This window comes from Mesorhizobium sp. M2A.F.Ca.ET.043.02.1.1, assembly GCF_003952405.1.
GTDB lineage: Bacteria > Pseudomonadota > Alphaproteobacteria > Rhizobiales > Rhizobiaceae > Mesorhizobium.
Genome location: NZ_CP034445.1, coordinates 168,786 through 278,145, shown reverse-complemented (window position 1 = coordinate 278,145; position 109,360 = coordinate 168,786). Strand labels below are relative to the sequence as shown.

General features: G+C 63.4%; 109 protein-coding genes, 3 tRNA genes and 2 pseudogenes (2 of these 114 only partly in view). 58 read left to right on the top strand and 56 right to left on the bottom strand.

All coding sequences use genetic code 11. From position 1 onward, the window contains the following. On the bottom strand, positions 1–835 hold the 5' portion of the coding sequence (locus EJ068_RS01375) for a diguanylate cyclase (protein WP_127250180.1). 236 nt of this gene lie to the left of the window's left edge; only the first 835 of its 1,071 coding nucleotides appear in the window; the start codon lies at positions 833–835; its stop codon lies off the left edge, out of view. A 321-nt stretch (positions 836–1,156) separates the two neighbouring features. Here EJ068_RS01375 and EJ068_RS01370 point away from each other — a divergent pair, with 321 nt between their 5' ends. Both EJ068_RS01370 and EJ068_RS01365 read left to right on the top strand, forming a co-directional pair. Next, the gene (locus tag EJ068_RS01370) at positions 1,157–1,576 is read left to right on the top strand and encodes a GFA family protein (protein ID WP_127250165.1); all 420 of its coding nucleotides are present in this window, start codon (positions 1,157–1,159) and stop codon (positions 1,574–1,576) included. 77 nt (positions 1,577–1,653) lie between these two features. Continuing rightward, the gene (locus tag EJ068_RS01365; RefSeq protein WP_126082410.1) at positions 1,654–2,013 is read left to right on the top strand and encodes a diacylglycerol kinase; all 360 of its coding nucleotides are present in this window, start codon (positions 1,654–1,656) and stop codon (positions 2,011–2,013) included. Positions 2,014–2,024: 11 nt separating this feature from the next. On the opposite strand, the gene EJ068_RS01360 is transcribed toward EJ068_RS01365, so the two are convergent. After that, on the bottom strand, positions 2,025–2,624 hold the full coding sequence (locus EJ068_RS01360; protein ID WP_127250166.1) for a DedA family protein: 600 nt from the start codon (positions 2,622–2,624) through the stop codon (positions 2,025–2,027). Then, complete coding sequence (locus tag EJ068_RS01355; protein ID WP_127250167.1) at positions 2,621–3,184, bottom strand: DUF1003 domain-containing protein; 564 nt, start codon at positions 3,182–3,184, stop codon at positions 2,621–2,623. The genes EJ068_RS01360 and EJ068_RS01355 overlap by 4 nt, the downstream gene beginning before the upstream one ends. A gap of 90 nt (positions 3,185–3,274) precedes the next feature. Between EJ068_RS01355 and EJ068_RS01350 the strand changes: the two genes are divergently transcribed. The 5 genes from EJ068_RS01350 to EJ068_RS01330 all read left to right on the top strand — a co-directional run bounded on the left by EJ068_RS01350 (position 3,275) and on the right by EJ068_RS01330 (position 9,996). Then, positions 3,275–3,988 carry a DNA-3-methyladenine glycosylase I gene (locus EJ068_RS01350; protein ID WP_127250168.1) on the top strand — a complete coding sequence of 238 codons (714 nt, stop codon included), beginning with the start codon at positions 3,275–3,277 and terminating at the stop codon, positions 3,986–3,988. 115 nt (positions 3,989–4,103) lie between these two features. Further along, positions 4,104–5,816 (top strand): NAD+ synthase, encoded by a 1,713-nt coding sequence (locus EJ068_RS01345; protein ID WP_127250169.1) that lies wholly within the window; start codon positions 4,104–4,106, stop codon positions 5,814–5,816. A 29-nt stretch (positions 5,817–5,845) separates the two neighbouring features. Continuing rightward, complete coding sequence (locus tag EJ068_RS01340; protein WP_127250170.1) at positions 5,846–6,283, top strand: GNAT family N-acetyltransferase; 438 nt, start codon at positions 5,846–5,848, stop codon at positions 6,281–6,283. Positions 6,284–6,686: 403 nt separating this feature from the next. Beyond that, positions 6,687–8,492 (top strand): ABC transporter ATP-binding protein, encoded by a 1,806-nt coding sequence (locus EJ068_RS01335; protein ID WP_127250171.1) that lies wholly within the window; start codon positions 6,687–6,689, stop codon positions 8,490–8,492. A 340-nt stretch (positions 8,493–8,832) separates the two neighbouring features. Continuing rightward, positions 8,833–9,996 (top strand): hypothetical protein, encoded by a 1,164-nt coding sequence (locus tag EJ068_RS01330; protein WP_245463310.1) that lies wholly within the window; start codon positions 8,833–8,835, stop codon positions 9,994–9,996. Between the two features lie 3 nt (positions 9,997–9,999). Here EJ068_RS01330 and EJ068_RS01325 read toward each other — a convergent pair whose 3' ends face one another. The 4 genes from EJ068_RS01325 to EJ068_RS01310 all read right to left on the bottom strand — a co-directional run bounded on the left by EJ068_RS01325 (position 10,000) and on the right by EJ068_RS01310 (position 13,045). Further along, positions 10,000–10,488, bottom strand: coding sequence for an NUDIX hydrolase (locus tag EJ068_RS01325; RefSeq protein WP_126082417.1), 489 nt, complete (start codon positions 10,486–10,488; stop codon positions 10,000–10,002). 198 nt (positions 10,489–10,686) lie between these two features. Continuing rightward, positions 10,687–11,187, bottom strand: a complete 501-nt coding sequence (gpt, locus tag EJ068_RS01320) for a xanthine phosphoribosyltransferase (RefSeq protein WP_126060535.1) — start codon at positions 11,185–11,187, stop codon at positions 10,687–10,689. Between the two features lie 202 nt (positions 11,188–11,389). Next, positions 11,390–12,223 carry a universal stress protein gene (locus EJ068_RS01315; RefSeq protein ID WP_126082418.1) on the bottom strand — a complete coding sequence of 278 codons (834 nt, stop codon included), beginning with the start codon at positions 12,221–12,223 and terminating at the stop codon, positions 11,390–11,392. Between the two features lie 81 nt (positions 12,224–12,304). After that, complete coding sequence (locus EJ068_RS01310) at positions 12,305–13,045, bottom strand: competence/damage-inducible protein A (RefSeq protein WP_127250173.1); 741 nt, start codon at positions 13,043–13,045, stop codon at positions 12,305–12,307. Positions 13,046–13,173: 128 nt separating this feature from the next. Here EJ068_RS01310 and EJ068_RS01305 point away from each other — a divergent pair, with 128 nt between their 5' ends. Beyond that, positions 13,174–14,148, top strand: coding sequence for an alpha/beta hydrolase (locus tag EJ068_RS01305; RefSeq protein ID WP_127250174.1), 975 nt, complete (start codon positions 13,174–13,176; stop codon positions 14,146–14,148). A 746-nt stretch (positions 14,149–14,894) separates the two neighbouring features. On the opposite strand, the gene EJ068_RS01295 is transcribed toward EJ068_RS01305, so the two are convergent. The 3 genes from EJ068_RS01295 to EJ068_RS01285 all read right to left on the bottom strand — a co-directional run bounded on the left by EJ068_RS01295 (position 14,895) and on the right by EJ068_RS01285 (position 16,784). Then, complete coding sequence (locus EJ068_RS01295; protein ID WP_042644408.1) at positions 14,895–15,134, bottom strand: DUF2188 domain-containing protein; 240 nt, start codon at positions 15,132–15,134, stop codon at positions 14,895–14,897. A gap of 124 nt (positions 15,135–15,258) precedes the next feature. Then, positions 15,259–15,537, bottom strand: a complete 279-nt coding sequence (locus EJ068_RS01290) for a DUF982 domain-containing protein (RefSeq protein ID WP_112127664.1) — start codon at positions 15,535–15,537, stop codon at positions 15,259–15,261. Positions 15,538–15,680: 143 nt separating this feature from the next. Further along, a complete protein-coding gene (locus tag EJ068_RS01285) occupies positions 15,681–16,784 on the bottom strand; it encodes an NADH:flavin oxidoreductase/NADH oxidase (RefSeq protein WP_127250176.1) in 1,104 nt (367 codons plus the stop codon). A 152-nt stretch (positions 16,785–16,936) separates the two neighbouring features. On the opposite strand from EJ068_RS01285, the gene EJ068_RS01280 reads away from it, so the two are divergent. Beyond that, entirely contained in the window at positions 16,937–17,515 is a 579-nt protein-coding gene (locus tag EJ068_RS01280; RefSeq protein ID WP_127250177.1) for an NUDIX domain-containing protein, read from the top strand. 22 nt (positions 17,516–17,537) lie between these two features. On the opposite strand, the gene EJ068_RS01275 is transcribed toward EJ068_RS01280, so the two are convergent. Beyond that, entirely contained in the window at positions 17,538–19,442 is a 1,905-nt protein-coding gene (locus EJ068_RS01275) for a hypothetical protein (protein WP_127250178.1), read from the bottom strand. Positions 19,443–19,496: 54 nt separating this feature from the next. After that, positions 19,497–19,582 (bottom strand) — tRNA-Leu (locus EJ068_RS01270). 189 nt (positions 19,583–19,771) lie between these two features. Here EJ068_RS01270 and EJ068_RS01265 point away from each other — a divergent pair. Beyond that, complete coding sequence (locus EJ068_RS01265; protein ID WP_042644415.1) at positions 19,772–19,999, top strand: hypothetical protein; 228 nt, start codon at positions 19,772–19,774, stop codon at positions 19,997–19,999. Positions 20,000–20,262: 263 nt separating this feature from the next. Here the strand turns inward: EJ068_RS01265 and EJ068_RS01260 are convergent, their stop codons facing one another. After that, positions 20,263–20,919 (bottom strand): outer membrane protein, encoded by a 657-nt coding sequence (locus tag EJ068_RS01260; protein WP_042644416.1) that lies wholly within the window; start codon positions 20,917–20,919, stop codon positions 20,263–20,265. Between the two features lie 159 nt (positions 20,920–21,078). Here EJ068_RS01260 and ade point away from each other — a divergent pair, with 159 nt between their 5' ends. Continuing rightward, positions 21,079–22,896 (top strand): adenine deaminase, encoded by a 1,818-nt coding sequence (ade, locus tag EJ068_RS01255; protein WP_127253742.1) that lies wholly within the window; start codon positions 21,079–21,081, stop codon positions 22,894–22,896. 6 nt (positions 22,897–22,902) lie between these two features. Here the strand turns inward: ade and EJ068_RS01250 are convergent, their stop codons facing one another. Continuing rightward, a complete protein-coding gene (locus EJ068_RS01250) occupies positions 22,903–24,063 on the bottom strand; it encodes an alpha/beta hydrolase (RefSeq protein WP_129554446.1) in 1,161 nt (386 codons plus the stop codon). A gap of 105 nt (positions 24,064–24,168) precedes the next feature. Continuing rightward, positions 24,169–25,245, bottom strand: coding sequence for an alpha/beta hydrolase (locus EJ068_RS01245; RefSeq protein ID WP_127386157.1), 1,077 nt, complete (start codon positions 25,243–25,245; stop codon positions 24,169–24,171). Positions 25,246–25,477: 232 nt separating this feature from the next. Here EJ068_RS01245 and ilvA point away from each other — a divergent pair. Beyond that, positions 25,478–26,733, top strand: a pseudogene (gene ilvA / locus EJ068_RS01240) (threonine ammonia-lyase IlvA). Then, the gene (locus EJ068_RS01235) at positions 26,730–27,290 is read left to right on the top strand and encodes a DUF1697 domain-containing protein (RefSeq protein WP_126082429.1); all 561 of its coding nucleotides are present in this window, start codon (positions 26,730–26,732) and stop codon (positions 27,288–27,290) included. The pseudogene ilvA and the gene EJ068_RS01235 overlap by 4 nt, the downstream one beginning before the upstream one ends. Before the next feature lie 11 nt (positions 27,291–27,301). Here the strand turns inward: EJ068_RS01235 and EJ068_RS01230 are convergent, their stop codons facing one another. Next, complete coding sequence (locus tag EJ068_RS01230; RefSeq protein ID WP_126082430.1) at positions 27,302–27,589, bottom strand: DUF2218 domain-containing protein; 288 nt, start codon at positions 27,587–27,589, stop codon at positions 27,302–27,304. A 123-nt stretch (positions 27,590–27,712) separates the two neighbouring features. Further along, positions 27,713–28,153, bottom strand: coding sequence for a lactoylglutathione lyase (gene gloA, locus EJ068_RS01225; protein WP_127251577.1), 441 nt, complete (start codon positions 28,151–28,153; stop codon positions 27,713–27,715). 262 nt (positions 28,154–28,415) lie between these two features. Here gloA and EJ068_RS01220 point away from each other — a divergent pair, with 262 nt between their 5' ends. From EJ068_RS01220 to EJ068_RS01205, 4 genes are all read left to right on the top strand, one after another. Beyond that, on the top strand, positions 28,416–29,009 hold the full coding sequence (locus EJ068_RS01220) for a cold-shock protein (protein WP_127251591.1): 594 nt from the start codon (positions 28,416–28,418) through the stop codon (positions 29,007–29,009). Between the two features lie 113 nt (positions 29,010–29,122). Beyond that, a complete protein-coding gene (locus EJ068_RS01215; protein ID WP_127251578.1) occupies positions 29,123–29,617 on the top strand; it encodes a DUF192 domain-containing protein in 495 nt (164 codons plus the stop codon). Positions 29,618–29,633: 16 nt separating this feature from the next. Next, positions 29,634–30,401 carry an alpha/beta hydrolase gene (locus EJ068_RS01210; RefSeq protein WP_127251579.1) on the top strand — a complete coding sequence of 256 codons (768 nt, stop codon included), beginning with the start codon at positions 29,634–29,636 and terminating at the stop codon, positions 30,399–30,401. Between the two features lie 23 nt (positions 30,402–30,424). Next, positions 30,425–30,901 carry a GNAT family N-acetyltransferase gene (locus EJ068_RS01205; RefSeq protein WP_129554445.1) on the top strand — a complete coding sequence of 159 codons (477 nt, stop codon included), beginning with the start codon at positions 30,425–30,427 and terminating at the stop codon, positions 30,899–30,901. Positions 30,902–30,921: 20 nt separating this feature from the next. Here EJ068_RS01205 and EJ068_RS01200 read toward each other — a convergent pair whose 3' ends face one another. Further along, entirely contained in the window at positions 30,922–31,530 is a 609-nt protein-coding gene (locus tag EJ068_RS01200; protein ID WP_128314969.1) for a hypothetical protein, read from the bottom strand. Positions 31,531–31,635: 105 nt separating this feature from the next. Between EJ068_RS01200 and cysE the strand changes: the two genes are divergently transcribed. Further along, entirely contained in the window at positions 31,636–32,484 is an 849-nt protein-coding gene (gene cysE, locus EJ068_RS01195) for a serine O-acetyltransferase (RefSeq protein ID WP_042644430.1), read from the top strand. Positions 32,485–32,631: 147 nt separating this feature from the next. Further along, positions 32,632–32,835 (top strand): DUF3126 family protein, encoded by a 204-nt coding sequence (locus EJ068_RS01190; RefSeq protein ID WP_042644432.1) that lies wholly within the window; start codon positions 32,632–32,634, stop codon positions 32,833–32,835. 69 nt (positions 32,836–32,904) lie between these two features. On the opposite strand, the gene EJ068_RS01185 is transcribed toward EJ068_RS01190, so the two are convergent. Continuing rightward, on the bottom strand, positions 32,905–33,492 hold the full coding sequence (locus EJ068_RS01185) for a hypothetical protein (protein WP_127251582.1): 588 nt from the start codon (positions 33,490–33,492) through the stop codon (positions 32,905–32,907). Between the two features lie 347 nt (positions 33,493–33,839). Here EJ068_RS01185 and clpP point away from each other — a divergent pair, with 347 nt between their 5' ends. The 4 genes from clpP to hupB all read left to right on the top strand — a co-directional run bounded on the left by clpP (position 33,840) and on the right by hupB (position 39,197). Next, the gene (gene clpP, locus EJ068_RS01180; protein WP_126082438.1) at positions 33,840–34,475 is read left to right on the top strand and encodes an ATP-dependent Clp endopeptidase proteolytic subunit ClpP; all 636 of its coding nucleotides are present in this window, start codon (positions 33,840–33,842) and stop codon (positions 34,473–34,475) included. A gap of 291 nt (positions 34,476–34,766) precedes the next feature. Continuing rightward, positions 34,767–36,041: an ATP-dependent Clp protease ATP-binding subunit ClpX gene (gene clpX / locus EJ068_RS01175; protein ID WP_040981372.1), complete on the top strand. Its 1,275-nt coding sequence runs from the start codon at positions 34,767–34,769 to the stop codon at positions 36,039–36,041. Between the two features lie 274 nt (positions 36,042–36,315). Continuing rightward, positions 36,316–38,727 (top strand): endopeptidase La, encoded by a 2,412-nt coding sequence (lon, locus tag EJ068_RS01170; protein WP_112127684.1) that lies wholly within the window; start codon positions 36,316–36,318, stop codon positions 38,725–38,727. Positions 38,728–38,924: 197 nt separating this feature from the next. After that, the gene (gene hupB / locus EJ068_RS01165) at positions 38,925–39,197 is read left to right on the top strand and encodes a DNA-binding protein HupB (RefSeq protein ID WP_027166452.1); all 273 of its coding nucleotides are present in this window, start codon (positions 38,925–38,927) and stop codon (positions 39,195–39,197) included. A gap of 71 nt (positions 39,198–39,268) precedes the next feature. Here the strand turns inward: hupB and EJ068_RS01160 are convergent, their stop codons facing one another. Continuing rightward, positions 39,269–40,291, bottom strand: coding sequence for an aldo/keto reductase (locus tag EJ068_RS01160; protein WP_127251583.1), 1,023 nt, complete (start codon positions 40,289–40,291; stop codon positions 39,269–39,271). A gap of 188 nt (positions 40,292–40,479) precedes the next feature. Here EJ068_RS01160 and EJ068_RS01155 point away from each other — a divergent pair, with 188 nt between their 5' ends. Further along, on the top strand, positions 40,480–41,046 hold the full coding sequence (locus EJ068_RS01155) for an SIS domain-containing protein (protein WP_127251584.1): 567 nt from the start codon (positions 40,480–40,482) through the stop codon (positions 41,044–41,046). A 3-nt stretch (positions 41,047–41,049) separates the two neighbouring features. Next, the gene (locus EJ068_RS01150; RefSeq protein ID WP_127251585.1) at positions 41,050–41,793 is read left to right on the top strand and encodes a creatininase family protein; all 744 of its coding nucleotides are present in this window, start codon (positions 41,050–41,052) and stop codon (positions 41,791–41,793) included. A gap of 165 nt (positions 41,794–41,958) precedes the next feature. Here the strand turns inward: EJ068_RS01150 and EJ068_RS01145 are convergent, their stop codons facing one another. The 3 genes from EJ068_RS01145 to EJ068_RS01135 all read right to left on the bottom strand — a co-directional run bounded on the left by EJ068_RS01145 (position 41,959) and on the right by EJ068_RS01135 (position 45,768). Beyond that, a complete protein-coding gene (locus tag EJ068_RS01145) occupies positions 41,959–42,876 on the bottom strand; it encodes a carbohydrate ABC transporter permease (RefSeq protein ID WP_042644446.1) in 918 nt (305 codons plus the stop codon). An 8-nt stretch (positions 42,877–42,884) separates the two neighbouring features. Continuing rightward, the gene (locus EJ068_RS01140) at positions 42,885–44,000 is read right to left on the bottom strand and encodes a sugar ABC transporter permease (protein WP_127251586.1); all 1,116 of its coding nucleotides are present in this window, start codon (positions 43,998–44,000) and stop codon (positions 42,885–42,887) included. Positions 44,001–44,091: 91 nt separating this feature from the next. After that, the gene (locus EJ068_RS01135) at positions 44,092–45,768 is read right to left on the bottom strand and encodes a sugar ABC transporter substrate-binding protein (protein ID WP_126082444.1); all 1,677 of its coding nucleotides are present in this window, start codon (positions 45,766–45,768) and stop codon (positions 44,092–44,094) included. Positions 45,769–46,056: 288 nt separating this feature from the next. Here EJ068_RS01135 and ugpC point away from each other — a divergent pair, with 288 nt between their 5' ends. From ugpC to EJ068_RS32460, 4 genes are all read left to right on the top strand, one after another. Further along, positions 46,057–47,115 carry a sn-glycerol-3-phosphate ABC transporter ATP-binding protein UgpC gene (gene ugpC, locus EJ068_RS01130; protein WP_127251587.1) on the top strand — a complete coding sequence of 353 codons (1,059 nt, stop codon included), beginning with the start codon at positions 46,057–46,059 and terminating at the stop codon, positions 47,113–47,115. 78 nt (positions 47,116–47,193) lie between these two features. Then, positions 47,194–47,646 carry an RbsD/FucU family protein gene (locus EJ068_RS01125; RefSeq protein ID WP_127251588.1) on the top strand — a complete coding sequence of 151 codons (453 nt, stop codon included), beginning with the start codon at positions 47,194–47,196 and terminating at the stop codon, positions 47,644–47,646. 4 nt (positions 47,647–47,650) lie between these two features. Continuing rightward, entirely contained in the window at positions 47,651–48,580 is a 930-nt protein-coding gene (rbsK, locus tag EJ068_RS01120) for a ribokinase (protein WP_127251589.1), read from the top strand. Positions 48,581–48,677: 97 nt separating this feature from the next. After that, a complete protein-coding gene (locus tag EJ068_RS32460; RefSeq protein ID WP_189342102.1) occupies positions 48,678–48,776 on the top strand; it encodes a putative RiPP precursor in 99 nt (32 codons plus the stop codon). Positions 48,777–48,801: 25 nt separating this feature from the next. Here the strand turns inward: EJ068_RS32460 and EJ068_RS01115 are convergent, their stop codons facing one another. Together EJ068_RS01115 and EJ068_RS01110 are read right to left on the bottom strand one after the other, a co-directional pair. Beyond that, complete coding sequence (locus EJ068_RS01115) at positions 48,802–49,005, bottom strand: hypothetical protein (RefSeq protein ID WP_126082448.1); 204 nt, start codon at positions 49,003–49,005, stop codon at positions 48,802–48,804. 64 nt (positions 49,006–49,069) lie between these two features. Beyond that, on the bottom strand, positions 49,070–49,933 hold the full coding sequence (locus EJ068_RS01110) for an AraC family transcriptional regulator (protein ID WP_127251590.1): 864 nt from the start codon (positions 49,931–49,933) through the stop codon (positions 49,070–49,072). A gap of 146 nt (positions 49,934–50,079) precedes the next feature. On the opposite strand from EJ068_RS01110, the gene EJ068_RS01105 reads away from it, so the two are divergent. Continuing rightward, positions 50,080–51,036 (top strand): phytanoyl-CoA dioxygenase family protein, encoded by a 957-nt coding sequence (locus tag EJ068_RS01105; RefSeq protein WP_127386414.1) that lies wholly within the window; start codon positions 50,080–50,082, stop codon positions 51,034–51,036. Positions 51,037–51,093: 57 nt separating this feature from the next. Here the strand turns inward: EJ068_RS01105 and EJ068_RS01100 are convergent. Continuing rightward, positions 51,094–51,169 (bottom strand) — tRNA-Val (locus tag EJ068_RS01100). A gap of 219 nt (positions 51,170–51,388) precedes the next feature. Here EJ068_RS01100 and EJ068_RS01095 point away from each other — a divergent pair. Further along, a tRNA-Asp gene (locus EJ068_RS01095) sits at positions 51,389–51,465 on the top strand. A gap of 121 nt (positions 51,466–51,586) precedes the next feature. Here EJ068_RS01095 and EJ068_RS01090 read toward each other — a convergent pair. The 7 genes from EJ068_RS01090 to EJ068_RS01060 all read right to left on the bottom strand — a co-directional run bounded on the left by EJ068_RS01090 (position 51,587) and on the right by EJ068_RS01060 (position 57,591). Then, the gene (locus EJ068_RS01090) at positions 51,587–52,126 is read right to left on the bottom strand and encodes a hypothetical protein (protein ID WP_348639306.1); all 540 of its coding nucleotides are present in this window, start codon (positions 52,124–52,126) and stop codon (positions 51,587–51,589) included. A gap of 116 nt (positions 52,127–52,242) precedes the next feature. Further along, entirely contained in the window at positions 52,243–52,998 is a 756-nt protein-coding gene (locus EJ068_RS01085; RefSeq protein WP_126082451.1) for an ABC transporter permease, read from the bottom strand. Next, the gene (locus EJ068_RS01080) at positions 52,995–53,768 is read right to left on the bottom strand and encodes an ABC transporter ATP-binding protein (RefSeq protein ID WP_128315149.1); all 774 of its coding nucleotides are present in this window, start codon (positions 53,766–53,768) and stop codon (positions 52,995–52,997) included. The genes EJ068_RS01085 and EJ068_RS01080 overlap by 4 nt, the downstream gene beginning before the upstream one ends. Positions 53,769–53,867: 99 nt before the next feature. After that, a complete protein-coding gene (locus EJ068_RS01075) occupies positions 53,868–54,920 on the bottom strand; it encodes an ABC transporter substrate-binding protein (RefSeq protein ID WP_189342688.1) in 1,053 nt (350 codons plus the stop codon). A 66-nt stretch (positions 54,921–54,986) separates the two neighbouring features. Beyond that, on the bottom strand, positions 54,987–55,421 hold the full coding sequence (locus EJ068_RS01070; RefSeq protein ID WP_189342687.1) for a VOC family protein: 435 nt from the start codon (positions 55,419–55,421) through the stop codon (positions 54,987–54,989). Positions 55,422–55,423: 2 nt separating this feature from the next. Beyond that, positions 55,424–56,158 (bottom strand): FadR/GntR family transcriptional regulator, encoded by a 735-nt coding sequence (locus EJ068_RS01065; protein WP_126082454.1) that lies wholly within the window; start codon positions 56,156–56,158, stop codon positions 55,424–55,426. After that, positions 56,155–57,591 (bottom strand): FAD-binding oxidoreductase, encoded by a 1,437-nt coding sequence (locus tag EJ068_RS01060; protein WP_189342686.1) that lies wholly within the window; start codon positions 57,589–57,591, stop codon positions 56,155–56,157. Before EJ068_RS01060 ends, EJ068_RS01065 begins: the two co-directional genes overlap by 4 nt. 250 nt (positions 57,592–57,841) lie before the next feature. Here EJ068_RS01060 and EJ068_RS01055 point away from each other — a divergent pair, with 250 nt between their 5' ends. Both EJ068_RS01055 and EJ068_RS01050 read left to right on the top strand, forming a co-directional pair. Further along, positions 57,842–59,020 carry a M24 family metallopeptidase gene (locus tag EJ068_RS01055; protein ID WP_127252782.1) on the top strand — a complete coding sequence of 393 codons (1,179 nt, stop codon included), beginning with the start codon at positions 57,842–57,844 and terminating at the stop codon, positions 59,018–59,020. Positions 59,021–59,160: 140 nt separating this feature from the next. Further along, positions 59,161–60,234, top strand: a complete 1,074-nt coding sequence (locus tag EJ068_RS01050) for an amidohydrolase (RefSeq protein ID WP_245463511.1) — start codon at positions 59,161–59,163, stop codon at positions 60,232–60,234. Between the two features lie 33 nt (positions 60,235–60,267). On the opposite strand, the gene EJ068_RS01045 is transcribed toward EJ068_RS01050, so the two are convergent. Then, entirely contained in the window at positions 60,268–61,548 is a 1,281-nt protein-coding gene (locus EJ068_RS01045; RefSeq protein WP_129554444.1) for a M23 family metallopeptidase, read from the bottom strand. 303 nt (positions 61,549–61,851) lie between these two features. Between EJ068_RS01045 and EJ068_RS01040 the strand changes: the two genes are divergently transcribed. Together EJ068_RS01040 and EJ068_RS01035 are read left to right on the top strand one after the other, a co-directional pair. Further along, positions 61,852–62,853, top strand: coding sequence for a sterol desaturase family protein (locus tag EJ068_RS01040; protein WP_128298495.1), 1,002 nt, complete (start codon positions 61,852–61,854; stop codon positions 62,851–62,853). Then, positions 62,850–63,986 carry a GNAT family N-acetyltransferase gene (locus EJ068_RS01035; protein ID WP_127386300.1) on the top strand — a complete coding sequence of 379 codons (1,137 nt, stop codon included), beginning with the start codon at positions 62,850–62,852 and terminating at the stop codon, positions 63,984–63,986. Before EJ068_RS01040 ends, EJ068_RS01035 begins: the two co-directional genes overlap by 4 nt. Positions 63,987–64,027: 41 nt before the next feature. Here the strand turns inward: EJ068_RS01035 and EJ068_RS01030 are convergent, their stop codons facing one another. Then, complete coding sequence (locus tag EJ068_RS01030) at positions 64,028–64,495, bottom strand: peroxiredoxin (RefSeq protein WP_127253595.1); 468 nt, start codon at positions 64,493–64,495, stop codon at positions 64,028–64,030. 95 nt (positions 64,496–64,590) lie between these two features. On the opposite strand from EJ068_RS01030, the gene EJ068_RS01025 reads away from it, so the two are divergent. Continuing rightward, on the top strand, positions 64,591–67,998 hold the full coding sequence (locus EJ068_RS01025; RefSeq protein WP_127253596.1) for a DUF3971 domain-containing protein: 3,408 nt from the start codon (positions 64,591–64,593) through the stop codon (positions 67,996–67,998). Between the two features lie 61 nt (positions 67,999–68,059). Here EJ068_RS01025 and tyrS read toward each other — a convergent pair whose 3' ends face one another. Further along, positions 68,060–69,313 carry a tyrosine--tRNA ligase gene (gene tyrS / locus EJ068_RS01020; protein WP_127253597.1) on the bottom strand — a complete coding sequence of 418 codons (1,254 nt, stop codon included), beginning with the start codon at positions 69,311–69,313 and terminating at the stop codon, positions 68,060–68,062. Positions 69,314–69,663: 350 nt separating this feature from the next. Between tyrS and EJ068_RS01015 the strand changes: the two genes are divergently transcribed. Further along, positions 69,664–71,307 carry a glycosyltransferase family 39 protein gene (locus EJ068_RS01015; protein WP_127250859.1) on the top strand — a complete coding sequence of 548 codons (1,644 nt, stop codon included), beginning with the start codon at positions 69,664–69,666 and terminating at the stop codon, positions 71,305–71,307. A 47-nt stretch (positions 71,308–71,354) separates the two neighbouring features. After that, positions 71,355–72,224 (top strand): phosphatase PAP2 family protein, encoded by an 870-nt coding sequence (locus EJ068_RS01010; RefSeq protein WP_127250860.1) that lies wholly within the window; start codon positions 71,355–71,357, stop codon positions 72,222–72,224. A gap of 26 nt (positions 72,225–72,250) precedes the next feature. On the opposite strand, the gene EJ068_RS01005 is transcribed toward EJ068_RS01010, so the two are convergent. Continuing rightward, positions 72,251–72,925, bottom strand: a complete 675-nt coding sequence (locus tag EJ068_RS01005) for an alpha/beta hydrolase (protein WP_095818525.1) — start codon at positions 72,923–72,925, stop codon at positions 72,251–72,253. Positions 72,926–73,192: 267 nt separating this feature from the next. Here EJ068_RS01005 and EJ068_RS01000 point away from each other — a divergent pair, with 267 nt between their 5' ends. From EJ068_RS01000 to sufA, 7 genes are all read left to right on the top strand, one after another. Next, positions 73,193–74,353 (top strand): cysteine desulfurase family protein, encoded by a 1,161-nt coding sequence (locus EJ068_RS01000; RefSeq protein ID WP_127250861.1) that lies wholly within the window; start codon positions 73,193–73,195, stop codon positions 74,351–74,353. A 190-nt stretch (positions 74,354–74,543) separates the two neighbouring features. Next, on the top strand, positions 74,544–76,064 hold the full coding sequence (gene sufB / locus EJ068_RS00995; RefSeq protein ID WP_127250862.1) for a Fe-S cluster assembly protein SufB: 1,521 nt from the start codon (positions 74,544–74,546) through the stop codon (positions 76,062–76,064). Between the two features lie 26 nt (positions 76,065–76,090). Beyond that, entirely contained in the window at positions 76,091–76,846 is a 756-nt protein-coding gene (gene sufC, locus EJ068_RS00990) for a Fe-S cluster assembly ATPase SufC (protein WP_127250863.1), read from the top strand. A gap of 25 nt (positions 76,847–76,871) precedes the next feature. Beyond that, positions 76,872–78,143, top strand: coding sequence for a Fe-S cluster assembly protein SufD (sufD, locus tag EJ068_RS00985; protein ID WP_127250864.1), 1,272 nt, complete (start codon positions 76,872–76,874; stop codon positions 78,141–78,143). Between the two features lie 96 nt (positions 78,144–78,239). After that, positions 78,240–79,481 (top strand): cysteine desulfurase, encoded by a 1,242-nt coding sequence (locus tag EJ068_RS00980; RefSeq protein WP_127250865.1) that lies wholly within the window; start codon positions 78,240–78,242, stop codon positions 79,479–79,481. A gap of 5 nt (positions 79,482–79,486) precedes the next feature. After that, positions 79,487–79,879, top strand: a complete 393-nt coding sequence (locus EJ068_RS00975) for an SUF system Fe-S cluster assembly protein (RefSeq protein WP_127250866.1) — start codon at positions 79,487–79,489, stop codon at positions 79,877–79,879. A gap of 93 nt (positions 79,880–79,972) precedes the next feature. After that, on the top strand, positions 79,973–80,353 hold the full coding sequence (gene sufA, locus EJ068_RS00970) for a Fe-S cluster assembly scaffold SufA (RefSeq protein WP_127250867.1): 381 nt from the start codon (positions 79,973–79,975) through the stop codon (positions 80,351–80,353). A 179-nt stretch (positions 80,354–80,532) separates the two neighbouring features. Here sufA and EJ068_RS00965 read toward each other — a convergent pair whose 3' ends face one another. After that, complete coding sequence (locus EJ068_RS00965) at positions 80,533–81,030, bottom strand: GFA family protein (RefSeq protein ID WP_126082471.1); 498 nt, start codon at positions 81,028–81,030, stop codon at positions 80,533–80,535. 89 nt (positions 81,031–81,119) lie between these two features. Between EJ068_RS00965 and EJ068_RS00960 the strand changes: the two genes are divergently transcribed. Next, complete coding sequence (locus tag EJ068_RS00960) at positions 81,120–81,443, top strand: TfoX/Sxy family protein (protein ID WP_127250868.1); 324 nt, start codon at positions 81,120–81,122, stop codon at positions 81,441–81,443. A gap of 208 nt (positions 81,444–81,651) precedes the next feature. Here the strand turns inward: EJ068_RS00960 and EJ068_RS00955 are convergent, their stop codons facing one another. Together EJ068_RS00955 and EJ068_RS00950 are read right to left on the bottom strand one after the other, a co-directional pair. After that, entirely contained in the window at positions 81,652–82,569 is a 918-nt protein-coding gene (locus EJ068_RS00955) for a pseudouridine-5'-phosphate glycosidase (RefSeq protein WP_127250869.1), read from the bottom strand. 40 nt (positions 82,570–82,609) lie between these two features. After that, complete coding sequence (locus EJ068_RS00950; protein ID WP_127250870.1) at positions 82,610–83,563, bottom strand: carbohydrate kinase family protein; 954 nt, start codon at positions 83,561–83,563, stop codon at positions 82,610–82,612. Positions 83,564–83,845: 282 nt separating this feature from the next. Between EJ068_RS00950 and recA the strand changes: the two genes are divergently transcribed. After that, on the top strand, positions 83,846–84,943 hold the full coding sequence (gene recA, locus EJ068_RS00945) for a recombinase RecA (RefSeq protein ID WP_040981289.1): 1,098 nt from the start codon (positions 83,846–83,848) through the stop codon (positions 84,941–84,943). A 327-nt stretch (positions 84,944–85,270) separates the two neighbouring features. Continuing rightward, positions 85,271–87,940, top strand: coding sequence for an alanine--tRNA ligase (gene alaS, locus EJ068_RS00940; protein WP_127386016.1), 2,670 nt, complete (start codon positions 85,271–85,273; stop codon positions 87,938–87,940). Here the strand turns inward: alaS and EJ068_RS00935 are convergent. The 3 genes from EJ068_RS00935 to EJ068_RS00925 all read right to left on the bottom strand — a co-directional run bounded on the left by EJ068_RS00935 (position 87,937) and on the right by EJ068_RS00925 (position 90,512). Further along, positions 87,937–88,530, bottom strand: coding sequence for a demethoxyubiquinone hydroxylase family protein (locus EJ068_RS00935; RefSeq protein ID WP_127250871.1), 594 nt, complete (start codon positions 88,528–88,530; stop codon positions 87,937–87,939). The genes alaS and EJ068_RS00935 overlap by 4 nt on opposite strands. Continuing rightward, positions 88,523–89,137 (bottom strand): glutathione S-transferase family protein, encoded by a 615-nt coding sequence (locus EJ068_RS00930; protein WP_127250872.1) that lies wholly within the window; start codon positions 89,135–89,137, stop codon positions 88,523–88,525. The genes EJ068_RS00935 and EJ068_RS00930 overlap by 8 nt, the downstream gene beginning before the upstream one ends. Positions 89,138–89,300: 163 nt before the next feature. Then, positions 89,301–90,512: an NADP-dependent isocitrate dehydrogenase gene (locus EJ068_RS00925; protein WP_127250873.1), complete on the bottom strand. Its 1,212-nt coding sequence runs from the start codon at positions 90,510–90,512 to the stop codon at positions 89,301–89,303. A 208-nt stretch (positions 90,513–90,720) separates the two neighbouring features. Here EJ068_RS00925 and EJ068_RS00920 point away from each other — a divergent pair, with 208 nt between their 5' ends. The 3 genes from EJ068_RS00920 to murI all read left to right on the top strand — a co-directional run bounded on the left by EJ068_RS00920 (position 90,721) and on the right by murI (position 93,237). After that, a complete protein-coding gene (locus EJ068_RS00920) occupies positions 90,721–91,569 on the top strand; it encodes an RNA methyltransferase (protein ID WP_127250874.1) in 849 nt (282 codons plus the stop codon). A gap of 81 nt (positions 91,570–91,650) precedes the next feature. Next, positions 91,651–92,256, top strand: coding sequence for a sugar porter family MFS transporter (locus tag EJ068_RS00915; RefSeq protein WP_145964946.1), 606 nt, complete (start codon positions 91,651–91,653; stop codon positions 92,254–92,256). A gap of 180 nt (positions 92,257–92,436) precedes the next feature. Further along, entirely contained in the window at positions 92,437–93,237 is an 801-nt protein-coding gene (gene murI, locus EJ068_RS00910; protein ID WP_127250876.1) for a glutamate racemase, read from the top strand. Here the strand turns inward: murI and EJ068_RS00905 are convergent. Then, positions 93,234–94,619 carry an RNB domain-containing ribonuclease gene (locus EJ068_RS00905; RefSeq protein WP_129554443.1) on the bottom strand — a complete coding sequence of 462 codons (1,386 nt, stop codon included), beginning with the start codon at positions 94,617–94,619 and terminating at the stop codon, positions 93,234–93,236. The two genes, murI and EJ068_RS00905, sit on opposite strands and share 4 nt — an antisense overlap. Positions 94,620–94,763: 144 nt before the next feature. Between EJ068_RS00905 and EJ068_RS00900 the strand changes: the two genes are divergently transcribed. Beyond that, a complete protein-coding gene (locus EJ068_RS00900) occupies positions 94,764–94,964 on the top strand; it encodes a DUF3008 family protein (RefSeq protein ID WP_127250878.1) in 201 nt (66 codons plus the stop codon). 54 nt (positions 94,965–95,018) lie between these two features. Here the strand turns inward: EJ068_RS00900 and EJ068_RS00895 are convergent, their stop codons facing one another. Then, complete coding sequence (locus EJ068_RS00895; RefSeq protein WP_127250879.1) at positions 95,019–95,222, bottom strand: hypothetical protein; 204 nt, start codon at positions 95,220–95,222, stop codon at positions 95,019–95,021. A gap of 362 nt (positions 95,223–95,584) precedes the next feature. Here EJ068_RS00895 and rpsD point away from each other — a divergent pair, with 362 nt between their 5' ends. From rpsD to EJ068_RS00880, 3 genes are all read left to right on the top strand, one after another. Continuing rightward, a complete protein-coding gene (rpsD, locus tag EJ068_RS00890) occupies positions 95,585–96,202 on the top strand; it encodes a 30S ribosomal protein S4 (RefSeq protein ID WP_040981269.1) in 618 nt (205 codons plus the stop codon). Positions 96,203–96,310: 108 nt separating this feature from the next. Further along, positions 96,311–97,201, top strand: coding sequence for a tRNA 2-thiocytidine(32) synthetase TtcA (gene ttcA, locus EJ068_RS00885; protein ID WP_189342071.1), 891 nt, complete (start codon positions 96,311–96,313; stop codon positions 97,199–97,201). Further along, positions 97,191–98,018, top strand: coding sequence for an inositol monophosphatase family protein (locus tag EJ068_RS00880; RefSeq protein ID WP_127250881.1), 828 nt, complete (start codon positions 97,191–97,193; stop codon positions 98,016–98,018). The genes ttcA and EJ068_RS00880 overlap by 11 nt, the downstream gene beginning before the upstream one ends. 44 nt (positions 98,019–98,062) lie before the next feature. Here the strand turns inward: EJ068_RS00880 and EJ068_RS00875 are convergent, their stop codons facing one another. The 6 genes from EJ068_RS00875 to EJ068_RS00850 all read right to left on the bottom strand — a co-directional run bounded on the left by EJ068_RS00875 (position 98,063) and on the right by EJ068_RS00850 (position 104,723). After that, positions 98,063–99,286 (bottom strand): multidrug effflux MFS transporter, encoded by a 1,224-nt coding sequence (locus EJ068_RS00875; RefSeq protein ID WP_245463510.1) that lies wholly within the window; start codon positions 99,284–99,286, stop codon positions 98,063–98,065. A 200-nt stretch (positions 99,287–99,486) separates the two neighbouring features. Then, positions 99,487–99,822, bottom strand: coding sequence for a Grx4 family monothiol glutaredoxin (grxD, locus tag EJ068_RS00870; RefSeq protein ID WP_040981263.1), 336 nt, complete (start codon positions 99,820–99,822; stop codon positions 99,487–99,489). A gap of 152 nt (positions 99,823–99,974) precedes the next feature. Then, positions 99,975–100,208, bottom strand: a complete 234-nt coding sequence (locus EJ068_RS00865; protein ID WP_006206026.1) for a BolA family transcriptional regulator — start codon at positions 100,206–100,208, stop codon at positions 99,975–99,977. A 107-nt stretch (positions 100,209–100,315) separates the two neighbouring features. Continuing rightward, entirely contained in the window at positions 100,316–100,843 is a 528-nt protein-coding gene (locus EJ068_RS00860; RefSeq protein ID WP_127250883.1) for a hypothetical protein, read from the bottom strand. A 92-nt stretch (positions 100,844–100,935) separates the two neighbouring features. Then, positions 100,936–103,167, bottom strand: a complete 2,232-nt coding sequence (gene purL / locus EJ068_RS00855; RefSeq protein WP_127250884.1) for a phosphoribosylformylglycinamidine synthase subunit PurL — start codon at positions 103,165–103,167, stop codon at positions 100,936–100,938. A 146-nt stretch (positions 103,168–103,313) separates the two neighbouring features. After that, a complete protein-coding gene (locus tag EJ068_RS00850) occupies positions 103,314–104,723 on the bottom strand; it encodes a PLP-dependent aminotransferase family protein (protein ID WP_127386014.1) in 1,410 nt (469 codons plus the stop codon). An 88-nt stretch (positions 104,724–104,811) separates the two neighbouring features. Here EJ068_RS00850 and EJ068_RS00845 point away from each other — a divergent pair, with 88 nt between their 5' ends. After that, positions 104,812–105,060: a DUF1127 domain-containing protein gene (locus EJ068_RS00845; protein ID WP_127253306.1), complete on the top strand. Its 249-nt coding sequence runs from the start codon at positions 104,812–104,814 to the stop codon at positions 105,058–105,060. 22 nt (positions 105,061–105,082) lie between these two features. Here the strand turns inward: EJ068_RS00845 and EJ068_RS00840 are convergent. The 5 genes and pseudogenes from EJ068_RS00840 to purC all read right to left on the bottom strand — a co-directional run bounded on the left by EJ068_RS00840 (position 105,083) and on the right by purC (position 107,969). Continuing rightward, positions 105,083–105,745 (bottom strand): annotated as a pseudogene (locus EJ068_RS00840) (Pr6Pr family membrane protein). Between the two features lie 7 nt (positions 105,746–105,752). Beyond that, on the bottom strand, positions 105,753–106,163 hold the full coding sequence (locus EJ068_RS00835; RefSeq protein WP_127253304.1) for a hypothetical protein: 411 nt from the start codon (positions 106,161–106,163) through the stop codon (positions 105,753–105,755). A 40-nt stretch (positions 106,164–106,203) separates the two neighbouring features. After that, positions 106,204–106,872 carry a phosphoribosylformylglycinamidine synthase subunit PurQ gene (gene purQ / locus EJ068_RS00830; protein ID WP_127253302.1) on the bottom strand — a complete coding sequence of 223 codons (669 nt, stop codon included), beginning with the start codon at positions 106,870–106,872 and terminating at the stop codon, positions 106,204–106,206. 1 nt (position 106,873) lies between these two features. Continuing rightward, on the bottom strand, positions 106,874–107,113 hold the full coding sequence (gene purS / locus EJ068_RS00825) for a phosphoribosylformylglycinamidine synthase subunit PurS (RefSeq protein WP_040995386.1): 240 nt from the start codon (positions 107,111–107,113) through the stop codon (positions 106,874–106,876). Between the two features lie 61 nt (positions 107,114–107,174). After that, complete coding sequence (purC, locus tag EJ068_RS00820; protein WP_042644540.1) at positions 107,175–107,969, bottom strand: phosphoribosylaminoimidazolesuccinocarboxamide synthase; 795 nt, start codon at positions 107,967–107,969, stop codon at positions 107,175–107,177. Between the two features lie 275 nt (positions 107,970–108,244). Between purC and EJ068_RS00815 the strand changes: the two genes are divergently transcribed. Continuing rightward, positions 108,245–108,565, top strand: coding sequence for a DUF1476 domain-containing protein (locus tag EJ068_RS00815; RefSeq protein ID WP_042644542.1), 321 nt, complete (start codon positions 108,245–108,247; stop codon positions 108,563–108,565). 108 nt (positions 108,566–108,673) lie between these two features. Next, positions 108,674–109,360, top strand: the 5' portion of a protein-coding gene (locus EJ068_RS00810) for an HpcH/HpaI aldolase/citrate lyase family protein (protein WP_127253300.1). Its footprint extends 87 nt past the window's final position; 687 of the gene's 774 nt are visible here — the first part of the coding sequence; its start codon is at positions 108,674–108,676; the stop codon falls past the right edge of the window.

The following is a 109,360-nucleotide window of genomic DNA, read 5'->3' as shown; positions in this document are numbered from 1 at the left end:
GGATGCGCTCGGCGATCTCGTATGTGGCATCCTCGCTGGCGCCTTCGACGATAAAGGCGAATTCCTCGCCGCCGGTGCGCGCGACGAACATGTCGGAACGCACGCTGGACTGGAAGATCTCGGCGATGATCTGCAGGATCCTGTCGCCGACCGGGTGGCCGTAGCAATCGTTTATGTCCTTGAAATGATCGATATCGGCAAGGATCAAGGCGTTGAACAGGATGCCGCGATTGCTGTTGTAGATCCGGGTGATCTCCTTGTCGAAGGCGCGTCGGTTCCACAGTTGCGTGAGCGGATCGGTGTCGGCAAGCCGTTTGTATTCCTCGAGTTTCGACTTGACGCTTTCAAGCTCGGCCGTCTTTTCGCTGAGCGTGCTGGCGATCTGGCGGCCATGGTCGATCGTCGAGCTGGTGGCGGCCGACATTGCGCCAGCGATCTTCTGCAGGAGTTCCTGCGAAAGCAGACTGCGGTTGCTCAGCCCGCTCGAGGTCTCGTCGAGGAGACGGCCGTATTTCTCGATATGCGAGCGCTCGCTGCGCAACAGCGCGGCGATGTCCTCGAGCTCCTTGGCGACCATCTCGCGGGCATGTTCGACGATGGCCGGTCCGTGATGCTGGGGGAAGAAGGTGCGCCCGATGCCGTCGAGGTCCTCCTGGGTCGGTCGGTTGCTCAACGAGACGACGGCAAGGCTGAGTTCGTGATTGCTGCCGCTGAGCGCCTCGTAGAAGATTTCATAGTTGCGCGGCATGCCAAGCACGCCGAGCTGCCGCATCGTCGCCACGACGGTGCTGGCGATGTCGGTATTCCTGTCGGTGGGAACGGCTGCCGGCTGCATGTTCAGTTTCACTGCCCCTTCAGTGCGACCGGAGACCTGCCTCCGCCGGGAGTCGCTAACTCGGGGATTTGAATCGGAATTGCGGTGCGACGGCGCGTCCCCAACACGACCTTCGCTTGCAGGAAACATAGATGCAGTTGCGCTAAAGTTTCCTTAATGGCCTGCATTTCCTCGATGTCTCTGCTACCTCAGGATGTAGAGTCGTGTGAGGCGCAGCTTTTGAAACGCGTCGCTTCGGTGTCGCATTTGCCTGCGCCCAGCCACTTCAAACCTGAAATTCTGGCCGGCAATGGATCGGAGGATGGTCGAAGGAGGCCGGAAATGGACGATAACCACAGGGGATCATGCCTGTGCGGGGCGGTGCGTTTCAGGACGAGTGGCCCGCTGCGCGGCGTGGTCTATTGCCATTGCTCGCAATGTCGCCGGCAGACCGGCCATTTCGTCGCGGCTACCGCCTCCAGGGATGCCGATATCGTCATAGAAGGGTCCGACACGCTCAGCTGGTACGGTGCTTCCGATGTGGCGAAACGCGGCTTCTGCCGGACCTGCGGCTCGCTGCTCTTCTGGAAGCACAATGAACTGGACACGATTTCCATCATGGCCGGATCCTTCGAGAGGCCGAGCGGCCTCACGGCGGAAAGCCACATCTTCGTCGGCGACAAAGGCGATTACTATTCGATCGAGGACGGGCTGCCGCAGTTCGAGAAATCGACGCCGTCGATAAAGGTCGCCGACGGATGAATTTTGCGGCGGCTGCCTTATTCCCTTGATCCCGCCGTTGCGATATCCCCTCACCGTGACTCGAAACGAGGCTGGGCATGCAGCGGCTGGTTGACGCTTTCATCAATTCGGTTCGGGCCTTCCGCAAGTTGGCCGCTCACGAAAAGGCATTCCAGCAGGAGTTGCTTTTGCTTGCGCTGGCGCTGCCAGCCGGCTGGTTCATCTCGGTCTCCTGGCGCGGTTATGCCCTTTTGATCGGCGCGGTTCTGCTGTTGATCATGGTCGAAGTGCTCAACACCGGCATCGAGGCGGCCTGCGACGCGATCTCGCGCGAATTCCACATCGAAATCCAGCTCGCCAAGGATTGCGGGTCACTGGCGGTGTTGATTTCGATCGTGATCGCCGGCGGCGTCTGGGGCATAGCCTTGATCGAGCGCCTCACCGGCGCGCCGATCTGACTCCTGGCGGATCAGGATCCTGCCCGATCTTCCTTGGCGCGTTCGCGTCCGGCAAAATGATGGCCGACCAGCCAGGCAATGATTGCGACGCCGACGCCGACGCCAAGGGCGATGAGCAGGCGCTCATGCCGCTCGAACGCCTGGCCCACCATGCGCTCCGCGCCCAGGCCGAAAACATAGCCGATAGTGCTGAACAGGGCCGCCCACACGGCGGAAGAGATGGCATTCAGGATGACGAAGCGCGGCATGGGCACGGTCGACAGGCCTGCAGCGATACCGCCGACCAGCCGCATGCCGTAGATGTAGCGGTTGGTCAGCACGAAGATGTTGGGATGGGTGTTGAGCAGGCGGTAGGCGCGGCTGAAGCCCGGCCGCCTGCGCAACCTCCTCACATAGCGATGCTCGGCGAAGCTGCGGCCGAGGGTGAAGAAGAACGTGTCGCCGGCGAAGGCGCCGAGGAAGGCGGCCACAAAAGTCTGCCACAGCACGAAGACGTGCTGATGAGCGAAGAAACCGCCAAGGATCGCGGCACTTTCGCCTTCGGCGACGCAGCCCAGGAAGACCGCGATCAGCCCGTATTGCTCGATGAGATGATGGATGGTCCCGTTCATTCTATGACGGGCCGCGCCGACAGTTTCTCGTCGATGCGCCTGATCTGTTCGGCCATGCGCAGGATCTCGTCTCGCATGCCGATGATCTCGCTGTGGCGCAGCTCGTCGAGCTTTTCATGCAGGGCCATGATCTCGATCTCCGCCTTTAGATTGACCTCGTAGTCATGCGCCGCGTCGATGCGGTCGCGCTCGGTCTGGCGGTTCTGCGACATCATGATCACCGGCGCCTGGATCGCCGCCAGCATCGACAGCACAAGGTTGAGGAAGATGAAGGGGTAGGGATCGAAGGCGTCGCGGGTCAGCAGCCAGGCGTTGCCGAGGGTCCAAAGCGCAAGAAAAGCCAGGAAGGTCAGGATGAAGGACCATGAGCCGCCGATCCTGGCGATCGTGTCGGCGACGCGGTCGCCATAAGTCTCGTGGAAGGCGACGGCCTTGTTGGTGTCGCGTGTGATGGTGGTGCGCTCGAGCGTCGATTGAAGCACGCGGCTCTCGAGCGGACCAAAGCCGTCCGGCTTTCGCTTGAGCAAGCGGTTCGCCATGTCCTCGACGATCTTGTTCATCTGCCTTCTCCTTCGCCCGGCATCGATAGACGTAGAGGCTGCCGGGGCGGACGTGAAGTGCTAGATTGCGGCGAACAGGCAAGGACAACGATGCTCGATTTCCAGAAAATCCACGCGCGGGCGGCAAAGCGCAAGGGCGGGGAGGCGGTGCTCGCTCCGCTGCTTGGCCCTGCGCCCGACAACAAGGCGGTGGCGAAAGTCCCCGACGACCGCATTCTCTCAACCATGGCCGAGCGCATTTTCGCCGCCGGCTTCGTGTGGCGTGTCATCGAGCAGAAATGGCCGGGTTTCGAGGAGGCGTTCCTCGGTTTCGAGCCGAAGCGGCTTCTGTTCCAGCCGGACGACTTCTGGCACGAGTTGGCATCCGACAGCCGCATCGTGCGCAACCCGCAGAAGATCAAGTCGGTGCGCGACAATGCCGCCTTCGTCGACCGCGTGTCGAAGGAGCATGGCAGCTTCGGGAAATTCATTGCCGCCTGGCCGGCGGACGATCAGATCGGCTTGACCGCCTATCTGGCCAAGCATGGCAGCCGGCTGGGCGGCAATACGGGTCAGTATTTCCTGCGCTGGCTGGAATGGGACACGTTCGTCGTTTCCGCCGACATGGCGGCGGCCTTGCGCGAGGCCGGCCTTGACATAGCCGAGAACCCGACCTCGAAGCGGGACCTCGAAAAAATCCAGGCGCAGATCAACCAATGGTCGGCCGAGACCGGCCTGCCGCGCCGCCACATCTCGCGCATCCTGGCGATGTCGATCGGCGAGAATCGCTCGGCAGAGGCGCTGCGCGAATATATGGGCGATTAGGGATACGATCGACATCCGTCGATAGATCATGAACATGATCGGCTCTGCCGATCGATCCTAATTGGCACAAGCGATCGCCATTGCCCGACGATTTCTGCCACGCTACATCCATTCCATGACCAAGACCGCTCCTGATATCCTGCGCATCGCCGTCGCCCAGCTCAACCCGACCGTCGGCGACGTCGCCGGCAATCTGGCAAAAGCGCGCGAGGCGAGGGCGGACGCGGCGCGACAGGGCGCCGACCTGGTGCTCTACACCGAGCTCTTCCTCGCCGGTTATCCGCCGGAAGATCTGGTGCTGAAGCCTTCCTTCCTCAAGGCCTGCGAGAAGGCGGCCGAAGATTTCGCCACGGACACCGCCGATGGCGGACCCGGCGTCATCATCGGCACGCCGCTGAAGCGCAAGACCGGCACGCATAATTCCATCGTCGTCGCCGACGGTGGCAAGATCATCGCCGAGCGCTACAAGCTCGATCTGCCCAACTACGGCGAGTTCGACGAGAAGCGCGTCTTCCAGGCCGGACCTGAACTGCAGGGGCCGGTCAACTTCCGCGGCGTGCGCATCGGCGTCCCGATCTGCGAGGATATCTGGGGCGACATCGCGGTCTGTGAGACGCTGGCCGAAAGCGGCGCCGAGATCCTGCTGGTGCCGAACGGCTCGCCCTATTACCGCGCCAAGATCGACGTGCGCCACCAGGTCGTCATCCGCCAGGTCATCGAAACCGGCTTGCCGATCGTCTACGCCAACCAGCTTGGCGGCCAGGATGAGCTGATCTTCGATGGGGCCTCGTTCGCCATCGGGGCCGACAAGACGCTGGCCTTCCAGATGAGCCAGTTCGAGGACGCGATCGACGTCACCACCTGGAAAAGAAGCCGCGTCGCCGCAGGCGCGCAAAATGGAAATAATTCCGACACCTGGGTCTGCTCGGAAGGCCCGATGTCGAAGGTCCCCGAGCGGGAAGAGGCGGACTATCGCGCCTGCATGCTCGGCCTGCGCGACTACGTCAACAAGAACGGCTTCAAGAACGTCGTGCTCGGCCTCTCCGGCGGCATCGACTCGGCGATCTGCGCGGCCTTGGCCGTCGATGCGCTGGGCGAAGAGCGGCTGCGCACCGTGATGATGCCCTACCGCTACACCTCGAAGGATTCGCTGAAGGACGCCGAGGACTGCGCGCGCGCTCTCGGTTGTCGCTATGACATCGTGCCGATCTCCGAGCCGGTCGAAGGCTTCAAGCATGCGCTGACGCAGCTCTTCGAGGGCACCCAGGAAGGCATCACCGAGGAAAACCTGCAGAGCCGTGCGCGCGGCACGATCCTGATGGCGATCTCGAACAAATTCGGTTCGATGGTGGTCACCACCGGCAACAAGAGCGAGATGTCGGTCGGCTACGCTACGCTTTACGGCGACATGAATGGCGGCTTCAATCCGATCAAGGATCTCTACAAGATGCAGGTCTACGCGCTGTCGCGCTGGCGCAATTCGCATGTGCCGCCGGGCGCGCTCGGTCCTTCCGGCGAGGTCATTCCGAAGAACATCATCGACAAGGCGCCGTCGGCGGAGCTGCGCGAGAACCAGACCGACCAGGATTCGCTGCCGCCCTATCCAGTGCTGGACGACATTCTCGAATGCTTGGTCGAGAACGAGATGAGCGTCGACGACATCGTCGCGCGCGGCCATGACCGGGCAACGGTGACCCGCGTCGAGCACCTGCTCTACATCGCCGAATACAAGCGCCGGCAGGCGGCGCCCGGCGTGAAGATCACGCGGAAGAATTTCGGCCGGGACCGCCGTTATCCAATCACCAACCGGTTCCGGGATCGCGGTTGATCCCCGGCGAGATTGCGGCAGCGCAGCGCATGCAAGACATAGAAATCAGCTTCGACCTGTCGCGGATCGATTTCCGGGCAACGTCCGATCAGCTCATGCAAAGCTATTGGGGCGCGTCGCGGACCGACGAGGCCCACCGCCGCGCCTTCGACAACTCGCTCTGCGCCGGCGCCTATCTCGATGGCGAGCAGGTCGGCTTCGCCCGCGCGATCACCGACTACACGGTCTTTGCCTATGTCGCCGACGTCATCATCTGGCCACAGCATCGCGGGCGGGGGATCGGCAAGCTGCTCGTCCAGGCGCTGATCGATCATCCCGAAGTCAGCACGGTGACGCATTGGAGCCTGTCGACCGACGACGCCCACAGCCTCTACGAGAAGTTCGGATTCAAGGCGTCGACGGACGGACGCTACATGCGGCTGGATCGCAAAGCGGGCAAGCCAACGGCTTCAAGCGCGTCGGACTGAAACCGTTCAGCCGTTTCTGCGCGGCATGCACCAGCCCGCGCAACCTGCCGTTGTTGCAAATTCGTCTCAGTGCTTGGACCAGATGTCGTTTTGGCGGCAGGCCGACTTGGCGTTCGGCCGATGCCTCCCTATAAGAACCTCTCCGCGATTCCCTTCCGGGAGGACCGTATGGCAGGATTTGACATCGTTATGCGAGGCCGCGAAGCCTAGATCTGCTCGGGCTTTCCGAAGGTTTTTCGGAGAGCCGGGCGCAGCACAGGCATTAGCCGCTGCCGGTCGCCGCCTCAGGGCAGGCGGCCTACCATACTGAACCTCCCGCTCTTTTGAGGCGCCGCAGGGCGCGGATGCGGGTTTTCCAATTTGATTTTACCGGGACCGGGCTCGTTTGCGCCCGGATGACATCATGGCTCGTTTCAAGATCGATCTGCGCGCCGGCGCCTTTCGCAGCGTGCTCGGCTTCACGTTCAGCCACTGGCGGCGCCAGCCGTGGCGGCTTTCGCTCATCATGGGCGCATTCCTGCTCTCGACGCTGGCCGATGTGCTGACGCCCTTCTATTCCGGCCGCCTGGTCGACGCGGTCGCAAGCGGCGCCGGGACCGATGAAGTCGCCTGGAACGCGGCGACGACCGCGTTCTCGATCCTGATGGCGTTGGCGCTGGCGGGCGTCGTGCTGCGCAATATCGCCTTCCTGTGGATCGTCGAGCTGACGCTGAAGATGATGTCGGACATTGCCGCCGACGCCTTCCATCGGGTGCAGCGGTTCTCGACGGACTGGCACGCCAACAGCTTTGCCGGATCGACGGTGCGCAAGATAACGCGCGGCATGTGGGCGCTGGACCTGCTCAACGACACGATCCTGATCGCGCTGCTGCCATCGGTCGTCATGCTCGTCGGATCGACGCTGCTGCTCGGCTGGTTCTGGCCGCTGATGGGGGCTGTCGTGGCGGCCGGCTCGGTGCTGTTCATCGCCGTCACGGCGATGCTCTCGCTCGGCTATGTCGCGCCCGCCGCGCGGCTCGCCAACAGCTGGGACACGCGGCTGGGCGGCGCGCTGGCGGATGCGGTGAGCTGCAATGCCGTCGTCAAAGGCTTTGGCGCGGAGGCCCGCGAGGAAGCGCGGCTGGCGCGCGTGGTCGCCAAATGGCGGCTGCGCACCGGCCGCACCTGGATGCGCGGCACCGCCAACGGCACCACGCAAGGAGCGCTGCTGCTGGTCATCCGGGCAGCGGTGATCGGCCTTGCCCTCATCTTATGGGCCTGGGGCCAGGCGAGCGCCGGCGACGTCGCTTTCGTGCTGACCTCGTTCTTCGTGCTGCAGGGCTATCTGCGCGACATCGGCACGCATATCCGCAACCTGCAACGCTCGGTCAACGACATGGAGGAACTGGTCGACTTCCAGTCCGAACCGCTCGGCATCCAGGACCGGCCCGGAGCTCGGCCGATCCGGATCACCGATGGGCGCGTCGCCTTCGACAAGGTGACGTTCCACTACGGCAACCATCTTCTGCCGCTCTACCGCGATTTCTCGGTCGACATCGCGGCTGGCGAGCGCATTGGACTGGTCGGGCATTCGGGCTCGGGCAAGACGACCTTCGTCAAGCTGATCCAGCGGCTCTATGACGTGAATGCCGGGCGGATACTGGTTGACGGGCAGGACATCTCGCAGGTCGAGCAGGCGTCGCTGCGCAGCCAGATCGCCATCGTCCAGCAGGAGCCGATCCTGTTCCACCGCTCGCTTGCCGAGAACATCGCCTATGCCAGGCCCGGCGCCAGCCAGGCCGAGATCGAGCATGCGGCGAAACTCGCCAGCGCGCATGATTTCATCACCAACCTGCCCAGGGGCTACGGAACCCTGGTCGGCGAGCGCGGTGTGAAGCTTTCTGGGGGTGAGCGGCAGCGCGTGGCGATCGCGCGAGCCTTCCTGGCGGATGCGCGCATCCTGATCCTGGATGAGGCGACATCGAGCCTGGATTCGGAATCGGAAGTGCTGATCCAGAGGGCGATGGAGCGGCTGATGGTGGGGCGCACGACCCTTGTCATCGCGCACCGGCTCTCGACGGTTCGGGCGCTCGACCGCCTGCTGGTCTTCGATCGAGGCCGTATCGCCGAAGAGGGTTCGCATGACGATCTGATCCGCCTCAATGGCGGCATCTACCGACGGCTGTTGGAGCGGCAGGCGCTCGAACTGACCAAAGGCCTCGTCGCCTGAGGAAAGGACGGCCCGGCTCCGGCCGGGCCGTCGGCTGTCCGGCTCCGCCGCGGCAGCGCAGATCAATCCAAGGTCTGCAACCGCGCTCTCGTCACGCGGCTTGAGTGAGGTAATGCGGTGTTTAAATTCGTCTCCATATACTTAAAGTTTTAGTCATTTCATCAGCAACGCCATGCGATATACATTGTTTTAAACAGTTGTCGGCGTATACCTTCAGAAAGGCAAGTCGGATGTGGCATGCGCAGGTCTCCTGGAGATTCTACAGGCATGCCGGTTGAAGGAGATTTCTTTGGAAATTGTAGGGTCTTACCCGCCGACAGAGGACCTTGCATAGGCATTCATGATGGATTTGGTCTCCGCAAATGGGGGGTCGAGAAAGACGCCGGCGCCGTCGGTGCCCGACCATGGCTCGGTACGGCCGCTCGCCGCCGAAGATCTCGAGCGGGTCGCGGCACTCTTCCTGACGAAGTTCCGCCGTCGCCGCCTTCGCGATCACGCGGTCGCGCGGACGGCGGACTATATGAGAAAGCTCTATCTTGACGGCGGTGAGAACAAGGCCCTTGTCCAGATAAACCCGCAGGGCGGCCTCGGCGGGTTCATGGGCGTTTTGAAAGCCCGCTATGAGCTCAATGGAAGGGCATTGAATGCGGCCATCATCGGTCCCTTCATGACCGATTCCAGCACCGATCACGGTTGGGCCGGGCCGCAATTGCTGCGTGCCCTGCATCAGGGCGAGTTCGATCTATATCTGACCGATTCGGCCAACCGGACATCCTTGGCCTTCGCGCGTCCGATGAAGTATCAGCTCTTGCCGGTGCATTGTCTGGAATGGACCTGTGTTTTTCGGCCGGGCGCCATGGCCGCCGCCTTGCTGCAGAGTAAATGGCCCGGGCTGGCTCGGCTGGCGCTCGGCCCCTGCGGGCGGGCGTTTGATGCTCTCGCAGGAAGACGGCTCGAGCCGCCGGTCCAGCCTTCATCGTCGCGACGGATCCACCATGAGCGGATCGATGCCGCGCGGTTTGCGGAGCGGCTGCCGGCACTGATATCCGATTATGCTCTTCGACCGAGCTGGAAGGATGGCGAACTGCCGCGGCTGCTCGCGCTGGCGGCCGAAAAGCAGGCCGACGGGCCACTTCATTTCGGCGGGACTTACGACGAAGCAGGCAAGATGGTCGGTTGCCATGCCTTCTACGGGCAGGCTGGCGGCATCGCGAACCTGTTGCAGATCCAGGCGCCCGGACCCCACTGGGGCGCGACGCTGGACGGCCTTATCGCGGCTGCGCGGGAGATGGGCTGCGTGGGCATAACCGGGCAGACACAAAGCAGGTTCCTGCCGCACCTCTTCGGCTACAACCGTCTCTTCTTCCGCTATGCCGGCGGCACGATGGTGCGCTCACGCATCACCGAGGTCGCGGAAGCGGTCCGCGCCGGCGACATCTTTATCGGCGGATTGACGGGCGATCGCTGGACCCGGCTGAGTTCCGATGATTTCGGTCGCGTCTGACGATCAGATGAAAGTGTGCGGCGCGGCGCAAAAACCGGCAATGATCTGGCAAAGGTCCGGTTCATGGACCATTTGGACTGCTTCGATGGCGCCAACCCATTTGCGCGTCCGGGCGCGCTTCTCTTTCCAGCGGTCCGCAATGCGGTCGACATGCAGCGGAAAGACCAGGACTTCGCAGGGCACTTCCTCGCCGGAGGCGAGGACCTTGGCATAGAAATAACGGCCGGCTTCAAGATGCGAGATGGTGCCGCGCAAGCCGGCTTCCTCGCCTGCTTCACGGGCGGCCGCCTTGCAAAGTGGTTCCCTGGCCTCCGGCCAGCCCTTGGGCAACACCCAGCGCCCGGTGTCGCGGCTGGTGATCAGCATGATCTCGACGCCGGCTTCGCTTTCACGCCAGGGCAGAGCGGCAACCTGCAGGCGGCAGGGCGCCTTGCCGAAGAGCCGCCGGACTCTTTCGGCCATCTGGGTGTGTGTTGCCGGCCTCGTCAACATCGGAAGAAGCTGCCCCAGCCTCCAGAATCGTTTGCCACCTTACGAATCTTACGGCGAATTATGGGCTTTAAAAGTAAAAAACTTCACTCCGTGGGAAAATGCCGCCAGAAAAGGTCAATCTTACAAAGTAGACATGCTCATTGGTTCGACTACACGCCGCTCCTTTGAGGCAGATTCTCTGGAAAATATGACGGCCGTTCAGCCGACATGATCGTCCGCGATCGGCTTCTGGTATGTGAAGCCCATGTCCCAGGGAAAGTAGATCCAGGTGTCCTGGCTGACCTCGGTGACGAATGTGTCGACCAGCGGGCGGCCCTTCGGCTTGGCATAGACGGTCGCGAAATGCGCCTTCGGCATCATGGCGCGCACGATACCGGCTGTCTTGCCGGTATCGGTCAGGTCGTCGATGATCAGCACGCCGGCGCCGTCGTCGGCAAGCAGCGGCGGCGAAATCTCCTTGAGAACCTGAAGCTGACCCTGGCTGGTGTAGTCATGATAGGAGGCGACGCACACCGTCTCGATGATGCGGATGCCGAGCTCGCGCGCGATGATCGCCGCCGGCACCAGGCCGCCGCGCGTGATGCAAACGATCGCTTTCCATTGGCCCTTGCTGGCGCCGGAAAGCCGCCAGGAAAGTGCGCGCGCGTCACGGTGGAACTGGTCCCAGGAGACGGGAAAGGCTTTTTCGGGAAGGGACATGGCTCACGCACTCCGCAAGGCGCGCCGTGGCGCGCAGAAACACTGGAATGCAGGCGGAATTAGCCGGAAAGCGCCAGGCTTGGCAAGAGCAGGGGCCGGCGACGGCTGTGGACTTAAGGCGTCGCGCTCAAACGGGTTCAAGCGGCGCTGGTCTGACTTGCGCAGCGTCGCCCTGAACCTTGCCCCCGCTTCCGAGGGATGCTCAACGCGAAAGGAAGGCCGCTACATTCGTCGTGCGCAGCACCGTGCGGGTGACGCCGCCGAACAGAAGCTGGCGCAGCCAGGAGTGGCTGTAGGCGCCGAGCACCAGAAGATCGGCGCCGGATTCGGCGATCCTGGCCTGAATCATGTCATCGACCGAAGTGCCGCCGGATTTCTGCACGCAGACGCTGACATTGGCGCCATGGCGTGACAAGGCCGCGGCGATCTCGGCGCCGGCCGCTTCCGGAGATTCATCGAGCGTCTCGGGCGGGTCGATGACGAGAATGTCCGTCTTGTCGGCCTCGGCGATGAAGGGCAGGGCATCGAACGCGGCGCGGGCCGCTTCCTTGCTGCCGTTCCAGGCAAGCAGCACGCGCCTGAAGGTGGTGACCAGTGGCCCGTCATGGGGCACGACCAGCACCGGCCGGCCGGCATCATAGACCAGCGTGTCGACATCGGCGCTCGGGTCGCCGCCGGTATCGCGCTGCGCGGCGATGATCAGATCGGCGGCGCGCACGCTCGTTATGCCGGTCAGCGCGCTGTCGCCGGAGAAGCTTTCCAGGCTTCGCCATTCGAAGGACAGGCCGGATTCCTCGATCCGCTTCAGGAAATAGGCCTGCAGCTTGCCGGCGCGCTCCTTGTTCATCTCGGCCGAGACCTGCAGGAACTCGGTGTCCGGGAAGCCGGTGGCCGACGTGTAGGGAACGGGCAACGCCTCGGCATGGATGCCGACGAGATGGCTCTCGAACCTTTCGGCAAGCGGAAGGGCGCAATCGAGAACGCGCTCGGCGTCCTGCTCGTTCTGCAAAATGGCGACGATTGTCTTGAAGCGCATGGCCGGTCCCTCAATTGTTTGCGCTACGCGTGGCAGCAAGGGAACGCCTCAGCGCGTTGACTGGTTCCAGCCGAACGCCGGTCAGCCCGCCTTGGCGAAGCCCGCCACCATCGCCTCGACATCCTTGCGCGCGGCCTCGAGCGCTTCCTCGCTGCGGGCGCGCACGACGAGCTCGGTCCAGAACTTGCCGTCGCCATATTTGGGATAGGAGCCGATGATGGTGTCGGGATGCGCCTTCTGGACATCGGCCAGCGGCCCGCCGATCAGGCCCTCGCCGAAGGGGCAGTGCACCGTGGCCGACAGCATTTTGGTGCCGGCCCTGAGCGTCGGCACGACGTTGTCGAGCATGGCCTGGAAGATCGACGGCACGCCCGCCATGACATGGACGTTGCCGATGCGGAAGCCCGGCGCGACGGAGACGGGATTGTCGATATGGTCGGCGCCGCGCGGCATGCGGGCCATGCGCTTGCGCGCTTCGGTGAATTCGATACCGCGCCCGGCATAGCTCGCCTCAAGCAGGGCGTAAGCCTTGGCGTCATACTCGCAGGGCACGCCGAAAGCCTTGGCGATCGAGTCGGCGGTGATGTCGTCATGCGTGGGGCCGATGCCGCCGGTGGTGAAGACGTAGGTATAACGGGCGCGCACGGCATTCACCGCCGCGACGATCTCGTCTTCCTCGTCCGGAACGATGCGCACTTCCTTCAGGTCGATGCCGATCGCCGTCATGATGTCGGCGAGATGGCCGATATTCTTGTCCTTGGTGCGGCCGGAGAGGATTTCATCGCCGATGACGAGCATGGCGGCGGTGACGATTTCAGGCATAGCGGACTCCGGCGCAAAAGCTCGCCTGAGATAACGCGCCCTGAGGCCTGCCGCAATGCGAAAGCCGGATGCGCTTGTGGCGGCGGCCGGTGCGGATATGGTGCGGTCGGTCGGGAGCGGATGAAACCATGCTGATATTGATTGTCCTGTGGCTGCTCGCGGGCTTGCTCGCCGCGGCCGCCCTTGTCCTGCTTGCCCTGATGCTCGCGACATGGCGGATCGCGGCGAAGGCTGAAAGGCTGGTGCCGGCTTGCGGAAAGTTCATCGAGATCGACGGCAACCGCATTCATTATGTGGAAGAAGGCGAGGGCAGGCCGATCGTTTTCCTGCATGGGTTGGGCGCCCAACTTCACCATTTTCGCCATACGCTGTTCGGACGCTTCGGTCCCGGATATCGGCTGATCGCGCTCGACCGGCCGGGCTCGGGCTATTCGGTTCGGGCAAGGAGCGCGACCGGCCGGCTGCCCGAACAGGCGGACATCGTGCGGCGCTTCATCGAGGAACTGCGGTTGGAACGACCTTTGATCGTCGGCCATTCGCTGGGCGGCGCCGTCGCGCTTGCGCTCGCCACCGAGCATCCGACGTCGATTTCCGGCGTCGCGCTGCTGTCGCCGCTGACGCATCTCGAAGCGAGGATAGGTCGGCGGTTCGACCTGCTCTATGTTCCATCGCCGCTGCTGCGCCGGGTCCTGGCCTATACGGCGGCGATACCGCTTAGCCTGCGTTACGCGCAGCCGACGCTGCGATTCATCTTCGCGCCACAAGCGGTTCCCGCGGACTACATGACCGCCGGCGGCGGGTGGATCGGGTTGCGCCCGTCCCATTATCTCGCCACATCCACCGATGTCGTGGCCGTGGAACGGGACCTTGGCCAAATCGAACGGCGTTACCGCGACATAGCGATGCCGGCTGGCATTCTGTTCGGCACCGGCGACCGTGTGATCGGCGAGGCCGTCCATGGCGAACCGATGCTGGACAAGATCAGCGGTCTCGACTTCGAACGGGTCGAAGGCCTCGGCCACATGCCGCAATTCATGGAGCCCGAACGGGTCGTGGCCTTTATCCAACGTGTCGCCGCGCGTGGTTTCGCCAACGCGAGATGATTTCGGCCAGAGCAATTCCAGGAAAAGTGTGAGCGGTTTTCCGTCCGGAATTGCGTCAAAAAACAAAGAGATAGGACGTTTCGCCGTTTCCGTGAAACGGTGAAACGCCCTAACGCCCCGCGCTGCAGCCCATGGCCGTTCACGAAACGTCACATAAAAGTGTCGGACATTCCGTCCTACCCGCAATTTCTGGTGGAACTTTAGGCCCCGCCGCAGGGTTTCGGTCGTATCGCTGTGGGGCTTCGGCCCCACATATTTTTGCGATCGACAGAATGGAGAAATCCGATGCTTACAAGACTTATCGCAGCTTCGGCGCTGGTGCTGGCCACGGGTGGCGCGGCCATGGCACAATCATCAGATGACTGGTGGTGGTGGCACCGCGACCATCGTCCCGCCGCGAGCGAGCAAGTAGACCCCTATAGGACCGGCAGCATCAATGGAGGCTCAGGGCTGAGCACCTCCGGCAACAGCACTGGAGCCATAGGGCCGTGCGCGGACACCACGCCGGGGCCGGACGCCAACTCACAACAGAACGTCAACGACAATTACTGCGGCAAATAGAGTCGCATAGTCGCCGGCGGCCGGTATGAAGCCTCGGGCTTTGCCGCGGAGGCCCTCAGTTCTTGGTCCGGGCGATTCACCGTTTCACGGAAACGGCGAGGCGCCCCACACTGCGCTTTTTACGCGATCCCGAACGAAGGCTGCGCCGAAAGGTGCCGAGCCTGACCACACCTTTCCTGGAGTGTCTAATCCGATACTTCGGTCTGCGGCCGGTCGCGGCCGTCGGCAAGCTCATCGTGCCACTTTCCTTCGGCATCCTCATACTGGATGCCGTCCGTGGTTCCGGCGACCTGCTGCTCGGACGAGGCGATTTCTGCGGCGCGCAGCGCCTCCTGGTGAGTACGGAAAGTCTCGGAAAACGTCGAGCCGACCTTGTAGGCCCAGCCGCCATCATGCTCGACGATCTTGTAAGTCAGCTTCGCCATGAAATCCTCCGGTCAAGAACCGTGCTAGCACGTTTCACCGTTTCACGGAAACGGCGAAACGCACTATCTCTTTGTTTCCACGCAATTCCAGACGGAAAACCGATCACAGTTTTCCTGGAATTGCTCAGTGCAGCTTTCCGTCGGGCAGCCTGTCTTCGGGGACCAGCACTTCCGATTCCCTGGCCGCCTCGATAAGGGCGCGACGTGCGTCCGCTGGCGAACGATACCCTTCCAGCGCTTTGAGGCAAGTGTCGAGAGCATCACGATGGCGCTCGCCGCGATTGAGCGGCCAAACGGTCATCAGGCACTCGGCGGCCTCGCGGGTGCTGCTGATCTGGCGATATTTGCCGACATGGCCGAGCTCGACCACCACCGGCTTCTCAAAAGGTTTGCTGTCTATCATGGCCGCCAACGTAAAGCGGCCAAATTGGTTGCAGTTGTGGCGAGGATCCTGCGCCCAAACGTCTCAGGACCCCGCTGACTGCCGGTTTCGTTTTGACGCAGTTCCGGACGGAAAACCGCGTCGCACTTTTTCCTGGAATTGCTCTAACCGGCGGCCTTCATCCAATGCCGCATCGTCGTCACCGAACGCGCCAGCTGGGGCGCCGGATGGATTTCCTCGCCGAAGGCAGCCGCCGCGCGCCAGCCCCAGCGCGGGTCGGCGAGGAAGGCACGGGCCAGCGCCACCATGTCGGCACGACCACCGGCGACGATCGCCTCGGCCTGGCTCGGATCGTCGATCAGCCCCACGGCGCGCGTCGGAATGCCGGCGCCCTTGCGCACGGCTTCCGCCAGATGCACCTGGTAGCCGGGGCCGGGCGGCACCTGCTGCAGGGGCGAATTGCCGCCGCTGGAGCAGCAGATATAGGCGATGCCTTCGGCCTTCAGCGCCTTGGCCACCTCGATCGCGTCCTCGACGTCGAAACCACCGTCGACCCATTCCTTCACCGAAAGGCGCGCGCCCAGCATCATGGACGGGGCGGCCTTCCTCACCGCCCTGGCGATTTCGACCGCGAAGCGCATGCGGTTCTTCAACGACCCGCCCCAACGGTCCGTCCTCTGGTTAGAGAGCGGCGAGAGGAACTGGAAGATCAGATAGCCATGCGCGGAGTGCAGTTCGGCGAAGTCGAAGCCGGCGCGTTCGGCGCGCACGGCCGACTGCGCAAAACGCGCGATGAGCTCAAGAATCTCCTCATCCTCCAACGCGTGCGGCACATTCCAGCCCGTGTCATAGGCGATGGCGGAGGCAGAAACGGTCTGCCAAGGATCTTCGCCGGGCTGCAGCGGACCGCCGCCTTCCCAGGGTCTGCGGTTGGAGGCCTTGCGGCCGGCATGGGCAAGCTGGACGCCGAACTTCGTGCCGGGCGCGGCGACGCGCCTGGCGGCGTCGAGCGTGCGCTTGGCGGCCGCCTCGTTGTCGTCCGAATAGAGGCCGAGGCAGCCATGCGTGATGCGCCCGCGCCGCTCGACATCGGTCATCTCGACGGTGACCATGCCGGCGCCCGACATTGCCAGGTTCATCCAGTGATGGAGATGCCAGTCGCTGGCGGAGCCGTCCTCGGCCGAATACTGGCACATGGGGGCGACCGCGATGCGATTGGGGAGGGTGAGGTCGCCGAGGGTGATCGGCTGGAAAAGCGATGACGTCATGAACGGGCTCCTGGAGAGATACCGCTATCTAGGCAGTCGTGGCGCGTCACGCCAGACACGAGCCGGTGAAACTGCCGCTGGACCAGTCGGTTTCCCGGATTGCGTAGAGGCGCTTTCGTCGCTACCCCTTTGCCGCCACCAAGGAGATCGTCATGGAAGATCGCATTCGCATCCGTTCCGAAGAGATCCTTTCGGACGACTGGGCGGTGCTGAAGAAGACAGTGCTCGACTACCGCCGCCGCGACGGGCGGTGGGAGACGCAGATCCGCCAGACCTACGATCGCGGCGACGGCGCGGTGATCCTGCCGTTCGATCCTCGGCGCTCGACCGTGCTCCTGGTGCGGCAGTTCCGCTTCCCGGCTTACGCCGTGGGTCACCGCGAGCCGCTGATCGAGGCCTGCGCCGGCCTGCTCGACGAAAACGATCCCGAAACCGCCATCCGCAAGGAAGCGGAGGAGGAACTGGGTTACCGGTTGAAGGACATCGAGCGGCTGTTCGCGCCATTCATGAGCCCCGGGAGCGTGACGGAGCGGCTCTGGTTCTTCACCGCGCGCTATTCGCCGGCCGATCGCATTTCCGACGGCGGCGGCGCGCCCGAGGAGGGCGAGGACATCGAGGTTCTAGAAATACCACTGGACGAGGCGCTGGCCGCCATTGCCGACGGCCGTATCGTCGACGCCAAGACCATCATCCTGATCCAGCATCTGAAGTTGAACCCGATCGCGCCTTGACGGGGATCACCGCGTCAACGGCTTATTGGCCCATGGCAGGACACTGGCCGGCGGGGCCGCCCGACGCCGGATATCGATAGATGCGCAGCGGCCCCGCAGCGGGGCATTCCGTCAACCACTCCGGAGGCTTTCCCGTGGCCAACCGGCTGGCCAATGGAAACCGGGCTTCGACCGGCTGGAGGGTCGTTTCCTCCACACGGCAGACCGCGACATGGGTGGCCTTGGTTTGATCGAGAAGCTGCGTCGGGTCGGACGTAGCCGGATCAAAAAATCTAAGGACGCGCTCGATGCCCTTGGCCGATGTGTGAAAAGGGACGGCCACGACGTCGAGTTCCTCAGGAGACCCCAAAGCGGCGATCCCGATATCGGGAGGCGCGAACAGTCTCGCGCCTTTCGGCCAAATAAAACGCGGGCCGCTGCTGGCTTGCGCGCAGGCATTGGCGATGTCGACGCCAAGCAGCTTTGCAGCCCGGGGAGGCCAGACCAGACAGGTTAGAAGAAGGGCAGCAATGACCGCCACGCCCGGGGCGGCCAGAAGCCAGGCGCGCGGCAGCTCGTCCCTCGACCTGGCTGCGAAATGGCGCTTCAGCGGCAGGCTGGCTGGAATGCCTTGATGGACGAGCAAGGCAACCCCGGGGCCGACGAAGAGCGGAAAAAACCGCAGGTATCTTAGATAAAGCAGTCCCAACAGGAGGCCGACAGCCGAAAAGACCGCCAGGACCCACCAGGCTCGCTTCCTTGTCGAGGCGGAAATGGCCAAAATGCATGTCGCCGCCGTGCCCAGAATGGCGACGAAAAACCGTGCGAAACGATCGGAGCCCAGAAAGTCCGCGCTGAAGAAGATGCTGCGTTCCTGCTCGATGCGGGAGAGCCAATTGTCGCGAACATAGTCGCTGAGACCGACGAGCGGGCCGCCCGCGCATTGGGGGAAGAGGAAGACAAGCATCGCGGCGGTCGCGCCGGCACCGGCCAAAAGGCACAGGGCGCGTATGTACCAGCGTCCAATTCTTCTGGTCAGCGAGACACCTGCAAGCACGGCGCCGGCAGTCGCAAGCGCGGTGAGGTGCAAAAGCGAATAGCGGTCGCAAGCGGCGCTTTTGTAGGCATCGGGTCCGACGACCACAAAGAATACGGCAATGCCGGCGGCCGCCAGCGCCAGACCGTACGCCCCTAGGTCCTTGCCTGCATCCTTCGTTCCGGCGATGAATACCAATGCGTAGAAGCCGGCCGGAAGAGCAAGGAATGGCGCCATTTCGGTGCTGATCGCGGTGGACAGAGCCATTAGGGCGCCGTTCAATCCGGCGGCAACCGGCGCGCCACGGATCGTCAGCAGCACCGCCCCCAGGAGGATGAGCATCTGCAGGTTGTGGTAGTCGATGCGCCAGGGCTGGAATTCCGAAAGCGCGGGCAGCCCGGCGAAGGCGGCGACGATCAGCACCACGCCTGGATGGTCGAACTCGAATTCCCTGACCACGAGGAAAAGCAGGGTTAAAGCGGCCAGGAGGAGCAGGAGCGGCACGGTGAACGCGGCGGCGGATAAAGCAGTTCCCATCCCGACAAAAGGCGCCAGCGCGATGGCCAGCAACGCATAGAGCGCATCGACGATCCAGGGCCAGTGCGAGACCATGGGCTCGGGCTGGGCGATACCGGTCAGCGTTCTGTCGAACGGATTGCCTGTGTGCAGAAGATGCCTGATTTCATGCAGCTTCATGAGATCGTCGACGTCGCCGTTGGGCATGTTGCCGAGCAACAGGAGCAGGCTCAGAACCGTACTGAGCGCCAGCCAGACGAATACGACCGGGGCAGGGGTGTGGCGAAAAATCGCCTTGATCGTCGACATCCCAAGCTCTTCCCCACGCGCCTCGACCATTTGATGCACGGAAAAGCTTTCGATCGCGTAACCCTTGCCCGGCTCGCGGGCCGCCACCCGAAGTTCGAGCGAAGAGTGTGGCCCGCCACCCCAAGCTCGAAGAGCAAAGGGTGGTGCGGACGACGGGAATCGAACCCGTACGATCAGAGATCGAGGGATTTTAAGTCCCTTGCGTCTACCAATTCCGCCACGTCCGCAGGCGTGCCCTTTTCAGATGCCTGATTTGAGCCGTCAAGCGATGTTTCGGACCGACTGATTTTACACAGCCAGCCAGCATGCGATGGATGTCCGAATTTAATATTAGCGATATGTAAAATGCAAAGTCCGCCAAACCGGTTTCGTTAGCCTTTCTGTGCCAGCATCGAGCCGGCTTTGATGGTGGAACCATGCGTGGGCCAGGCTGGATCCGGGGGCTACGGGAGGAGGAGGCGCGGCAGCTGCGCTGCGAGATCGATCGGCTCGAGCGCGATCTGATCAAAGCCGCCAATTCGAAAGCCAAATGCAACCTGCACGACGTCGCGCATACGCTGCGCTGGCAGAAGGCCCGGCTCCAGCGATTGGAAGAATGCCTCGCAGCCATGCCGGCCGGAAAGATCGCTTCGGACGGGTCCTGATCGGTCCGATTGCAACCTTGCGTCGAGGCTTAACCATTATTGGTCCTGCGCTTGCCGAGCAGGGGCGCATTGGGAAGTGGCGCGATCGCGGAATTACGGTTTGCGGGGATGCCGTTAGGTTAGCCCACAAGGCGGTTCGATCCGCCGAGGCCGGCGTCTACCAGGCCCCTACCCATTCCCCCGCCCCCTGCGGGCGCCGGCCACCTGATTTCCAAGAGACAATACAGGATGGCGCCTCAGCACTGCCGCCACAGCGGCAAGCCTCAGAATTTATAGCTGAAATTCACGCCCAGCGTCTGCAGCTTCACGTCCTGGTCGCGCTCGGTGAAAGTATCTGAAGCGTCGAAATGCTCCTTGCCGAAATCGTAGTAGCGGTATTGCGCGCCGACGACGACATTGTTGGTCAAGGCATAGTCGACGCCGGCGCCGAGCGTCCAGCCGGTGCTGGTACGGGTCCGGGCAAAGCTTGTGCCTGCCGTCTGCGAGGTTTCGATGCCGGCGAACGCGACGCCGCCAATGCCATAGATCAGCAGGCGATCCATGGCGTAGCCTGCCTTGGCATCGACCGATCCGAACCATTTGACGTCGGTGCCGAAGGTGTTTGCCGGGGCGGCATCGGCGGTGCCGTCGATCGAGGCGTAGTTGAGGTCGGCCTCGGCGCCGATCACTGCCTGGTCGAACTGCCAAAGGCCCGCGACATGGCCGCCGACGAAACCGCCGTCGATGTCGGGCTTGACCGAACCGCCGTCGACGGTGATGTCGGACCGGCCCCAGCCGTAGCCGGCCTGCATGCCGGCATAATAGCCGGTCCAGTCGAAGCCAGGCGCGGTCATCGGCAGATCAGCGCCCAGATCCGCCGCCCAGGCAGACCCGGACAGCAGGGCAAGAAAGCCGGCACTGGCGAGCGTCAGTCGACGCATCGAGCACTCCGAAATGGCGGTTCCGAAAGACTCCCTGGGAAAGACTAGCCCCTTTCGCCGCTGAACGGAATTGCATCTCTGCAACAGTGGTTTGCGACCTGATGCTCTGGCTCCAGGCACCGACATTTGCCAAAGTGCCTCATGCAGAGGAACTCGCCAATGACGAACGCCAAGCCGACAAGCGCCGTAAAAACCAAGCCGTGGACGGAGGTGGCGACACATCTGGTCGATGTCGCGATGGGCCGAAAGCCCGCGGATCTGGTCATCCGCAACGGGCGCTGGGTGAATGTCCATTCGGGCGAGATCATCCCCGGCACGGACATCGCGATCGCCGCCGGCCGCTTCGCCTATTGTGGGCCGAATGCCAGCCATGCCATCGGGCCGGGGACCAAGGTCGTCGATGCCGGCGGGCGCTATCTGGTGCCCGGCCTTTGCGATGCGCATATGCATGTCGAAAGCGGCATGGTGACGGTGACGGAGTTCTGCCGCGCGGTGATCCCGCATGGCACCACCTCGATGTTCATCGATCCGCACGAGATCGCCAATGTGCTCGGACTACCGGGAGTCAGGCTGATGCATGACGAGGCGGTGGCGATGCCGATCAATGTGCATGTGCAGATGCCGTCCTGCGTGCCGTCGGCGCCGGGACTGGAGCATGCCGGCGCCGAATTGACGGTGGCCGACGTGGCCGAGGCCATGACATGGGACAACATCATCGGGCTTGGCGAGGTGATGAATTTCCCCGGCGTCGCCGCCAACAATCCGGTGATGTCGGGCGAGATTGCCGAGACGGTCAAGGCCGGCAAGACGGTCGGCGGCCATTATGCATCGCCCGATCTCGGCCTGCCGTTCCATGGCTATGTCGCGGGCGGGGCCGAGGACGACCATGAAGGCACGCGCGCCGAGGACGCGATCGCGCGCGTGCGCCAGGGCATGAAGGCGATGCTGCGGCTGGGATCGGCCTGGTACGACGTCGCGGCGCAGATCAAGGCGGTGACCGAAGGCGGCATCGACCCGCGCAACTTCATCCTGTGCACCGATGACAGCCATTCCGGCACGCTCGTGCACGAAGGCCATATGGACCGGGTGGTACGGCATGCCATCCAACAGGGCCTGAAGCCGGTGACGGCGATCCAGATGGCGACGCTCAACACCGCGCAGCATTTCAGGCTGGAGCGCGAGATCGGCTCGATCGCGCCGGGGCGACTGGCCGATCTTCTGATCGTTTCGGACCTTGCCCGGATGACCATCGACGAGGTCTATGGCCGCGGCGTCAGGCTGGCGAAGGCCGGCAAGCTCGAGATCGACATCCCCGCCTATGATTATCCGCAATCGGCGAAGAACACGGTCAAGCTCGGCAAGAAGCTCGCGGCGAAGGATTTCGACATTGCGGCGCCGCAGGGCGCCAACGAGGTGCGGGCGCGGGTCATCGGCGTGATCGAGAACCAGGCGCCGACGCGGGCGCTAGAGGCAGACCTGCCGGTCGAGGACGGGTTGGTCGCCATGGATCGGCGCAACGACATCTGCCAGATCGCCCTGGTCGAGCGCCATCGCGGCACGGGCGGCGTCACCAATGCCTTCGTCTCCGGCTTCGGCTATGTGGAAGACTGCGCGATGGCGTCGAGCGTGGCGCATGACGCGCACCACATCATCGTCGTCGGCACCAACAAGCAAGACATGGCTTTGGCCGTCAACCGGCTGGGCGAGGTGGGGGGAGGCGTGGTGCTCTATTCCAAGGGCAAGGAACTGGCGCTGGTCGAGATGCCGATCGCCGGCCTGATGTCCGACGAACGCGCCGAGATCGTCGCGGCCAAGGCCGAACAACTGACCGAGGCGATGCGGAAGGTCGGCTGCTCGCTCAACAACGCCTATATGCAGCACTCGCTGCTGGCGCTGGTGGTTATCCCGGAGCTCAGGATATCGGATGTCGGTCTTGTCGACGTGACGACCTTCCAGAAGGTCGATCTTTTTATCTAAAGCAGGTCATCCGCCCGTCGCGATGGTCAGCACCTTGAACGGCGTGGTGATGACCACCTCGGCCACCGATCCCACGGCTTTGCCGAGGCCTTGGCCGATATTGTCCAACCCGGCGCCCTGAGGTTCGCCCGCTCGCAGGGCAGCCGGCGTGCGCAGCCGGTCGCCAAGCAATTGCACCAGGATCGGGTTATCGGCGAATTTGGCATGGTTCAAACGGTCGCCGCCTTTGGTGTTGGTCAGATCCGCAACAACCACGCCGTAACTCGCGAGATCGGCCGCATTGCCGTAGTCGCCGACGCGCGGCTTGTCGCCGGAGATGAAGCTCGACAGCTTCAGCGCTCGGTCGTCGCCTGAAAGCAGGATGGCGAAGGGCTTATCGGGCTTGCCGTAGCGGATCATCTGCTTCTTGAAGACGTCGACGTCGATGTCCGGCGACGCCAGAACGACATAGCCGAGCTTGCCGTTCAGATCGCGGTCGCCGGTGATGGCGAGCTGGCGCAGCGCTTCCATCGTCAGCCAGGTGCCCATCGAATGGGCGATGATGTCGATGCTCTTGACGCGTGTTTTGGCGAGCATCCGCAGCGTCGCCTCGAGGTCGTCGCGCGCTGCGGTCGAACTGTCCTTGTCGTAGATGTAGCCGGTGGTCTTGCCGCTCGATGCCCAGGAAAACAGCACTGGCGTCCCTGGGTATTTCGTGTCGTGCGCGATCTGCGTCAGCCGGAACACGCCGTCGTCGAAGCCGTTGTTGAAGCCGTGCACGAAAACCAGAGCGCGGTCGCCGCCTATGGCAATGTTGGAGCCGACCGCCTTGGCGAACTGCGAGGCATCCGCATAGTGGACGACATCGGTGGCGGTAAATTGCTTAGCCGGATTGCTGTCGGCGGGGCCCTTGGCGCGCTCGATCGCGCCGACCTGGTGTATCTTCGGCACGGTGACGTCGACGCGGGCGTAGCCGGTGGTCAGCGAACGGTCGCCGTCGAACACCTGGCGAGGGTCCTTGGTCGCCTGCTGGCGGGTGGTGGCGACGAAGATCTCATGCCTGGCGGCAATGTCGGAGGCTGGCGCGGAGACAGGTTTGCGGTTGAGCAGATCGTGCGTGGGGCCGGCGCAGCCTGCGAGGGCGAGCGCGAAGGCAAGGCCGACAACGATCTTCACATGCACAGTCAACCGGGGTCCCCCCAAGGGCGGCAAACCTCTCCCTTACTCCGATAAAGGCAGGGAGCGGCCGGGTCCAGTTCAAAGTCACGTGATGCGGAAACCACGTGGACAGGGTCACTGCGCAGCCAGCTGGCGGATGCGGTCGGTCACGTCGCGGTCGCTGGCAAAGCCGTCGTCCTCGCGCAGCCGCTGTCCGATCATCTTCACCAGCGCAGGGTTGTCGGCGAATTTCGTATGATTGAAGCTGTCGGCACCCTTCTCATTGGAAAGGTCGACCACCGTGACGCCATAGGAGGCAAGATCGGCGGCGTCACGATAGTCGCCGACGCGCGGCCGCGAGCCGGCGATCAGCCCGGAGAGCCTGAGCGCCCGGTCGTCATCCGACAGAAGCAGGATGAAGGGCTTGTCCGGCTTGCCGTAACGGCGCATCTGGCTCTTGAAGACGTCGACATCGATATCGGGCGATGCGAGCACCACGTCGCCCAGCTTGCCGCTCAGATCGCGATCGCCGGTGATGGCGAGCTGGCGCAGCGTTTCCATCGTCACCCAAGTTCCCATCGAATGGGCGACGATGTCGATGCGCCGGGCACCGGTCTGCGCCAGCATCCTGAGCGTCACTTCCAGCTGGTCGCGCGCGGCGGCGGCACTTTCCTTGTCATAGACATAGTCGGTGGTCTTGGCGCCGGATGCCCAGGAGAACAGCACCGGCGTGCCCGGATAGCCGGAATCATGGACGATCTGGGTGAGCCGGTAGACGGCGTCGTCGAAGCCGGTGTTGTAGCCGTGGACGAAGACCATCACACGTCCGCCGCGGGCGTCGATGTCGGCGTTGAGGGCGCTGGTGAATTTCGGCTGCGTGTCGTAGCCGACGACTTCCGAGGCCATGAAATACTTGGTCGGATCGTCCGACTTGCCGCGCGAGCGGCGCTCGATCTGGCCGACCTGGTGAATCGGCGGAACGGTGACGTTGACGCGGGCATAGTTCAGCGTCGCCGAGCGTTCGCCGTCGAAGACCTTGTTCGGATCGTCGGACCACTTGCGCGTGGTGGCGATGAAGATCGAATGGTTGCCCGCGATCTCGGTCGCCTGGGTCGGCACGACCACGCTGCCCAGGATTTCCTGCGTCTGGGGACCCGCGCAGCCTGCCGTCAGCAGTGCAAGGGCAATGATGAAAATCGTCTTCAACCGCACGTCGACACTTCCGCTGCAATTCCACTTTGGCCGCGATTGGCCGTCCACCTCCGCGGAAATCTCCCGGACAGCCGAAGTGCGGCTAAAGTAAGTCGTGTCTAGTGGAAATTGGCTCAGCGCCGGGCGAGGACCACCGTGGTGTTGCGCGAAAGCCAAAAGGGCGGCAGGAAGGTTGCGGGCACCGGCAGGGGCGCTGGCGCGTGCCGGCGAGATCGAAAATGAGGGACTGGTAGTGAACAGCTTTTCCGCCCGCGTCGCCGTGGCCGCCGAGGCGATCCGCGAAATCTTTCCGGAAACGCCGCTCCAGGAGAACGACTATCTGTCGAAGAAGACCGGCGCCCGCGTGCTGTTGAAGCGCGAGGACCTGACGCCGGTGCGTTCTTACAAGATCAGGGGCGCCTTCAATTTCTTCCGCAAGGCGCTTGCCGCCGGCAACAATGCCGAGCTGTTCGTCTGCGCCTCGGCCGGCAACCATGCGCAGGGCTTTGCCTTCGTCTGCCGCCATTTCGGCAAGAAGGGCGTCGTGTTCATGCCGGTGACGACGCCGCAGCAGAAGATCGACAAGACGCGGCTGTTCGGCGGCGATTTCGTCGAGATCAGGCTGGTCGGCGACTTCTTCGACGATTGCTACCGCGCCGCCTTCGAATTCACCGAAAGCGCCGGCGCGCATATGGTGCCGCCCTTCGACCACAAGGACATCATCGAGGGCAGGCCACCGTGGCCTACGAAATCGCGGCGCAGATGCCGGGCGCGCGCGCGCCCGACATCGTCATGCTGCCGGTGGGCGGCGGCGGCCTTGCCGCCGGCGTGACCCACTATTTCGCCGACCAGCATCGCGACCCGCGTTTCGTGTTCTGCGAACCTGCCGGCGCGCCGAGCCTGCGTGAAAGCCTTGCCAGCGGCAAGCGGGTGAAGCTCGCCAAGGTCGACAATTTCGTCGACGGCGCCGCGGTGGCCGAGATCGGCCGCGAGCCGCTGCGCCACCTCAAGGACTTCGCCGCCGATGCCGTCCGGCTGGTTCCGGAGAACCGGCTCTGCGCCACGATGATCGAGATGCTCAATGTCGAGGGCGTCGTGCTGGAGCCGGCCGGCGCGCTGGCTATCGACGCGCTCAAGGATTTTTCGCGCAAGGAGATCAGGGGCAAGACCATCGTCGCGGTCGTATCCGGCGGCAATTTCGACTTCGAGCGGCTGCCCGACGTGAAGGAGCGGGCGCTGCGCTTCGAGGGGCTGAAGAAGTATTTCATCATCCGCTTCCCGCAGCGGCCGGGCGCGCTGCGCGATTTCCTCGAAATGCTCGGTCCAGACGACGACATCGCCCGCTTCGAATATCTGAAGAAGTCGGCGCGCAATTTCGGCTCGGTGCTGATCGGCATCGAGACCAAGGACCGGCGTAATTTCGATCTGCTGAAGGCCAATTTCGACGCCGAGGGCGTGCAGTATCAGGATATCACCGACAACGAGACCCTGGCGGGCTTCATCATATGAGCGAAAAACAAGGCACGGTCTTCGTCGCGTTGTTTTCCGGCATCAATGTCGGCGGCAACCGCATCGTCAAGATGGCGGAGCTCAAAGCCTTCTTCGAGGGCCTCGGCTTCACCGATGTCGCGACCTATGTGCAGAGCGGCAATGTCGTGTTCCGGGCGAAGAAAGGCGATGCAGCAGCGCTCACCAAGGAGATCGAGGCGGCCTTCGAGAAGAAATGGGGTTTCAATTCGCGCATCATGGTGCGCGATGCCGGCTGGTTCGAGCGGCTGGTGAAGGACAATCCCTATCCCGAGATCTCGGGGGAGCCGACCAAGCTGCATGCCTATGCGCTGGAGCGCGAGCCGACGGCTGAGGAGACGCAGCGGCTCGCGGACAAATGCACCGGCCCCGAGCGCTTCGAGATCAAGGGCGACGTGCTTTACCTTCACGCGCCGGACGGGCTCGGCAAATCGGTGTTCGCCAATCTGATTCCGCGCACCTTGAAGGTGCCTGGCACGGCGCGAAACTGGCGCAGCGTGCTGGCGTTGCTCGATATGGCCGGAAAAGCCGGCGGCTGATCGCCGATTTGTCAGGCGGCCTTTTGCCAGTCGAAGCTCAATTCCTCGCGGAAGGCGAAGCGCTTGATATGGTCGGCGACCACCGTCTCCAACCGGTCCAGTGAAGCTTCATCGTCGGCGGCCAGAGCGATGTGCAGCGCCTGATCGTCGGCGTCCATGACGGTGCGGCCGATCGAGAGCTGGATAGCGCCATGCCGTGGGTCGAACTCAACCGGGAATTTGTGCGACCAGTGCTTGCAGAGCTGCTGCAGGTAGCGGCTGGCATGTTCGGTGGCGACATCGGCGCGGCTGGTCAGCATGAAATTCTCCTGGCGGATGAAGAAACGCCAGCCTGGACGGGGCTGGCGCCAATTTCCGGTAGATAGGCAGCATCTGGGGAAACGCCAGCGGCGGCCGGTAAAATCGGCGCGCTTCGCCGAGTTTTACCAGACGCCCGTGTTCGCCATCGACGCCCAAGGTTCGGCCTTCGCCTTGGCCGGGCCTTTCTGCAGGAGCTCGATCGAGATGCCGTCCGGCGAGCGGATGAAGGCCATGTTGCCGTCGCGCGGCGGACGGTTGATGGTCACGCCATTGTCCATCAGCTTGTGGCAGGTGGCGTAGATGTCGTCGACCTCATAGGCGAGGTGGCCGAAATTGCGGCCGCCCTTGTAGTCCTCCGGGTCCCAATTGTAGGTCAGCTCGACCAGCGGCGCCTTCTCGTTGATGCCGCTCTGCTCGTCTTCGGGCGCGGCGAGGAAGATCAGCGTGTAGCGGCCCTGTTCGTTTTCGTAGCGGCGGACCTCCTTCAGGCCGAGCTTGTTGCAGTAGAAATCGAGCGACTGGTCGATATCGGCGACGCGAACCATTGTGTGCAAATAGCGCATGGCAGCTTTCCTCGGCTTGTTGGGATTGCGAGGCACCATAGGGGCCACCCGGCGAAAGGGCAATCGTCCGACAATAGCGGCGGCGGGATCGACTTTAGGGTCTCGCCAATCGTGTTCGGGAAGCGCCGGCAAACAACATTTCAGTCTTTCCGGTGCTGAACGGTGAAAAAAGGCACGTCAGCCCTTGCACACCCCGGAAGCCGCAGTGTTAATCTCTCGGCCAGAATCAGTTGCAGTTCGATTTGAAAAAGGGGGCATTCTTATGGGGGAAAAAGCCTCTTTCACGAGGCGGGACGGAAGCCTTGACGACGCCTTGAAGCGGGACAATGGCGGCGACTCCGCCGAGCTTGTCGAAATCGCCGGGGCTATCAAATGGTTCGACGTGGCCAAGGGCTACGGCTTCATCCTTCCGGACGACGGCGTCTCGGGTGACATCCTCCTCCATGTGACTTGTCTTCGAAAGGACGGCTTCCAGACGGCGCTCGAGGGCGCGCGGGTCGTCTGCCTGGTGAAACAGGGCGAGCGCGGATTGCAGGCTTTCCGCGTCCTGTCCATGGATGCTTCGACGGCCGTTCATCCGGCAGAGCAGGAGCAGCGCACCCACGTTGCCGTCAGCCCGGAGAGCGGCCTCGAGCGGGCTCTGGTCAAGTGGTTCAACCGCACCAAGGGTTTTGGCTTCCTGACGCGGGGCGAGGGAACCGAAGATATCTTCGTCCACATGGAAACCTTGCGGCGCTACGGCATAACCGAGCTCCGGCCCGGCCAGGTCGTGCTGGTGCGCTTCGGCCGTGGCGACAAAGGCCTTATGGCCGCCGAAATCCACCCCGATATGGGTACCTTGTCGGTCTCGCATTAAGGACTTCTCGACGCCGTCCAAAAGCGCCTTTGCCGCGGACCGACTATCTTGCCCGAAAACCGGTTCCACTTCCGCGGATCATGGTTTAGGACGAGCGTCTGGACGAGGTACCCATGGCTCATCGCAATTGGCTGACTGCGGGCGCGCTCTGCGCCGCGATCGTTTTCGCCGCCTGTTTCATGGCCGCGCAGCCGAGTTCGGCGGATGCGATGCTGCTGCCCATCGACCGGACGCCGCTGGTGGTGGCGACCGGTTCAGGCGAGCGTTCCTTCTCCATCGAGATCGCCGACACTTCCGCGGAGCGGGAGGCTGGCCTGATGTTTCGCCGGACGATGGCCGACGATCACGGCATGTTGTTCGTCTTCGACAGAACCGGTGAGGTGGATTTCTGGATGAAGAACACGCCGATGGCGCTCGATCTCATCTTCGTCGGTGAGGACGGTCGGATCAACGCGATCAAGCGCGGCGAGCCCGAGTCCGAGGCAATCATCTCACCCGGACTGCCGGTGCGCTTCGTGCTTGAGTTGAAGGCAGGCACCGCCGCCAGGGACGGCATCAAGGAAGGCGATTTTTTGCGCCATCCGGCCATCGGCGCCGGATCCAACTGAAAAGCAGTTTCTGCCGATGCAATTCCTTTCGCATGACGGTTTTGAACTCGCCTATCTCGATCGCCAGCCGGCGTCGGGGCAGGGCGACCCCGTGCTGATGATCCATGGCTTTGCCTCCAGCCACTATGTCAATTGGGTCTCGCCGGGCTGGTTCAAGACGCTGAACGACGCCGGCTACCGGGCGATTGCCTTCGACAATCGCGGCCATGGCTCGTCGTCGAAGAGTTACGACGAGGCCGATTACACGCCGGCCAAGATGGCTTCCGATGCGGCCGCGCTGCTCGATCACCTCGGCATCGAACGCGCCCATGTCATGGGTTATTCGATGGGCGCGCGGGTTTCGGCCTTCCTGGCGCTTTCCGACCCGCAGAAGGTCGCGACGCTGGTGTTCGGTGGCCTCGGCATCGGCATGGTCGACGGCGTCGGCGACTGGGACCCGATCGCGGCGGCGCTGTTGGCGGAAGACCCGTCGCAAAACACGCATCCGCGCGGCCGCTCTTTCCGCGCCTTCGCAGACCAGACGCGCAGCGACAGGCGCGCGCTCGCGGCGTGCATCGCAACTTCGCGCGAGCTGCTCAGCGAGGACGACATGGCGCGCATCGCCCAGCCGACGCTGATCGCGGTCGGCACCAAGGACGATATCGGCGGCTCGCCGGACGAACTCGCCGCCCTGATGCCCAATGCCAGGGCGTTCCACATCGAGGGACGCGACCATATGCTCGCCGTCGGCGACAAGAGCTTCAAGCAGCGCGTGCTCGAATTCTACGCCGAATACCCGCTCTGAGCGCGCTCGCTCCCCGCCTGACAATGGTCGATCTTCTCGTCACCTACATGGAGATGTCCGCGCCGCCCCAGGGCGCGCCGCGTACGTCACCTTTGCCCGGCGCCATCGTGGCGCGCGAAAGGCTAGCTCCTTCCAGCTATCTCGATCTCTGCCGCGCGGTTGGCGGACCGGTGCAATGGGACCAGCGGCTGCGGATGCCCGGGGCGGAACTCGAAACGCTGCTCGCCGACGATGCCACACATATCCACGTGCTGCGCTTCGATGGCGAAGCCGGTGGATTCTGCGAGTTCAACAATGTCGGCGAAGCGGCAATCGAGCTCGTCCACTTCGGGTTGGTTCCAGCTTTTCAAAGCAAGTGGCTTGGGCCGTTCCTGCTCGACCGGGCGTTGCGCGCGGCGTGGTCGCATCGGCCGAAACGGCTTTGGCTCGACACCGATACTTATGATCATCCAGCCGCGCAATCGGTCTATGGACGCGCCGGATTCAGCGCCTATGCGTGACGGATGGAAACCTTTCCGGATTAGGCAGTCCCGCTTTCCAGCGCCGCGAGTGATCGCTCGATGTTCTGTCTCGCCTTGGGTTCGAACCGATTCTGGAATTCTGCCGTATAGAAGATGTGCGGGCGGGCGAGGAAGCTCTTCAGGACAGCCGAGCGGCCGGCGCGCCACATCGGCTCTTCCACCCAGCCATATTCCAGCCGGACCGCCTGCTCATAGGCGTCGAAGACAGCAGGGTCGGCGCCGAGGATCGCCAGATCCATGTCGAGCAGAAGAGCGGCATCGCTGAGTGCGTCCTCATCGCGCAAAGGCGGCAACTGGTGGTTGGCGGTGGCGTTGATCATTGCCGCTATGCGGACGATGCGACCAGGATCGACTCGTCCGGCGAGCCTTTTCTCGGCCAGTTGGGCGCTTTTTGCCTCATTGTCCTTGGCGCGGCTGTCATAGATGGCGTCGTGAAACCAGATCGCGGCCTCGACGGCCTGCGGATCATCGAGCAGGCCTCGGTATTCGTCAGCCAGCGCCAGCATCGCCTCGATGTGGGACAGGCCGTGATAGTGGCGATCTTCGGCGCTATAGAGCGCCGCAAGCTCGCTTTTCAGCGCCTCGTCGATCAAGGGTTCGTTTTCCATCGTCGCTTGAATCTGCGTGAACCAGGTCCATTTGACAAAGCACTAAGGAAAATTGAGTTCAACCGTGCATGACATTGCCGGAATGAGCAAGGCCGGAGACCGTCGATGAACAGCATTACGATTGCCCGCCCCAGCATGGTGCAGCCGGTCGATCCGATCTGGCGGTCGATCCGCGACGAGGCGATGGAGGCGGTGAACCGCGATCCCTTGCTTGCGGCCTTCCTCTATTCGACCATCCTCAACCAGGAGAGCCTGGAAGAAGCGGTGATCCACCGGCTTGCCGAGCGCCTGGCGCATCAGGACATCGGCTCCGATCTCATCCGCCAGACCTTCAAGGCGATGCTGGACGACGATCCGGAGTGGAGCACGACGGTTCGCGTCGACATCCAGGCCTATTACGACCGCGACCCGGCCTGCGACCGCTTCATCATGCCGGTCCTCTATTTCAAGGGTTTTCACGCCATCCAGACGCACCGGCTGGCGCATTGGCTTTGGAACCATGGCCGCAGGGATTTCGCGCTCTATCTGCAGAGCCGCTCGTCCTCGGTGTTCCAGACCGACATCAATCCAGCCGCCCGCATCGGCAAGGGCATCTTCCTCGACCATGCCACGGGCCTTGTCGTCGGCCAGACGGCCGTCATCGAGGATGACGTGTCGATCCTGCATGGGGTGACGCTGGGCGGCACCGGCAAGGCCAATGGCGACCGCCATCCGAAGATCCGCCGCGGCGTGCTGATCGGCGCCGGCGCCAAGATCCTCGGCAATATCGAGATCGGCCATTGCTCCAAGATCGCGGCGGGCTCGGTCGTGCTGTCGCCCGTGCCGCACAACAAGACGGTCGCCGGCGTGCCCGCGCGCGTCGTCGGAGAGACCGGCTGCGACCAGCCCTCGCGGCAGATGGACCAGCTCCTGCCGTCGCAGAGCATGGACCACGTGGTCAGCTTCGACATCTGACCGAGGCTTACCGGCGGCGCCCGAATTGGCCGCCGGTTCCGCTTGACTGTTCTCCCATGTTATCCTGCCGGCTTGCCTTTACATGGCCATCGTTGGCGTGTCAGAAGCGCGTTCCCACGAACAAGGCCGACATTTCGGAGAAGACTTTTGAAGCCTGACGAAATCAGAAAGCTGGACGCCTATTTCAAGCGCGTCTTCCAGAACCCCAAGTTGCAGGTCAAGGCGCGCCCGCGCAAGGAAGACTCGGCCGAGGTCTATGTCGGCGACGAATTCCTCGGCATCGTCTTCAAGGATGAGGACGACGGCGACTATAATTTCTCGATGGCCATTCTCGACATCGACCTGGGCTGAGCCAGCAACAGGCGCGGCCGGCACGCGGCAACGCGGCCCGGCCGACTGCAACCCGCAGGCGAATATCCGCTAATCCTGGCAATGCCGGGGAATGTGCACCCGACGCCAGCTGGTGGAACCTTCCCGCACCACCACCCGGCGCGCCACCGTCCCGTATGAAGGCGGGATTTCCCGGATGCGGACTTGCTGCGGCCGCACCAGCACTTCGTGGGCAACCGCTTCATACTCCGCCGGCTGCACGACGCGCCGGACGCGCTCCGGCTGGACCACGACCGTTTCGGCGACGCGGGCATAGCGGGCCTTGCGCCATACCTTGCACAGCACCTTGCGGCCATGGATGACGCGCGACTCCCAGGCATAGCCGCCATTATCGACCTTGACCGTGTGATGGACCGTGCGCGTGACCGCCGGGACGGTCTCATAGGTGACGCGCGGCGGCGCGATCTGGTCCACGCTTTGATAGGCGCCGAAGATCGGCGCCTCGTAATCGACCACATGTCCGCCGGGGCTCAGCATCACATCTTCGTAGACGGTGTCGTAGAGCGCCGGCCTGTGGATCGGCTCGTAGCATTCGAGCGCGCGGCTGCCGGCGGCGGTTCCTGAGACGCTGGCAAGCATTGCGACCGCCGCCAGCGATACGGAGTGTTTGCGGATCATGACATTCCCCCGTTGAAAAAAGGGCACCTTCACAACGCAGGACTGTAGCCGAAGGTCCGGGGTCGGACAGTGATTTCAAGGCTTTTCGTTAAGCGGCGCGGTTAAGGAATTGCTACCTTGCGGATGGCTTCGTGCGGCCAACCAGGACCGAAGCCGTCGCGCGCGATCAAATCGGCGGTATTTCCCGGGCCGGTCGCGCTTTACTCGACTTAACCAGATGGTTAGGAGAGGCGGCCTTGCGCTAGGGTGAGCCGGCATCCTATTTAGGTCGTAACCGATCCAGAACGATTCCGCGCCATTGCTCGTATAACAAGGTGCCGGAAATCCATCTCCAACAAGGGTAGTCCATGAAGAACCCCGTTGAAACCTACATGAACCTCGTTCCGATGGTGGTCGAGCAGACCAATCGCGGCGAGCGCGCCTATGACATTTTCTCGCGCCTCTTGAAGGAACGCATCATCTTCATCACCGGTCCGGTCGAGGACGGGATGGCGACGCTGGTTTGTGCACAGCTTTTGTTCCTCGAGGCGGAGAACCCCAAGAAGGAAATCAACCTCTACATCAATTCGCCGGGCGGCGTCGTCACCTCGGGCATGGCGATCTACGACACCATGCAGTTCATCAAACCGGCCGTGTCGACGCTCTGCATCGGTCAGGCCGCCTCGATGGGGTCGCTGCTTCTGACCGCCGGCCACAAGGACATGCGTTTCGCCACGCCGAACGCCCGGATCATGGTCCACCAGCCGTCCGGTGGCTTCCAGGGTCAGGCGTCGGACATCGAACGTCATGCGCAGGACATCATCAAGCTGAAGCGCCGCTTGAACGAGGTCTATGTCAAGCATACCGGCAAGAGCTATGAGGAGATCGAGCGGACGCTCGACCGCGACCACTTCATGACCGCGGACGAGGCCCGGGATTTCGGTCTGATCGACAAGGTCATCTCGAGCCGCGAGGCCGCCGAGACAGCCACGGCTTCAGCCTGATTTCGGCAACAAACGACAGCATAACTCGGTTTTGGCGCGGCTTGCGGCATTTCGGCCACATTTGGCTGTTCCCTCAGGCGTTGGGATTGCCTACGTTAAGGCTATGTTGATTTTCGACGGCTTAGCTTTGAATGGGGTTGCAGCGAATCATTGCCGCGTTTTCTGATTTCGTGTTTCGTACAGAATGCGCTGTGTGAGCCGGGACACTGGCGGGGGCGGATTCCCGCGATAGATTGGTGAGACGTCACTGAAAGCCAGACCATCGGCGGGCGTTGGTGAAAGGACAGAAAAATGAGCAAGGTCAGCAACGGCGGCGGTGATTCAAAGAACACGCTTTACTGCTCGTTTTGCGGCAAGAGCCAGCACGAAGTCCGCAAGCTGATCGCCGGACCGACCGTCTTCATCTGCGACGAGTGCGTCGAGCTCTGCATGGACATCATCCGCGAGGAGAACAAGACCTCGATGGTGAAGTCGCGCGAGGGCGTGCCGACCCCGCAGGAGATCCTCAAGGTCCTCGACGACTATGTCATCGGCCAGCCCTACGCCAAGCGCGTGCTGTCGGTGGCGGTGCACAACCACTACAAGCGCCTCGCGCATGCCGGCAAGAACAACGACGTCGAGCTGGCAAAGTCGAACATCCTGCTGATCGGCCCGACCGGCTGCGGCAAGACGCTGCTGGCGCAGACGCTCGCCCGCATCATCGACGTGCCCTTCACCATGGCCGACGCCACGACGCTGACCGAGGCAGGCTATGTCGGCGAGGACGTCGAGAACATCATCCTGAAGCTGTTGCAGTCGGCCGACTACAATGTCGAGCGCGCCCAGCGCGGCATCGTCTATATCGATGAAATCGACAAGATCTCGCGCAAGTCGGACAATCCCTCGATCACCCGCGACGTGTCGGGCGAGGGCGTTCAGCAGGCGCTTCTGAAGATCATGGAAGGCACGGTCGCCTCGGTGCCGCCGCAGGGTGGCCGCAAGCATCCGCAGCAGGAGTTCCTGCAGGTCGACACCGCCAACATCCTGTTCATCTGCGGCGGCGCCTTCGCGGGCCTCGACAAGATCATCTCGGATCGCGGCCGCAAGACCTCGATCGGCTTCGGCGCGACCGTGGCCTCGCCGGAGGATCGCCGCACCGGCGACCTGTTCCGCCAGGTCGAGCCCGAGGATCTGCTGAAATTCGGCCTGATCCCGGAATTCGTCGGCCGTCTGCCGGTCCTGGCGACGCTGGAAGACCTCGACGAGCCGGCGCTGATCCAGATCCTGACCGAGCCGAAGAACGCGCTGGTCAAGCAGTATCAGCGGCTGTTCGAGATGGAGAATGTCGATCTGACCTTCCACGAGAACGCGCTGTCGGCGATCGCCAAGCGCGCGATTGAGCGCAAGACCGGCGCGCGCGGCCTGCGCTCCATCATGGAAGCGATCCTGCTCGATACGATGTTCGAGCTTCCGGCGCTGGAAGGCGTGCGCGAAGTGGTGATTTCGGAAGAGGTGGTGTCCGGCAACGCAAGGCCGCTCTACATATATTCCGAGCAGAAGGAAAAGAAGGGCAATGTCAGCGCCTGAAATGGCACTGGACCCGTCATTTTCATGGAACGGCGCCCGCGTGGCGCCGTTTTGCTGTCAACGGGGCGCGGATATGCGATGGAACGGGTCGAGCGACCGTGTTAACCCTTGATCTTTGCCCCGGCTGCATCCACCTAACAGCAGAAGGCCGAGGCGCCGAATTCTGTGCTGTAAAACTCCCGTCACAAACGGTGGTAGGCGGAACGACACTCGGTCGTTAATATGAGATTCGCGGTTGGCTAAAATAAGCGGCCGCGACATGAAAGGTTGGACAATGGCCAAGATATCCAAGGCTTCCGGCGACGGCGTTTTCGCAGTCCTCCCACTGCGCGATATCGTCGTGTTCCCGCATATGATCGTTCCGCTCTTCGTGGGCCGTGAAAAGTCGATCAAGGCGCTGGAAGAGGTGATGGGTCAGGAGAAGCAGATCCTGCTCGCCACCCAGATGAATGCAGCCGACGACGATCCTGAGCCCGATGCGATTTTCGACATCGGCACGCTCGCCAATGTGCTGCAGCTCTTGAAGCTGCCCGACGGCACCGTGAAGGTTCTGGTCGAGGGCGCCTCGCGCGCCAAGATCGTCTCGTTCACCGACCGCGCCGATTTCCATGAGGCCCGCGCCACGGCGCTTGCCGAACCGGAAGAGGAAGAGGTCGAGATCGAGGCGCTTGCCCGCTCGGTCGTCACCGACTTCGAGAATTACGTCAAGCTGAACAAGAAGATCTCGCCCGAAGTGGTGGGTGCCGCCAGCCAGATCGACGACTATTCCAAGCTCGCCGACACGGTTGCCTCGCATCTCGCCATCAAGATCCCCGAGAAGCAGGAGATGCTCGCCACGCTTTCCGTGAAGGAGCGTCTGGAGAAGGCGATGGGCTTCATGGAAGCCGAGATCTCCGTGCTCCAGGTGGAGAAGCGCATCCGCTCGCGCGTCAAGCGCCAGATGGAGAAGACGCAGCGCGAGTACTACCTCAACGAGCAGATGAAGGCGATCCAGAAGGAGCTCGGCGAGGGCGAGGACGGCCGCGACGAGGCCGCCGAGATCGAGGCGCGCATCAAGAAGACCAAGCTCTCCAAGGAGGCCCGCGAGAAGGCGGAAGCTGAATTGAAGAAGCTGCGGTCGATGTCGCCGATGTCGGCTGAATCGACGGTGGTGCGCAATTATCTCGACTGGCTGCTGTCAATCCCGTGGGGCAAGAACTCCAAGGTCAAGCAGGACCTCAACTATGCGCAGGACGTGCTCGACGCCGATCATTTCGGCCTCGACAAGGTCAAGGAGCGCATCGTCGAGTATCTTGCCGTGCAGAGCCGGCAGAAGAAGCTGAAGGGGCCGATCCTGTGCCTCGTCGGACCGCCCGGCGTCGGCAAGACCTCGCTCGGCAAGTCGATCGCCAAGGCGACCGGCCGCGAGTTCATCCGGATGGCGCTCGGCGGCGTGCGTGACGAGGCCGAGATCCGCGGTCACCGGCGGACCTATATCGGCTCGATGCCCGGCAAGGTCATCCAGTCGATGAAGAAGGCCAAGAAGTCCAACCCGCTCTTCCTGCTCGACGAGATCGACAAGATGGGCCAGGACTTCCGCGGCGATCCGTCATCGGCCCTGCTCGAGGTGCTCGATCCGGAGCAGAACTCGACGTTCATGGACCATTACCTCGAGGTCGAATACGACCTGTCGAGCGTGATGTTCGTGACGACGGCGAACACGCTGAACATCCCTGCGCCCCTGATGGACCGCATGGAGATCATCCGCATCGCCGGTTACACCGAGGACGAGAAGATCGAGATCGCCAAGCGTCACCTGATGCCAAAGGTGATCCGTGATCATGCCCTGCAGCCGAACGAATTCTCGGTCGGCGAGGATGCGATCCGCGGCATCATCCAGACCTACACGCGGGAAGCCGGCGTGCGCAGCCTGGAGCGCGAGCTGATGAAGCTCGGGCGCAAGGCGGTGACCGAGATCCTGCGGACGAAGAAGAAGACGGTGAAGATCACGGCGGAAAACCTCGCCGATTATCTTGGCGTGCCGCGCTTCCGCTTCGGTCAGGTCGAGGCCGACGATCAGGTCGGCGTGGTCACGGGTCTTGCCTGGACGGAAGTCGGCGGCGAGCTGCTGACGATCGAAGGCGTCATGATGCCCGGCAAGGGCCGCATGACGGTGACGGGCAATCTGCGCGACGTGATGAAGGAATCGATCTCGGCGGCGGCTTCCTATGTCCGCTCCAGGGCGCTCGATTTCGGCATCGAGCCACCGCTGTTCGACAAGCGCGACATCCATGTCCACTTGCCGGAAGGCGCTACCCCGAAGGACGGCCCGTCCGCCGGTGCCGCGATGGCCACGGCCATCGTGTCAGTGCTGACGGGTATCCCGGTCCGGGCCGATGTGGCGATGACCGGCGAGATCACGCTGCGTGGCCGCATCCTGCCGATCGGAGGCCTCAAGGAGAAGCTGCTCGCGGCATTGCGCGGCGGCATCAAGAAGGTGCTGATCCCGGAAGAGAACGTCAAGGATCTGGCGGACATTCCGGACAATGTGAAGAACGGCATGGAGATCGTTCCGGTCTCGCGGGTCGGCGAGGTGCTCGCGCACGCGCTCACCCGGATGCCGGAGCCGATCGAGTGGGTGGAGCCGGTTAATGCGCCGGCTCCGGTCGACAGCGGCGACGATGCCGGAAAGTCGCTCGCGCACTAACAAAAGTTAAAGTTGCAGTGCACAAAGAGAAAGCCGGGCCTTGGGCCCGGCTTTTTCATGTGAAAAAGCCACGAAAAAATGCAAAAAAGCCCGGAATTCCGCGGTTTTTGGGCTTGGGTTCCGGATCGCTTCTTTCTAAAGTCCGTTTCCTGCCGGATGAGTCGTAAGTTCCGGTTTTCTCATGGAAGGGAATTTTGATGAACAAGAACGAACTGGTGTCCGCTGTCGCCGACTCCGCAAGCATTTCGAAGGCTGATGCGCAGTCAGCCGTCGATGCGGTGTTCTCCGTGATCACTGGCGAACTGAAGAAGGGCGGCGATGTCCGGCTTGTCGGCTTCGGAAATTTCACCGTGTCAAAACGTGCTGCTTCGACCGGCCGCAATCCGCAGACCGGCGCGGAAGTGAAGATTCCGGCGCGCACCGTGCCGAAGTTCTCGGCCGGCAAAGGCCTCAAGGACGCGGTCAACTAAGACCTTTTTCTTTAAGAGCAGAAAAGCCGGGCTTGCCCGGCTTTTCTTTTTTCAGGTGACAGGCAACCGGCTCAGGCCGTCGGCGCGTCGGCGCGCATCAGGCCTTCCTGTTTCAAATCCGCCCAGAGTGCAGCCGGTAACTTGGTGTCGAGCAGCGCGCGGTTGCTTTCGACCTCTACAGGCCGCTGGCCGCCTGGGATCACCGACATCACCGAAGGATGCTGCAGCGGGAATTGCAGCGCCGCCTCGATCAGGCGCACATTGTGGCGCTTGCAGACGGTCTCGATACGCGCGACGCGATCCAGGATCTCCTTCGGCGCCTCGCTGTAGTTGTAGAAGGCGCCGGGCTTCGGCCCGGTGGCCAGCACGCCGGAATTGTAAGGACCGCCCAGCACGATGCCGATGCCGCGCTTCTGGCAAAGCGGCAGGAAGGACTGCAGCGCTTCCTGTTCGAGCAGCGTGTAGCGGCCGGCGAGCAGGAACAGGTCGAAGTCGCCGCGTTCGGTGAGCGTCTGCGCGACCTGCCATTCGTTGATGCCGCCGCCGAAGGCCTTGATCACGCCCTGGTCGCGGAGCGAAAGCAGCCCGTAATAGCCGGACGACATGAACTCCGCGATGCGGGCATCCGAGGCTTCCTTGCTGCCATGGGTGAAGATGTCGACGTCGTGCACGAAGAGGATGTCGATGCGGTCGACGCCAAGACGTTCCAGCGAGGCCTCGAAGGAGCGCAAGACGCCATCGTAGGAGTAGTCGTAGACTTCCCGGCGCGACGGCGTCTCGAAGAATTTGCCGATGCCGGTGCGCTGGTCCGGCGGGGCAACGCGCATGATGCGGCCGACCTTGCTCGACAGCACATAGTCGTCGCGCTTCCTGCCGCGCAGGAAAGGGTTGAGGCGGGTTTCCGACAGGCCGAGGCCGTAAAGCGGCGCCGTATCGAAGTAGCGACAGCCAGCCTTCCATGCCGCTTCCAAGGTGGCATTGGCGTCCTCGTCGGAGATGGCGCGATAGAGATTGCCGAGCGGCGCCGTGCCGAAGCCGAGTTCGGTGAAGGTGATGCCGCCATTGCCGATGCGGTCGAAATGCCGTGTCTTCATGTCTGACGATGTCCCGGAGTGATTTGTCTGACATGACACTATCACGCCGGTGGCCCAGCAAAAGTGCCGAGGCTCGTTGGACAGCGATTTTCGCAATGGTAGCATGAACAAAAACAAGCCTTTCGCGGCCTGCGAGCCGCCGAATCCGTAGAGACACGCGACATCGCGCAGACAGGGTGAGCCATTCCATGAGCAAAGCCGGATCCGGCATGTTCGCGACCGCGCTGGACGAGCTTGGCGCGGTGCTGGCGCGCACGGATGAAGCCCGGATCGACGCGGCCTGCGCCATGCTGGCCGGCGCCGGCAGGATCGCCGTCTATGGCTGCGGCCGCGAGGCCCTGCAGGTGAAGGGTTTTGCCATGCGGCTCTATCATCTCGGCCTGCCGGTTTCGGTGGTCGGCGACATGACCACGCCGCCGCTCGGGCGGGGCGACGTCTTCCTGGCGAGCTCGGGGCCGGGCGAGACCACCACGGTGCTGACCTTGATGCGGGTTGCCCGCGATGCCGGCGCGAAGGTGCTGCTCCTGACGGCCGAACCGGCAGGCAGCGCGGCGAAACTCGCCGACTTCACGCTGGTCATTCCGGCGCAGACCATGGCCAGCGACCAGGGCGCGGCAAGAAGCTCGGTGCTGCCAATGGGCTCGCTGTTCGAAGGCGCGCTGTTCCTGTTGTTCGAGATCATGGTGCTGAGGCTTCAGGCGCTGACCAATGCGAGGCCGGAAGCCATGCGCGCCAGGCACACCAATATGGAGTAGGGCATGCGCTACGAGCTGATGTTGCCGCACCAGATCCGCAAGGCGATCGAGGAGAACTGGCCGGTCGTGTTGCCGCTTGGCGTGCTCGAATACCATGGCGAGCACATGGCGGTCGGGATGGACACTTTGGCCGTCATCAAGACGGTGGAACTCATCGAGAAGGAGAGGGACCTCGTCATCCTGCCGCCCTTCTATTACGGCGCGGCAAGCTATGCGGTGGCGGCGCCGGAAGGCAGCGGCTCGGTGCAGGTCGGTGGTCCGGTGCTTTCGCCATTCGCGGAGGAATTGTTCTACGGGCTGCTGCGCATCGGCTTCCGCAACATCCACGCCATCATCCACCACCAGACCGAGAATTTCGTGGCCGGCATGCCGACCGACCTCGCCTTCAAGACTGCCGGCCGCCAGGCGATCTTCCGCTTCCTGGAAAAGGAACGCGGCGAGGGCTGGTGGGGGTCGAACACGATGGCCGATTACTATGCCGGCCATGCCAAGGGCGAGAACGTCTTCAACTGGGTGCAGGTGCATCCGCTGATGCCGGCCGCGATGAACGGCAAATACCCGTTCGACCATGCCGGCAAAGGCGAAACCTCGCTGATGCTGGCGTTATGCCCCGAGGCCGTGGACGAGAAGCATTTGGCCGACAACACCGGCTGGTACACGAAAGACGCGGCGGAGGCCTCGGCAGGCCTCGGCAAGATCGGCGTCGCCATGATCCTTGATCATTTGAGGGCCATCCTGGTGCGATAGGCGCGGTTCTTCCTTCTCCCCTTGTGGGAGAAGGTGAATCGGCGCGCAGCGCCGAGACGGATGAGGGGTGTTCCAGCGGAGTGAGACGTCGGCGTTCCCTCGAACACCCCTCATCCGGCCGCTGCGCGGCCACCTTCCCCCACAAGGGGGGAAGGAAAGGTCCAGCTACTTCACGGAGCCCGCCGTCATGCCCATGATCAGATAGCGCTCGAGCGCGATGCCGATGATGGCCAGCGGCGCGATCGCCGCCGTTGCAAGTGCGGCCATCGACCACCAGTTGATGCCTTGCGAGCCGGTCTGGCTCGCCACCATGACGGGGATGGTCTTGGCGTCGGTCGAGGTCAAAAGCGCGGCGAAGAAATACTCGTTCCAGCACAGCACCATCGCCAGGATGAAGGCGGCAACCATGCCCGGCAGCGCGATCGGCATGACGATGCGGAAGAAGGCGCCCCAGATCGACAGCCCGTCGACCAAAGCCGCTTCCTCCAATTCGACGGGAATGGAGTTGAACTGGTCGCGCATGATCCAGATCACGATCGGCAGCACCATCAGCGTGTAGAGCAGCACGAGCCCGATGCGCGTGTCGAGGAGGGCGACTTCGCGATAGAGCACAAGGAAAGGGAGCGCCAGCACGACCGGCGGCAGGATCAGCTGCGACAGGAAGAAGAAGGAGATGTCCTCGTTCCTGAACCAGGCGAATTTGTAGCGGTAGCGGACAAGGCCATAGGCGGCAAGGCTGCCGATTATGATGGCAAGCGCCGACGCGCCGACCGAGGTGATGACCGAGTTCATGAAGCGCTTGAAGAATTCGTCGCGTACCGTCGAGGTCTGGAAGATCGAATCCGGCGAAAGGCCGAGCGAGCGCCAGCCCTTCCAGTCCGGCGTAAAGTCGACGAAGGGGATGAGATGGCCTTGCGTGACGTCGACCGCCGATTTGAACGAGGTGGTGATCGTCCAGTAGATCGGGAACAGGCAGACGAAAGCCCAGAAGACGAGCGCGCCGTAGATGAAGACGCGGCTGGTGATGAAGGCCGCCGGCGAGCGGATCTCAGAAACGGTGTAGTCGGTGGTCTGGACGCTCATGATGCCGCTCAGTTGACGTTGCGCACGAAGCGACTGGCGACTTTCAGCAGCCAGGTCACGAACACGACGATGATGATCAGATAGGCCATGGCGAGCATTGTGCCGTAGCCGACATTCGAGCGGTCGCGATATTCGCGGTAGATGAAGCTCGATACGGAATCGGTAGCGCCGCCGGGGCCGCCCGAGGTCAGAGTGATGATGATGTCGGCGAGCTTCAGCTTGAAGATGATGCGCAGGATGACGGCCGTCACCGACACCGGCAGCATGAGCGGAAAGGTAACCTGCCAGAAGGTCTGCCACGCGGTCGCGCCGTCGACGCGGGCGGCTTCAAGCACCTCGCGCGACATCGCCTGCAGGCCGGCAAGCAGCATGATCATCACGAACGGGATGAAGGTCCAGGCGTCGAGCATCATGATCGAGATGCGGGCTGTGATCGGATCGGAGAAGAAGGCGGGATTGTCCCAGCCGAGATGGCGCGCCAGCGTTGCCGCCGGGCCGAAGCGGTATTCCATCAGCGATTTGCCGACCATCCAGGACACCGCCACCGGCGACAGCATCAGCGGCAAAAGGAAGACGACGCGGAAGAACTTTCGCGCCTTGATCTGCGCGTTGAGCAGCAGCGCCAGGCCGAAGGCGATGACATATTCGACCAGCACCGCAAGCACATAGAGCACCATGTTGAACAGCGCATTGCGGTAGTAGGGGTCGGCCAGCATCTGCCAGAAATTGTCGAGGCCGTTGAACCTGCGTCCGGCAAACGAACTGAGATTCCAGTCGGTCAAGGCGATGTAGAAGCCGAACAGCGTCGGGAAGATCACCATGGCGATGGTGAAAAGCAGCGCCGGCAAAAGGAACAGCGCGCGCTGCCCGTCCTCGCCGCGCGTCAGCACCTGCCAGGCACCGAGTGCTGCACCCCACAGGATGTAGGCATAGATCACCGGCCGCCAAGTGTCGAAGCCGACCGTGGACATCTCGGTCTTGTAGAGGATCTGCACGACGATGATCGTCAGCAAGCCGAGCGTCGCGACGGCCAGCAGGCCCCAGCCGAGGCGCTTGCGGCCTTGCGGGATCAGGTCGGCCGGATTTGCCGGCCACGCATTCGCGGTCGAAGTCTGCTCAGCCACTCTTGCCTCTTAGCGCATCAAACCGGCCGGGCCGGTAAAGATGCGGCCCGATGACGGTGTGCCATCGGGCCGCGACGTCTCATAAACCAGCCTACATGCCGAGCGAGGCTTTGTAGAGCTTGACCTGGTTTTCGCGGCCGATCTGGTCGGTCAGCTTTTCCCAGGCCGCGGCGATGGCGTCGGCTCCTTCCTGCGCCTTCATCTTGCCGGCGAAGGTGTTGGCAAGGATGTCCTCGGCGGCGCTGTAATACTGAAAGATGCCGGGGATGCGCGGCTCGATCGCCGCGTTCGGATGGTTGTAGCTGTCGGCTTCGGACTTCAGGTACGAGCTGATGAACGCCTCGTCATAGCCGGCTGCCACCCATTCCGGAATGTTGAAATGGCTGTTCCGATAGGGCTGGAAGCCGGAAGGATAGGCCGCGCACCACAGCGACAGATCCTTGCCGCCGAGATGCGCGGCGGCCGACCATGCGGCCTTCTTCTTCTTCTCGTCGGAATCGACGCGGGCCATGACATAGACGCCCCAGCCGAGATAAGCGCAGTTCGGCGCATAGTTCGGGCCGCTGGCGAGCTTGTCCCACTTGCCGGTCTTGGAGTTATAGACGTCGTCGGAGCCCGGCAGGATCGAGAAGCCGGTGACGTCGCCGATGACCGAGGAGTCATTGGTCTTCACGTTCGAGCCAACGTCGCCCCACCAGGGGATCATCGAGCCGGTGCCGGCCAGGAACTGCTGGAAGGCGGTCGTGTTCGGATCGGCGTTGATCTGATCGGCCGGTTCGGACGGCAACGCATCGATGACGTCCTGGATGGCGCGCACCCAGGCCGGATTGTTGACGCGCGGCTTCATCGTGTCGGCGTCGAACAGCCAGGCCTTGTCATCGGGATGCTTGGCATAGGCGGTGGCGCGGCTGCCGAGGAAATAGAAGCCGAAACCGCCCCAGGGCTTGGGCGCGTCGAGATAGCCATAGATGTCCTGGCCCTTGAATTTCTTGCCCTTCAGGAACTTGGTGACGGCCTGCACCTGCTGCCAGGTCTTCGGCACGCCCCACTCCGCAAGGCCTGCCTTGTCGCCGCTGTCCGCCTTCCAGGCTGCAGCCAGCTCGGAGTCGGAGAACACGTCGGTGCGGTAGTTGAAATTGTGCGCGTCGCCGTCGATGGTCACGCGATACTGCTTGCCGTTCCAGGTGCCGACCGGCGGCTTGAGATAGTTGACCAGGTCGTCGAAGTCGATCTGCTTTTTGACCCAGTCGGGCATTTCCGAGGTCAAGCCCTTGCCGCAGACATCGCCTTCAAAGGGCGCGCCCATCTCGATGACGTCGAAGTCAACGGTGCCGGTGGCGATCGACTGCTGCAGGCGGGCGTTGTAGTCGGCCTGGGCAAGGTCGATCCAGCTGATCTTGGCGCCCGTATAGGCCTCCCAAGGCTTCAGGAAGCCGCGGAACAGCACGTTGTGCAGGTTCTGGTTGTTGAGGCCCATGAAGGTGAGCTCGACACCGGCGAACTCGCCTTCCTTGACGTTGGCCTTGGTCGCTTCGAGGCAGAGCTCGCCGACCTTCTGGAAGTCGGCGTCGGTCGGCTGGCCTTTGCCGACGCCTGGAATCTGCAGGATCTTCGCCCGCAGGCTGTCATCGGCCGCGGCAGGCCGCGTCAGCGCGCCGAGCCCGGCGCCGGAGGCGGCGGCGATTGCGGCCATCGAGGCCGCGCCCTTCAGCACATCGCGGCGGCTGGCGCCGGCGCGCATCAGTTTTTCGTACAGGTCGACTCTCATCTACAGGTTCCTCCCAGAACAACAGCGATTGAATTGAAGTGCCAATCTCTCGGACGTGGAAACGTCTCTCGGTTCTCCTCGATCATACGGGGACGTGGGACCCCACCCTGCGTCGCCGAAGCTCCGATCTCAGGGTAACAGGCCTGCGTCGGATTGGCACTCGCCACTATTCGCGTAATCGATTACCTTGTCAACAAGATTGGCTTTTTATCTATAAGGTACCGACTTGCCGTTGCCCTTGGCAATGGCTAGCTTCACCGCAAAAGATCAAAAGATAAAGGGGAGACGATGGCTCAAGTCGCGATCAGCAGTGTGGCCAAGGCGTTCGGAACCGTCAAGGTCCTGCATGAGGTCAGCGTCGATATCGCCGACGGACAGTTCGTCGTGCTGGTCGGCCCTTCAGGATGCGGCAAGTCCACGCTGCTGAGGATGGTGGCCGGGCTGGAGACCGTTTCCGGCGGCACGATCTCGATCGGCGAGCGCGTCGTCAACAACCTGCCGCCGGCCAAGCGCGACATCGCCATGGTGTTCCAGAATTACGCGCTCTATCCGCACAAGACGGTGGAGCAGAACATGGCCTTCGCGCTGAAGCTGCGCGGCACCGATCCAGCCGTCGTCGCCGAGCGGGTCAAGCGCGCCGCCGACATCCTCGACCTCGCGCCCTATCTCAAGCGCTACCCGCGCCAGCTTTCGGGCGGCCAGCGCCAGCGCGTCGCCATGGGCCGCGCCATCGTGCGCAATCCGCAAGTGTTTCTGTTCGACGAGCCGCTCTCCAACCTCGACGCCAAGCTGCGCGTGCAGATGCGCACCGAGATCAAGGAGCTCCACCAGCGGCTGAAGACCACGACGATCTATGTCACCCACGACCAGATCGAGGCCATGACCATGGCCGACAAGATCGTCGTGATGCGCGACGGCCGCATCGAGCAGGTCGGCGCGCCGCTGGAACTGTTTGACCGGCCCGCCAATCTGTTTGTCGCCGGCTTTATCGGCTCGCCGGCGATGAACCTGCTCAAGGGCACCGTGTCGAAGGGTGAGAAGCCGGTCGTCGACATCGCCGGCACGGCGTTCCCGATGCCCGCCAACAGTGCCGGCGAGGACGGTCAGGCCGTCGTCTACGGCGTACGCCCGGAGCACCTGGAGATCCATCCCGACGGCGTCGAGGCCAAGATCTCGGTTGTCGAGCCGACCGGCTCGGAAACCCTGGTGTTCGTGCGCTTCGGCGAGGGCGAGATGGTGGCGCTGTTTCGCGAGCGCCACGACTTCAAGCCGGGCGATGCGCTGAAGCTCAAGCCTCGTCTCGACCAGGTCCACCTCTTCGACGCCGAAACCGGCAAGCGACTTTAGATCTTTACACAATTCCGGACGGAAAACCGCCTTTCCTGGAATTGCTCCAGACCGCACACAGACTTCCGGGAGGAAACCATGCTCAAAGGGATCAATCCGCTGCTCAATGCCGATGTGCTCCAGGCGCTGCGGGCGATGGGCCATGGCGACGACCTGATCATCGCCGACACCAATTTCCCATCCGATTCGGTGGCGCGGCAAACTGTGCTCGGCAAGCTCTTGCGCATCGATGCGACGGCGGCCGACGCGGTGAAGGCGGTGCTGTCGCTCTATCCGCTGGATACGTTCGTCAACGATGCCGCGGCGCGCATGGAGATCGTCGGCAAGCCGAACGAGATCCCGCCGGTGCAGAAGGAGGTCCAGAAGGAGATCGATGCGGCCGAGGGCAAGCCCTGGCCGATGATCTCGATCGAGCGCTACGCTTTCTACGAGCGCTCCAAGAAGGCCTATTGCGTGATCCAGACCGGCGAGCGCCGCTTCTATGGCTGCTTTGCCTTCCGCAAGGGTGTCGTGCCGCCGGATGCGGAGTAAGGACATGGCCGCCGGCAAGCCTGTTGTCATCCTCGGTGTGTTCGTCGCCGACACCGCCTATCGCGCCGATCGCCAGCCGCGCATGGGCGAGACGATCCTCGGCAATTCCTTCAAGCTCGGGCCGGGCGGCAAGGGCTCGAACCAGGCGGTGGCGGCCGGCAAGCTTGGCGCCGACATCACTTTCCTGACCAGGCTTGGCGTCGATGCCTTTGCCGACATGGCCAAGCAGACCTGGAGGGATGCTGGCGTCAAGAGCGCCGTGATCGACACGCCGGCCAGCTATACGGGTGCTGCCTATATCTTCGTCGAGGAAGGCACGGGCAACAATGCCATCATCGTCAGCCCGGGCGCGGCGATGCTGATTTCCCCCGCAGACATCGAGACGCATGCCGGCCTGATCGGCTCCGCCGGCGTCTTCGTCACCCAGCTCGAGCAGCCGATCGACGCGGCCTTGAAGGCGCTTGAGATCGCGCGCGGGGCAGGGGTGACGACCATTCTCAATCCCGCGCCGGCCGCGAGCCTGCCGGACCGCATCTACACGCTCTGCGACTATATCACGCCCAATGAGACCGAGGCCGAAGGGCTGACCGGCATCAAGGTGTCGTCGGTCGACGACGCCCGCCGCGCCGCCGACGCTCTGCTGGCCAAGGGTGTCGGGGCCGTCATCGTGACGCTGGGAGAAAAGGGCGCGCTTCTGCACAGCAAGGACCGATCCGAGCATGTCGGCGCCGTCAATGCTGGCCCGGTGGTCGAGACCACCGGGGCGGGCGATGCCTTCAACGGCGGTCTTGCCGCCGCTTTGGCAAAAGGCGTCGAGCCGCTGGAGGCCGTGCGCTTTGCCTGCGGGGTCGCCGGCATTTCGGTGACCCGCCCCGGCACCGCGCCGTCTATGCCGACATTGCAAGAGGTCGAGGCGCTGCTCGCGAAGGCATGAACTCGTAGTTCGGCCGGTTTATTAGCGGCCCCTTGACCGGGAACGCTCCTGAAGCGAGCGCGTTCATCCTCCTGGTTTGCAACGCCGGAACGGCAGGATGAAGAAATCGTACGAAAAACCCACGCTCGTGAAGCGGCAGAAGCTCACCGAACGGACGGCCCAGATTGTCGCTTCCGGCGTCGTCCTGGGCGAATGATTTCCTTGATCGGGCTTGGATAGCGCTACAGAATCCTGCTGGTCAGTTCCAGCATCGTCGTTGCGCCTTGCTCGCTGCCGGGCATATGCACGACGCGAAGGACGCGGAGGTCCCTGTTCGTTCCCTCGACCGGTATCGACACGCTTTCGCCGACCCGCGGCAATTCCTGGAAAGCGAGCTCGTCGACATCCCTCTCCTCGTCGATGGAAATCCGACATCTCACAGCCATCTGACTTCTCCCGTTTTACCCGAGGGCTGAACGGGACAAGGTTGAAATGGTTCCGAGAAGGCCCTCAGTTGGCAAACCTGCCGCGATATTCGCGCGGCGTCAGGCCTTTTAAAGCCTTGAATTGACGTCCGAAATTGGCCAGCGACCGATAGCCGACCTGCTCGGCGATGTGGGCGATCTGCTTGTCGCCCTCCGTCAGGAGGGCGCAAGCCTTGCCGATGCGCAGCCGTGTCACATACTCAGTCACGGTCAGCCGCGTGTGTCGGGTGAACATCCGGTGAAAGCCCGACGGGCTGAGCGCGGCGAGGCGCGCGACACGGTCGATCCTGAGCTCATCAGTATAGTGCGTGTGCAGGTGGCCGAGAACACGGTCTATGCGCGCGCCGCTCGAGGCGAGGGTGGACTGGGGCGAACGGGACGGCGCCGTGAGCGGCTCGGCCGCGTCGTCCTCGGCCAGCGCCAGCAGCACCGCAATCAGGTCGAGCAGCCGGTCCGCGGGCGGCTTGTCGAAGATCGCTTCGATCCGCGCCCTGACACGCCCGGTCGCAGCTTGCGAGAATTTCAGCCCGCGCGCCGATCTTTGCAGCAGGCCGGCTACCGGTCGCAGTTCCGTCAGAAGACCGGTCAATCCACGCGCCCATTCGGGCCGGAACCAGATGACCATGACCAGATGCGGCTTGCCGCCATCGAGCTTGCTCGTCGACGACCAGGTGTGCGGCAGGTTAGGACCGAGCAGCACGAGATCGCCATCGTCATAGCCGCCGACATGGTCGCCGACGAAGCGGCATCCGCGCGAGTTGAGCGTGAGCGTCAGCTCATATTCCGGATGATGGTGCCATTCGAACGGAATGGTCGGGTCGCGCGGCACCCGCACCATCGACCATGAGGCGTCATCGGCGACGGTGACTTTCTCCAGATATGGCTTCACAGCCGGCCCCTGAGAATTCGCCTCGAACGGCGTTTGAATGATAATGGACGCCAGAATAGTATCATTCTGTGCCTGTTAGCGACAACATGCATGTCCGCCGTTCGGTTAGCCTCGTGTTTGACAGGACAACGTCGAGGAGGAAATCGATGGCCCACGCGAAAAACATCACTAAGGACGATCACCCAACATCCAGCCGGGCGACGACCCAACTGTCCAAGATCAGGAAAGTGCTTCCGCTGCGCGTGCTTTCGGACGCCGATTTCGCGCACTGGCAGAGGCGGGGCTTCGTGATCGTGCGCGATGCGGTGCCAATGGAAAATGTCGAGCGTCTCAAGGCACTGCTTTGGGAATTCGAGGAGAAGGACCCCAACGATCCGGCGACCCGGGACGTCACCCAGCGGCGCGACTATGCGCTGAAGGAAATCAACAATGCCGGCATGGTCGAGATCTACAATCATCAGTTCCTGTGGGATAACCGCATGGCGCGGCGCGTCTATGATGCCTTTGTCGATATCTGGGATATGGAGGATCTGTGGGTCGCCATCGACCGCGCCAACCTCAACACGCCCAACAAGGGCAGGCGCGCATCTCCCGGCTTCATCCATTGGGACGCCGACACCTCGCTCGAGCCCAAGCCGATCTCGGTGCAGGGTGTGCTTTCGCTGGTCCATCAGGACGGCGGCGATATCGGCGGCTTCCAATGCGTGCCCTATCTGTTCGAACATTTCGACGAATGGGTGAAGACTCAACCCGCCGACCGCGATCCGCATCATCCGGATATGAGAGGGATCGAGGACAGGATCGAGAAGCTCGAGCTCTTCCCTGGCGACCTGATGATCTTCAACTCGCTTCTGGCGCATGGCGTGGCGCCGAACACGTCCGACGACAAGGTGCGAATGGCCCAGTATATCTCCAAGTTCCCCGCCGATGAGAGCAATCTTGTCGAGCGCGAGGCGCGAATCCGCTCTTGGCGCGAACGCGAGGCGCCGCAGCGCGCCGGCTTTGCCGGCGATCCGCGCAGCTGGGAGAAGAAGCATGCCGAGACGGCAAAGCTGACGCCGCTCGGCGAAAGGCTGCTGGGGGTGGTCAGTTGGAACTGGTAACGTCGGGAGATTGATACGGCGACGGTTCCGCCGTCCTGCATCGGCTGTTCGGCGGACTGGTGGGCGATGACGGGCTCGAACCGCCGACATCTTCGGTGTAAACGAAGCGCTCTACCAACTGAGCTAATCGCCCGCTTGAGCGCGGACCTTTAAGCAGTTAGGGCCGCGTTCGCAAGGCCAAATGAACAGACCGGTGCGCCCGCCATCAGGCGGATTTCCCCAGCCTCGACGCCGTTGTCAAAAAACCTTCTCCTGTTTGTTGTTATGCTTGAATGCCGCGCTTGACACCTGCAAACGAACCCCTTATCCACCGCCCCAACGACGAACACGCCTGACACGTGCTCGTCAGTGCGCGGGTGTAGCTCAGTCGGTTAGAGTGCCGGCCTGTCACGCCGGAGGTCGCGGGTTCGAGCCCCGTCACTCGCGCCATCATCCTTGACAGGATCGATCGGAAAATCGGCTTATCCGGCGCATTTAACGCGCGTGCGGGGCTGTATTAAGCGGCAGCGGGGCCCCTGCGGGGCCGCCACCTTGTCGAGGGCTCAGGTCGCTACTGCCTGACGTAGCAGCGTTTGTGAGCGCCTGGAGCGGGATCATCGCCGAAAGCGTCGTTGCTGCAGCGAACGCCGTTCCTGAAGACGTCCTGCGTGTATTGGCCACGTGCGCCGTATCTGACCATCGCGCGGCCGCGGAAATCGCAGAACTCACCCTCCCTGGCGCAGGCGACCCATTCGCCGCGGTCCGGGCGCGAGCCGTAGTCATCGTCCCCGTAATCATTGTCATCGCCATAGCCGCCGCCACGCGCCACGAAATAACAGGCCTTTTCGCGGCCGGGGGCCGGGTCGCCAAAAACGCGATTCGAGCAAGGGACGGCTCGACGATCGAAAAACCGGGAGGTCATTCGACCGCGCGCGCCGTAGACCACTTGCGTGGGGTAGGGCAGGCGGCAAATACCGCCCTCATTCGCGCATCGCCGCAGCTGCTGTGCCGACGCGGTGGCAGGGAACAGGGCCGTAGCGGCCGCGGCCAAGCTGACGAGGCAGATGAAGGCCAGCGTTGCTCGGATCGAGACGTGAAAAGTTCTTAACACGAATTGTCTCCCGGTTTGGTTGTGCTGCGGCATCCTACAGCAGGCGGATTAAATGCGCGATGAATGCCTGATCGGAGGCTATTGTTAACTCGGGCGGCCCTACGGGCGGCCGGGGCTCAATATCTAATGATCCGCCGCTCAACGAGGACCACCAGGCAGAACAGCGCGATCGACAGCGATGACGAAAGAACGATCGCGGCGTAGAGCCGGTCGGACTGATAGTTGAAGGTCGCCTGGATGATCAGCGCGCCGAGCCCTTTGTCCGAGCCGATCCACTCGCCGACGATGGCGCCGATCACGGCGGTGGCCGACGCGATCCTGAGTGACGAGAACAACATCGGCAGAGCACGGTGCAGGCGCAGGCTCCAGAAGATCTCCGAGCGCGTCGCCGACAGCACCCGGAACAGCTCGTGTTCGTTGTCGCTGGCCGAATCGAGGCCGCGGATCATGTTCACCAGCGTCGGGAAGAAGCAGATCACCGCGGCGATGACGATCTTCGGCGTCATGCCGAGGCCGAAGATCAGGATGATGATCGGCGACAGCGCCAGGATGGGGATGGTGTTGAAGAAGAGCACGATCGGGAAATAGGCCGCCTGCAGGACGCGGCTGTGGACGAAGAGCACGGCCAGCAGCACGGCAGCGAGATTGCCGATGACGAAGCCGGCCAGCGCCTCGATCAGCGTCGGCCGCAGATTGTCGATGAGGAGCGCAAAATTCCTTTGGAAGACGCCGAAAATCGCCGTCGGTGTCGGCACGATATAGGCGGGCACGCCGAGCAACGGCAAAAGATATTGCCAGGCGAGCAGGATCGAAGCCGCGCCGAGAACGGGGAGCGCGGCCGTCATGTGCGGGGAGAGCGGCGCCTGTCTCACGATGCGCGCTCCAGCGCCGTTCGCAGATCGGCCATGGCGGCGACGATCGCCGCATCCTCGCGCTTGCAGCGATTGCCTTCCTGCTTGAGAGGCCGCATGTCGAGGTCCTTGACGACACGTCCCGGATTGGCGGCCAGCACGATGACGCGCTCGCCGAGATAGGCTGCTTCGGCGATCGAATGGGTGACGAAGAGGATGGTCGTGCCGCTGCGCCGCCAGAGCGCCAACAGCTCGTCGTTCAATCGGTCGCGCGTGATCTCGTCCAGCGCGCCGAAGGGTTCGTCCATCAGAAGCAGTTTCGGTTCGCTGAGCAGGGCGCGCGCGATCGCCACGCGCTGGCGCTGGCCGCCGGAGAGCTGATGCGGCAGGCGCTCACTGAGGGCGCCGAGCCCCATCAATTCAAGCAGTTCCGTGCTGCGATCCTCGATCTTGCGTGTCAGGCTGCGCAGGCCGACGCCAAGCGGCAAGCGCACATTGTCGCGCACCGTGCGCCAGGGAAGGAGGGTCGAATCCTGGAAGACGAAGCCGACATCGCGCCGCGAGCGCACCGTATGCGGCGTCTCGCCAAGCACGCTGATCGTGCCGCCGAGCGGATCGAGCAGGTCGGCCACCACCCTGAGCAAGGTCGACTTGCCGCAGCCTGACGGGCCCAGGATCGACAGGAAGGAACCGGCCTCCACGGTGAGGTCGAGGCCGGCGAGCACTCTGACGGCCGTCTGCCGGCCGCCATAGCCGACATCCAGCCGTCGCGCTTCGATCGCGTGCGGCATTAGATCAGCACAACGTCTGATTGGACCGTCATGCTGATCTAACTCTCAGTTGGAGCATGATTTTTTCCAAAGCCGGTTCCCACCTCTTGAGATCATGCTTTACGCGGCGGGCGCGTCGAGCTTGGGCCGGTCGGCGGCCGAGAGTTCGAGTATCTTGGTGGTGTAGGCCTCGGCGGCCGCCGGGCGACCGTTTGGATACTGGCCAACCTTGTCGAGCAGCGCCAATTGCTCCTCTATCGAGGCCGGGTCGAACGTGCCCCAGCCGTCCTTGGCGGTGGCGCCGTCAAAGGAGAGTTTCAGCACCAGATTGACGGTCTTTTCCTCCCAGCCAAGATCCATTTCCGGATAGGCGGCGACCATCTTCTTGACCGCTTCCTGCGGATTGGCATGCACCCAGCCCCAGCCTTTGCCCACGGCGCCGATGAACTTCGCCAGCGTCTCAGGATCCTTTTCGATTGCCGCGTCGGTAGCGAAATAGACGTCCGCGTAGGAGCTCAGCCCGAGGTCGCGCGTCAGAAGGTCGATGCGGTCGTCGCCGACGACGCTGAGCGCCTGGGTGTTGGTGATCCAGCCGCCGATGGCATCGACATCGCCGCGCACCAGCGGCGCCTTGTCGAAGCCGACATTGACGATGGTCACCTCCGACGAGTCGATGCCGTTCTTGGCCAGGATCTCGTCGATGACGAAGCGCGCCGTCGGCTGGATACCGATCTTCTTTCCCTTGAGATCGGAGACACTGCGGATCGGCTTGGCCGGTTTCGAGGTCAATGCGTAAGGACCGGTACGGAAGCCGCAGGCGATGATCTTGATCGGCACGCCGCTGGCGCGGGCAGAATATAGCTGCGGCGTTTCCGAGAATTGCCCAAGCTGGGCGGCGCCCGAAATGACCGGCGGCACGGTCGACGCGTTGGGGCCGCCGGGGCTGAACTCGACCTCCAGCCCAGCGTCCTTGAAATAGCCGTTGGCGACGGCCGCGATATCGCCGATCTGGCCGTTGGATATCAACCAGTCATACTGGATGACGACCTTGCCCGCGGCCTTGGCGCCCGGCGTCAGCAGCAGCTGCATGCCGGCAGATACGGCCGCCACCGCTGCCATGCCGCCTTTCACGAATGCACGGCGGTTCAATTCAAAGTCCCTGTTCCCATTCATTTTTCGCTCCTGTTGCAGACTTTCTCGTCTTTTCTTCAGGCGCCGCTCCCTTCAGCGCGGCGTCGTCTACGGCTGTTCGTCGTGGTAATCGCCAGGGCCGCCGTCGAGCCAGGCGTAAAGCTCCCAAAGCGTGTCGTCCGGGTCGGTGAAATAGGCGCAGCGCGCGTTCCAGACGTAGTTTTCCGGTGGGCCGTAGAAAGGCACGCCTTTGGCGCTCAATTCGCCATGCAGCCGGTCGATATCGGCAGGCGTGTCGAGCTGTACCGCGACGCAGACCTTGTGCGCATGGCTCGGCGATCGCAGCTTCGACACGCCGGTATAGCGGTTGATGTGGTCGAGTTCCCAGGCGGCGAGCGTCACGCCCTCGCCATGGAAGTCGGCAAACCCTTCGGCTCGGCGGCGCAGGCGGAAGCCGAGTTTCTCGACATAGAAATCGACCGTCCTTTCGATGTTTTCCACCAGAAGGCAGACGTCGGAGATGCGCGTGACGCTTGCTGGCATGGCTATTTCGCTCCGGTGTCTTTCGAGAGCGGCAGCTTGACGCCGACGCGGTTGGCGGCGCCGACGATATGCGTGCGCATCGCCGCCTCCGCCGCAGCCGGATCGCCCGCCACTAGAGCCTCATAGATGCGCACATGCTCGCCGACATTGATCTCGACGAGGTCGTGGAGCGGGTTCGTCATGCGCGCGTAGTGGATCGAGTGGCGGATCTGCTCGCAGACGAACGAGATGAAGGTGTGGATGTAGCTGTTGCCGGTGGCGCGCGCGATCTCGCGGTGGAAGAGCAGGTCGGCGTCGATGCTGCCTTCTTCCCAACGCTCCTCGCCGCCCATGCGGTCGAGCGCAGCCTTGATCGAATCGAGATGGCCCTGATTGCGGCGCGCCGCGGCGAGCGCAGCCGACTCGGCCTCGAGGATGCAGCGCAACTCGAACAGCCGCTCCATGTTGTGCGTGTCCTTGAGCGCCTCGCGGTCGATGCGGATCGCTGCTCGCTGCTCGGGCGCCAGCACGAAGGCGCCGATGCCTTGGCGCGCCTCGATCATGCCGTCGGCGCGAAGCTGGGCGATCGCCTCGCGCACGACATTGCGGCTGACGCCGAATTTTTCGGACAATTCCTGCTCGGTCGGCAGGCGCGCGCCGGGGTTCAATTCGCCGGATTCGATCTCGCGGCTGAGGAAGGCAGCGACCCGGTGCGGCAATGTCTCGACAGTGCCGATGGCGGCCAGTCTCTGCTTCATGGAAAAGTCTCCGTCGCGGGCAACAGGCAACCGGGATTCATCAGGCCCTTGGGGTCGAGTGCGCTCTTCAGCGCCGCGACCATGCGGCGATGCGCCGGCGAAAGCCCGGCCCAGAATTCCTTGCGGCGGCTGCGGCCGATGCCGTGCTCCGCGCTGATCGAGCCGCCGAGACCGACGGCGATTTCATAGAGCCCGGCGATGACTTCGGCGCCCCGGGCACGGGCTTCATCCTCGGCGAGTTCGAGCGGCGGCAGCACGTTGAAGTGGATGTTGCCGTCACCGGCGTGGCCGTAGGCGAGCGGGATCCAGCCGGGATGGTCATTCGCGACGAAGCGGCGGGCTCTTTCGCTGAGGCTGGGGATGTCGGAAATCCTCACCGACAGGTCGGTGCGCACATGATAGCCACGCTTGGCCTGGCCTTCGACCAGACCTTCGCGGATCGCCCAAAAACTCCTGGCCTGCGTCGTGCTCGCGGCGAGAACCGCGTCGGTTACCAGGCCATTTTCCATGGCATCGCCGAGGACGCCGGCCAGCAAGCTGTTGAGGTCGATAGCCGCGCTGGATGACAATTCGATCAGCACGTGGACGGGCGCTCCGACCGGCGCCCTCATCGCCGGGTCGATCAGCCGGGCAAGCTCGATGCATTCGGCGCCGATGATCTCGAAAGCGGAGACGAGGTCCGAGCAATCGCGGCGCGCCTGGTTGAAGAGCGCAACGGCCGCCTCGAACGAGGCAAGGCCGAGATAGGCGGTCTCGGTTCGCGCCGGTTTCGGAAACAGCTTGACCTCGACACCGGTGATGATGCCGAGCGTGCCTTCGGAGCCGATGAAAAGCTGCTTCAGGTCGTAGCCGCTGTTGTTCTTGCGCAGACCAGAGAAGCCGTTCCACAGTTCGCCGTCCGCCAGCACGACTTCGAGACCGAGGATCAGGTCGCGTGCCATGCCATAGCGCAGCACGTTGACGCCGCCGGCATTGGTCGCCGCATTGCCGCCGATCTGGCAACTGCCTTGCGCGCCAAGCGCGAGCGGGAAGAGGCATTCTTGCGCCTCGCAGGCGTCCTTGATCGTCTGCAGCACGCAGCCGGCATCGGCTTGCAGGGTGAAGTTGCCGGCATCAATCTGCCGGATGGCGTTCAGCCGCTCCAGGCTCAAGACAACCAGGCCGCCGCCTTTGCTGTCGATCGCGCCTGATACCAGCCCGGTGTTGCCGCCTTGCGGAACGATGCCGAGCCCAAGCTCGTTGCACAAGCGCATCAGGGCCTGGACTTCGCCGACCGAGCCGGGCCGCAGCACGGCAAGCGCTTCGCCGCGATAATCGCCCGCCCAGTCGCCCAGATATTTCGCCATTCCAGCCGGCTCGGCGGCAATGCCGTTTCGGCCGACGGCGCCTTCCATGGCGCTGAGTATTTCCGGCGAGAGGCGATCAACGGTCATGGAGATTTATCGATATCAGGTGATACATATCATCCTACAACTTACTTCGAGTCAATCGCTCTTTTGTTCGGCGAACAGGTCATCGGCTCGTTCAAGGCAGGTGGACCTGACCATTGCGGCTGGCAAGCCGAGACTGCTCGGTAGGCCCTGCCTATGCACCGTCCTGGCCGATTGTCGTCGCTCAAAACCACCGCAATGGTAGGACGATAGGGCTTCGTCCCCGACCAGATCGATCCGATGAGGAGAAAAGATGATTGAACTGCCTTTTGCCCGCGCAGAGTACCAGCGGCGGCTCGGAAAAATCCGCGCCGAGATGGCCAGGCGCAGCATCGAACTCCTGATCGTCAACGACGTCGCCAACCAGCACTACATCACCGGCTATGACGGCTGGTCGTTCTACACGCCGCAGGTCGTGCTTGTTCCCATCGAGGACGCGGAGCCTGTCTGGATCGGCCGCGCCATGGATGCGGCCGGCGGCTTGCTGACGGCCTGGGTGAAGCCGGAAAACGTCGTCGGCTTCCCGGAGGACCATGTCCAGCGGGCCGACCGGCACCCGATGGACTGGATCGCGGCCTGGATCGTCGCCAAGGGCTGGGGCAACCGTCCCGTCGGCATCGAGCTTGAAGCCTATTATTTTTCGCCCAAGGCGCATGCGCGGCTCGTCGCCGGCCTGCCCAATGCGAAATGGCACGACGCCGACCTGCTCGTGAACTGGATCCGCGCGGTCAAGTCGGCGCCGGAAATCGCCTATCTTCGCAAGGCGTCAAGACTGGCCGAGGCGGCGGTCGCGCGGGCCTACGAGGTCATCGCGCCGGGTGTGCGCGAATGCGACGCGATTGCTTCCATCCAGGCGGCGCAGATCGCCGGCAGCCCGGATTTCGCCGGCGACATCACCGCGCTGCCGCCGACGATCCTCGGCGGCGAAAACGCTTCCGCGCCACACATTATGTGGAGCGACAGGCGGTTCGGGAAGGACGAAACCATCGCGCTGGAACTCGCCGGCGTCTGCCGCCGCTATGCGGCGGGGCTAGCCAGGACGATGCAGCTCGGCAAGACGCCGGCGAGCGTCGCGGATACGGCAAAGGCGGTGATCGAAGGCATGGATGCGGTGCTCGACACGGTACGGCCGGGCACCACCGCCGAGGCTGTCGAAGCTGCCTGGCGCAAGGTCATTGCCCGTCACGGGCTGAAGAAGGAATCGCGTATCGGCTATTCGATCGGCGTTGCCTATCCGCCGGATTGGGGCGAGCACACGATCAGCCTGCGGCCCGGCGACAAGACGGTGCTGCAGCCCGGCAATGTCGTCCATTCCATCCTGGGCATGTGGATGGACGGCTGGGGCATCGAGGTCAGCGAAACCATTTTGGTGACCGAGTCCGGCAACGAGACGCTGACGAAGTTCCCGCGGGATATTCATGTCAAAACCTGACCGGCCGTCCTCGACGAGCGATGCCGCGCCCGACATCGATGCCGGAATTCTCGATCGGATGATCGAGATCCGGCGCCATCTGCACCGCCAATCCCGAGCTGTCGAACCGGGAGGCACGCACGCAGCGTTACTTGCGCGAGATGCTTGTAAAGGAAGGGATCACCGAGATCCGCGATGTCGCCGGCTACGGGCTTGCCGTCGACATCGTCGGCACCGGCCGGCCTTCGAACCGCAAGGTGGCTATCCGCGCCGATATCGACGCCCTGCCGATCGAGGAGGAGTCCGGCGTCGACTTTGCGTCCAAAAATCCGGGCGTGATGCATGCCTGCGGTCATGACGCCCACGCCGCGATGGGCTTTGCGGTCGCCGCGCATCTCAATCGCTCACGCGACAGTTTCGGCGGAACCGTTCGCCTCATCTTCCAGCCGGCCGAGGAAGATGAACCGTCTGGTGGGCGACGGGTGGTCGAGGAGGGGCTTCTCGACGACGTCGATGCCGCGATCTGCGTCCATGTCGATCCGTATACGCCGTCCGGCAAGGTGGCCGTCGGCCCGGGTCCCTACACTCTCGCCTGCGACACGTTCGATGTGCTGGTCACCGGCTCGGCGGCGCATGCGGCAAAGCCCTATGAAGGCATAGACGCGCTGACTGTCGCCTGCTCCATGGTTAGCGAGCTGCAGAAGATCGTTTCGCGTGAGACCGATCCCTATGATCCGCTGGTCATCTCGGTGACCGCCATCAATGGCGGCAATGCCTATAACGTCACTGCCGGCAAGGTCGCGTTCAAAGGCACCATCCGCAGCGGCAACGACGCCACTCGCGTGCGGACCTGGCGCCGGCTTCGTGAAGTGCTGGACGGAATAGCGGCAAGCCACGGCGCCAGCGTAAAGATCGACATCCGCCGGGGCGAACCGGGCGTCGTCAACGATGCCGGTATGGCCGCGCTCATCATGGCCGGCGCCAAAGCCAGCATTGGCGCAGACAATGCTCTCAACATGCCTGGATGGAGCATTGCCGACGACTTCGCTTACTACAGCGAGAAACGCCCGTCGGTCTATTTCCGGCTCGGCATCCGCAACGAGGGGGTAGGGTCAGTCTACCCACTCCACCATTCCAGGTTCCGCATCGACGAGACGGCGTTGAAGAACGGCGTCCTTACTCTGGTTTCGGCGGCAACGATGTACCTGGCCGGACAGGAGAATTACGGCGCTTAGCCGATCCGCAGGCGCCTTTGTCGGATAAGCCGGTCAAAGGTATTGCGCGACCTTCTTGCCGACAGTGAGGAAGCGTAGCGGGTCGACCGCCTCGCCATCGTGGCGCACCTCGTAATGAAGGTGCGGGCCGGTCGAGCGGCCGCTGCTGCCGGTCTTGCCGATGATGTCGCCGGCGGCGAGCTTCTGGCCGACAGTGACGTCGATCTCGCTCAGATGTCCGTAGCGTGTGGCAAAGCCGTTGCCGTGGTCGACCTCGACCATGCGGCCGTAGCCGCCGGCCCAGCCGGCCCTGGTGACGATGCCGGCGGCCGTGACCTTGGCCGGCATGCCGATCGGCGCCCTGAAATCCATGCCCGTGTGCAGGGCGGCGCTGCCCAGGATCGGGTCCGTGCGTACGCCAAACGGGCTGGTCACCGGATGGCCAGGGGCGGGGTTGGCGAGCGGCAGCTTGCGCGCCTCCTTCTTGACCCCGTCAAGCGCGTCGAGCGCCTCGTCCAGTTCCTTGACCTTGCTGTCTAAAACCAGCGTGGGATCGAGTGGCACCAGCGGGCCGCCGACATCGCTCTTGTTGAGCTCGCTGTCGACCGGCAGGCCCGCGGCTTCCAGCGCCTGGGTTATGGCATCGGCATTCTTGTAGGCGCTGTCGGCAAGCGTGGTAATGCGCGAGAGCTGCTGGCTCTCGATGGCCTTCAGCGATGCGTTGATCGAGACGAACAGCTTGTCGGCGCGGTCGGCAGCCGTTTCTCCATCGAGCGGATTGGACCGTGTCGACCAAAGCGAGAAGGGCCTGGTGTCACCGGCGCTCAAGGATGCGACGGAATAGGTCGGCGCCTGGGAGAGGCTGCCGGTGATCTCCGCGGGTTCATCGCGTTTGGCCGCCGCGGCGCCTGCCGCGGGCGCGTCTCCAACCTCGTTCTCGGCACGCTCGAGGATCGGGCCGAGCCGCCCGTGGCGCTCGCTGAGCTGGGTCTGCCTGGCCAAGAGCTCGCTGACCTTGGTTTCCATCAGCTGCTGGTCGAGAAGCTGGCGGCTGGTGATGCGGTCGACCTGGGCACGAAGGGCCGAGATGCGGTCCTCATAGGCCTGCTGCATGCGCGCCTGCCTGGCCGTCGTGGCGCCGATCAGGTCGTCGCGCAACACCAGATAGGACGTGGCAAGCAGATAGCCGATGGCGATCGCCGCCAGGGCCGAGCCGAGGAAGGCGGCGAGCCAGGGGCGGATGGTGAAATGCCTTATCTCGTTGCCGCGGGCGATGATGACCGTGTGCGGTTCCTTGCGCCTGCCGAAGACAGCTGACTGACCGGTTGGTTTCACGGGGACCAGGCTTTCGTTACGGGACCAACGACAAGCCTGATTACACATTATTAGGGTTAACAAAGGCTTGCCGGGTCGACCGCGCGGGGCCGAATGCACGCAGCACGGGCACGAAGTTGCGCGAAAATCTCCTGGACGCGCCGCCATGTCGCTAAATCGTTGGCAACGAACACTAATGTTCTGCCAGGAGCAGCCTGTAGCTCCCAGAGTAAGGCGCGGTTTCTTAACTCTCTTCGATTGCGTTTAGTTGACGTTTTTCGAGTAAAGGCGTGTTGGTGTTTGGGATTCACCGTGGCGGTAGGAATGCTGGACGATCTGGTTGGCAAGATCCTCGACAAGATATCGGGCACCAGTCTGCTGGCGACCGGGCTTTTGCTGCTGACTGCCTTTGTCAGCGCGCTTGTAGCCTATTGGCGCACGGTCGAGGAGAAGAGCTGGAAGGAGTTCTTCGAGTTCGTCATCCCGCATGAGGTCATCACCCATCCCTCCGCGAAGGCCGACCTTCTGTTCTGGGTCACGAAGAAGGCCCTGATGCCTTTCCTGATGCTGCCCGCCGGAATCGTCTTCGTCACCGCGGTGGGGTACGGGACCAACTGGCTGTTTTCGACACTGCTCCACTTCCAGCAGCCTCTGACCGAGGGGCCGGCAGGGCCGGTGACGGTTCTGATCTTCACCGTCAGCATGCTCCTCGCCTACGACATTTCCTATTATCTCTATCACGTCGCCCAGCATCGCTATCCACTGCTTTGGGAACTGCACAAGGTGCATCACTCGGCCGAGGTGATGGTCGGGATCACCAAGGACCGGGTCCATCCGCTCGACGAGTTGATGAACCGAGCCTGGGACGGCATCATCGTAGGGTTCTGCTTCGGCATCTGGTCGCTGATTTCGCTGAACCTTGTCGAACTGACCGTTTTTGGCGTCAACGTCTATGTCATGCGTAACATCCTGATGATGGATTTCGTCAGGCACACGCATTTCAAGATCTCGTTCGGCCCGCTCAACCATTTGATCCTGTGTCCCCACTGGCATCAGTTGCATCACAGCGTCGATCCGCGCCACTACGACAAGAACTTCGGGCTGCTCTTCTCGTTCTGGGACCGGCTCTTCGGAACATTGTGTGTGCCGAGGCCCGACGAGGACTTCAAATTCGGGCTGGTCGACCGCGATGTGCGCGACTATCAGTCGCTCGCAGGCCTCTACGTCATGCCGCTGAAGCGGATGTGGGGACATATCGCCAGGCGCATCCGGCCCGGAAAGCCACGGTCGCGCACCTCGCGAGCCTCGGAGGGGACACGGCCATGAACGGTCCCGTTGTGCTCGCAATCCCGCGGACACACACCTTCGAAGTCGTGACGTCGGCGGCGCGCCTGGCCGAGATCGCACCGGCCTGGAGGGCGCTCTGGCAGCGGGCTGGTGGACTTGTCTTCCAGCACCCGGACTGGATTGCGGCCTGGTGGCGCACCACCCCGCAGCAGGAGCGGCGCGCGCTCAGGATTGGGCTTGCCTGGAACGGCGACCGGCTCGATGGCGTGATAGCGCTCGCGACCTTCAGGCGTTCCGGCATCCGCATACTCGAATGGGCGGCGAAGGATCACAGTGATTATGGCGACGCGCTGGTTGCACCCGGCAGCGACCCGCGGGCGGTCTCCCGCCTCTGGCAGTATGTTTTTGACCAGGGTGGCTTCGACCTGATCTATCTCAACCGTCTGCTGCCGGATGCCGGTGTTCATGCCCTGCTGGAACCGGCTCATGGCAAGGCGCTTCGGCCCAATCACCGCACCGAAATCAGCTATCGTGTCGCTGGCTCCTGGCAGCGTGGGGCGGAATGGTTCGAGACGTTGTCCAAGAAGGGCCGGCAGAACTATCGTCGTGGCCGCAAGTTCATGGAAGAAAGCGGTGCATTGCGTTTCCGGCTGCTGGACGCGGCGGAGCCGCGAGAGCCGGTGCTCGAGCGCGTCGCGACGTTGAAGCGGCTCTGGCTCGCTCGCCATGGTCGCGCCTCGGATCTGTTCGATAAGGGCTCGCCGGTTCTTGCCGCGCTTACTTCGGTGCTGGCCGACCTCGGGCTGTTGCGCATCTTCGTGCTGGAGCTCGACGACACGATCGTCGCCGTCTCGATCAATTTCGAGCAGCACGGCACGATGATGGCTTTCGTCACCACCTATGATCCCGAATACGAGCGCGCCTCGCCGGGCATGGTACTGATGATGGACTATATCCAATGGTCGTTCGACCGAGGTCTCGCCACGGTCGATTTTCTCTGCGGCGGCGAGGATTTCAAGCGGCGCTTCGCCACGCAATCAGTCACGCTGTCGTCCATGATGGGTGCGCGCGGTTTGCGTGGCCATCTTGCCGCGCTGGCCGATCAAGCGAGCCATCGTTCGAAATCCTGGAGGGCGCGGCGGCAGCCGAAGGCCGAGGCACCGGACGAGTAACGACCATAATTGTCGATTGCTTTGGTGGGCTTTGGCGACGCTCAGAGCGCGTGCACTGCCTCGAGCACCTCTTCGGCATGGCCCTTGACGCGCACCTTGCGCCAGACGCGAGCGATGCGCCCGTCCTTGCCGATCAGGAAGGTGGCGCGTTCGACACCCATATATTTGCGCCCATACATCGTCTTCTCGACCCACAAATGATAGGCCTCGATCACCTTGCGCTCCTCGTCGGCGACGAGATCGACGGTGAGATCGTGCTTCGCCTTGAATTTGTCGTGTTTCTTCACGCTATCGGGGGACAGCCCGATCACTTCGACGCCGGCCTTCTCGAACTCCGGTTTCAACTGCGAGAAGCCGATCGCCTCATTGGTGCAGCTTGTGGTGTCGTCCTGCGGGTAGAAGTAGAGTACAACGGGCTTGCCCCGAAGCGCGGCGAGACTGAGGGAGCCGCCGCCGTCACGCGGAAGATCGAATTGAGGCGCTGCGTCGCCCACCTCGAGATCAGCCATATCGATGCCCTTGTTTGCGGTTACGCGTGGGAACGCATCGATATAACGTGAGGCGGGGATTCGTCCATGACGAGTTCGTCACAACGGAAGATTGCTTGGATCAGGAAGACCCGCAGCACGAGAAGATCAGGTTCAGGCGTGACGAGATCACCGACCTGGCGAAGCTCCCGTCCGCTTGCAGCGTGCCGCCGCTTGGCCGCGCGGTGGTGCGGCGGCGCTTCCGCGTCCTCGGCCGCGTGTTTGCCGGGCTTTGCGCACTCGTGCTTCTGGCGGCGGCGGGCGTCTATGTCCTGGGGGCCTCGGGCATCGGCACGGAACGGCTCCGGGCCGAGGCGGAGACCGCCATCGAGAAGCTGGCAGGGGTCGATGTCAATGTCACCGTCGGCGCGGCGCGGCTGACGCTGGACGGATCGAGCTTCATTGCCCTGCAGGTGAACGATGTCAGCCTCAAGACGGCTGACGGCAAGCCGATGGCCGATATCGGGCGGGTGCGTTTCGGCATGCGCCTGCTGCCGCTGCTTTCCGGCGATGTCCGGCTGACCAGCGCCAGATTCTCCAACGCCCACATCGTCGTGGCGGCCATGCCTTCCGGCGGCGGTGACTGGACGGCGGCGCTGCGCAACGAGAACGGGCTTGTTGACCCGGAGAAAGTGTCGGCGGCGGCGTTCGCAAGCGTCAACGACGCGCTGGATACCGTGCGCGAGGACTCGATACGCCAGATCGATTTGCACAACGTCGAGTTCGAATTGCCGGACACAGGGCTCGTCAAGCGCGTGACCGTCACCTCGGCAACTGTCGCGCAGACCGGTACCGGGCGCATGCAGTTCTCCTACGATGCCGATGTCGACGGCCGGCACGCGACTCTGACCGCAACCGCGACCCGCGATGCGACGGCAAGGCGGATCGCCTCGCTGGATGCCAACATCGAGATAGAAGGCGCGGGCACCTCCGGCGAGGGTGGTTCGACCGAGGCTGCCCCTGCGGCCGATGGCGCTAGACTAGGTTCGATCGCGCTGAAGCTTTCGGGCTCGGAAGCGTCGGCCGACAGCCCGTCGCGACTGGCGGCCTCGCTCTCGCTCACCGGCTCCGTGCTCGACCTGGACGAACGCGGGCTGCTGCCTCTCGACGTCGATGCCGATGCCACGCTGATGGCCGGCTCGAACAAGATCTCGGTCGACCGGCTGCTGATCAAGAACGGTCGCTCCAGCTTCGACTTTGCCGGGTCGATCGGGCCGAAGCCGGCAGCCGCCGGGGAGGAGCCCGCATACCGCTACGACCTGACCAGCGACGGCTCGACGCTGGCGCCTTCGGAATCGCCCGAACCGGCGCTTCGGTTCCTGGCCCGCATCGCAGGCGTCTATCAGCCAAAGAGCCGCAAGCTCGTCGCCGAGCAGATCGGCGTCCGGTCCGGCGGATCGGGCGAAGTGCTGGGCGCGGCCACCGTCGCCTTCGTCGACAACGGTCCTCCGGGCGTGTCGCTGTCGCTCAACGTTCACGGCATGCCGGTCTCGCATGTGAAGCAATTGTGGCCCTGGTTTTCGGCCCGCAATGCGCGGCTTTGGGTGCTGGGTAACCTGTTCGGGGGTACAGTGACCGACGCCAACCTGCAGTTCCAGGTGGTGCCGGGGCGCCTGGGCAATGGCGTGCCGCTCACCGGCGACGAAGTGTTCGGCCGTTTCCAGATCGAAGGCTCGCGCTTCGATACCGCCGGGCGCATCCCGCCGGTTCGCGACGCGGTCGGCGTCGTCGCGTTCCACGGCAACGATGTCGACATCGCGCTCTCCTCGGGCAGCGTCTACATGCCGAGCGGCCGCACCGTGGCGGCAAGCGGCGGGACGCTGACGATCAAGAATGCCAATCGACCGATCGTGGTCGGCGGGCTCGACATCGACGTCGCGGGTGAGGCGCCGGCAATCGCCGAGCTTGCCTCCTACGAGCCGATCAATGCCATGCGCCATGTCGGGCTGGCGCCCGAGGACCTGTCCGGCACCGTTACCGGCCACGTCAGGGCAGACATTCCGCTGACGAGGGGCATGGACACCTCGAAGCTCGATTGGCTGGTTTCCCTCGACTATCAGGACCTGTCGCTCGCCAAGTCGTTCGAAGACCAGACCGTTACCGAGGCGGACGGCTCGATAACAGTGGGGCCAAAGCAGGCGGTGATTTCGGCGGATGCCAAGCTCAACGGCATTCCGGCCGAGCTCGATCTGGTCGAACCGCTCGCCGATGACGGGCCGGCGCGCAGCCGCAAGGTCACGCTGATCCTCGACGACAAGACGCGCAACGCCAGCATGCCTGGGCTGTCGGACCTGCTTTCGGGAACCATCAAGGTGGCGATCGACAAGAGCGGCGAGGACGCCCAGCAGGTCTCGGCGGACCTGACCAATGCCAGGCTCGACATTCCCTGGGCGGGCTGGAGCAAGGGTGCCGGCATTCCGGCCAAGGTCGCATTCAACATGGCAAAGTCCGGCAGCACAACCACGCTGTCGGATTTCGCTCTCGACGGAAAAAGCTTTTCGATCGACGGCAATGTGACGCTGGTCAACGGCGCGTTGTCTGCGGCCCGCTTCAGCAAGGTTGCGTTGAACCGAGGCGACGACGTTGCCGTTTCGGTCAAGCGCGCCGGCAAGAGCTACGCGGTCGACGTCAGCGGCGCGTCGCTCGACGCCCGCTCGCTGATCAAGCAGTTCACCTCCGATGTCGACACCGCCACCAAAGGCGCCGGCAGCGACGCGATCTCGGTGAGCGCCGATGTGGCATCGCTGACCGGTTTCCACGACGAGGTGCTTTCCAATCTGAAGCTCGAATACAGCGCGGCCGGATCGCGAGTGAACGGGCTCAACGTCACCGCCGCGGCAAGCTCGGGCGCCCCGATCACGATCAACAACACCACCAGCGAAGGCGGCCGGGTGCTCAGGGTGAAGTCGGCCGACGCCGGCGCGATCCTGCGTTTCCTCAACGTCTACGAGCATATGGAAGGCGGCGCGATCACGCTCTCGCTCTCGGGCGCCGCCGACGGGCCGATGAAGGGACAGGTGGATGCTCGCAACTTCTATGTCGTCAACGAGCCCAAGCTGGCCTCGATCGTATCGACCACGCCGGCCGGCGATACGCGCAGCCTGAACGAGGCCGTCAAGGGCAATATCGATACGTCCAGGGTGCAGTTCGAGCGCGGCTTCGCCGAGATCGACAAGGGGTCCGGCTATCTGAGGCTGGCGAACGGCCTGCTGCGCGGTCCACGTATCGGCACGACCTTCCAGGGAACGCTCTATGATCCGAACAACAACATGGACATGACCGGCACCTTCATGCCGGTCTACGGTCTGAACCGTATCTTCGGCGAATTGCCGCTGTTCGGGCCGCTGCTCGGCAACGGACGCGACCGCGGCCTGATCGGCGTCACCTACCGGCTGCGCGGCAATGCCAACAAGCCGACCCTCAACATCAATCCGCTATCGGTGGTGGCGCCCGGGATATTCCGCTCGATCTTCGAGTACCGGTAAACTCGATCCCGAAAAGCGGTCTCCGGTTCGGGAAGGACGGCGATCGAGAGGGCGCGGTCGATCAGATCGGCCGCACCAGCACGTGTTTCTTCTTGCCGAGCGAGAGCTTCACCACGCCTTCCGGGCCGAGGTCCAGGGACGTGACGATGCGCCGGTCGTCGGTCAAGGGCTGATCGTTGATGCGCACCGCGCCGCCCTGGATATGCCGGCGCGCTTCGCCGTTCGAGCCGGCCAGCCCGGCTGTTACGAACAGCGCCAGGATGCCGATCCCGGCTTCGAGGTCCGATTTGGCGACTTCGACGCTGGGCAGCGTGTCGGCGAGCGCGCCTTCCTCGAAGGTCTTGCGCGCTGTCTCGCTTGCCATTTCGGCCGCCTCGCGGCCGTGCAGCATGGCCGTGATCTCGGTGGCGAGGATTTTCTTCGCCTCATTGATTTCCGAGCCGCCGAGCTTTTCCAGCCGCGCCACCTCCTCCAGCGGCAGCGTGGTGTAAAGCTTCAAGAAGCGGCCGACATCGGCGTCCTCGGTGTTGCGCCAGTACTGCCAGAATTCGTAGGGGCTCAGCATGTCGCCGTCGAGCCAGACTGCGCCCGAGGCCGACTTGCCCATCTTGGCGCCGGACGAGGTGGTGAGCAGCGGCGTGGTCATGGCGAAGAGCTGTACGCCCTCCATGCGGTGGCCGAGGTCGATGCCGTTGACGATGTTGCCCCACTGGTCCGAGCCGCCCATCTGCAGCCGGCAGCCGACGCGCTTGTAGAGCTCGACGAAGTCGTAGGCCTGCAGGATCATGTAGTTGAACTCAAGGAAGGACAGCGACTGCTCGCGGTCGAGCCTGAGCTTCACGCTGTCGAAGGCGAGCATGCGGTTGACGGAGAAGTGCCGGCCGACGTCGCGCAGGAAATTGACGTAGTTGATCTCCATCAGCCAGTCGGCGTTGTTGACCATGACCGCGTCGCCGGGGCCGCTGCCGAACTTCAGGTAAGGCGCGAAATTGCGGCGGATGCCGACGAGATTGTCCTCGATGTCCTGTGGGGTGAGCAGCTTGCGGGCCTCGTCCTTGAAGGACGGGTCGCCGATCATCGAGGTGCCGCCGCCCATCAGCGCGATCGGCCGATGGCCCGTCTGTTGCAGCCAGTGCAGCATCATGATCTGGATCAACGATCCGGCATGCAGACTCCGGGCGGTGGCGTCGAAGCCGATATAGGCGCTCACCGTTTCCTTGGCGAAAAGCTGGTCGAGGGCGGATTCATCCGAAATCTGGTGGATGAAGCCGCGCTCGCTCATGATGCGCAGGAAATCGGATTTGAAGGCGGACATTTGTTCTTCCTGGAGGTCGCCGGGCACTTGGCCATGCTTGATATGAAGGCGCGCGTTTAGCATCCAAGCGCGATCAGCAAAAGTGGTTTCCGGTTTTGCGTCCGATCGCGCTTCAACTGGGCAACCCAGCGATCAGCAAAAGTGGTTTCCGGTTTTGCGTCCGATCGCGCTTCAACTGGGCAACCCAGCGATCAGCAAAAGTGGTTTCCGGTTTTGCGTCCGATCGGACGCGGCGGCCAGGCGTCCTTGCTTCGTCCATTTTGCTGTCGTAATGAGGCGCCGCGCAAAGGCAGGCGCCTATGCGCCGCGACGGGACCATCCCGCAGTTTCAAATCGGACGAGCTCCCGCGATGAACAGGAACTACATTCTCCTCTTTCTGTTCAGCATTGTCATGACCGTCAGCGGGCTGGCCAGCCTGCCGCCGGTGGACCGCGACGAGTCCCGCTTCGTCCAGGCGACCAAGCAGATGGTCGAGACGGGTGACTATGTCGACATACGCCTGCAGGACGTCACGCGCTACAAGAAGCCGATCGGCATCTATTGGCTGCAGTCGGCGGCGGTGGCGCTGAGCGGCGAGGGGGCGGCGGCGCCGATCTGGGTCTATCGCCTGGTCTCGATGCTGGGCATCGCGATTGCGGTCGTCGGCATCGGCTGGACCGGGACAAAGCTCTTCGGCGCCAATGCCGGGCTCGCCGCCGGCCTGATGATGGCGGCGATCTTCGCCACCGCCTTCGAGGGACGCGACGCCAAGACCGACGCGATGCTTCTCGCCTGCTGCGTGATCGCGCAGGGCGCGTTGGCCCAGGTCTATATGGCGGCCAAGCGCAACGAGCCGGTACCCGGGCATCTGCCGTGGATATTCTGGATCGCGCAAGGGTTGGGCATCCTGATCAAGGGTCCGGTCTCGCCGCTCTTGTCGCTGCTCACGGCCGCGGCGCTTATTGCCTTCGACCGCGACTGGCGCTGGCTGCTGAAGATGAAGCTGGTGCGCGGCGTCCTGATCGTGCTCGTGATCGTGCTGCCATGGCTGATCCTCATCACCTGGAAGAGCGGCGGCGCCTTCTTCCAGGAGGCGGTCGGCAAGGACATGCTGAACAAGGTGGCGCAGGGCGAGGAATCGCACGGCCTGCCGCCCGGCTTCTATATGCTCACCTACTCGCTGTTCATGTGGCCGTTCGGGCTGATCGCGGTCGGCGCCGGGCTGCAGGCGATCAACCGGTTCTGGGACGATCCGCGCCTGCGCTTCTGCCTGGCCTGGTACATCCCGTTCTGGCTGGTGTTCGAGGCGATCCCGACCAAGCTGCCGCATTATGTGATGCCGGCCTATCCAGGCATGGCGCTTTTGATCGGCTGGCTGCTCACCTTGCCGGCGGACCAGGCCAACGCGCCGTTGAAGCGCTGGCAGACATGGCTGTGGTGGGCGACCGCCTTCGGCCTTGCCGTGGTGGCGATCGGCCTCGCCGTGGTCTGCGTCGGCGCGCCGCTCTATCTCGCCAAGACCTTCGCCTGGTGGAGCATACCGGCGGCGATCGCCGCTCTTGTCACCGGCTATCTTGCCTTCCCGCGGCAATTGCAGGTGCCGCTTCCACGCATCGCCGCGATCGCCGTCGGCGCCGGGATCACCTTCAGCCTGCTGTTCGGCGTCATCGCGCCGTCGCTGAAGCCGATCTGGCTTAGCCCCGCGATCAAGACCGCGGTCGACGCCAACCGCCTTTGCGAGACCACCGTGCTCGCCTCGGCGAAATTCCAGGAGCCGAGCCTGGTCTTCCTGGTCGGCACCAAGACCGTGCTCACCGACGTCGAGGGCGTGGCGCGGCATCTGCTCGACGATCCGTCCTGCGCGCTCGGCCTGGCGCCGATCAAGGACGAGCAGAAGCTTGCCGATGTGCTGACCGCCCAGGGCAAGTCGGCCAAGCGGCTGACCGAGATCGACGGCATCAACTATTCGTCAGGAGACAAGCTTGCGCTCGGGCTTTACCGGGTGGCGCCGTGATGAATAGCCTCGGGCATCGAATGCCCCTATAGACTCGCGCCAAAGCCATGTCCGCCGCGCCCTTTGCCCTTTACCGCCGCTCGCTCGGCAATTTCCGCGACACGATGTCGATCGTGATGCGACGCTTTGCCGTGCGGCCGGCGCGCTATCCGCGAATCCTATGGAGCGTCTGGCTCATAGCCTGGGTGCTGCTCATCATTGCGACCTTCCTGCGCCTCGACGCCGGCGCAGGCGAAATGCGCGGCGAATGGTCACCCGGCTTCGTGCGCTTCACCGATTTCTTCACGCAGTTCGGCCTCGGCGGGTGGTACCTCATTCCGTCAGCGCTCTGCCTCGTCGCCGCCAATCTGACGGATTGGCGCGGCCTTTCCCGGCAAGGCCGAATGCTGGTCTACAACTGGACGTGCTTCGCCTTCCTGGTGCTCTGCGCCGTCGGCCTTTCTGGCCTCGCGGTCAACCTGTTGAAATACGGCATCGGCCGGGCCCGGCCGCTTTATTTCGACAGCTTCGGCGTCCTGTCGCTGCATCCTTTCGCCATGGACGCGCGCTTCGCCGGCTTTCCGTCCGGTCACGCCACGACGATGGGCGCGGTGTTCGGCATCCTGCTGCTTTTGTTCCCACGCCGCTGGTATATCGCGCTGGCGGTCACCGCCTGCATTGCCTCGACACGCGTCTTCGTCGGCGCGCATTATCCAAGCGATACGGTTGCGGGCTTCGGCCTAGGGCTGGCGTTTGCTGTTGCCTCGGGGCTGGTGTTCGCCCGGCTCGGTTTCATCTTCGGCCAGACAAGCGCGAAGCTGCCGGTGCGCAAACGGACATTCCGGCTGGCACCCTCCCGCGCGCCGAGAGGCAGGACTTCGATGGCCGGCTCGGTCGACGCCAGCGGGATCGGCGCCGACCGAACCCAGGCCCCATAAGGGACCCGGGCTGGCACTCTTCGGGCTTAGCGCAGCCGCTTCGGCCGAGGATCCGCGAGCTCGCCGGCGAGGCGCCGGTCGAGATAGTCAGCGCATTCGTGGATCAGCAACTCGGCGTCATTGGCGAAGAAATGGTTGGCGCCGGGCAGCGTCTTCTGGGTGATGGTGATGCCCTTTTGGGTGTGCAGCTTGTCGACAAGCCCCTGCACGTCCTTGGGCGGCGCCACCTTGTCGGCATCCCCATGGATGATCAGGCCGGATGACGGGCAAGGCGCCAGGAAGGAGAAATCATAGGTGTTGGGCTGCGGCGCCACCGAGATGAAGCCCTCGATCTCCGGCCGGCGCATCAGAAGCTGCATGCCGATCCACGAGCCGAAGGAATAGCCGGCGACCCAGCAGCTTTTCGAATCCGGATGCAGGGACTGCACCCAGTCGAGCGCCGCGGCCGCGTCCGACAATTCACCGGTGCCGTGGTCGAACTCGCCCTGGCTGCGGCCGATACCGCGGAAATTGAAGCGCAGCACAGTGAAATCGCGCTTTTGGAACATGTAGAAGAGGTCGTAGACGATCTTGTTGTTCATCGTGCCGCCGAATTGCGGGTGCGGATGCAGCACGATGGCGATCGGGGCGCTCTTTTCCTTCGAGGGCTGGTAGCGTCCCTCCAGGCGACCAGCCGGACCGGCGAAAATGACCTCAGGCATAAAATACTCCACGTGGCATATGAATGCGCTAGCCCGGAACTCTTTCGGCCCTAACTGTCCTGCGGCCCCAAACCTTCTGTGGCCTTGACGCCGGGCGAGCGTCTTCCTAGAAGCTAGTTTAGAATTGTTCAAAACTGGGAGGCCGAAACCCGATGGTCCGGCCGCCCGCGCCGCAAGCCGGGTAAATAGGACGGCTTGCCTTGCAATTTCAAGGAAATAACGCGCTATCCTCGCGGGATAGTTGGCGGAAGGACGAACTGAGCGAAAATGGCCGCAACCCGCGCCTATCTCGACTACAACGCCAGCGCGCCGCTCCTTGCGGAAGCGCGGGCGGCGATGGTCGCCGCGCTCGATGCCGCCAACCCGTCATCGGTTCACACCGAGGGCCGCGCCGCGCGCCGGCTGGTCGAGGACGCGCGCCGCGACGTGGCGCGGCTGGTCAACGCCAGGTCCGAGCATGTCGTGTTCACCTCCGGCGCCACCGAAGCCGCCTCGACGCTGCTTACGCCGGACTGGCAGATGGGGCGCGGCGCCATCCGCATGAGCCATCTCTACGTTTCGGCGGCCGACCATCCCTGCATCCTCAATGGCGGGCGCTTCGCGCCGGCGCAGGTGACGAGGATCGGCGTTGACAGCAACGGCATCGCCGATATCGAGGCGCTTGCTGCTGCGCTTGCTCAGCATGACAAGGCGGCTGGCCTGCCGCTGGTGGCGATCCACGCCGCCAACAATGAGACCGGCGTTGTCCAGCCGGTCGGTCGCATTGCCGAGATCGTCAAGGCCGCCGGCGGGGTGCTGGTCGTCGACGCCGTGCAGGCCGCCGGGCGGATTCCGCTCAATATGTCAGTTCCTTATGCCGATTACCTGATCCTGTCCTCGCACAAGATCGGCGGTCCCAAGGGCGTCGGCGCGATCGTCGCCGCGTCCGACCTGATGATGCCGCGGCCGCTGGTCAATGGCGGCGGCCAGGAGAAGGGCCATCGCGCCGGGACGGAAAACGTTGCCGGGATCGCCGGTTTCGGCGCCGCCGCGCGGGCAGCGCTTGCCGGCCTCGGCAATATGGACGCCATCGCGCGCCGGCGCGACGAGGTCGAAGCCATCGTGACCGAACTGGCGCCGGACGCGGAAATCTTCGGAAATGGCGCTCAGAGGCTTGCCAACACGACATTCTTCGCTATTCCCGGCGTCAAGGCCGAGACGGCGCAGATCGCTTTCGATCTTGCCGGCGTCGCGCTGTCGGCGGGCTCGGCCTGCTCATCGGGAAAGGTCGGGCCAAGCCATGTGCTGAAGGCCATGGGCCATGGCGACAGCTTGGGCGCCTTGCGCGTGTCGATCGGCCGCGCGACCGGCGCCGAGGAGATAGAGGCCTTCCGGGCCGCGCTGGCGGGCATCGTCGCGCGCCGGGCGGGTAAGGAAGAAGCCGCCTGACGGCGGCGAAGACGAATTCAGGCCCTGCGGCCTGGTAGAGTGGTGCGTTTTGTCCTGGCCGGGTGAATTTCCGGCGGATACGCACTATATGGAGCTTACTCCGCTGCGCACCCCTGCCGGGATGCGATCACAGCGGTGCCATAGTTTGAAAACTGCCGGGCCTTGACCCCGGCGTGGATGGAGAACGCTTATGCCTGCTGTGCAGGAGACGATCGATCGAGTCCGAAAGATCGACGTCGACCAGTATAAATACGGATTCCAGACAGAGATCGAGATGGACAAGGCCCCGAAGGGCCTGAGCGAGGACATCATTCGCTTCATCTCGGCCAAGAAGGATGAGCCGGACTGGATGCTGGAATGGCGTCTGGGGGCCTATCGCCGCTGGCTGACGCTGGAAGAGCCGACCTGGGCGCGCGTCCACTATCCGAAGATCGACTTCCAGGACATTTATTACTACGCCGCGCCGAAGAGCACGCCGGGGCCGAAGTCGCTGAGAGAAGTCGACCCTGAACTGCTCAAGGTCTATGAAAAGCTCGGCATTCCGCTCAAGGAGCAGGAAATCCTGGCCGGCGTGCAGAAGCTCGCGGCGGTGGACGAGGAAGCGGAGATAGGCGACAACGTCTACAAGTCCGGCCGCGTCGCGGTCGACGCCGTGTTCGATTCGGTTTCCGTGGTCACCACCTTCAAGGAAGAGCTCGCCAAGGCGGGCGTCATCTTCTGCTCGATCTCGGAAGCGATCCGCGAGCATTCGGAACTGGTCAAGAAATATCTCGGCTCCGTGGTGCCGACCTCGGACAATTTTTACGCGACGTTGAACTCGGCCGTGTTCACCGACGGTTCCTTCGTCTTCGTGCCGAAGGGCGTGCGCTGCCCGATGGAATTGTCGACCTATTTCCGCATCAACGAGAAGAACACCGGCCAGTTCGAGCGCACGCTGATCATCGCCGAGGAGGGGGCTTACGTCTCCTATCTCGAAGGCTGCACGGCGCCGCAGCGCGACGAGAACCAGCTGCACGCGGCGGTGGTCGAGTTGATCGCGCTCGACGATGCCGAGATCAAATATTCAACGGTGCAAAACTGGTATCCCGGCGACGCCGAGGGCAAGGGCGGCATCTACAATTTCGTCACCAAGCGCGGCGACTGCCGCGGCGACCGCTCGAAGATCTCGTGGACGCAGGTCGAGACGGGTTCGGCCATCACCTGGAAATATCCGAGCTGCATCCTGCGCGGCGACGATTCCTCGGGCGAGTTCTATTCGATCGCGGTGTCGAACGGCTATCAGCAGGTCGATAGCGGCACCAAGATGATCCATCTCGGCAAGAACACGTCGAGCCGCATCATCTCCAAGGGCATCGCCGCCGGCTTCTCGCAGAACACCTATCGCGGCCAGGTCTCGGCGCACCGCAAGGCGGCCAACGCGCGCAACTTCACCAATTGCGACTCGCTTTTGATCGGCGACCAGTGCGGCGCGCACACCGTGCCTTACATGGAAGCCAAGAACGCGACGGCGAAGTTCGAGCACGAGGCGACGACGTCGAAGATTTCCGAGGACCAGAAGTTCTACGTCATGCAGCGCGGCATCCCCGAAGAGGAAGCGATCGCGCTGATCGTCAACGGCTTCGTCAAGGATGTCATCCAGCAGCTGCCGATGGAGTTCGCCGTCGAGGCGCAGAAGCTGATCGGCATCAGCCTCGAGGGTTCGGTCGGCTGACCGCAAAAGTTATTCAGGAAGAAACTATGCTTGAGATCAGGAATTTGCATGCGCGCATCGTCGATGACGGCACCGAGATCATCCGCGGCCTGAACCTGACGGTGAAAGCCGGCGAGGTCGCCGCCATCATGGGTCCGAACGGCTCGGGCAAGTCGACGTTGTCCTATATCCTCGCCGGCCGCGAGGACTATGAGGTCACCGAGGGCGACATCCTCTATAACGGCCAGTCGATCCTCGAAATGGACCCGGCCGAACGCGCCACCGCCGGCATCTTCCTCGCTTTCCAGTATCCGATGGAGATACCGGGCGTGGCGACCATGGAATTCCTGAAAGTGGCGATGAACGAGCAGCGCAAGGCGCGCGGCGAGGAGCCGCTCAAGGTGCCGGAGTTCCTCAAGCGCGTGAAGGAAGCCGCGGCTTCGCTCAGCATGGACATGAACATGCTGAAGCGGCCGCTCAATGTCGGCTTCTCCGGCGGGGAAAAGAAGCGCGCCGAGATCCTGCAGATGAAGCTGCTGGAGCCAAAACTCTGCGTGCTCGACGAGACCGATTCCGGCCTCGACATCGACGCGCTGAAGATCGTGTCCGATGGCGTCAATGCGCTGCGTTCGCCGGAGCGCGCCATCGTCGTCATCACCCACTACCAGCGCCTGCTCGAGCACATCGTGCCGGATTCGGTGCACGTGCTCTACAAGGGCCAGGTCATCAAGTCGGGCGACAAGTCGCTGGCGCTCGATCTCGAGGCCAACGGCTATGCCGGTGTGATAGGCGAAGCCGCGTAAGATGGGAGCGGTCGAGGCGAAAGTCATGAACATGCATGCACAGCCCCAGCGGACCTTGGCCGAGATGGCGCTGATCGACGCCTTTGGCGAGCGGCTGTCGCAACTGCCCGGCGACGGCGCCGTGATGGTCAAGCGCGACGACGCGATCGAGGCGATCAAGCACGGCCTGCCGACGCGGCGCGTCGAATCCTGGCATTACACGGACCTGCGGCGGTTGCTGACCAACGTGCCGGCCTTCGAGGCCGACGCCGTGGCCAAGGCACTTGCGCCGGTTCTTGAAGGGTCGGCCGTGCTGCCTGTGCTGAACGGAGTTTCGCAGGCGAAGCTGCCGGAGATCGACGGCGTCACGGTGCAGCGCCTGTCGGAAAAGCTGACCGACGGCAGCGTCGCGCCGGGACTCGATCCCTATGGCGACGACGATGCGATCGGCGCTCTCAACACCGCCTTCGTCGCCGACGGCTATTTCGTCGATATCGCCGACGGTGCCGAGCTGGAAAAGCCGATCGAATTGCAGAACCTGCAGGCTGGCGGCCAGTCGCATGTGCGGCTGTTGGCGCGTGTCGGGGCCGGCGCCAAGGCGGTCATCGTCGAGCGCCAGACGGGCGAGGGCGACGAGGCGCTGGTCTCGTCGGTCAGCCAGCTCGTGGTCGGTGACGGCGCGGAAGTGACCTGGCTGATCGTGCAGGAGCAGCCGGATACAGCCACGCATCTCGCCCAGTTCAAGGCGCATATCGGCAAGGATGCCAAGCTGACGCTGTTCGTGATGAATGCCGGCGGCAGGCTCGTTCGCCAGGAGGTCGTCGTCAGGACGACGGGCGAGGGCGCCGATTTCAAACTGCGCGGCATCAACCTTCTTGCCGGCGACACGCATACCGACACCACCATGGTGCTCGACCATGCCGTGCCGCACACGACGTCTACGGAAGTGATCCGCAATGTGGTGACCGGCAAGGCGCGCGGCGTCTTCCAGGGCCGCATCAACGTGCATCAATATGCGCAGAAAACCAATGCCAAGATGGCCTGCAACACGCTGCTTCTGTCGGATGACGGCGAGTTCTCGACCAAGCCGGAGCTGGAGATCTTCGCCGACGACGTGGTCTGCGGCCACGGCGCGACGGTCACCGAGATCGACCATAACCATCTGTTCTACCTGATGGCGCGCGGTATCGACGAAAAGTCGGCGCGGGGCCTTCTGGTGAAGGCGTTCGTGGCCGAAGTGATCGAGGAACTTGACGACGAGGCACTCGTCGAAGCGCTGGAAGAGCGGCTCGACGGCTGGTTTTCGACGCATGGCTAACGCCTAGCCTTCTCCCCGTTCACGGGGAGAAGGTGGCCCGAAGGGCCGGATGAGGGGTGCGTGACAGAGTGAGGCGGTGCCTCGGAAGAGCTTGTGATGGACCAGAAGATCGAAACCACCCCCTACGACGTCGAGGCGATCCGCCGCGACTTCCCGATCCTGTCGCGAGAAGTCTATGGCAAGAAGCTGGTCTATCTCGACAACGGCGCCTCGGCGCAGAAGCCGCAGGTGGTGCTCGATACGATCCAGCATGCCTATAGCCAAGAATACGCCAACGTCCATCGCGGCCTGCATTTCCTGTCCAACGCCGCGACCGACGCCTATGAGAACGCGCGCAAGTCCGTGCAGCGTTTTCTCAATGCGCCGAGCACCGACAACATCGTCTTCACCTCCAACACCACTTCGGCGATCAACACGGTCGCTTACGGCTATGGCATGCCGAGGATCGGCGAGGGCGACGAGATCGTGCTGTCGATCATGGAGCACCATTCCAACATCGTGCCTTGGCATTTCATCCGCGAGCGGCAGGGCGCGAAGCTGGTCTGGGTGCCGGTCGACGATCTCGGCGCCTTCCATATCGAGGAATTCGAAAAGCGGCTGACCTCGCGCACGAAACTGGTCGCCATCACGCAGATGTCCAACGCGCTAGGCACGGTGACGCCGATCAAGGAGATCGTGCGCATCGCGCATGCGCGTGGAATTCCTGTCCTCGTGGACGGCAGCCAGAGCGCCGTCCATATGCCGATCGACGTGCAGGACCTCGACTGCGATTTCTTCGTCTTCACCGGCCACAAGGTCTACGGCCCGTCGGGCATCGGCGTGCTCTATGGCAAGAAGGATCGGCTGGAAGAGATGCGGCCCTTCATGGGCGGCGGCGAGATGATCGAGGAAGTGACTGAGGATATCGTCACCTACAACGATCCGCCGCACCGTTTCGAGGCCGGCACGCCGCCGATCGTACAGGCGATCGGCCTGGGTGCCGCGCTCGACTACATGGAAAAAATCGGCCGCAAACGCATCGCGGGGCACGAGGCGGACCTCAAGACCTACGCGCACGAGCGGCTGCGGGCGATTAATTCGCTGCGCATCTTTGGCGACGCGCCGGGCAAGGGCGCCATCATCTCGTTCGAATTGCAGGGTATCCATGCGCATGACGTGTCGATGGTGATCGACCGGCAAGGTGTTGCCGTCCGCGCGGGCACGCATTGCGCCCAGCCGCTGTTGAAACGCTTCGGCGTCACCTCCACATGCAGGGCATCGTTCGGCATGTATAATACGAGGGCCGAAGTGGACGCTTTGGCCGAGGCGCTGGAAAAGGCGCGAAAGTTCTTCGGGTGATGATCATGGACGATGTGAGCGCGACCGCAGAGACTGTGCCGGAAACGGTGGGTAACAGCGTCGTTTCGGCCTCGGCGATCCCCGCCGACGAGCTGGCGCGGCTGACCGACGACATCGTTTCCGCGCTGAAGACGGTCTACGACCCGGAAATCCCGGCCGACATCTATGAGCTCGGCCTGGTCTACAAGATCGACATCGAGGACGACCGTTCGGTCAAGATCGACATGACCCTGACCGCGCCGGGCTGCCCGGTGGCCGGTGAAATGCCCGGATGGGTCGAGAATGCCGTCGGCGCCGTCGAAGGCGTTTCCGGTGTCGAGGTGAACATGGTGTTCGATCCGCCCTGGACGCCCGACCGCATGTCGGAAGAGGCGCAGGTCGCGGTGGGTTGGTATTGAGACCGGTACCCTTGCGCCTCGGGTAAAACTTCACCATTTTAGGTGAGAATCATTCGGCAGGCCTTGAACCTGCAGGGAATGGAGAAGGAAAATATGGGACGCTTCGCCGTCATCACGATGACCGAAAAGGCCGCCGACCGCGTGCGCGAGATCGTCGCAACGCGTGACAACGCGCATGGCATCCGCCTCGGCATCAAGAAGGGCGGTTGCGCGGGCATGGAATACACCATCGATCTGGTGATCGAGCCGAACGTCAAGGACGACCACATCGAGCGCGACGGCGCGCATGTCTATGTCGCGCCGGAAGCCGCGCTCTTCCTGTTCGGCACCGAGATGGATTTCGAGCAGACGACGCTGCGCACCGGCTTTACCTTCAAGAACCCGAACCAGAGCTCGGCCTGCGGCTGCGGCGAATCCGTAGAATTGAAGCCGGCCGACCTCAAGGCGCTGGCTGAGGCGCGCGCGTCGGCCTGATCTTCCTTCGCCCCGTTTACGGGGAGAAGGTGGCCCGAAGGGCCGGATGAGGGGTAGGTGCGAAGTTTTGAGAGGCTGGCGCAGCCTGCCGGCGTTCGTCATTCCAAAAGCCAAGCAATTGGCTTTTCGTCCGCTTCGCGGACCACACCTCACCTCCCCGTAGAACGGGGAGAAGAAAGCTAATCGACCCACATGCCCGTGCGCTTATGCCAGTCGGCGATCGATTCCTCTGGATAGACCTCGAAGACCTTGTCCTTCTTGCCGATCACCGGCTCGACCCAGTTCGCTTTGTATTTCAGCATCAGATGCACCTTTTCCGGTGGCTTCGGCAGGTCGGTGTCGATTGCCGAGGCGAAGGGATGGACAAGCTCCGGCCAGGTCGGGTCGTAGAGCCAGAGGGCCGAGCCGCATTTGCGACAGAAATTGCGCTCGCCGGTCGAGACCTCGCAATGCGGATGCTCGTCATCCTCGATTTCGGCGCGATAGACGCCGAGGCTGCGCTTGCCCGTGATTTTCAAGGTGTCGTAGTCGGCGCCGAGATTGATGGCGAAACCGCCGCCGCCCTGCTGCTTGCGGCAGATCGAGCAGTAGCAGAGCATGAACGGCACCGGCGTGTGGCTATCCACCTCGAACCGGACGGCGCCGCAGCGGCAGGAGCCTTTGAGCAGGACAGGCATGGCGGGAACTCCGTTTTCAGGTCTCAACCTGTCAGCATGCCTTTGGTTGCGGCGATGACAAGGCCGATGGCGGATGAGATCATCGCGCCATGGATAATACGCGCCTCGAAGAACTGTTCGAAAGCCTGGGCCCGATCAGCATCCGAAAACTGTTCGGCGGTAAGGGCATCTATTGCGACGGCGTCATCGTCGCGGTGGTGGTGCGCGGCGAACTGCTGCTCAAGGCGGATGAGGAAACCATTCCCGATTTCGAGGCCGCCGGCTGCAGCCAGTGGACCTATACCGGCTCGCGCCACGGCAAGGACGTGGCGATGCCCTATTGGAGCGTGCCCGACGAGGCGTTCGACGATCCGGACGAGATGGCCGTGTGGGCGCGGCGTGCTTATGAGGCGGGAAGACGAGCGGGGAAGTGATTTGATCCGTTATTGAACACTACGAAGGGCACGTCGAGGCCGCCCCCTCATCCGGCCGCTTCGCGGCCACCTTCTCCCCAGCTGGGGAGAAGAGGTTGGCGCAGGGGCTGGCAGCTCCTCTCCCCTCGGGGAGAGGTCGGATTGCCCCGAATTGCTCTTCGCAATTCGGCCTTGGCAATCCGGGTGAGGGGGCCTTCGACGTGTGCCCTTACAGTGCCTTCGCGATCTCCGCCGCCAGCCGGGCATTGTTCTCGACCAGCGCGATGTTGGTCTTGAGGCTGCGGCCGCCGGTGAGTTCGAGGATCTTCGACAAGAGGAAGGGCGTCACCGCCTTGCCGGTGACATTCTGCGCCTCGGCGGCCTTCTGCGCGGCGTCGATATAGCCGGCCATTTCGTCGGCCGGGATCTCGTCATTCTGCGGCACGGGATTGGCGACCAGAATGCCGCCGCCCAGGCCCAGCGCCTGGCGCGTGCGGTAGAAATGGGCGATGTCCCCAGGCGCCTGCAGCGTCAGCGGCGCGCGGAAGGGTGACTGCCTCGACCAGAAGGCCGGCATCGTCTCGCTGCCATGGCCGATGACCGGCACGCCGCGTGTCTCCAGCACTTCCAGCGTCTTTTCGATGTCGAGGATCGCCTTGGCGCCGGCCGAGACGACGATGACCGGCGTGCGCGCCAGCTCGTCGAGGTCGGCCGAGATATCAAAACTCTTTTCGGCGCCCTTGTGGACGCCGCCGATGCCGCCGGTGGCGAACACTTTTATGCCGGCCATGTGCGCGGCAATCATCGTGGCCGCAACCGTGGTGCCGCCGGTGCGCTTTTGAGCGACCGCGAAGCCGAGATCGGCGCGCGACAGCTTCATGGCGTCGCCCGTCATGGCAAGCGATTCGCGTTCGCCGTCCGAGAGGCCGATCTTGATGCGGCCGTCGACCACGGCGATCGTCGCCGGCACCGCGCCGGCATCGGCGATGATCTGCTCGACCTTGGCCGCCATGGCGCCATTGTCGGGGTAGGGCATGCCGTGGGTGATGATCGTCGATTCCAGCGCCACCACGGGCCGGCCGGCGGCAAGCGCATCCGCCACGGGCGGGTGGACATCGACGAAGGGGCGGGCGGTTTCCGGCGTCATGGCTGTTCTCCGACAAGGAGGAAGTAGATTGTCGGTGGCCCTATGCCACCTCCCGTGCCTCCGGCACAAGGGCAAGCGCCTGCGTGAAATTGGCGGTCGTGAGGGACGGCACGGCCTCTGGACTCTCGATGGCGAGCATCGCCGCCGCGGCGCCCTCGCGTAGCGCGGCACGCAGCGGCAGCCCGCGCAGCAGGGCGGCGACCGTCGCGCCGGTCAGCGCATCGCCGGCGCCGGTCACGTCGGCGACCCGGCGCGGCGCGGGCGGGTCGATTTCGAAGATGCCGGCGTCGTCGAAGCCCAGCACCGGAGCGCTGCCGGCCGTGATCACGCCGGCGTTCAGGCCGACCTGCCTGAGTGCGTCGACAAGGGCTTCTCCTGACATTTCGGCGCCAACCAGCGCGGCGGCTTCGCGGCGGTTCATGAAGAGCAGCGACAGATCACTGAGCAGAGGCGCCAGGCGGACGACCTTGGCTGGCGAGACGGCGATGGCGAAGACCGGCCGGCCGCCGGCCAGCGCAACCAGGCGCTCCAGCGCCGCGGTCGGCAGGTTAGCGTCGCACAGGATGGCGTCGGCCGCGGCGATCGCCTCGCGCACCTTGGAACGCCTTATCTGCTTGGGAAAGGCGAGGTCGTAGAGCGCCATGTCGGCCAATCCGACGATCAATTCGCCCTCGGCGTCGATCAGCGCCGTGTAGCTCGGCGTCGTGCGGTCGAGGAACACCACCGAGAGGTCCGTTATCCCGGCGTTGTCGATCGCCGAGGCGACCGTATCCGCCGCCGCGTCGCCGCCGCGCACCGAGATCAGCGAGGCCGACACGCCGCGCTTCACCACGCTGCGCAGCGCGTTGAAAACGACGCCGCCGACATCCTCGCGCATCATGCCGGGATTGGAGGCGGCTGGCACATAGGTGCCCGAGACCTGGCCGCGCCGGTCGATATGGGCGCCGCCCAAAGCCAGGATCGTTGGGGCCAGGATAGGTGGGGATGTCGGCATTTCGGGTCGCTGACTTTCATTGATCGTGCGGCTGCGCACACTAGGTTTCCCCGGGTCACCCTGCAATCGGGATGGCGATTCGGGACGGCCGGACATCGAAATCTCTTCTGGACCAGCGGTTGTGCTCCGCACTAGCCCTGGTGATACAAAAATAGAACAAATCCAGATATTGATTGTTTTTCAAATATTTGTTGCCCCTTGCCAAATGAGAACAAAAAAGGTACAAAACAGCAGGGATCACGGATTGTCCGGCCTTCATTGACGACCAAGGGGTGATGTATCATGGCTCAGAATACTTTGCGGCTTGTAGAGGATAAGGCAGTGGACAAATCAAAGGCTCTGGACGCGGCGCTGTCGCAAATCGAGCGCGCTTTCGGCAAGGGCTCGATCATGCGGCTCGGCGCCAACGAGCAGGCGGTCGAGATCGAAACCGTACCGACCGGCTCGCTCGGCCTCGACATCGCGCTCGGCGTCGGCGGGCTGCCGCGCGGCCGTATCGTCGAGATCTACGGGCCGGAAAGCTCGGGCAAGACGACGCTGGCGCTGCACACGGTTGCGGAAGCGCAGAAGAAGGGCGGCATCTGCGCCTTCGTCGATGCCGAGCACGCGCTCGATCCGGTCTATGCCCGCAAGCTCGGCGTCGACCTCGAGAACCTCCTGATCTCGCAGCCCGACACCGGCGAGCAGGCGCTGGAAATCTGCGACACGCTGGTCCGTTCTGGCGCCATCGACGTGCTGGTGGTCGATTCGGTCGCGGCGCTCACGCCGCGCGCTGAAATCGAAGGCGAGATGGGCGACGCGTTGCCCGGTCTCCAGGCCCGCCTGATGAGCCAGGCGCTGCGCAAGCTGACCGCCTCGATCTCGCGCTCCAACACCATGGTCATCTTCATCAACCAGATCCGCATGAAGATCGGCGTCATGTTCGGCTCGCCCGAGACCACGACCGGCGGCAATGCGCTGAAATTCTACGCATCGGTGCGCCTCGACATCCGCCGCATCGGCTCGGTCAAGGACCGCGACGAGGTCGTCGGCAACCAGACCCGCGTCAAGGTGGTCAAGAACAAGCTGGCCCCGCCCTTCAAGGTGGTCGAGTTCGACATCATGTATGGCGAGGGCGTGTCCAAGACCGGCGAGCTTGTCGATCTCGGCGTCAAGGCCGGCGTGGTCGAGAAGTCGGGCGCCTGGTTCTCCTATAATTCGCAGCGTCTCGGCCAGGGTCGCGAGAACGCCAAGCTGTTCCTGCGCGACAATCCCGACACGGCGCGCGAGATCGAGATGGCACTTCGGCAGAATGCCGGGCTGATCGCCGAGAAATTCCTTGAGAATGGCGGCTCCGAAGGCGGCGACGACGGTTTCGAGGACGAAGCCGGCGCCATGTAGGGCCGGTCCAGGAAGATCGCGCAGCGGTTCCTGTTCGGCTCAGGCAATTCGTCGGCTTAGCCGGAGTTCGGCCACAATGCTGGTTTATTTGGTTATGCTTATGTAATCGCGTTCTTGAGTACTGCGTACCCGAACCGCCGGCCTTCGCGCCGGCGGTTTTGCGTTTCGCGGGCGGTGTTGAGCCGCTGCCCGCTTGCCGATTGGCCCAACTCCGTGTTTCTGGACAGGCTCAAGAGCTATCGCTAAAAGGCCCATCTATCTTCTGAAATACCAAAGCCCATTTGCCGCCGGCCGGGCCGGTGGTTCTTGCGAAAAAGGCAGTGTGCAATGAGTGGCGTGAACGACATCCGGTCGACATTCCTCGACTACTTCCGCAAGGAGGGCCACGAGATCGTCGTCTCCAGCCCGCTGGTGCCGCGCAACGATCCGACGCTGATGTTCACCAACGCCGGCATGGTGCAGTTCAAGAACGTTTTCACCGGCCTGGAGAAGCGTCCCTATTCGCGGGCGTCTACTGCGCAGAAGAGCGTGCGCGCCGGCGGCAAGCACAACGACCTCGACAATGTCGGCTACACCGCCCGCCATCTCACCTTCTTCGAGATGCTCGGCAATTTCTCGTTCGGCGACTATTTCAAGGAGCGCGCGATCGAGCTTGCCTGGAACCTGATCACCAAGGGTTTTGGCCTGAAGAAGGACAAGCTGCTCGTCACCGTCTATCACACCGACGATGAGGCGGCGGCTTACTGGAAGAAGATCGCCGGCTTCTCGGATGACCGCATCATCCGCATTCCGACCTCGGACAATTTCTGGGCGATGGGCGACACCGGCCCGTGCGGCCCGTGCTCGGAGATCTTCATCGATCGCGGCGAGCATATCTGGGGCGGCCCGCCCGGCAGCCCGGAAGAAGATGGCGACCGGTTCCTGGAATTCTGGAACCTGGTGTTCATGCAGTATGAGCAGGTGACGAAGGAAGAGCGGATCGACCTGCCGCGGCCCTCGATCGACACCGGCATGGGGCTGGAGCGCATGGCCTCCATCCTGCAAGGCGTCGAAAGCGTCTTCGAGACCGACTTGTTCAGGCATCTGATCGATGCCGCGTCCTCGGCGCTCGGCCAGGGGCCAAATCCGGAGAACGTCGCGTCCTATCGCGTGATTGCGGATCACCTGCGCTCATCCTCCTTCCTGGTGGCCGACGGTGTGCTGCCGTCCAATGAGGGGCGAGGCTATGTGCTGCGCCGCATCATGCGCCGGGCCATGCGCCACGCGCAGCTGCTCGGCGCCAAGGAACCGCTGATGTGGCAGCTGGTGCCGGCGCTGGTGCGCGAGATGGGACAGGCCTATCCCGAGCTGGTGCGCGGCGAGGCGCTGATCACCGAGACGTTGAAGCTTGAGGAGACACGCTTCCGCAAGACGCTGGTGCGCGGCCTCGGCCTGCTTTCGGACGCGACCGAGACGCTCAAGGCCGGCGATATGCTGGACGGTGAGACGGCCTTCAAACTTTACGACACCTATGGCTTTCCGCTCGATCTGACGCAGGATGCGCTGCGCCAGCGCAGCATCTCGGTCGACATCGCCGGTTTCACCGACGCGATGGAGCGGCAGAAGGCCGAGGCGCGTGCGCACTGGGCGGGCTCAGGTGAGGCCGCGACTGAGACCATTTGGTTCTCGGTGCGCGAAAAGACCGGCGCAACCGAATTCCTCGGCTACGAGACTGAAGCTGCGGAAGGCATCGTCCAGGCGCTGGTCAAGGATGGCAAGACGATCGACAGCGCCTCTCAGGGCGATGCGGTCGCCGTGGTGGTCAACCAGACGCCGTTCTACGGCGAATCCGGCGGCCAGATGGGCGACACCGGCGTGATGTCCGGCGAGGGCTTCTCGATCGAGGTCTCCGATACCCAGAAGAAGGCCGACGGTCTGTTTGTGCATCTGGGCAAAGTGGTCAAAGGCACGGTCAAGACCGGTGCCGCCGTCGAGCTCAAAGTCGACCATGCGCGCCGCTCGAAGCTGCGCGCCAACCATTCGGCGACGCATCTCATCCACGAAGCGCTGCGCGAGGTGTTGGGCACCCATGTCGCGCAGAAGGGCTCGCTGGTCGCGCCCGACCGCCTGCGCTTCGATATCTCCCACAACAAGCCGATCTCGGCCGATGAGCTCGAGGAGGTCGAGCGCATGGCGAACGAGATCGTCGTGCAGAACAGCCCGGTGACGACGCGGCTGATGTCGGTCGACGACGCCATCGCCGAGGGCGCCATGGCGCTGTTCGGCGAGAAATATGGCGACGAGGTGCGCGTCGTGTCGATGGGCACCGGCCTGCATGGCGCCAAGGCCAACCGGCCCTATTCGGTCGAGCTTTGCGGCGGCACGCATGTCCGCTCGACCGGCGATATCGGCCTGGTGCGCATCCTGTCGGACAGTGCCGTGGCGGCCGGCGTGCGTCGCATCGAGGCGCTGACCGGCGAGGCGGCACGCAGGCATCTCGACGAACAGGACAAGCGCCTGAGGGCCGCGGCGGCGACCCTAAAGATTTCGCCGGCCGATGTGCCGTCGCGTGTCGAGGCGCTGCTCGAAGAGCGCAAGAAGCTCGAAAAGGAGCTGACCGAGGCGCGCAAGAAACTGGCGCTGGGCGGCGGCTCGGCCGTCGCCGATGCCCCGGCTGCCAACGAGACGGTTGCCGGCGTCGGTTTCCTCGGCAAAGCGGTTTCCGGCGTGGCACCGAAGGACCTGAAGCCACTTGCCGATGCCGGCAAGAAGACGCTCGGTTCGGGCGTGGTCGTCTTTGTCGGCGCCGGCGAGGACAACAAGGCAAGCGTGGTTGTCGGCGTCACCGACGATTTGACCGGCCGCTTCAGCGCTGTCGATCTCGTTCGCGTCGCGTCCGCCGCGCTTGGCGGGCAGGGCGGCGGCGGCCGTCCCGACATGGCGCAAGCCGGCGGCCCGGATGCCTCCAAGGCCAATGACGCGATCGCGGCGGTGAAGGCGGCGGTGGAGGCGGCTTAAATCGAAGTGCCACGAAGCTTTGCCGCTTTCAGAGCGCGCGCCATTTTCACGGAGTCGCCCCAGGTGGACAGCCAGATGAGGCAATCCGTGGCGACAGCGATTGTCGAGCGCAGGAGGTGCACCAGCGGACCTGGCGCAGTCAGCTGCTCCTCGGCGTGGTGGAGATGAGCCAGCTCTTCCTTGCGGATCGACAGGATGATGGCATGGAGCTCAGGATCACGCTCGGCCAGATAGTGAAGCTGGTCGTCAAGATGCCTGTGTACCGTCGCCTCGACGGCGGCGGTGCATGCCCAGATACCTTGCGGGCCGAGCAAAGCGGTTAGGAAGCCCAATAGCCAGCCACCCCAACTCCAAAATTGCATCACACGGCACGGGCGCGATTTACGCCCCGGCATGGCGGCGTGGAAAGCGGTGCAATGCTGGCGCTCGTGTCCCAGCATTTCCGACAAAGGCGGCACGCAATCGGGTGAGAAGTGCCGGGCGACGAGGATTTGCGCCGAATAGATCCTGATCGCTCCAAATTCGCCGGCGTGATTGACCCGGACTATCCTGGCCACGGTCAACGCTTCGCGGCGAGAAAGCTCACCCATTGGAGAAGCTTGCCCGCTTGGCGATACGATCCCACCAATCGTTCAAATCGGGGAAACGGGCAAATAGCTTCTGCCCTTCCTCGACCTTCAGGAAATAGGCGATGATCGGCGCCGCATGCAGGTCCGCCAGCGTCAGCTGCGCGCCGAGCAGCCACGGCCCTTTTGTCTTGAGCGATGTCAAAACCTTGAACACCGTTTCAGCCTGGCGGAGCCCGGCGGCGATCAGCGCCTCGTCCGGCGGCGCCTTTTCCAGCCGCTCGACCGCCACGTCCCAGACCATAGCGCGGTAGCCATAGGCATCGAGCATGCCGATGATCTGGTTCATCCGCGCCCGAAGGCGCGGATCAGCAGGCTGAAGGGCCAGGCCATCGAAGGCTTCGTCGACATAGCGCGCGATTGCGCCGGTCTCGAACAGGCGAAAGCCGTCATGCTCGAAGGCCGGGATGCGGCCAAACGGGTGATGTTCCGGATACCAGGCGGGAATGCCGTCGGCGGCGAAGATGTCGAGCGGCACCAGCTCGTAGCCGATGCCTTTCTCCTCGAACGTCATCCGCGCGATGCGCACATAAACGCTGTAGTCGGCGCCATAGAGGATCGGCTTGGCCATCGCTTCCGCTCTTTTTGCTTACCCCACAAAAAACGAAGGCTCCTTTCGGAGCCTTCGACATTAAGGGACTTTGTCACACGGCCCGGCCCTACGCTATAGCTCCGGGCGTTCGTCGCTTGAAAAGCCCATATTGGGGCTTTTCATGCGCTTCGCGCACCGCTCCTCACCCCATTGCCTTCTGCAAATTCTCGTCGATCTTGTCGAGGAAGCCGGTGGTGGAGAGCCACGGCTGGTCGGGGCCGATCAGCAGCGACAGGTCCTTGGTCATGAAGCCGCTTTCGACGGTTTGGATGCAGACCTTCTCCAGCGTCTCGGCGAAGCGCTTCAACTCGGCATTGTCGTCGAGCTTGGCGCGGTGGGCGAGGCCGCGCGTCCAGGCGAAGATCGAGGCGATCGAATTGGTCGAAGTTTCCTCGCCCTTCTGATGCTGGCGGTAATGGCGGGTCACGGTGCCGTGCGCGGCCTCCGCTTCCACCGTCTTGCCGTCCGGCGTCATCAGCACCGAGGTCATTAGGCCGAGTGAGCCAAAACCTTGCGCGACGGTGTCGGACTGCACGTCGCCGTCGTAGTTCTTGCAGGCCCAGACATAGCCGCCGGACCATTTCAGGCTCGAAGCGACCATGTCGTCGATCAGGCGGTGCTCGTACCAGAGTTTGCGCGCCTTGAACTCGGCCTCGAATTCCTTCTCGTAGACCTCCTGGAAGATATCCTTGAAGCGGCCGTCATAGGCCTTGAGGATGGTGTTCTTGGTCGACAGATAGACCGGGAAGTTGCGCAGCAGGCCGTAGTTCAGCGAGGCGCGGGCGAACTCGCGGATCGACTCGTCGAGATTGTACATGGCCATGGCCACGCCGGCGCCCGGCGCGTCATAGACCTCGTGGTCGATCACCTGGCCGTCCTCGCCGACGAACTTGATCGTCAGCTTGCCCTTGCCGGGGAAGCGGAAGTCGGTGGCGCGGTACTGGTCGCCGAAGGCGTGACGGCCGACGACGATCGGCTTGGTCCAGCCCGGCACCAGGCGCGGCACGTTCTTCATGATGATCGGCTCGCGGAAGATGGTGCCGCCAAGAATGTTGCGGATGGTGCCGTTGGGCGACTTCCACATCTTCTTCAGCTTGAATTCCTCGACGCGCGCCTCGTCGGGGGTGATCGTCGCGCATTTCACGCCGACGCCCCATTTCTTGATGGCGTTGGCCGAGTCGATCGTCACCTGATCGTTGGTGGCGTCGCGGTGCTCGATGCCAAGGTCGTAATATTCAAGCTTCAGATCGAGATAGGGGTGGATCAGCTTGTCCTTGATGAACTGCCAGATGATGCGGGTCATCTCGTCGCCGTCGAGCTCGACGACCGGGTTCGCCACCTTGATCTTCGCCATGGAAAGAGTGCCTCGTTGCTGGGGGATCTGGACGGCCTTGCCCGCATGGTTTCGGCCGGGAATGCGGAGCGTATATCAAAGGCTTTTTCAGCGCGCAAACCACGATCCGCGCCGGGATGGACGTGTGCCGCTGTTGTGAATGCTTCATTTTCCCGGCCGAATGTGGCAGGGGACGCCGAAACGCCGCAAACCCCGGTTACCCACAGCCATGCCAGCCACCGAAGTCACAACCAAGACCGCCTCCGCCGGACCGGCGATCATCCTGGTCGAGCCGCAGCTCGGCGAGAATATCGGCATGGTCGCCCGCGCCATGGCGAATTTCGGCTTGTCGGAACTGCGCCTGGTCAACCCGCGCGATGGCTGGCCGAACGAGAAGGCGCGCGCGGCTGCCAGCCGTGCCGATCATGTCATCGACGCCACCCGGGTCTTCGATGATCTGGCCGCCGCGGTTGCCGACCTGAACTTCGTCTTCGCCACGACGGCGCGTGAGCGTGACGGCTTCAAGCCTGTGCGTGGGCCGGTAGAAGCGGGCAGGGCGCTGAGGGCACGCGTCGAGGCGGGCCAGCGCACCGGCATCCTGTTCGGGCGCGAGCGCTTCGGTCTCTATAATGATGAGGTCGGGCTTGCCGACGAGATCGTCACTTTTCCGGTCGATCCCGGCTTCTCCTCGCTCAACATCGCGCAAGCTGTGCTTCTGATGTGCTATGAATGGATGAAATCCGGCCTCGCCGACGAAACTGAGACCAATTTCTCCGGGCCGGAGCTGGTGCCGGCGACCAAGGAGCAGCTGCACAGCCTGTTCGCCTATCTGGAGAGCGCGCTGGAGGCCCGAGGCTACTTCCGCCCGGAAGAAAAGAAGCCGAAGATGGTCGACAATCTGCGCGCCGTATTGACGCGCGCGGGCTTTGCCGAGCCGGAACTGAAGGTTCTGCGCGGCATCATCTCCTCGCTCGACCGGTTCTCGCCGGCCATGCCGCGCGGCGACGGCTCGCCCGGTGACGATCCGAGACGGCTGCCGGCAGCCGCGCGAAGTCGCGCCAAAGACGAAGAAAGTTAAAATCCGTAAGCTATGAGCATTTGAAGTAACCGATTTTTATTCGGTTATGCCTCATCCTTGCTGCAATAGTGGGGGTGGCACATGTTTACGTCCAATATTGGTCGACTGCGCTTTTTCCTTTACTCTCTCGGTCTCGCCGTCGCGGAAACCGTGGTGATCGTTGTCTGCATTATCAGCACGATCGGTTTCGAAGGACTGATCAATTCGGGACCTGGCCCGGCGCGGCAGGGCATGGCAGGCGCGGTCCTGATCGCCTCGCTCATCTTTGTCGCGCTTCGCGGCAACATCGCCGCGCGCCGCACCCGCGACGCGAATGGACGCCGGTGGATCATGTGGGCCTATATTGCCCTTTCCGCCGTCTATGCCCTTCTGCAGGCGGGCGTGCTGCTGGTCGTCAAATTCGACGATCCCGAGAGCATTCCGGGCGGGCTGAATCTGCTCGGACTTTCGATATTCGGACTTTGGTGCACGATCCTCTGGGCGAAACCCGTCGCGGGCAGCAACATCGATGAATTGACGGATGTTTTCGACTTCGACGGTCCGCTGCCGGCACCGGCGCGCACTGCACGCGCCGCTGTGCCGGCCGCACCACGCGCCGCGGCTGCCGCTGCAACTCCCCGCGTTCCGCCCGCACCGCAGCCCTTCGGCCGGCCGCGCCCGGCCGGCTTCGGCAAGCGCGGCATATGAGCGAGCCTGCGAGACAGCTGCGCAAAAGCTGCTCGCATTCGCCTCTTCAAGACCAAGATCATTCGCGATAGAAGCGCCTGCGGTCCAATCACGGACCTTCCGCCTCTCTTTGTTTTGACGCAATTCCGGACGGAAAACCGTTTCACACTTTTCCTGGAATTGCTCTATGACCGGATGACAATGAGCGATCGATCAAGCCAGCGCCCGATCCTGATGTTCGATTCCGGCGTCGGCGGGCTGACCGTGCTGCGCGAGGCGCGCGTGCTGATGCCCGATCGCCGCTTCGTCTATGTCGCAGACGACGCGGCTTTTCCTTACGGCGCCTGGGAGGAGCCGGCGCTCAAGGATCACATCCTCACGCTGTTCGGCAAATTGCTCGACCGCCTGCAGCCGGCGATCTCGGTGATCGCCTGCAACACCGCTTCGACGCTGGTGATCGACGCGCTGCGCGAGACATTCCCCGACCATCCTTTTGTCGGCACCGTGCCGGCAATCAAGCCGGCGGCGGAGCGCACGCGATCCGGCCTCGTCTCCGTGCTGGCGACGCCAGGCACGGTGAAACGCCAGTACACGCGCGACCTGATCAGCAAATGGGCGCAGAAATGCCATGTGCGCCTGGTCGGTAGCGATAGGCTGGCGGGGTTGGCCGAAATCTATATGCGCCAGGGCTTTGTCGATGAAGAAGCCGTGCGCGCCGAAATCGCGCCTTGTTTCATCGAGCGCGAGGGCAACCGCACCGATATCGTCGTGCTTGCCTGCACGCATTATCCGTTTCTCGTCAACCGCATGCGAAAGACGGCACCCTGGCCGGTCGACTGGATCGATCCGGCCGAAGCGATCGCCCGGCGCGCCATGTCGCTGCTCGAACCGGTCGCAGAAATATCCAGCGACAGCCAGCCCGATCTTGCCGTCTTCACTTCCGGCAAGGTGGATTTCGCCACTCGACGGCTGACCCAGGGATTTGGACTGACCGCGCGTTAGACGGCAGTCTCGAAGACGATGCTGCGCTGATCCGGATCGGCCGAGACCAGTTTCAGCCTGAGATCGTCGCCCTGCCTGAACCCGGAGGCTTTCACGTTGGCGACGACAGGCATGTCGGCAAGCTGTGCGCGCACGCCATGATCGATGAAGTCGGTGACGACGGCCTTGAACGTCTCACCCTCGTGTCCTTTGAGCATCACCGCCTCGGCAAGGTCGATGGCCGCATGGTTGATCTGCGAGGCTCGGGCATCGCCGCGCCCCATCACCTTCGGCAATCTGGCGAAGGCGTCGCTGACCGCCTGCGGCACGGGCTGACCGTTGGCGATTGCCAGCGCGCAGCGCACGACGTAGCGGTCGGCCAGCCGCCTGAGCGGCGAGGTGGCATGCGCATAGGTTGCGGCCATCGCCTCATGCCAGGGGACGACGCCCTGCTGATAGGGCTGGTAGGACGCGCCGTTGCCCGCGCGGCGGATTTCCAGCATCAGCGCCGCCTGTTGCGGATCGGCTGGATCGAGCGCGCGCTGATAGTCGCGCAGGCTGGTGGAGGCCGGCCAGGACAGGCCGAGCGCCCGTGCCGCGCTGCGCAGCCTTTGCACCTTCGAGGCATCAGGCCCCGACATCACCCGGAACAACCCGGTCTTGTGCGCCAGCATGGCGTCGGCGATCGCCATATTGGCGGCCAGCGAAAGTGCTGCATTGTCCTGTTCGGATTGCAGCAGCGGCCTGAACGAAAGCCGGAACGTGCCGTCGGCGAGCCTTTCCACCTCCTGCTCGGGCGGGTCGACGCGCGAAGCGCCGCGGCGCTCTTCGTTGGCCGCCATGCGCCGCGCCAGTTCGGCGAAGCCGGCGGGTACATCCGAAGGTTTGACGCTGTCATAGGCGTGCTTGGCGCGGCTTTGGATGATCGCCCGCTCAGCGCTGTCCAGCTTCACCGCACCGTCACCGGCAACCCTGATTGTGAAGATGACCGCCGGGCGGGGTCCATCGGGCAACAGGCTCGCCGCGGCCTCGGCAAGCACCGGCGGGTAGAGCCCGGCCTTGCCGTCCGGCAAATAAAGCGTCTCACCTCGGTTCCAGGCTTCGAGATCAATCGCGTCGCCGTCCTCGACGAACCAGGCCACGTCGGCAATGGCATAATGCAAGAGAAGGTCGCCGCCGCTGGCCTCGATCGAAAAGGCCTGATCAAGATCGGTGGAGATCGCCGGATCGAGCGTGACGAAACGCATCGCGGTGCGGTCGGCATGCTGGCTGGGCACACGCCTGGCCGCCGCTTCCGCCGCAGCCATCACCTCCGGCGGAAATCCATCCGGCACGTGGAATTCGGTGCGGATCTTCGCGAGGCCAGTGGAGAGGGCCTGTGAGGGATCGGTCAGCGATTTCATGCCGTTGTCCTACACTGGGGTTCCGGACACGGGAAGTCTGCGAAGGAAAATCGCCCAGGGATGGCCGACTGACTACCGACGCCGAGGATGTGTTGGAACTGCTGCAGAGCCTCCGCGTTTTCCCGCAGCAAAGGAGAAATCGCCATGCCCGCGACATCGCAAGCCCAGCAAAAGGCTGCCGGCGCAGCGCTTTCCGCCAAGCGCGGCGAGATCAAGAAAAGCGAGCTCAAGGGTGCGTCGCGCGAGATGTACGACTCGATGAGCGAGAAGCAGCTCGAGGAATTCGCCGAGACCAAGCGCAAAGGCCTGCCCAGCAAGAAGTCATTGACCGCGAAGGCGAAATGAAAGGCCCGCGGCGTTGGCCGCGGGCCTGCGTCATATCCCCTACTGCGCAATAGGTTAGTAGCGCCACCAGCAGTGCTTCGTCTTGTAGCGGACGACATGGCGGTGGCCGTGGCGCCAGATGACTCTTTTCTTCACCACGACGCGGCAGATCTGCTTGTGGCCGTGCCAATGCCTAGCCATGGCCGGTCCAGGCGTCATGACCGCCATCGTACCGGCCAGGACGGCGGCTCCGGTCAGGGTAAGGAAGAATTTCTTCATGGGAATTCGCACTCCTCTGCTCCAGTCCCTTCATCATTTGCTGGGCGTTTGGATACGAAGACGCCGCCCTATGCCGCCGGCGTGCAACTTTCCGCCACAGCCAACGCCGCATGCAACGCAGGGATGATATCGAGTTGCCGTCGGCGTCGCCACCCACAAGCTTGACAGCGGTTAAATCTGTGTTTAACAGGCCCCCAACACCGGGTGGCGACGCCCGGTGGTTTCTTTTGACGTGTCCCGTGGGTTTCCCGTCGCTTTGCGTGGGAAACCCTGTCAGGTCTCGAAAACGGAGGCCAGAGGAGGGCGCGTTTCCTTCGCCCGAGCCATGGGGTTCCGGGTATATTATTTTGAAAGGGAATGCGATGAGCAAGCGCGAATCCGCGAAATACAAGATCGACCGCCGTCTCGGCGAAAACATCTGGGGCCGCCCGAAGTCCCCGGTCAACAAGCGTGAATACGGCCCCGGCCAGCACGGCCAGCGCCGCAAGGGCAAGCTTTCCGACTTCGGCCTGCAGCTGCGCGCCAAGCAGAAGCTGAAGGGTCACTACGGCGACGTTTCGGAAAAGCAGTTCCGCAAGGTCTATGAAGAGGCCAACCGCCGCAAGGGCGACACCTCCGAGAACCTGATCGGCCTGCTCGAGTCGCGCCTCGACGCGATCGTCTATCGCGCCAAGTTCGTGCCGACCATCTTCGCCGCCCGCCAGTTCGTCAACCACGGCCATGTCAACGTCAACGGCAAGCGCACGAACATCGGCTCGTATCGATGCAAGCCGGGCGACGTCATCGAGGTGCGCGAGAAGTCGAAGCAGCTCGTCATCGTTCTGGAATCGGTCGCTCTCGCCGAGCGCGACGTGCCGGACTATATCGAAGCCGACCACAACAAGATGACCGCGACCTTCGCGCGCGTTCCGGGCCTGTCGGACGTTCCGTTCGCCGTGCAGATGGAACCGAACCTGGTCGTCGAATTCTACTCGCGCTGATCGGTATCAATCAGCCGCGACATCCAGGGCCGCCCTCGAGGCGGCCTTTTCTTTGGCGATCAGGTCCGCTAAGCGGAGCGCTGACAACGCGGAGCCGGCGCCATGAACATGCTGCCAGACCTCAAATCCCTGGAGCCGATCGACGACGAGACCGATGGCGGTTTTCACCCACTGTTCCGCGACGTGCCGTCCTCGGTCGAGTTCAACAAGCTGCGCAAGCGGCTGTTGAGGCTCACCCGCCAGGCAATCGAGGATTTCGCCATGGTGAAGCCGGGCGAACGCTGGCTGGTGGCACTCTCCGGCGGCAAGGATTCCTACGGCCTCCTGGCACTTTTGCTCGACCTCAAATGGCGCGGGTTGCTGCCTGTCGATCTGCTCGCCTGCAATCTCGACCAGGGGCAGCCGAATTTCCCAAAACACATCCTGCCCGATTATCTCAACGCCAACGGCATCGCCCACCGCATCGAATACCAGGACACCTATTCGGTGGTGACCGACAAATTGCCGGAGGGCAGCACCTATTGCTCGCTTTGTTCGCGGCTGCGGCGCGGCCATCTCTATCGCATCGCGCGCGAGGAGGGGTGTTCGGCGCTGGTGCTTGGCCATCACCGCGAGGACATCCTCGAAACCTTCTTCATGAACCTGTTCCATGGCGGGCGCCTCGCCGCCATGCCGCCCAAGCTTCTCAATGACGAGGGCGACGTCATGGTGCTGCGGCCGCTCGCCTATAGCGCCGAGGCCGACCTCGAGAAATTCGCCAACGCGATGAAATTCCCCATCATTCCCTGCGACCTCTGCGGCAGCCAGGAAGGGCTGCAGCGCAACGCCATGAAGGCGATGCTCGACGACATCGAGAAGCGCATGCCGGGCCGCAAGGACACGATGATCCGCGCCATGACCAATGTAAGGCCCTCGCACCTGCTCGACCGAAAACTGTTCGATTTCGCCGCGCTCGACGCGCGCCTCACCACAGAGCAAGACATTTCCGATGACATTTGACGACCGCGCGATCGACTGGCTGGCCGAACTTCTCGCGGAGGCCGCCAGGGCGGAAATTATGCCGCGCTTCCGCAAGCTGGGCGAGGGCGACGTTCGCCAGAAGACGTCCGCCGCCGACCTCGTCACCGAGGCGGACGTCAATGCCGAAAGGCTGATCACCGCCCGGCTGCGCGAGCGATTTCCAGACGCAATGGTGGTCGGCGAGGAGGCCTGCTCCGACAATCCGGCGCTGCTGTCGGGCCTTGGCGATGCCGCGCTTGCTTTCGTCATCGATCCGGTCGACGGCACTTTCAACTTCGCGTCCGGCGTGCCGCTGTTCGGCGTCATGGCCGGCGTCGTCGTCAATGGCGAGACCTTCGCCGGCATCATCCACGATCCGGTCGGCAAGGATTGGCTGATCGGCGCCAAGGGCGCCGGCAGCCATATCCGCCACGCGCATGGCGCACTGGAGAAGGTCCGCGTCGCGGCGCCGGTGCCGATGTCGCAGATGACCGGCGCCGTTTCCTGGCAGTTCCTCGATGAGCCTGAGCGCTCGCGGCTCGCCCGCAACCAGACCAAGACGCTGTCGCAATTCGCCTATCGCTGCGCGGCGCATGAATACCGGCTGCTTGCGAGCGGCCACGCCCATTTCGTGCTCTACAACAAGCTGATGCCCTGGGATCATCTGGCGGGTGCGCTGATCCATCAGGAAGCCGGCGGCCATGTCGCGCGCGTCGACGGCAGCGCCTACCTGCCGTCGCATGTCGACGGCGGCCTGCTGGTCGCGCCGGACAAGCAAAGCTGGGACGAGTTGCGCCGCGAGCTCTGGGCCGAATAGGAATAAACCGCGCCCCGGCCGGCAACCGCCAGCCAGACGACAACCTAATGCAGATCGGTGACGTGCCCCGAAACAGGGGGATTGTGCGGCTGGAACATCCTGCCCCGCTCGGCGATTAGGATCATCAGCAAGGCCGCGACCGAAACGCTGCAGAAGCCTGCGGCCAGAGGCGTGACCGTGCCGTTATAGGCTTGGCCGATCGCCGCGCCGATCAGGGCGCCGAGAAAAGTCTGCATGAAGCCAAGGATGGATGCCGCCGTGCCGGCAAGCTCGCCGAGCGGCTCCATGGCCAGGGCGTTGAAATTCGCGCCCAGTCCGCCGAACGGCAGCATCGCGCCGGCAAAGAAGGTGATGAAGAGCCAGAGCGGCATCTGCATCTCCAACGAAACGACCAGCCAGGCAAGGCTGATGCACAGGAAGATGAGCAGCGCGCCTTGCGACAGACGGCGCATTCCGATCTGTCCGACCAGCCGCGAATTCAGATAATTGGAGAAGGCAAGCACGGCGGCGACACCGGCAAAGATCAGCGGGAACAATTCGCCGACATGGAAGATGTCGATGTAGATCTGTTGCGCCGAGCTGATGAAGCCGAACATGGCGGCGAAGATGAAGGTGCTGGCGAAGGCATAGCAAAGCGTGAGCCGGTTGGTGAGCACGATGCGGAAGCCGCCGACGACCGAGCTTACCGTGAGCGGCCGGCGATATTCCGCATGCAGCGTCTCCGGCAGGCGCAGCAGCGCCCAGGTCGAAACGATCAGCGCGCCGATGGCCATGGTCACGAAAATCCAGTGCCAAGTGGCGAACAGCATGACGAACTGGCCGATGCCTGGAGCGATGACGGGGATGGCCATGAACACCATGAAGATCAGCGACATCACTTCGGCCATACGCCGGCCTTCGAACGTGTCGCGCACGATCGAGACGGCGATGACGCGGGTCGCAGCCGCGCCGATGCCCTGGATGAGACGCCAGGTCAGCAACAAAGCGAAACTGGGCGCTATGGCGGCGGCAGCCGCGGCCACGACATAGACCACCAGGCCAAAGACCAGCGGCGCGCGGCGTCCAAAGCGATCCGAAATGGGCCCGAACAAAAGCTGTCCGCCGCCAAAGCCGAGCATATAGGCGGTGATGACATATTGGCGGTGGTTCTCGCTCTCGACGCCAAGCGAGGCGCCGATCTGCTGCAGCGCCGGCAGCATGATGTCGATGGCCAGGGAGTTGAGCGCCATCAGCGCTGCGCACAGCGCAATGAACTCCCAGCGCGGAATGGGCAAGCTGCTTGCCCGTTGCGACGCTTCTACCTGCTTGTCCACGGCAAAGTCCGATCTTTCAACGAACAAGCGCCGGCTGGCCGGCGCGCTGGTTCGTCTCATCCCCGAGATGCGGGTTCATGATTGCCGAGGTGGGGGCGGCCCCGGGCGATGCTTGCCGGCCGGAGAGTTAGCCTCCGCCGGCGAGCAAGATTGAATCAGGCTGCGCCTTTGACGCTGACGCCCTTTTCGACCAGGAAGTCCTGCAACTCGCCGGCCTGGAACATTTCACGGACGATGTCGCAACCGCCGACGAATTCACCCTTCACATAGAGCTGCGGGATGGTCGGCCAGTTGGAATAATCCTTGATGCCTTGGCGCAATTCGGCCGAGTCGAGTACGTTCACGCCTTTGTAGTCGGCCCCGATGTAATCGAGGATCTGCACTACCTGGCCAGAAAAGCCGCATTGCGGGAAGCCCGGGGTGCCCTTCATGAAGAGCACGACGTCGTTGCTCTTCACTTCATTGTCGATGTAGTCGCTGATGCCGGTCATGGACAATCCTTTCACGCCTGTGGGAGTCAGGCTCGAAGCATGTCCTTCAAATAAACCCATAGGGTGGCTGAAACAAGACGTTAGCCGAGACACTGGCCCAATGGCGCAAGGGATAACGCGATGTTGTGCCAAGCCTGAGAGGATGGCAGCGTTCAGTCCGGGACGCTGGTCTGCAGCGCCAGCGCGTGCAGCACGCCGCCCATATTGCCCTTCAGCGCGTCATAGACCATCTGGTGCTGCTGGACCCGGCTCTTGCCCCGGAAGCTTTCGGCAACGACCTCCGCCGCGTAATGGTCGCCGTCGCCGGCGAGATCACGGATCGTCACCTTGGCGTCCGGAATGCCTTCCTTGATCAGTTTTTCGATGTCGTGTGCATCCATTGCCATGGCAAAATCCTGTTTCAAGCGGGGCAGCTAGGCAGCACCTATGATCTGACTCGCGAGCCTAAAGCCTTTCCGACCCGGATTGAAGCCGTTCCGTCCGCGACAGCGGCCTAAGAATTATCCTGCTTCGAATGGACCACGCCGTCTTCGGTGACGTCATCGCGGGTCGAGAAGGCCCGGCCAAGGCTGAAGGTGAGTATATAAAGCGGGATGTTGATCAGCAGGCCGACGATCGGAAGATAGCTCGTCATTCGCCAGGCGGACGAGAAGAAGGGTTGGCCATAGCCGTCGCAGATCAAGGACGAGCCATAGTCCCAAGTCGCTCCGATGATCGCGGCAACGATGAAGAGCTTGATGCAGGTCGCGATATGCCGTGTTCGCGCCGGCTCCGGCGCTAGCCTGTCCCACAGCACCAGGCAGACGATCGGAACCGCGTAGATCAGGGTCTGCAAGACGAGCATCGGCAAAGTGGCATTGGCCGCGGCCAGGAACCCGTCGCGAGTTTCCAGCCGTGCGCACGCCTCGCTCGAGGTGGTCGACAGCAATAAGAAAACGAACGGGCCGAGGAACCAGAAGAAGAACAGCGAAGGCCAGAAGACGACTGCGATCAGCGCCTTCACAGTTAAATCATGTCGCATAAAAAAGGATTTATGCAACATGATTTAAGTCTTTTGTCGTAAGCATGTCTTTTCCCGAAACCGCTGCACACTTTCGGGAGACATGCTTCTGGTCAACTGGCCTGGTCCATGAAGCGCGGGAACCAGCCTTCATGGGCAGCCTTCAGCTCGCTGACCGGGACCGGCCGTGCGTCACCCAGTTTCAAGTCACGCCCTCCGGTGGTGCCGATCCAGGGCGCGAAGATGCCGAGCTTCTCCTGTTCCTGGCGGATCCTGTCCCATTCGCCGCTCTGCGGGTCGATCGACAGCGTCAGCAGGTAGCGGCCCTGGTCCTCGCCGAACCAGACCGGAATCGGATCGGTGCCGGTGAGCCCCGGAATGGCGGCGCCAATGCCGGAGGCCATCGCCATTTCGGCGAGCGCTATCGCCAGGCCGCCGTCGGAGATGTCGTGCGCGGCGGTGACGACGCCGGATGCAATCAGCGAGCGCACATGGTCGCCGACGCGCTTTTCATGCGCGAGATCGACCGGCGGCGGCGGACCGTCGGCGCGGCCGTGGATGTCGCGCATATAGACGGACTGGCCGAGATGGCTGCCCCAGCTCGGCGGCGCGCCGACCAGCACGATCATCTGGCCCTCGGCGGCAAAGCCGATGCGCGCCATCTTCGACCAGTCGGCGATCAGCCCGACGCCGCCGATGGTCGGCGTCGGCAGGATGCCGCGGCCATTGGTTTCGTTGTAGAGCGAGACATTGCCGGAGACGATCGGGAAGCCAAGCGCCCGGCAGGCATCGCCGATGCCCTTAACGGCACCGACGAACTGGCCCATGATCTCGGGCCGCTCCGGATTGCCGAAATTGAGGTTGTCGGTGGCGGCGAGCGGCAGCGCGCCGGTGGCGGTCAGGTTGCGCCAGCATTCGGCCACGGCCTGCTTGCCGCCTTCGTAAGGGTCGGCCTCGCAGTAGCGGGGCGTGACGTCGGAAGAGAAGGCGAGCGCCTTGGTCGGATGGCCCTCGACGCGCACCACGCCGGCGTCGCCGCCCGGAAGCTGCAGTGAGTTGCCCTGGATCAGCGTGTCGTATTGTTCCCACACCCAGCGCCGCGAGGAGAGATCCGGCCCACCCAGCATCTTGAGCAGCGCGTCGGCGACATCGGCCTTGGGCGCATCGTTGGCGGCGAGCGGCGCCGGCTTCTTCGCCTCGACCCAGGGGCGGTCATATTCCGGCGCCTGGTCGCCCAGCTCTTTGATCGGCAAATTGGCGACCTCGTTGCCCTGATGGATGACGCGGAAGCGCAGATCGTCGGTGGTCTTGCCGACAATGGCGAAGTCGAGCCCCCATTTGCGGAAGATCGCCTCGGCCTCCTCTTCCTTCTCGGGGCGCAGCACCATCAGCATGCGCTCCTGGCTTTCCGACAGCATCATCTCATAGGCGCTCATGCGCTCCTCGCGCACCGGCACCTGGTCGAGGTCGAGCTCGATGCCGAGGTCGCCCTTGGCGCCCATCTCGACCGCCGAGCAGGTGAGGCCGGCCGCACCCATGTCCTGGATGGCGATGACGGCGCCCGACGCCATCAACTCGAGGCAGGCTTCCAGCAGGCATTTTTCGGTGAAGGGGTCGCCGACCTGCACGGTCGGGCGTTTCTCCTCGATCTTGTCGTCGAACTCGGCCGAGGCCATGGTGGCGCCGCCGACGCCGTCGCGTCCGGTCTTGGCGCCGAGATAGACGACCGGCAGGCCGACGCCCTTGGCCTGCGACAGGAAGATGGCATTGGTCTTGGCAAGACCCGCCGCAAAGGCGTTGACCAGGATGTTGCCGTTGTAGCGGGCGTCGAAGTTGACCTCGCCGCCGACCGTCGGCACGCCGAAGGAATTGCCGTAGCCGCCGACGCCGGAAACCACGCCGGCGACGAGATGCCGGGTCTTGGGATGATCCGGCGCGCCGAAGCGCAGCGCGTTCATCGCCGCGACCGGCCGCGCGCCCATGGTGAAGACGTCGCGCAGGATGCCGCCGACGCCGGTCGCGGCACCCTGATAGGGCTCGATGTAGGAGGGGTGGTTGTGGCTCTCCATCTTGAAGACGACGCAGTCGCCGTCGCCGATGTCGACCACGCCGGCATTCTCGCCAGGGCCCTGGATGACCTGCGGACCGCTGGTCGGCAGCGTGCGCAGCCATTTCTTTGAGGACTTGTAGGAGCAGTGCTCGTTCCACATCGCCGAGAAGATGCCGAGCTCGGTGAAACTTGGCTCGCGGCCGACCAGATCCAGGATGCGCTGGTATTCATCGGGCTTCAGCCCGTGCGCGGCGACGAGCTCGGGGGTGATCGGCACGGAATTGGAAATGGTCATGAGCGGCGATTTTTGTCCGTGGGAGAGGGGAGGTTCTTCGAGTCTCCTCATATCGCAAGCTTTCGCGCGATACACCCCCACCAGATAGGGAAAACGCCGGAAAACTGCCACTCCCGCGGTGCTTAGGTCTGGGCTTTCAGGCTTGATCAGGAAAAACTGTCGTAGCCGGCGCGGCCTTCGTCGAGCAGGCGGCGGATGACGGCGACGCCGCCGGCGACATCCTGGCTTTGCCGCGGCTGCGAGACGCCGAAGCGCACGCCGTGAAAGACCTGCTCGGAGCGGCCGGCCTTGAACTCGTCCTCGTCGTCGATAAGCACGCCTTGCGCCAGGCAGGCGTTCTTGAAGGTGCCGGAGAGCCATGGATCGGGCAGCGTCAGCCAGACGAAGGGCACGTTGTTCCGCGCCTTGAAGTCGAAGCCCGTCAGCACGTCGCGCACGATGGCGAGGCGCGTCTGGATTTCGGCAACGCAGCGCTTGCGGATATCGCTTGCCTGCCCCGACGTCACCAGCCTCGTGCCGACCTCGGCCAGCAGGAATGGCAGGCCGCCGGTCATCATCTTGTGGGCGACACGGATGCGGTGGCGGTAGGCCGGCGGGCAGGAAAGCCAGCCGCCGCGCACGCCGGCGGCGACCGACTTCGACAAGCCGCCGGCGACGATGGTGCGCTCGGGCGCATATTCGGCCAGCAACGGCGTCGGGTCGTCGGTGAGCTCGCCGTAAAGGTCGTCCTCGATCAGCGCGACATTGTATTCGCGCGCGATCCGCGCGATCGCCTGCCGCCGCTCCGCCGACAGCGTCACCAGTGTCGGGTTCTTCGCGGTCGGCATCAGGAACATGACCTTTGGGTGTTTCTGCGCACAGACGCGCTCGAAATCATCCGGGTTGATGCCGTTGTCGTCAGTCGAGACCAGCGCGATGCGTCGCCCGATCAGCCCGGCGCTGCGCGCGATCTGCGAATAGGTGAGGTGCTCGAAGACGACGTAGTCGCCGGGCATGGTCAGCGCCGCGATCGCTGCCATGACCGCGGCATGCGTGCCCAGCGTCGGCACGATCGAATCGGGCGAGGGGCGGAAGGCGTTGCGGGCCAGCCAGCGGCTGCCCGCCTCGTACCAGCGTTCGGGAAAATCACGCGTGTAGCTCGAAATTTCGTGCGGGTGCTCCTGCGCCGTGCGCGCCAGGATGTCGGCGATCACCGCACCCTGGCCGACATCGGGCGCGGCGGTGCTGTCGAAGCGCAGCTTGCCGCTCGGCGCGTCGATGGGGCGCGTACCTTGCAAGCCAGGTTCGAGGTCGGGTTTCGGCGCCTCGGCGCGCTGGCCGAGCACATAGGTGCCGCGACCGACCTCGCCGCTCACCAAACCGCGTTCACGCAGCAGCTGATAGGCCCTGCCGATGGTGCCGACAGTCGTGCCGATGTCATAGGCGAGATCGCGCTGCGGCGGCAGTTTTGCACCGGCATCGATGACGCCCTTGTCGATATCTGACTCAATGCTGTCAGCAAGGCGCTGATAGAGCGGACCGGAGCCAGTGGAGAGGTCAGGGAGCCAATTTGTCATGGTGACAATTATCTATATTGCACCGCGCGATGAGTCAATCCATATCGAACCCACGATTGGAAAGGTACAATCGAGACAAGGGACGACAATGGATACAATTGATACAATTCGCTACGCTCGCCCGGCTTTTGGCGCGCAAGCCGAGCCCTTGGCCCATCGCGGCGTTGTCGGCCGGCTGGTGGTTGTGCTCCGTTCCATCGCCAGGCAGATCGACCGCATGCTCGAGCGCCGGCGCGGCCGCCTCGCACTGCTTGAGATGACAGACGAGCAGCTCAAGGATATCGGCATCTCACGCTGCGATGCCCATCGCGAAGGCATCAGGTCGTTCTGGGAGTGACGCCCCGTCGTCGAATGGCAACCTATCGGCGGCCCGATTGAACGCGGGTTGCGGGTTTCCCCCGCAATCCGCCGATGCCGTGATCGATCAGCACGGCAAGCACACTCGATCCGACGAACAGCGCCGTGACGCCCACGGCCGAAACGGCGACGCTGGCCGCGCCGGTTCTTGGTCACGTCGAGGAACGGATAGGGCACTTCGCCGGCGAAGGGCGCGCGGATCAGCGCGTAGCCGAGATAGGTGAGCGGATAGATCATCCACCAGGAGATATCGCGCCAGCGCGTCGAGCCATCCGCGCCGGCAATGAGCCACCACAGCACGAAGATCAGCGGCGTGACATAGTGGAGCAGGATGTCGCAAAGCAGGAACAGGCCCTGTGTTGCCAAAGCCCTGCCAGCACGGTCGCGTAGACGATGAAGACCAGCGTGATGGACACCGCGACGCCGGCGCGCATGCGCTGCCCGGCGAAGGCCGGGAACCAAGCATAGCCGGTGGGTGACAGCAGCGAAGCATGCACCATCACGGCGGCGATGTTGGTCAAGATGGTGAAGAAGCTGAGAAGAAAGACGATCGAGCCTAGCAGGCTGCGCCCGGCCGCCATCGACGCCGGAATGGTGATCGCGGCTTGCAGGACAAGCGCAATCAGCCCGATGACCAGCCCCGCGATCTGCAGGAACCGGCTCATGGCAGGTTCACGCGGCAGCCGCGCAGGACGGGTTTCCGGCCTGCCAGCGGGCAATGTCGGAACCGATGCGGGCGCCGAGCGGCTCGTTCATCAGCGGCCCGAACACGTCGACGCGGCTGGAATTGCCCTGCGCCTGCACGACCAGCAGCGGCTTGCCGCCATAATGCTTGGCGGGCACCAGCAGGAAGCGCGGCGTGCCGCTGTAGGAATTGAGCTCGTTGGCCATCTGGTAGGCCTTGAAGGCCGGATCCTTGCTGGCGATCCAGCATTTATGCGCCGAAATGGCGACCTGTTCCATGGCAAGCAGTGAGGCGCTTTTGCCCGAGGGAACCGGCGTCGTCTTGGGGCTGGACTGGCAGGAAGCCAAGGCGAGCCCGGCGGCGGCCAGGAGAGCAAGGCGAGCGATCGTCGGTCTCATGGTCAGTCCGCCCCCGCGTTCCGATAGGATTCTTAAAGGATCAAGCCGCGAGGCCGAGCGCGCTTTCGAACAACGCGCGTCCATCATTGCCGCCATGCGCCGCCTCGATCAGGTTTTCGGGATGCGGCATCAGACCGAGCACGTTGCCCTTGTCGTTGACGATGCCGGCAATATCGTTGATCGAGCCGTTGGGATTGGTGCCTTCGGCGTAGCGGAACACCACCTGGCCTTCGCCTTCGAGCCGGGCGAGCGTCTCGGCGTCGGCGAAGTAATTGCCGTCATGATGCGCCACGGGCGAGCGGATGATCTGCCCGGGCTTGTAGTGCCGGGTGAACATGGTGTTGGCGTTGGCGATCTCGAGCTTCACCTGGCGGCAGACGAATTTCAGCGAGGCGTTGCGCATCAGCGCGCCGGGCAGAAGGCCCGCCTCGACCAGGATCTGGAAGCCGTTGCAGACGCCGATGACGGGCACGCCCTTGGCGGCCTTTTCGGCGACCGCCCGCATCACCGGCATGCGCGCCGCGATCGCGCCGCAGCGCAGATAGTCACCGAAGGAGAAGCCGCCGGGGATGGCGATCAAGTCGACATCGGGGATCTCGGTGTCGGTCTGCCAGACCGTGGCCGGCGCCTGGCCGGAAATCTTGGTAAGCGCCGCGATCATGTCGCGGTCGCGGTTGAGGCCAGGCAGGAGGACGACGGCTGATTTCATGTCAGGCGATCTCCACCGCGTAATTCTCAATCACCGTGTTTGCCAGAAGCTTGTCGCACATAGCCTTGAGATCTGCTTCGGCCTTGGCCTTGTCGGTTCCGGTGAGCTCGATGTCGAACACCTTGCCCTGGCGAACCTGGCCGACGCCGTCGAAGCCCAATCCGGAGAGCGCATGCTCGATCGCCTTGCCCTGCGGGTCGAGGACGCCGTTCTTGAGGGTCACGGTGATGCGGGCTTTCATCGATACTCCTAAGTGATGGATCGGGCGGTGGACCTGCCATTGCCCGGCAGGCCGGTCGGTATTAGTGCTTCAGGCCCTTGGGCGCATCGGAAGAGGCCACGAGAACCGGGCCCGTCGGGCGCGGCGGCTCGTTCTCGTTGATGATGCCGAGACGGCGGGCGACTTCCTGATACGCCTCGACGAGGCCGCCCATGTCGCGGCGGAAGCGGTCCTTGTCGAGCTTGTCCTGGGTGGCGACATCCCACAGCCGGCAGGAATCCGGCGAGATCTCGTCGGCGACGACGATGCGCATCATGTCGCCCTCGAACAGGCGACCGCATTCGATCTTGAAGTCGACGAGCTGGATGCCGACGCCGAGGAACAGGCCGGAAAGGAAGTCGTTGACGCGAATGGCCAAGGCCATGATGTCGTCGATCTCCTGCGGGCTCGCCCAGCCGAAGGCGGTGATGTGCTCTTCCGACACCATCGGATCGTCGAGCGCATCGGCCTTGTAATAGAATTCGATGATCGAGCGCGGCAGCACCGTGCCTTCCTCGATGCCGAGGCGCTTGGACAGCGAGCCGGCGGCGACATTGCGCACGACGACCTCGAGCGGGATGATCTCCACTTCCTTGATCAACTGCTCGCGCATGTTGAGCCGGCGGATGAAGTGGGTCGGGATGCCCATGCGGTTCAAGTGATTGAAGATGTGCTCGGAAATGCGGTTGTTGAGCACGCCCTTGCCATCGACCACTTCATGTTTCTTCTTGTTGAAGGCGGTGGCGTCATCCTTGAAGAACTGGATCAGCGTGCCCGGCTCAGGGCCCTCATAGAGGATCTTGGCCTTGCCTTCGTAAATGCGGCGGCGATTTTTCATTTGATTTTTTCTCTGGGTCTGCGGGCAGGCGGCAAATGACCGGTTCCTGTCCGTCTGCCTAAATTAGTATGGCGACGGCGGCGTTCAATGCCGGTGTTATCGCAATCGCCTGGTTTGCTCAATCGCCAAATCCGGCGAATCAACCGCTTTCGGGACTGAAATGCCGCAGCGCAGCATGCGACGAAGTATATTGACCGGGTCGCGGCCTTTTGATTTGTGCTTGCCCATCACACATATTCACCGCGAACGCGAATCGGATTGATCGGAGGGACGTCATGAGCAGCATGAAAGACCGCGAAGAGGGCTTTGAGCGCAAATTCGCCTTCGACGAGGAACTTCGCTTCAAGGCCGCGGCCCGGCGCAACAAGGCGCTTGGCCTGTGGGCCGCCGAGAAGCTGGGCAAATCCGGCGCCGATGCCGAAGCCTATGCCAAGGAAGTGGTGGTCTCAGATATCGAGGAGGCGGGCGACCACGACGTCTTCCGCAAGATTCGCAAGGATTTCGATGCCGCCGGCGTCAACCAGTCCGACCATCAGATCCGCCGCACCATGGACGAGTTGATGGCCCAGGCCATCGAGCAGATCAAGAATGCCTGAGGCCGGATTCTAGCTGGACCAATCGACCGCCCGGCCAAACCGGGCGGTTTTTCTTTGCCTTTGCCGTCGTTTCCGGCTGAACTGCGGGTTGTCATCAAGGAAGGTCCGATGTCGCTCAAATCCCGCCTGGTCGCCGACGAAACGCTGTTCACCGCCTGGTCCGGGGTGCCGGACGCGCTGACGGTGGAAATCATCGCCAAGCAGGATTTCGACGCCGTCACCCTCGACATGCAGCATGGCGGCCACCACGAGGACAGCGTGCTGCGCGGCCTGGCGCCGGTGCTGGCCGCCAACAAGCCCGCGCTGGTGCGCATTCCGGTCGGGCGCTTCGACATGGCGAGCCGCGCGCTTGATTTCGGCGCCGAGGCAGTGATCGCGCCGATGGTGAACTCGGTGGCCGACGCACGGCAGTTCGCCGCCGCGATGAAATATCCGCCTGTGGGCGAGCGCTCCTGGGGGCCGACTTATGCGTTCCCGCGCCACGGCAAGGGCGACCATGCCGAATGGCTGCGCGATTCAAACCAGCGCACCATGGCCTTCGCGATGGTCGAGACGCGGGCGGCATTCGAGGCGCTCGACGGCATCCTCGACACGCCCGGCGTCGACGGCATCTTCGTCGGTCCGTCGGATTTCTCGATCGCCTGGTCGAACGGAACGACCGTCAATTCGACGCTGGAAAGCATGATGGAGGCGGTCGCTTCGATCGCCGAGCGGACGCGCAAGGCCGGTAAGCATGCGGCGATCTACGTCATCGAGCCGGCAATTGCCGGCCGCGTCGTGTCGATGGGCTATCGG

What these genes read in the sequence shown, in the direction of transcription:
- EJ068_RS01370 (WP_127250165.1), top strand. Translation starts at nt 1,157, where the DNA reads ATGGACGATAACCACAGGGGATCATGCCTGTGCGGGGCGGTGCGTTTC.
- EJ068_RS01365 (WP_126082410.1), top strand. Translation starts at nt 1,654, where the DNA reads ATGCAGCGGCTGGTTGACGCTTTCATCAATTCGGTTCGGGCCTTCCGC.
- EJ068_RS01360 (WP_127250166.1), bottom strand. Translation starts at nt 2,624, where the DNA reads ATGAACGGGACCATCCATCATCTCATCGAGCAATACGGGCTGATCGCG.
- EJ068_RS01355 (WP_127250167.1), bottom strand. Translation starts at nt 3,184, where the DNA reads ATGAACAAGATCGTCGAGGACATGGCGAACCGCTTGCTCAAGCGAAAG.
- EJ068_RS01350 (WP_127250168.1), top strand. Translation starts at nt 3,275, where the DNA reads ATGCTCGATTTCCAGAAAATCCACGCGCGGGCGGCAAAGCGCAAGGGC.
- EJ068_RS01345 (WP_127250169.1), top strand. Translation starts at nt 4,104, where the DNA reads ATGACCAAGACCGCTCCTGATATCCTGCGCATCGCCGTCGCCCAGCTC.
- EJ068_RS01340 (WP_127250170.1), top strand. Translation starts at nt 5,846, where the DNA reads ATGCAAGACATAGAAATCAGCTTCGACCTGTCGCGGATCGATTTCCGG.
- EJ068_RS01335 (WP_127250171.1), top strand. Translation starts at nt 6,687, where the DNA reads ATGGCTCGTTTCAAGATCGATCTGCGCGCCGGCGCCTTTCGCAGCGTG.
- EJ068_RS01330 (WP_245463310.1), top strand. Translation starts at nt 8,833, where the DNA reads ATGATGGATTTGGTCTCCGCAAATGGGGGGTCGAGAAAGACGCCGGCG.
- EJ068_RS01325 (WP_126082417.1), bottom strand. Translation starts at nt 10,488, where the DNA reads ATGTTGACGAGGCCGGCAACACACACCCAGATGGCCGAAAGAGTCCGG.
- gpt (WP_126060535.1), bottom strand. Translation starts at nt 11,187, where the DNA reads ATGTCCCTTCCCGAAAAAGCCTTTCCCGTCTCCTGGGACCAGTTCCAC.
- EJ068_RS01315 (WP_126082418.1), bottom strand. Translation starts at nt 12,223, where the DNA reads ATGCGCTTCAAGACAATCGTCGCCATTTTGCAGAACGAGCAGGACGCC.
- EJ068_RS01310 (WP_127250173.1), bottom strand. Translation starts at nt 13,045, where the DNA reads ATGCCTGAAATCGTCACCGCCGCCATGCTCGTCATCGGCGATGAAATC.
- EJ068_RS01305 (WP_127250174.1), top strand. Translation starts at nt 13,174, where the DNA reads ATGCTGATATTGATTGTCCTGTGGCTGCTCGCGGGCTTGCTCGCCGCG.
- EJ068_RS01295 (WP_042644408.1), bottom strand. Translation starts at nt 15,134, where the DNA reads ATGGCGAAGCTGACTTACAAGATCGTCGAGCATGATGGCGGCTGGGCC.
- EJ068_RS01290 (WP_112127664.1), bottom strand. Translation starts at nt 15,537, where the DNA reads ATGATAGACAGCAAACCTTTTGAGAAGCCGGTGGTGGTCGAGCTCGGC.
- EJ068_RS01285 (WP_127250176.1), bottom strand. Translation starts at nt 16,784, where the DNA reads ATGACGTCATCGCTTTTCCAGCCGATCACCCTCGGCGACCTCACCCTC.
- EJ068_RS01280 (WP_127250177.1), top strand. Translation starts at nt 16,937, where the DNA reads ATGGAAGATCGCATTCGCATCCGTTCCGAAGAGATCCTTTCGGACGAC.
- EJ068_RS01265 (WP_042644415.1), top strand. Translation starts at nt 19,772, where the DNA reads ATGCGTGGGCCAGGCTGGATCCGGGGGCTACGGGAGGAGGAGGCGCGG.
- EJ068_RS01260 (WP_042644416.1), bottom strand. Translation starts at nt 20,919, where the DNA reads ATGCGTCGACTGACGCTCGCCAGTGCCGGCTTTCTTGCCCTGCTGTCC.
- ade (WP_127253742.1), top strand. Translation starts at nt 21,079, where the DNA reads ATGACGAACGCCAAGCCGACAAGCGCCGTAAAAACCAAGCCGTGGACG.
- EJ068_RS01235 (WP_126082429.1), top strand. Translation starts at nt 26,730, where the DNA reads ATGAGCGAAAAACAAGGCACGGTCTTCGTCGCGTTGTTTTCCGGCATC.
- EJ068_RS01230 (WP_126082430.1), bottom strand. Translation starts at nt 27,589, where the DNA reads ATGCTGACCAGCCGCGCCGATGTCGCCACCGAACATGCCAGCCGCTAC.
- gloA (WP_127251577.1), bottom strand. Translation starts at nt 28,153, where the DNA reads ATGCGCTATTTGCACACAATGGTTCGCGTCGCCGATATCGACCAGTCG.
- EJ068_RS01220 (WP_127251591.1), top strand. Translation starts at nt 28,416, where the DNA reads ATGGGGGAAAAAGCCTCTTTCACGAGGCGGGACGGAAGCCTTGACGAC.
- EJ068_RS01215 (WP_127251578.1), top strand. Translation starts at nt 29,123, where the DNA reads ATGGCTCATCGCAATTGGCTGACTGCGGGCGCGCTCTGCGCCGCGATC.
- EJ068_RS01210 (WP_127251579.1), top strand. Translation starts at nt 29,634, where the DNA reads ATGCAATTCCTTTCGCATGACGGTTTTGAACTCGCCTATCTCGATCGC.
- EJ068_RS01205 (WP_129554445.1), top strand. Translation starts at nt 30,425, where the DNA reads ATGGTCGATCTTCTCGTCACCTACATGGAGATGTCCGCGCCGCCCCAG.
- EJ068_RS01200 (WP_128314969.1), bottom strand. Translation starts at nt 31,530, where the DNA reads ATGGAAAACGAACCCTTGATCGACGAGGCGCTGAAAAGCGAGCTTGCG.
- cysE (WP_042644430.1), top strand. Translation starts at nt 31,636, where the DNA reads ATGAACAGCATTACGATTGCCCGCCCCAGCATGGTGCAGCCGGTCGAT.
- EJ068_RS01185 (WP_127251582.1), bottom strand. Translation starts at nt 33,492, where the DNA reads ATGATCCGCAAACACTCCGTATCGCTGGCGGCGGTCGCAATGCTTGCC.
- clpP (WP_126082438.1), top strand. Translation starts at nt 33,840, where the DNA reads ATGAAGAACCCCGTTGAAACCTACATGAACCTCGTTCCGATGGTGGTC.
- clpX (WP_040981372.1), top strand. Translation starts at nt 34,767, where the DNA reads ATGAGCAAGGTCAGCAACGGCGGCGGTGATTCAAAGAACACGCTTTAC.
- lon (WP_112127684.1), top strand. Translation starts at nt 36,316, where the DNA reads ATGGCCAAGATATCCAAGGCTTCCGGCGACGGCGTTTTCGCAGTCCTC.
- hupB (WP_027166452.1), top strand. Translation starts at nt 38,925, where the DNA reads ATGAACAAGAACGAACTGGTGTCCGCTGTCGCCGACTCCGCAAGCATT.
- EJ068_RS01160 (WP_127251583.1), bottom strand. Translation starts at nt 40,291, where the DNA reads ATGAAGACACGGCATTTCGACCGCATCGGCAATGGCGGCATCACCTTC.
- EJ068_RS01155 (WP_127251584.1), top strand. Translation starts at nt 40,480, where the DNA reads ATGAGCAAAGCCGGATCCGGCATGTTCGCGACCGCGCTGGACGAGCTT.
- EJ068_RS01150 (WP_127251585.1), top strand. Translation starts at nt 41,050, where the DNA reads ATGCGCTACGAGCTGATGTTGCCGCACCAGATCCGCAAGGCGATCGAG.
- EJ068_RS01145 (WP_042644446.1), bottom strand. Translation starts at nt 42,876, where the DNA reads ATGAGCGTCCAGACCACCGACTACACCGTTTCTGAGATCCGCTCGCCG.
- EJ068_RS01135 (WP_126082444.1), bottom strand. Translation starts at nt 45,768, where the DNA reads ATGAGAGTCGACCTGTACGAAAAACTGATGCGCGCCGGCGCCAGCCGC.
- ugpC (WP_127251587.1), top strand. Translation starts at nt 46,057, where the DNA reads ATGGCTCAAGTCGCGATCAGCAGTGTGGCCAAGGCGTTCGGAACCGTC.
- EJ068_RS01125 (WP_127251588.1), top strand. Translation starts at nt 47,194, where the DNA reads ATGCTCAAAGGGATCAATCCGCTGCTCAATGCCGATGTGCTCCAGGCG.
- rbsK (WP_127251589.1), top strand. Translation starts at nt 47,651, where the DNA reads ATGGCCGCCGGCAAGCCTGTTGTCATCCTCGGTGTGTTCGTCGCCGAC.
- EJ068_RS32460 (WP_189342102.1), top strand. Translation starts at nt 48,678, where the DNA reads ATGAAGAAATCGTACGAAAAACCCACGCTCGTGAAGCGGCAGAAGCTC.
- EJ068_RS01115 (WP_126082448.1), bottom strand. Translation starts at nt 49,005, where the DNA reads ATGGCTGTGAGATGTCGGATTTCCATCGACGAGGAGAGGGATGTCGAC.
- EJ068_RS01105 (WP_127386414.1), top strand. Translation starts at nt 50,080, where the DNA reads ATGGCCCACGCGAAAAACATCACTAAGGACGATCACCCAACATCCAGC.
- EJ068_RS01080 (WP_128315149.1), bottom strand. Translation starts at nt 53,768, where the DNA reads ATGCCGCACGCGATCGAAGCGCGACGGCTGGATGTCGGCTATGGCGGC.
- EJ068_RS01075 (WP_189342688.1), bottom strand. Translation starts at nt 54,920, where the DNA reads ATGAATGGGAACAGGGACTTTGAATTGAACCGCCGTGCATTCGTGAAA.
- EJ068_RS01070 (WP_189342687.1), bottom strand. Translation starts at nt 55,421, where the DNA reads ATGCCAGCAAGCGTCACGCGCATCTCCGACGTCTGCCTTCTGGTGGAA.
- EJ068_RS01065 (WP_126082454.1), bottom strand. Translation starts at nt 56,158, where the DNA reads ATGAAGCAGAGACTGGCCGCCATCGGCACTGTCGAGACATTGCCGCAC.
- EJ068_RS01060 (WP_189342686.1), bottom strand. Translation starts at nt 57,591, where the DNA reads ATGACCGTTGATCGCCTCTCGCCGGAAATACTCAGCGCCATGGAAGGC.
- EJ068_RS01055 (WP_127252782.1), top strand. Translation starts at nt 57,842, where the DNA reads ATGATTGAACTGCCTTTTGCCCGCGCAGAGTACCAGCGGCGGCTCGGA.
- EJ068_RS01050 (WP_245463511.1), top strand. Translation starts at nt 59,161, where the DNA reads ATGCTTGTAAAGGAAGGGATCACCGAGATCCGCGATGTCGCCGGCTAC.
- EJ068_RS01040 (WP_128298495.1), top strand. Translation starts at nt 61,852, where the DNA reads ATGCTGGACGATCTGGTTGGCAAGATCCTCGACAAGATATCGGGCACC.
- EJ068_RS01035 (WP_127386300.1), top strand. Translation starts at nt 62,850, where the DNA reads ATGAACGGTCCCGTTGTGCTCGCAATCCCGCGGACACACACCTTCGAA.
- EJ068_RS01030 (WP_127253595.1), bottom strand. Translation starts at nt 64,495, where the DNA reads ATGGCTGATCTCGAGGTGGGCGACGCAGCGCCTCAATTCGATCTTCCG.
- tyrS (WP_127253597.1), bottom strand. Translation starts at nt 69,313, where the DNA reads ATGTCCGCCTTCAAATCCGATTTCCTGCGCATCATGAGCGAGCGCGGC.
- EJ068_RS01015 (WP_127250859.1), top strand. Translation starts at nt 69,664, where the DNA reads ATGAACAGGAACTACATTCTCCTCTTTCTGTTCAGCATTGTCATGACC.
- EJ068_RS01010 (WP_127250860.1), top strand. Translation starts at nt 71,355, where the DNA reads ATGTCCGCCGCGCCCTTTGCCCTTTACCGCCGCTCGCTCGGCAATTTC.
- EJ068_RS01005 (WP_095818525.1), bottom strand. Translation starts at nt 72,925, where the DNA reads ATGCCTGAGGTCATTTTCGCCGGTCCGGCTGGTCGCCTGGAGGGACGC.
- EJ068_RS01000 (WP_127250861.1), top strand. Translation starts at nt 73,193, where the DNA reads ATGGCCGCAACCCGCGCCTATCTCGACTACAACGCCAGCGCGCCGCTC.
- sufB (WP_127250862.1), top strand. Translation starts at nt 74,544, where the DNA reads ATGCCTGCTGTGCAGGAGACGATCGATCGAGTCCGAAAGATCGACGTC.
- sufC (WP_127250863.1), top strand. Translation starts at nt 76,091, where the DNA reads ATGCTTGAGATCAGGAATTTGCATGCGCGCATCGTCGATGACGGCACC.
- sufD (WP_127250864.1), top strand. Translation starts at nt 76,872, where the DNA reads ATGAACATGCATGCACAGCCCCAGCGGACCTTGGCCGAGATGGCGCTG.
- EJ068_RS00980 (WP_127250865.1), top strand. Translation starts at nt 78,240, where the DNA reads ATGGACCAGAAGATCGAAACCACCCCCTACGACGTCGAGGCGATCCGC.
- EJ068_RS00975 (WP_127250866.1), top strand. Translation starts at nt 79,487, where the DNA reads ATGGACGATGTGAGCGCGACCGCAGAGACTGTGCCGGAAACGGTGGGT.
- sufA (WP_127250867.1), top strand. Translation starts at nt 79,973, where the DNA reads ATGGGACGCTTCGCCGTCATCACGATGACCGAAAAGGCCGCCGACCGC.
- EJ068_RS00965 (WP_126082471.1), bottom strand. Translation starts at nt 81,030, where the DNA reads ATGCCTGTCCTGCTCAAAGGCTCCTGCCGCTGCGGCGCCGTCCGGTTC.
- EJ068_RS00960 (WP_127250868.1), top strand. Translation starts at nt 81,120, where the DNA reads ATGGATAATACGCGCCTCGAAGAACTGTTCGAAAGCCTGGGCCCGATC.
- EJ068_RS00955 (WP_127250869.1), bottom strand. Translation starts at nt 82,569, where the DNA reads ATGACGCCGGAAACCGCCCGCCCCTTCGTCGATGTCCACCCGCCCGTG.
- EJ068_RS00950 (WP_127250870.1), bottom strand. Translation starts at nt 83,563, where the DNA reads ATGCCGACATCCCCACCTATCCTGGCCCCAACGATCCTGGCTTTGGGC.
- recA (WP_040981289.1), top strand. Translation starts at nt 83,846, where the DNA reads ATGGCTCAGAATACTTTGCGGCTTGTAGAGGATAAGGCAGTGGACAAA.
- alaS (WP_127386016.1), top strand. Translation starts at nt 85,271, where the DNA reads ATGAGTGGCGTGAACGACATCCGGTCGACATTCCTCGACTACTTCCGC.
- EJ068_RS00935 (WP_127250871.1), bottom strand. Translation starts at nt 88,530, where the DNA reads ATGGGTGAGCTTTCTCGCCGCGAAGCGTTGACCGTGGCCAGGATAGTC.
- EJ068_RS00930 (WP_127250872.1), bottom strand. Translation starts at nt 89,137, where the DNA reads ATGGCCAAGCCGATCCTCTATGGCGCCGACTACAGCGTTTATGTGCGC.
- EJ068_RS00925 (WP_127250873.1), bottom strand. Translation starts at nt 90,512, where the DNA reads ATGGCGAAGATCAAGGTGGCGAACCCGGTCGTCGAGCTCGACGGCGAC.
- EJ068_RS00920 (WP_127250874.1), top strand. Translation starts at nt 90,721, where the DNA reads ATGCCAGCCACCGAAGTCACAACCAAGACCGCCTCCGCCGGACCGGCG.
- EJ068_RS00915 (WP_145964946.1), top strand. Translation starts at nt 91,651, where the DNA reads ATGTTTACGTCCAATATTGGTCGACTGCGCTTTTTCCTTTACTCTCTC.
- murI (WP_127250876.1), top strand. Translation starts at nt 92,437, where the DNA reads ATGAGCGATCGATCAAGCCAGCGCCCGATCCTGATGTTCGATTCCGGC.
- EJ068_RS00905 (WP_129554443.1), bottom strand. Translation starts at nt 94,619, where the DNA reads ATGAAATCGCTGACCGATCCCTCACAGGCCCTCTCCACTGGCCTCGCG.
- EJ068_RS00900 (WP_127250878.1), top strand. Translation starts at nt 94,764, where the DNA reads ATGCCCGCGACATCGCAAGCCCAGCAAAAGGCTGCCGGCGCAGCGCTT.
- EJ068_RS00895 (WP_127250879.1), bottom strand. Translation starts at nt 95,222, where the DNA reads ATGAAGAAATTCTTCCTTACCCTGACCGGAGCCGCCGTCCTGGCCGGT.
- rpsD (WP_040981269.1), top strand. Translation starts at nt 95,585, where the DNA reads ATGAGCAAGCGCGAATCCGCGAAATACAAGATCGACCGCCGTCTCGGC.
- ttcA (WP_189342071.1), top strand. Translation starts at nt 96,311, where the DNA reads ATGCTGCCAGACCTCAAATCCCTGGAGCCGATCGACGACGAGACCGAT.
- EJ068_RS00880 (WP_127250881.1), top strand. Translation starts at nt 97,191, where the DNA reads ATGACATTTGACGACCGCGCGATCGACTGGCTGGCCGAACTTCTCGCG.
- grxD (WP_040981263.1), bottom strand. Translation starts at nt 99,822, where the DNA reads ATGACCGGCATCAGCGACTACATCGACAATGAAGTGAAGAGCAACGAC.
- EJ068_RS00865 (WP_006206026.1), bottom strand. Translation starts at nt 100,208, where the DNA reads ATGGCAATGGATGCACACGACATCGAAAAACTGATCAAGGAAGGCATT.
- EJ068_RS00860 (WP_127250883.1), bottom strand. Translation starts at nt 100,843, where the DNA reads ATGCGACATGATTTAACTGTGAAGGCGCTGATCGCAGTCGTCTTCTGG.
- purL (WP_127250884.1), bottom strand. Translation starts at nt 103,167, where the DNA reads ATGACCATTTCCAATTCCGTGCCGATCACCCCCGAGCTCGTCGCCGCG.
- EJ068_RS00850 (WP_127386014.1), bottom strand. Translation starts at nt 104,723, where the DNA reads ATGACAAATTGGCTCCCTGACCTCTCCACTGGCTCCGGTCCGCTCTAT.
- EJ068_RS00845 (WP_127253306.1), top strand. Translation starts at nt 104,812, where the DNA reads ATGGATACAATTGATACAATTCGCTACGCTCGCCCGGCTTTTGGCGCG.
- EJ068_RS00835 (WP_127253304.1), bottom strand. Translation starts at nt 106,163, where the DNA reads ATGAGACCGACGATCGCTCGCCTTGCTCTCCTGGCCGCCGCCGGGCTC.
- purQ (WP_127253302.1), bottom strand. Translation starts at nt 106,872, where the DNA reads ATGAAATCAGCCGTCGTCCTCCTGCCTGGCCTCAACCGCGACCGCGAC.
- purS (WP_040995386.1), bottom strand. Translation starts at nt 107,113, where the DNA reads ATGAAAGCCCGCATCACCGTGACCCTCAAGAACGGCGTCCTCGACCCG.
- purC (WP_042644540.1), bottom strand. Translation starts at nt 107,969, where the DNA reads ATGAAAAATCGCCGCCGCATTTACGAAGGCAAGGCCAAGATCCTCTAT.
- EJ068_RS00815 (WP_042644542.1), top strand. Translation starts at nt 108,245, where the DNA reads ATGAGCAGCATGAAAGACCGCGAAGAGGGCTTTGAGCGCAAATTCGCC.